104 protein-coding genes, 2 tRNA genes, 2 rRNA genes, 4 pseudogenes and 2 riboswitches (2 of these 114 only partly in view) are annotated in these 114,793 nt (G+C 56.5%); of the genes and pseudogenes, 62 read left to right on the forward strand and 50 right to left on the reverse strand.

The window, feature by feature from the left end:
- From K529_RS19820 to K529_RS19845, 6 genes are all read left to right on the forward strand, one after another.
- Positions 1 to 1,974 (forward strand): 23S ribosomal RNA (locus tag K529_RS19820); it begins 869 nt to the left of the window's first position.
- A gap of 216 nt (positions 1,975 to 2,190) precedes the next feature.
- Positions 2,191 to 2,305 (forward strand): 5S ribosomal RNA (gene rrf, locus K529_RS19825).
- A gap of 49 nt (positions 2,306 to 2,354) precedes the next feature.
- Positions 2,355 to 2,431 (forward strand) — tRNA-Met (locus K529_RS19830).
- Between the two features lie 49 nt (positions 2,432 to 2,480).
- Positions 2,481 to 3,158, forward strand: coding sequence for a hypothetical protein (locus K529_RS23745; protein ID WP_065317503.1), 678 nt, complete (start codon positions 2,481 to 2,483; stop codon positions 3,156 to 3,158).
- 274 nt (positions 3,159 to 3,432) lie between these two features.
- Entirely contained in the window at positions 3,433 to 3,762 is a 330-nt protein-coding gene (locus K529_RS19840) for an autoinducer binding domain-containing protein (RefSeq protein WP_040642852.1), read from the forward strand.
- 17 nt (positions 3,763 to 3,779) lie between these two features.
- On the forward strand, positions 3,780 to 4,232 hold the full coding sequence (locus K529_RS19845) for a LuxR C-terminal-related transcriptional regulator (RefSeq protein ID WP_131665027.1): 453 nt from the start codon (positions 3,780 to 3,782) through the stop codon (positions 4,230 to 4,232).
- 393 nt (positions 4,233 to 4,625) lie between these two features.
- Here K529_RS19845 and K529_RS19850 read toward each other — a convergent pair.
- A pseudogene (locus K529_RS19850) lies at positions 4,626 to 5,242 on the reverse strand (IS3 family transposase); the annotation flags it as partial.
- Between the two features lie 14 nt (positions 5,243 to 5,256).
- Between K529_RS19850 and K529_RS23310 the strand changes: the two are divergent.
- Positions 5,257 to 5,462, forward strand: a pseudogene (locus K529_RS23310) (ATP-binding protein); the annotation flags it as partial.
- Between the two features lie 105 nt (positions 5,463 to 5,567).
- Here the strand turns inward: K529_RS23310 and K529_RS23560 are convergent.
- Positions 5,568 to 5,844: pseudogene (locus tag K529_RS23560) on the reverse strand (hypothetical protein); the annotation flags it as partial.
- A gap of 605 nt (positions 5,845 to 6,449) precedes the next feature.
- On the opposite strand from K529_RS23560, the gene K529_RS19855 reads away from it, so the two are divergent.
- Positions 6,450 to 7,175: a helix-turn-helix transcriptional regulator gene (locus tag K529_RS19855; protein WP_227512359.1), complete on the forward strand. Its 726-nt coding sequence runs from the start codon at positions 6,450 to 6,452 to the stop codon at positions 7,173 to 7,175.
- A 42-nt stretch (positions 7,176 to 7,217) separates the two neighbouring features.
- Here K529_RS19855 and K529_RS19860 read toward each other — a convergent pair whose 3' ends face one another.
- Entirely contained in the window at positions 7,218 to 9,299 is a 2,082-nt protein-coding gene (locus K529_RS19860; protein ID WP_040642861.1) for a TonB-dependent siderophore receptor, read from the reverse strand.
- Positions 9,300 to 9,640: 341 nt separating this feature from the next.
- Here K529_RS19860 and K529_RS19865 point away from each other — a divergent pair, with 341 nt between their 5' ends.
- Genes K529_RS19865 through K529_RS19880 form a run of 4 tightly spaced genes read left to right on the forward strand, consistent with a single transcriptional unit; the run spans position 9,641 to position 13,588 of the window.
- A complete protein-coding gene (locus K529_RS19865; protein ID WP_005629264.1) occupies positions 9,641 to 10,666 on the forward strand; it encodes an iron-siderophore ABC transporter substrate-binding protein in 1,026 nt (341 codons plus the stop codon).
- On the forward strand, positions 10,663 to 11,709 hold the full coding sequence (locus K529_RS19870) for a FecCD family ABC transporter permease (RefSeq protein WP_005629268.1): 1,047 nt from the start codon (positions 10,663 to 10,665) through the stop codon (positions 11,707 to 11,709). Before K529_RS19865 ends, K529_RS19870 begins: the two co-directional genes overlap by 4 nt.
- The gene (locus K529_RS19875) at positions 11,706 to 12,755 is read left to right on the forward strand and encodes a FecCD family ABC transporter permease (protein WP_005629270.1); all 1,050 of its coding nucleotides are present in this window, start codon (positions 11,706 to 11,708) and stop codon (positions 12,753 to 12,755) included. The genes K529_RS19870 and K529_RS19875 overlap by 4 nt, the downstream gene beginning before the upstream one ends.
- Positions 12,752 to 13,588, forward strand: a complete 837-nt coding sequence (locus tag K529_RS19880; protein ID WP_005629272.1) for an ABC transporter ATP-binding protein — start codon at positions 12,752 to 12,754, stop codon at positions 13,586 to 13,588. Before K529_RS19875 ends, K529_RS19880 begins: the two co-directional genes overlap by 4 nt.
- 31 nt (positions 13,589 to 13,619) lie before the next feature.
- Here the strand turns inward: K529_RS19880 and K529_RS19885 are convergent, their stop codons facing one another.
- The 3 genes from K529_RS19885 to K529_RS19895 are packed head-to-tail and all read right to left on the reverse strand — an operon-like array spanning position 13,620 to position 17,198.
- Positions 13,620 to 15,152 (reverse strand): HAMP domain-containing sensor histidine kinase, encoded by a 1,533-nt coding sequence (locus K529_RS19885; protein ID WP_040642858.1) that lies wholly within the window; start codon positions 15,150 to 15,152, stop codon positions 13,620 to 13,622.
- Positions 15,137 to 15,829, reverse strand: a complete 693-nt coding sequence (locus K529_RS19890; RefSeq protein WP_005629278.1) for a response regulator transcription factor — start codon at positions 15,827 to 15,829, stop codon at positions 15,137 to 15,139. Before K529_RS19890 ends, K529_RS19885 begins: the two co-directional genes overlap by 16 nt.
- 13 nt (positions 15,830 to 15,842) lie before the next feature.
- The gene (locus K529_RS19895) at positions 15,843 to 17,198 is read right to left on the reverse strand and encodes a DUF4153 domain-containing protein (protein ID WP_227512362.1); all 1,356 of its coding nucleotides are present in this window, start codon (positions 17,196 to 17,198) and stop codon (positions 15,843 to 15,845) included.
- Between the two features lie 498 nt (positions 17,199 to 17,696).
- Here K529_RS19895 and cysP point away from each other — a divergent pair, with 498 nt between their 5' ends.
- From cysP to K529_RS19915, 4 genes are all read left to right on the forward strand, one after another.
- Entirely contained in the window at positions 17,697 to 18,734 is a 1,038-nt protein-coding gene (gene cysP, locus K529_RS19900; RefSeq protein ID WP_005629282.1) for a thiosulfate ABC transporter substrate-binding protein CysP, read from the forward strand.
- Positions 18,735 to 18,800: 66 nt separating this feature from the next.
- Positions 18,801 to 19,643: a sulfate ABC transporter permease subunit CysT gene (gene cysT / locus K529_RS19905; protein WP_005629285.1), complete on the forward strand. Its 843-nt coding sequence runs from the start codon at positions 18,801 to 18,803 to the stop codon at positions 19,641 to 19,643.
- Between the two features lie 3 nt (positions 19,644 to 19,646).
- On the forward strand, positions 19,647 to 20,447 hold the full coding sequence (gene cysW, locus K529_RS19910; protein ID WP_005629287.1) for a sulfate ABC transporter permease subunit CysW: 801 nt from the start codon (positions 19,647 to 19,649) through the stop codon (positions 20,445 to 20,447).
- The gene (locus K529_RS19915) at positions 20,447 to 21,172 is read left to right on the forward strand and encodes an ABC transporter ATP-binding protein (RefSeq protein ID WP_005629288.1); all 726 of its coding nucleotides are present in this window, start codon (positions 20,447 to 20,449) and stop codon (positions 21,170 to 21,172) included. The genes cysW and K529_RS19915 overlap by 1 nt, the downstream gene beginning before the upstream one ends.
- Before the next feature lie 15 nt (positions 21,173 to 21,187).
- Here the strand turns inward: K529_RS19915 and K529_RS19920 are convergent, their stop codons facing one another.
- The 8 genes from K529_RS19920 to K529_RS19955 all read right to left on the reverse strand — a co-directional run bounded on the left by K529_RS19920 (position 21,188) and on the right by K529_RS19955 (position 29,731).
- Positions 21,188 to 21,745 carry a PqiC family protein gene (locus K529_RS19920; RefSeq protein ID WP_046002810.1) on the reverse strand — a complete coding sequence of 186 codons (558 nt, stop codon included), beginning with the start codon at positions 21,743 to 21,745 and terminating at the stop codon, positions 21,188 to 21,190.
- Between the two features lies 1 nt (position 21,746).
- Complete coding sequence (locus K529_RS19925; RefSeq protein ID WP_227512363.1) at positions 21,747 to 23,831, reverse strand: MlaD family protein; 2,085 nt, start codon at positions 23,829 to 23,831, stop codon at positions 21,747 to 21,749.
- Positions 23,828 to 24,340, reverse strand: coding sequence for a paraquat-inducible protein A (locus K529_RS19930; RefSeq protein ID WP_005614682.1), 513 nt, complete (start codon positions 24,338 to 24,340; stop codon positions 23,828 to 23,830). Before K529_RS19930 ends, K529_RS19925 begins: the two co-directional genes overlap by 4 nt.
- 89 nt (positions 24,341 to 24,429) lie before the next feature.
- Complete coding sequence (locus tag K529_RS19935) at positions 24,430 to 25,047, reverse strand: paraquat-inducible protein A (RefSeq protein WP_040641722.1); 618 nt, start codon at positions 25,045 to 25,047, stop codon at positions 24,430 to 24,432.
- A gap of 256 nt (positions 25,048 to 25,303) precedes the next feature.
- Entirely contained in the window at positions 25,304 to 25,600 is a 297-nt protein-coding gene (locus K529_RS19940; protein ID WP_110590735.1) for a polysaccharide transporter, read from the reverse strand.
- Between the two features lie 125 nt (positions 25,601 to 25,725).
- The gene (locus K529_RS19945) at positions 25,726 to 27,102 is read right to left on the reverse strand and encodes an alanine/glycine:cation symporter family protein (RefSeq protein ID WP_005614678.1); all 1,377 of its coding nucleotides are present in this window, start codon (positions 27,100 to 27,102) and stop codon (positions 25,726 to 25,728) included.
- A 303-nt stretch (positions 27,103 to 27,405) separates the two neighbouring features.
- Complete coding sequence (locus tag K529_RS19950) at positions 27,406 to 28,926, reverse strand: aldehyde dehydrogenase (NADP(+)) (RefSeq protein ID WP_005614675.1); 1,521 nt, start codon at positions 28,924 to 28,926, stop codon at positions 27,406 to 27,408.
- A 115-nt stretch (positions 28,927 to 29,041) separates the two neighbouring features.
- A complete protein-coding gene (locus K529_RS19955) occupies positions 29,042 to 29,731 on the reverse strand; it encodes a GntR family transcriptional regulator (protein ID WP_005614673.1) in 690 nt (229 codons plus the stop codon).
- A 156-nt stretch (positions 29,732 to 29,887) separates the two neighbouring features.
- Between K529_RS19955 and K529_RS19960 the strand changes: the two genes are divergently transcribed.
- Positions 29,888 to 30,916, forward strand: a complete 1,029-nt coding sequence (locus K529_RS19960) for an Ldh family oxidoreductase (protein ID WP_005614672.1) — start codon at positions 29,888 to 29,890, stop codon at positions 30,914 to 30,916.
- 28 nt (positions 30,917 to 30,944) lie between these two features.
- Here the strand turns inward: K529_RS19960 and K529_RS19965 are convergent, their stop codons facing one another.
- On the reverse strand, positions 30,945 to 31,568 hold the full coding sequence (locus tag K529_RS19965) for a hypothetical protein (RefSeq protein WP_005614671.1): 624 nt from the start codon (positions 31,566 to 31,568) through the stop codon (positions 30,945 to 30,947).
- Positions 31,569 to 31,834: 266 nt separating this feature from the next.
- On the opposite strand from K529_RS19965, the gene K529_RS19970 reads away from it, so the two are divergent.
- The 5 genes from K529_RS19970 (at position 31,835) to K529_RS19990 (ending at position 37,238) form a co-directional block, all read left to right on the forward strand.
- The gene (locus K529_RS19970) at positions 31,835 to 33,322 is read left to right on the forward strand and encodes an aldehyde dehydrogenase family protein (protein ID WP_005614670.1); all 1,488 of its coding nucleotides are present in this window, start codon (positions 31,835 to 31,837) and stop codon (positions 33,320 to 33,322) included.
- An 88-nt stretch (positions 33,323 to 33,410) separates the two neighbouring features.
- Positions 33,411 to 34,289: an NAD(P)-dependent oxidoreductase gene (locus K529_RS19975; protein ID WP_005614667.1), complete on the forward strand. Its 879-nt coding sequence runs from the start codon at positions 33,411 to 33,413 to the stop codon at positions 34,287 to 34,289.
- A gap of 107 nt (positions 34,290 to 34,396) precedes the next feature.
- The gene (locus tag K529_RS19980) at positions 34,397 to 35,377 is read left to right on the forward strand and encodes a TRAP transporter substrate-binding protein (RefSeq protein ID WP_005614665.1); all 981 of its coding nucleotides are present in this window, start codon (positions 34,397 to 34,399) and stop codon (positions 35,375 to 35,377) included.
- A 57-nt stretch (positions 35,378 to 35,434) separates the two neighbouring features.
- Positions 35,435 to 35,962, forward strand: coding sequence for a TRAP transporter small permease (locus K529_RS19985; protein WP_005614664.1), 528 nt, complete (start codon positions 35,435 to 35,437; stop codon positions 35,960 to 35,962).
- Complete coding sequence (locus K529_RS19990) at positions 35,955 to 37,238, forward strand: TRAP transporter large permease (RefSeq protein WP_005614662.1); 1,284 nt, start codon at positions 35,955 to 35,957, stop codon at positions 37,236 to 37,238. Before K529_RS19985 ends, K529_RS19990 begins: the two co-directional genes overlap by 8 nt.
- Before the next feature lie 44 nt (positions 37,239 to 37,282).
- On the opposite strand, the gene K529_RS19995 is transcribed toward K529_RS19990, so the two are convergent.
- The 7 genes from K529_RS19995 to K529_RS20025 form a co-directional block, all read right to left on the reverse strand.
- The gene (locus K529_RS19995; protein ID WP_005614661.1) at positions 37,283 to 38,590 is read right to left on the reverse strand and encodes a short-chain fatty acid transporter; all 1,308 of its coding nucleotides are present in this window, start codon (positions 38,588 to 38,590) and stop codon (positions 37,283 to 37,285) included.
- A 151-nt stretch (positions 38,591 to 38,741) separates the two neighbouring features.
- On the reverse strand, positions 38,742 to 39,554 hold the full coding sequence (locus K529_RS20000; protein WP_005614659.1) for a phosphodiesterase: 813 nt from the start codon (positions 39,552 to 39,554) through the stop codon (positions 38,742 to 38,744).
- Between the two features lie 9 nt (positions 39,555 to 39,563).
- A complete protein-coding gene (locus K529_RS20005) occupies positions 39,564 to 40,586 on the reverse strand; it encodes an ABC transporter ATP-binding protein (RefSeq protein WP_005614658.1) in 1,023 nt (340 codons plus the stop codon).
- Positions 40,583 to 41,371 (reverse strand): ABC transporter permease, encoded by a 789-nt coding sequence (locus tag K529_RS20010; protein WP_005614656.1) that lies wholly within the window; start codon positions 41,369 to 41,371, stop codon positions 40,583 to 40,585. The genes K529_RS20005 and K529_RS20010 overlap by 4 nt, the downstream gene beginning before the upstream one ends.
- Positions 41,372 to 41,374: 3 nt before the next feature.
- The gene (locus tag K529_RS20015; protein WP_005614654.1) at positions 41,375 to 42,178 is read right to left on the reverse strand and encodes an ABC transporter permease; all 804 of its coding nucleotides are present in this window, start codon (positions 42,176 to 42,178) and stop codon (positions 41,375 to 41,377) included.
- Positions 42,179 to 42,236: 58 nt separating this feature from the next.
- Positions 42,237 to 43,256, reverse strand: a complete 1,020-nt coding sequence (locus K529_RS20020) for an ABC transporter substrate-binding protein (RefSeq protein ID WP_005614652.1) — start codon at positions 43,254 to 43,256, stop codon at positions 42,237 to 42,239.
- 4 nt (positions 43,257 to 43,260) lie between these two features.
- On the reverse strand, positions 43,261 to 44,349 hold the full coding sequence (locus K529_RS20025) for a LacI family DNA-binding transcriptional regulator (protein WP_040641721.1): 1,089 nt from the start codon (positions 44,347 to 44,349) through the stop codon (positions 43,261 to 43,263).
- A gap of 173 nt (positions 44,350 to 44,522) precedes the next feature.
- Positions 44,523 to 44,654, forward strand: a riboswitch (FMN riboswitch).
- Between the two features lie 70 nt (positions 44,655 to 44,724).
- Here K529_RS20025 and K529_RS20030 point away from each other — a divergent pair.
- Entirely contained in the window at positions 44,725 to 45,192 is a 468-nt protein-coding gene (locus tag K529_RS20030) for a 6,7-dimethyl-8-ribityllumazine synthase (RefSeq protein ID WP_005614649.1), read from the forward strand.
- Positions 45,193 to 45,240: 48 nt separating this feature from the next.
- Here the strand turns inward: K529_RS20030 and K529_RS20035 are convergent, their stop codons facing one another.
- Both K529_RS20035 and K529_RS20040 read right to left on the reverse strand, forming a co-directional pair.
- The gene (locus tag K529_RS20035; RefSeq protein ID WP_005614647.1) at positions 45,241 to 46,572 is read right to left on the reverse strand and encodes a GH1 family beta-glucosidase; all 1,332 of its coding nucleotides are present in this window, start codon (positions 46,570 to 46,572) and stop codon (positions 45,241 to 45,243) included.
- A 4-nt stretch (positions 46,573 to 46,576) separates the two neighbouring features.
- Positions 46,577 to 47,608 (reverse strand): substrate-binding domain-containing protein, encoded by a 1,032-nt coding sequence (locus K529_RS20040; protein ID WP_005614645.1) that lies wholly within the window; start codon positions 47,606 to 47,608, stop codon positions 46,577 to 46,579.
- Between the two features lie 270 nt (positions 47,609 to 47,878).
- Here K529_RS20040 and K529_RS20045 point away from each other — a divergent pair, with 270 nt between their 5' ends.
- From K529_RS20045 to K529_RS23315, 7 genes and pseudogenes are all read left to right on the forward strand, one after another.
- Positions 47,879 to 49,228 carry an ABC transporter substrate-binding protein gene (locus K529_RS20045; RefSeq protein ID WP_005614643.1) on the forward strand — a complete coding sequence of 450 codons (1,350 nt, stop codon included), beginning with the start codon at positions 47,879 to 47,881 and terminating at the stop codon, positions 49,226 to 49,228.
- Positions 49,229 to 49,340: 112 nt separating this feature from the next.
- Positions 49,341 to 50,348, forward strand: a complete 1,008-nt coding sequence (locus tag K529_RS20050; RefSeq protein WP_005614641.1) for a carbohydrate ABC transporter permease — start codon at positions 49,341 to 49,343, stop codon at positions 50,346 to 50,348.
- A gap of 13 nt (positions 50,349 to 50,361) precedes the next feature.
- Positions 50,362 to 51,510, forward strand: a complete 1,149-nt coding sequence (locus K529_RS20055) for a carbohydrate ABC transporter permease (RefSeq protein ID WP_005614640.1) — start codon at positions 50,362 to 50,364, stop codon at positions 51,508 to 51,510.
- 45 nt (positions 51,511 to 51,555) lie between these two features.
- Positions 51,556 to 53,208 carry a beta-galactosidase BglA gene (bglA, locus tag K529_RS20060; protein WP_005614638.1) on the forward strand — a complete coding sequence of 551 codons (1,653 nt, stop codon included), beginning with the start codon at positions 51,556 to 51,558 and terminating at the stop codon, positions 53,206 to 53,208.
- A 19-nt stretch (positions 53,209 to 53,227) separates the two neighbouring features.
- Positions 53,228 to 54,325 (forward strand): ABC transporter ATP-binding protein, encoded by a 1,098-nt coding sequence (locus K529_RS20065; RefSeq protein ID WP_005614635.1) that lies wholly within the window; start codon positions 53,228 to 53,230, stop codon positions 54,323 to 54,325.
- A 161-nt stretch (positions 54,326 to 54,486) separates the two neighbouring features.
- Positions 54,487 to 54,563, forward strand: a tRNA-Arg gene (locus K529_RS20070).
- A 780-nt stretch (positions 54,564 to 55,343) separates the two neighbouring features.
- A pseudogene (locus K529_RS23315) lies at positions 55,344 to 56,104 on the forward strand (IS5 family transposase).
- Positions 56,105 to 56,324: 220 nt separating this feature from the next.
- Here the strand turns inward: K529_RS23315 and K529_RS20090 are convergent.
- From K529_RS20090 to K529_RS20120, 7 genes are read right to left on the reverse strand one after another with little or no spacing between them, the layout of a single operon-like run.
- Positions 56,325 to 56,654, reverse strand: coding sequence for a hypothetical protein (locus tag K529_RS20090; protein ID WP_040641485.1), 330 nt, complete (start codon positions 56,652 to 56,654; stop codon positions 56,325 to 56,327).
- A gap of 1 nt (position 56,655) precedes the next feature.
- Positions 56,656 to 57,042 (reverse strand): response regulator, encoded by a 387-nt coding sequence (locus K529_RS20095; RefSeq protein ID WP_005612843.1) that lies wholly within the window; start codon positions 57,040 to 57,042, stop codon positions 56,656 to 56,658.
- A gap of 43 nt (positions 57,043 to 57,085) precedes the next feature.
- On the reverse strand, positions 57,086 to 57,943 hold the full coding sequence (locus K529_RS20100; RefSeq protein ID WP_005612845.1) for a CheR family methyltransferase: 858 nt from the start codon (positions 57,941 to 57,943) through the stop codon (positions 57,086 to 57,088).
- Positions 57,940 to 58,428 (reverse strand): chemotaxis protein CheW, encoded by a 489-nt coding sequence (locus K529_RS20105; RefSeq protein WP_005612856.1) that lies wholly within the window; start codon positions 58,426 to 58,428, stop codon positions 57,940 to 57,942. The genes K529_RS20100 and K529_RS20105 overlap by 4 nt, the downstream gene beginning before the upstream one ends.
- Positions 58,412 to 60,547 (reverse strand): chemotaxis protein CheA, encoded by a 2,136-nt coding sequence (locus tag K529_RS20110; RefSeq protein WP_005612858.1) that lies wholly within the window; start codon positions 60,545 to 60,547, stop codon positions 58,412 to 58,414. Before K529_RS20110 ends, K529_RS20105 begins: the two co-directional genes overlap by 17 nt.
- A gap of 1 nt (position 60,548) precedes the next feature.
- A complete protein-coding gene (locus K529_RS20115) occupies positions 60,549 to 60,923 on the reverse strand; it encodes a response regulator (protein WP_005612860.1) in 375 nt (124 codons plus the stop codon).
- Positions 60,920 to 61,207, reverse strand: coding sequence for an STAS domain-containing protein (locus K529_RS20120; protein WP_005612862.1), 288 nt, complete (start codon positions 61,205 to 61,207; stop codon positions 60,920 to 60,922). Before K529_RS20120 ends, K529_RS20115 begins: the two co-directional genes overlap by 4 nt.
- Positions 61,208 to 61,539: 332 nt before the next feature.
- Here K529_RS20120 and K529_RS20125 point away from each other — a divergent pair, with 332 nt between their 5' ends.
- From K529_RS20125 to K529_RS20145, 5 genes are all read left to right on the forward strand, one after another.
- On the forward strand, positions 61,540 to 63,897 hold the full coding sequence (locus K529_RS20125) for a methyl-accepting chemotaxis protein (RefSeq protein ID WP_005612865.1): 2,358 nt from the start codon (positions 61,540 to 61,542) through the stop codon (positions 63,895 to 63,897).
- A 160-nt stretch (positions 63,898 to 64,057) separates the two neighbouring features.
- Entirely contained in the window at positions 64,058 to 64,993 is a 936-nt protein-coding gene (locus tag K529_RS20130; protein ID WP_005612867.1) for a CheB methylesterase domain-containing protein, read from the forward strand.
- Between the two features lie 26 nt (positions 64,994 to 65,019).
- On the forward strand, positions 65,020 to 65,583 hold the full coding sequence (locus K529_RS20135; RefSeq protein ID WP_005612869.1) for a chemotaxis protein CheD: 564 nt from the start codon (positions 65,020 to 65,022) through the stop codon (positions 65,581 to 65,583).
- Between the two features lie 237 nt (positions 65,584 to 65,820).
- Positions 65,821 to 66,459: a TetR/AcrR family transcriptional regulator gene (locus K529_RS20140; protein ID WP_005612871.1), complete on the forward strand. Its 639-nt coding sequence runs from the start codon at positions 65,821 to 65,823 to the stop codon at positions 66,457 to 66,459.
- A gap of 27 nt (positions 66,460 to 66,486) precedes the next feature.
- A complete protein-coding gene (locus K529_RS20145) occupies positions 66,487 to 68,058 on the forward strand; it encodes a 5-guanidino-2-oxopentanoate decarboxylase (RefSeq protein ID WP_005612872.1) in 1,572 nt (523 codons plus the stop codon).
- Positions 68,059 to 68,067: 9 nt separating this feature from the next.
- Here the strand turns inward: K529_RS20145 and K529_RS20150 are convergent, their stop codons facing one another.
- The 6 genes from K529_RS20150 to K529_RS20175 form a co-directional block, all read right to left on the reverse strand.
- A complete protein-coding gene (locus K529_RS20150; RefSeq protein WP_005612874.1) occupies positions 68,068 to 68,874 on the reverse strand; it encodes a carbohydrate ABC transporter permease in 807 nt (268 codons plus the stop codon).
- On the reverse strand, positions 68,871 to 69,746 hold the full coding sequence (locus K529_RS20155) for a carbohydrate ABC transporter permease (protein ID WP_005612876.1): 876 nt from the start codon (positions 69,744 to 69,746) through the stop codon (positions 68,871 to 68,873). The genes K529_RS20150 and K529_RS20155 overlap by 4 nt, the downstream gene beginning before the upstream one ends.
- A 60-nt stretch (positions 69,747 to 69,806) precedes the next feature.
- Positions 69,807 to 71,084, reverse strand: coding sequence for an ABC transporter substrate-binding protein (locus K529_RS20160; RefSeq protein ID WP_005612878.1), 1,278 nt, complete (start codon positions 71,082 to 71,084; stop codon positions 69,807 to 69,809).
- A gap of 118 nt (positions 71,085 to 71,202) precedes the next feature.
- The gene (locus tag K529_RS20165) at positions 71,203 to 72,273 is read right to left on the reverse strand and encodes an ABC transporter ATP-binding protein (protein WP_005612879.1); all 1,071 of its coding nucleotides are present in this window, start codon (positions 72,271 to 72,273) and stop codon (positions 71,203 to 71,205) included.
- A gap of 244 nt (positions 72,274 to 72,517) precedes the next feature.
- Entirely contained in the window at positions 72,518 to 73,585 is a 1,068-nt protein-coding gene (locus tag K529_RS20170; protein WP_005612883.1) for a hybrid-cluster NAD(P)-dependent oxidoreductase, read from the reverse strand.
- A 6-nt stretch (positions 73,586 to 73,591) separates the two neighbouring features.
- On the reverse strand, positions 73,592 to 74,818 hold the full coding sequence (locus tag K529_RS20175) for an aromatic ring-hydroxylating oxygenase subunit alpha (RefSeq protein WP_005612886.1): 1,227 nt from the start codon (positions 74,816 to 74,818) through the stop codon (positions 73,592 to 73,594).
- Positions 74,819 to 74,958: 140 nt separating this feature from the next.
- A riboswitch (cobalamin riboswitch) is annotated at positions 74,959 to 75,165 on the reverse strand.
- Between the two features lie 274 nt (positions 75,166 to 75,439).
- Here K529_RS20175 and K529_RS20180 point away from each other — a divergent pair.
- The 7 genes from K529_RS20180 (at position 75,440) to K529_RS20210 (ending at position 83,486) form a co-directional block, all read left to right on the forward strand.
- A complete protein-coding gene (locus K529_RS20180) occupies positions 75,440 to 76,456 on the forward strand; it encodes a C4-dicarboxylate TRAP transporter substrate-binding protein (RefSeq protein ID WP_005612889.1) in 1,017 nt (338 codons plus the stop codon).
- Positions 76,457 to 76,540: 84 nt separating this feature from the next.
- Positions 76,541 to 77,215, forward strand: coding sequence for a TRAP transporter small permease subunit (locus K529_RS20185; RefSeq protein ID WP_005612892.1), 675 nt, complete (start codon positions 76,541 to 76,543; stop codon positions 77,213 to 77,215).
- A complete protein-coding gene (locus K529_RS20190; RefSeq protein ID WP_005612896.1) occupies positions 77,212 to 78,612 on the forward strand; it encodes a TRAP transporter large permease in 1,401 nt (466 codons plus the stop codon). The genes K529_RS20185 and K529_RS20190 overlap by 4 nt, the downstream gene beginning before the upstream one ends.
- A gap of 230 nt (positions 78,613 to 78,842) precedes the next feature.
- Positions 78,843 to 79,574, forward strand: coding sequence for a response regulator (locus K529_RS20195; RefSeq protein ID WP_005612899.1), 732 nt, complete (start codon positions 78,843 to 78,845; stop codon positions 79,572 to 79,574).
- An 81-nt stretch (positions 79,575 to 79,655) separates the two neighbouring features.
- Positions 79,656 to 81,926, forward strand: a complete 2,271-nt coding sequence (locus tag K529_RS20200; RefSeq protein WP_005612903.1) for a sensor histidine kinase — start codon at positions 79,656 to 79,658, stop codon at positions 81,924 to 81,926.
- Entirely contained in the window at positions 81,923 to 82,393 is a 471-nt protein-coding gene (locus K529_RS20205; RefSeq protein WP_005612904.1) for a response regulator, read from the forward strand. Before K529_RS20200 ends, K529_RS20205 begins: the two co-directional genes overlap by 4 nt.
- A complete protein-coding gene (locus K529_RS20210) occupies positions 82,386 to 83,486 on the forward strand; it encodes a sensor histidine kinase (RefSeq protein WP_005612906.1) in 1,101 nt (366 codons plus the stop codon). Before K529_RS20205 ends, K529_RS20210 begins: the two co-directional genes overlap by 8 nt.
- A 47-nt stretch (positions 83,487 to 83,533) precedes the next feature.
- Here K529_RS20210 and K529_RS20215 read toward each other — a convergent pair whose 3' ends face one another.
- From K529_RS20215 to K529_RS20225, 3 genes are read right to left on the reverse strand one after another with little or no spacing between them, the layout of a single operon-like run.
- Positions 83,534 to 84,154 (reverse strand): class I SAM-dependent methyltransferase, encoded by a 621-nt coding sequence (locus K529_RS20215; RefSeq protein WP_005612907.1) that lies wholly within the window; start codon positions 84,152 to 84,154, stop codon positions 83,534 to 83,536.
- Position 84,155: 1 nt separating this feature from the next.
- On the reverse strand, positions 84,156 to 84,923 hold the full coding sequence (gene pssA / locus K529_RS20220) for a CDP-diacylglycerol--serine O-phosphatidyltransferase (RefSeq protein WP_005612909.1): 768 nt from the start codon (positions 84,921 to 84,923) through the stop codon (positions 84,156 to 84,158).
- A complete protein-coding gene (locus tag K529_RS20225) occupies positions 84,916 to 85,644 on the reverse strand; it encodes a phosphatidylserine decarboxylase (protein WP_264753298.1) in 729 nt (242 codons plus the stop codon). Before K529_RS20225 ends, pssA begins: the two co-directional genes overlap by 8 nt.
- Before the next feature lie 315 nt (positions 85,645 to 85,959).
- Between K529_RS20225 and K529_RS20230 the strand changes: the two genes are divergently transcribed.
- Entirely contained in the window at positions 85,960 to 86,439 is a 480-nt protein-coding gene (locus tag K529_RS20230; protein WP_005612913.1) for a MarR family winged helix-turn-helix transcriptional regulator, read from the forward strand.
- 42 nt (positions 86,440 to 86,481) lie between these two features.
- Here K529_RS20230 and K529_RS20235 read toward each other — a convergent pair whose 3' ends face one another.
- The gene (locus K529_RS20235; RefSeq protein ID WP_005612915.1) at positions 86,482 to 88,446 is read right to left on the reverse strand and encodes a TonB-dependent receptor plug domain-containing protein; all 1,965 of its coding nucleotides are present in this window, start codon (positions 88,444 to 88,446) and stop codon (positions 86,482 to 86,484) included.
- Positions 88,447 to 88,752: 306 nt separating this feature from the next.
- Here K529_RS20235 and K529_RS20240 point away from each other — a divergent pair, with 306 nt between their 5' ends.
- From K529_RS20240 to K529_RS20255, 4 genes are all read left to right on the forward strand, one after another.
- Positions 88,753 to 89,802 carry a homocysteine S-methyltransferase family protein gene (locus K529_RS20240; protein WP_005612916.1) on the forward strand — a complete coding sequence of 350 codons (1,050 nt, stop codon included), beginning with the start codon at positions 88,753 to 88,755 and terminating at the stop codon, positions 89,800 to 89,802.
- A complete protein-coding gene (metH, locus tag K529_RS20245; protein WP_005612917.1) occupies positions 89,795 to 92,524 on the forward strand; it encodes a methionine synthase in 2,730 nt (909 codons plus the stop codon). The genes K529_RS20240 and metH overlap by 8 nt, the downstream gene beginning before the upstream one ends.
- Positions 92,525 to 92,614: 90 nt before the next feature.
- Positions 92,615 to 93,064, forward strand: a complete 450-nt coding sequence (locus K529_RS20250) for a thiol-disulfide oxidoreductase DCC family protein (RefSeq protein WP_040641501.1) — start codon at positions 92,615 to 92,617, stop codon at positions 93,062 to 93,064.
- Positions 93,061 to 94,668, forward strand: coding sequence for an SDR family oxidoreductase (locus tag K529_RS20255; protein WP_005612919.1), 1,608 nt, complete (start codon positions 93,061 to 93,063; stop codon positions 94,666 to 94,668). Before K529_RS20250 ends, K529_RS20255 begins: the two co-directional genes overlap by 4 nt.
- A gap of 42 nt (positions 94,669 to 94,710) precedes the next feature.
- Here K529_RS20255 and adh read toward each other — a convergent pair whose 3' ends face one another.
- Both adh and K529_RS20265 read right to left on the reverse strand, forming a co-directional pair.
- Positions 94,711 to 96,231, reverse strand: coding sequence for an aldehyde dehydrogenase (gene adh, locus K529_RS20260; protein ID WP_005612920.1), 1,521 nt, complete (start codon positions 96,229 to 96,231; stop codon positions 94,711 to 94,713).
- Positions 96,232 to 96,377: 146 nt separating this feature from the next.
- The gene (locus tag K529_RS20265; protein ID WP_198528114.1) at positions 96,378 to 97,337 is read right to left on the reverse strand and encodes a GAF domain-containing protein; all 960 of its coding nucleotides are present in this window, start codon (positions 97,335 to 97,337) and stop codon (positions 96,378 to 96,380) included.
- On the opposite strand from K529_RS20265, the gene K529_RS24010 reads away from it, so the two are divergent.
- From K529_RS24010 to pheT, 3 genes are all read left to right on the forward strand, one after another.
- Complete coding sequence (locus tag K529_RS24010) at positions 97,336 to 97,614, forward strand: YrhK family protein (protein WP_319822652.1); 279 nt, start codon at positions 97,336 to 97,338, stop codon at positions 97,612 to 97,614. The genes K529_RS20265 and K529_RS24010 overlap by 2 nt on opposite strands.
- On the forward strand, positions 97,614 to 97,748 hold the full coding sequence (locus K529_RS24015) for a YrhK family protein (protein WP_005612925.1): 135 nt from the start codon (positions 97,614 to 97,616) through the stop codon (positions 97,746 to 97,748). Before K529_RS24010 ends, K529_RS24015 begins: the two co-directional genes overlap by 1 nt.
- A gap of 142 nt (positions 97,749 to 97,890) precedes the next feature.
- Positions 97,891 to 100,287 carry a phenylalanine--tRNA ligase subunit beta gene (gene pheT / locus K529_RS20275; protein ID WP_005612927.1) on the forward strand — a complete coding sequence of 799 codons (2,397 nt, stop codon included), beginning with the start codon at positions 97,891 to 97,893 and terminating at the stop codon, positions 100,285 to 100,287.
- A gap of 131 nt (positions 100,288 to 100,418) precedes the next feature.
- Here pheT and K529_RS20280 read toward each other — a convergent pair whose 3' ends face one another.
- On the reverse strand, positions 100,419 to 101,309 hold the full coding sequence (locus K529_RS20280; RefSeq protein ID WP_005612930.1) for a LysR family transcriptional regulator: 891 nt from the start codon (positions 101,307 to 101,309) through the stop codon (positions 100,419 to 100,421).
- Between the two features lie 40 nt (positions 101,310 to 101,349).
- On the opposite strand from K529_RS20280, the gene K529_RS20285 reads away from it, so the two are divergent.
- From K529_RS20285 to K529_RS20305, 5 genes are all read left to right on the forward strand, one after another.
- Entirely contained in the window at positions 101,350 to 102,033 is a 684-nt protein-coding gene (locus K529_RS20285; RefSeq protein WP_228707421.1) for a class I SAM-dependent methyltransferase, read from the forward strand.
- Positions 102,034 to 102,116: 83 nt separating this feature from the next.
- Positions 102,117 to 102,566, forward strand: coding sequence for a YtoQ family protein (locus K529_RS20290; protein WP_005612936.1), 450 nt, complete (start codon positions 102,117 to 102,119; stop codon positions 102,564 to 102,566).
- The gene (locus K529_RS20295) at positions 102,563 to 103,093 is read left to right on the forward strand and encodes a GNAT family N-acetyltransferase (protein ID WP_005612938.1); all 531 of its coding nucleotides are present in this window, start codon (positions 102,563 to 102,565) and stop codon (positions 103,091 to 103,093) included. The genes K529_RS20290 and K529_RS20295 overlap by 4 nt, the downstream gene beginning before the upstream one ends.
- Before the next feature lie 180 nt (positions 103,094 to 103,273).
- On the forward strand, positions 103,274 to 103,771 hold the full coding sequence (locus K529_RS20300; RefSeq protein ID WP_227431743.1) for a hypothetical protein: 498 nt from the start codon (positions 103,274 to 103,276) through the stop codon (positions 103,769 to 103,771).
- Positions 103,772 to 103,989: 218 nt separating this feature from the next.
- Complete coding sequence (locus tag K529_RS20305) at positions 103,990 to 104,457, forward strand: hypothetical protein (protein ID WP_227512301.1); 468 nt, start codon at positions 103,990 to 103,992, stop codon at positions 104,455 to 104,457.
- 14 nt (positions 104,458 to 104,471) lie between these two features.
- On the opposite strand, the gene K529_RS20310 is transcribed toward K529_RS20305, so the two are convergent.
- Together K529_RS20310 and ald are read right to left on the reverse strand one after the other, a co-directional pair.
- A complete protein-coding gene (locus tag K529_RS20310) occupies positions 104,472 to 105,278 on the reverse strand; it encodes a mechanosensitive ion channel family protein (protein ID WP_005612950.1) in 807 nt (268 codons plus the stop codon).
- Between the two features lie 275 nt (positions 105,279 to 105,553).
- Positions 105,554 to 106,678, reverse strand: coding sequence for an alanine dehydrogenase (gene ald / locus K529_RS20315; protein WP_005612953.1), 1,125 nt, complete (start codon positions 106,676 to 106,678; stop codon positions 105,554 to 105,556).
- A 139-nt stretch (positions 106,679 to 106,817) separates the two neighbouring features.
- Between ald and K529_RS20320 the strand changes: the two genes are divergently transcribed.
- The 5 genes from K529_RS20320 to K529_RS20340 all read left to right on the forward strand — a co-directional run bounded on the left by K529_RS20320 (position 106,818) and on the right by K529_RS20340 (position 109,983).
- Positions 106,818 to 107,279: an Lrp/AsnC family transcriptional regulator gene (locus K529_RS20320; protein WP_005612955.1), complete on the forward strand. Its 462-nt coding sequence runs from the start codon at positions 106,818 to 106,820 to the stop codon at positions 107,277 to 107,279.
- 210 nt (positions 107,280 to 107,489) lie between these two features.
- On the forward strand, positions 107,490 to 108,407 hold the full coding sequence (gene ppk2 / locus K529_RS20325; protein ID WP_005612958.1) for a polyphosphate kinase 2: 918 nt from the start codon (positions 107,490 to 107,492) through the stop codon (positions 108,405 to 108,407).
- Between the two features lie 208 nt (positions 108,408 to 108,615).
- Entirely contained in the window at positions 108,616 to 109,287 is a 672-nt protein-coding gene (pgsA, locus tag K529_RS20330; RefSeq protein WP_005612960.1) for a CDP-diacylglycerol--glycerol-3-phosphate 3-phosphatidyltransferase, read from the forward strand.
- The gene (gene moaD, locus K529_RS20335) at positions 109,287 to 109,532 is read left to right on the forward strand and encodes a molybdopterin converting factor subunit 1 (protein ID WP_005612963.1); all 246 of its coding nucleotides are present in this window, start codon (positions 109,287 to 109,289) and stop codon (positions 109,530 to 109,532) included. The genes pgsA and moaD overlap by 1 nt, the downstream gene beginning before the upstream one ends.
- Positions 109,533 to 109,536: 4 nt before the next feature.
- A complete protein-coding gene (locus K529_RS20340; protein WP_005612966.1) occupies positions 109,537 to 109,983 on the forward strand; it encodes a molybdenum cofactor biosynthesis protein MoaE in 447 nt (148 codons plus the stop codon).
- Between the two features lie 6 nt (positions 109,984 to 109,989).
- Here the strand turns inward: K529_RS20340 and K529_RS20345 are convergent, their stop codons facing one another.
- The 4 genes from K529_RS20345 to ubiA all read right to left on the reverse strand — a co-directional run bounded on the left by K529_RS20345 (position 109,990) and on the right by ubiA (position 113,657).
- Positions 109,990 to 110,370, reverse strand: a complete 381-nt coding sequence (locus K529_RS20345) for a nuclear transport factor 2 family protein (RefSeq protein WP_005612969.1) — start codon at positions 110,368 to 110,370, stop codon at positions 109,990 to 109,992.
- Between the two features lie 9 nt (positions 110,371 to 110,379).
- A complete protein-coding gene (locus K529_RS20350; RefSeq protein WP_005612972.1) occupies positions 110,380 to 110,700 on the reverse strand; it encodes a hypothetical protein in 321 nt (106 codons plus the stop codon).
- Entirely contained in the window at positions 110,697 to 112,613 is a 1,917-nt protein-coding gene (locus K529_RS20355) for an OmpA family protein (protein WP_005612974.1), read from the reverse strand. Before K529_RS20355 ends, K529_RS20350 begins: the two co-directional genes overlap by 4 nt.
- A gap of 81 nt (positions 112,614 to 112,694) precedes the next feature.
- The gene (gene ubiA, locus K529_RS20360) at positions 112,695 to 113,657 is read right to left on the reverse strand and encodes a 4-hydroxybenzoate octaprenyltransferase (protein WP_005612976.1); all 963 of its coding nucleotides are present in this window, start codon (positions 113,655 to 113,657) and stop codon (positions 112,695 to 112,697) included.
- Positions 113,658 to 113,669: 12 nt separating this feature from the next.
- Between ubiA and K529_RS20365 the strand changes: the two genes are divergently transcribed.
- Positions 113,670 to 114,410: a 16S rRNA (uracil(1498)-N(3))-methyltransferase gene (locus K529_RS20365; RefSeq protein ID WP_005612978.1), complete on the forward strand. Its 741-nt coding sequence runs from the start codon at positions 113,670 to 113,672 to the stop codon at positions 114,408 to 114,410.
- Positions 114,410 to 114,793: the beginning of a GNAT family N-acetyltransferase gene (locus K529_RS20370; RefSeq protein WP_046002615.1), read on the forward strand. The gene runs 486 nt beyond the window's last position; the window shows 384 of its 870 coding nt (coding positions 1-384); its start codon is at positions 114,410 to 114,412; its stop codon lies off the right edge, out of view. Before K529_RS20365 ends, K529_RS20370 begins: the two co-directional genes overlap by 1 nt.

Below are 114,793 nucleotides of genomic sequence, written 5' to 3' on the forward strand. Positions count from 1 at the left end.
AGAGCGTCATCCGAATACCCCGGGGGGTAGAGCACTGGATGGGTAATGGGGCCCCACAGGCTTACTGATCCTAACCAAACTCCGAATACCCGGGAGTACTAGATGGCAGACACACTGCGGATGCTAACGTCCGTAGTGGAGAGGGAAACAACCCTGACCTCCGGCTAAGGCCCCTAATTCATGGCTAAGTGGGAAAGCAGGTGGGATGTCCAAAACAACCAGGAGGTTGGCTTAGAAGCAGCCATCCTTTAAAGATAGCGTAACAGCTCACTGGTCTAAATAAGACGTCCTGCGGCGAAGATGTAACGGGGCTCAAGCCATGAGCCGAAGCCGAGGATGCACATAGTGCATGGTAGCAGAGCGTAGTGTGACATAGAACAGCTCCTCCTTAACGCCTTCGGGCGTATTGGAGGAACAGTTCTTTCGATGAAGCGGGCGCGTGAGCGATCCCGTGGAGAGATCACTAGCGAGAATGATGACATGAGTAGCGACAAAGAGTGTGAGAGACACTCTCGCCGAAAGTCCAAGGGTTCCTGCTTAAAGCTAATCTGAGCAGGGTAAGCCGGCCCCTAAGCCGAGGCCGAAAGGCGTAGGCGATGGGAACCAGGTTAATATTCCTGGGCCAGGAGGATGTGACGGATTGCGAAGGTAGTTTGCTCTTATCGGATTGAGCAGGCTGCTGAGCAGTCCCTGGAAATAGCCCTCCATCAGACCGTACCCTAAACCGACACAGGTGGACTGGTAGAGAATACCAAGGCGCTTGAGAGAACGATGTTGAAGGAACTCGGCAAAATACCTCCGTAAGTTCGCGAGAAGGAGGCCCGGGTCCTACGCAAGTGGAATCCGGGGGCACAAACCAGGGGGTGGCGACTGTTTATTAAAAACACAGGGCTCTGCGAAGTCGCAAGACGACGTATAGGGTCTGACGCCTGCCCGGTGCCTGAAGGTTAAAAGGAGGGGTGAGAGCTCCGAATTGAAGCCCAGGTAAACGGCGGCCGTAACTATAACGGTCCTAAGGTAGCGAAATTCCTTGTCGGGTAAGTTCCGACCTGCACGAATGGCGTAACGACTTCCCCGCTGTCTCCAACATCGACTCAGCGAAATTGAATTGCCTGTCAAGATGCAGGCTTCCCGCGGTTAGACGGAAAGACCCCGTGCACCTTTACTACAGCTTCGCACTGGCATCAGGATTGTGATGTGCAGGATAGGTGGTAGGCATCGAAACCGTGACGCTAGTCGCGGTGGAGCCTTCCTTGAGATACCACCCTTCGCACTCTTGATGTCTAACCGCGGCCCATTATCTGGGTCCGGGACCCTGCGTGGCGGGTAGTTTGACTGGGGCGGTCGCCTCCTAAAGCGTAACGGAGGCGCGCGAAGGTTGGCTCAGAGCGGTCGGAAATCGCTCGTTGAGTGCAATGGCAAAAGCCAGCCTGACTGCGAGACTGACAAGTCGAGCAGAGACGAAAGTCGGCCATAGTGATCCGGTGGTCCCGAGTGGAAGGGCCATCGCTCAACGGATAAAAGGTACGCCGGGGATAACAGGCTGATACTGCCCAAGAGTCCATATCGACGGCAGTGTTTGGCACCTCGATGTCGGCTCATCTCATCCTGGGGCTGGAGCAGGTCCCAAGGGTACGGCTGTTCGCCGTTTAAAGAGGTACGTGAGCTGGGTTTAGAACGTCGTGAGACAGTTCGGTCCCTATCTGCCGTGGGTGTAGGATACTTGAGAGGAGTTGCCCCTAGTACGAGAGGACCGGGGTGAACGAACCACTGGTGGACCAGTTATCGTGCCAACGGTAGTGCTGGGTAGCTATGTTCGGAAAGGATAACCGCTGAAGGCATCTAAGCGGGAAGCCCCCCTCAAAACAAGGTATCCCTGAGGGCCGTGGAAGACCACCACGTCAATAGGCCGGAGATGTAAGCGCAGCAATGCGTTCAGTTGACCGGTACTAATCGCCCGATTGGCTTGATCTGATCCAGTAAAAGACAGCCAAACACCAAAAAGCAAAACTGACTTGGACAACTCGTTGACCTCCTGAAAACAGGACGATCAACACGTTGATAAATCTAGACCCTGGGTGGCTCGTACAAACGTACAAGCCTTCCGGCGGCTTACGAGACTTGCTTCAAAAGTCTCTCACAGCCGACCGAATAAAAACCCAGGATCGAAGATCATGGGTTCTTATTCGGTTTGGTGGCCAAAGCACAAGCGAAACACCCGGTCCCTTCCCGAACCCGGAAGTTAAGCGCTGTTGCGCCGATGGTACTGCATCTTAAGGTGTGGGAGAGTAGGGCACCGCCAAACCTAATAAGAACCCAAATTCTCTCTAAATCGATAAATCAAAAACAAACACCGCGGGATGGAGCAGCCAGGTAGCTCGTCAGGCTCATAACCTGAAGGTCGTAGGTTCAAATCCTACTCCCGCAACCAATACTAATTCTCCAATAATATCAAAACCTTCCAGCCGTGCCTCGCCAGAGTGCGCGGCTTTCGGCGTTGCAATGACCGCCGCCGACCCCGTCGCAAGACGCAGCAGCGCCGCAAGATCACCCTCCAGAGCGATCTCAACGCCCGTGTCACCCTTCGCAGGGGTCAGCACAAGCCGATCCACCAAAGCCCGAAGCGCTTCCTTCGCAGCGGGCATCTCTGCGCTTCTCCCCAGACCCGCAATCAACGCCGCCACCCGCTCGCGGTAGGTTGGCCCGCTCATGTCGATCAGACACTATGCACGCCGGAAACGATCTATGCCGACCCCGAGGCACTGTGGGGCGCCCAGGATAGGCTTGCTGTATTGTTCGAGGTCACACCTACATTCGGCACCTTCGATACCTCTGAGGATGAGTTAGATCTGTGCTTCCTGATGACGGAGGATTCCACTGTCCTGACCCCTGCGGGCTTGCCGAGTTCTGCATTGAAGGAAAACCAGAGGTTTCTTGGCTCTCCAATCAGTCCGGCAGCCATCCTCTGCGAACGTTGGATGAACCGGAAACGCGATGCGGTTGTCGATTTTGCCCGATCAGATGCAGGACCAGCTTATGCGCGTAAGATCGTGTATTACACCGAGGGCGGTAAACCTCAACAATACATGGATATGTTGTGGAACGTTCAGGCAACTGTGGACTGGAACAGTGGAAGCGTTCCTACTTCGGACAAATAGCATTTTGTAGCAAACAAAAGGTCACTGGCCAAGAAAGGTTCCGTTCGCCGTTGAACCTTTCATGACAATCCTCTTGTGGGTCATGCTCTTTCAGAATGCAGCCAAATTGACCAGCGCCCAAACCGTAGTAGGATATGCCCTGCGGGGAAACAGTGCAGTGGCGGCAGCGTGTTGTTCTCACAGCTAGAAAATTCCCCTTAACTCCTCAATAAAGATTGATATCTCGGATTTTGAATTTAATCTTGTGGTACTTCAAAAACTGTGAGATCGAACCATGCACGCCCCCTTCGACCTGATGGTAGATATCACCGAAGCGCCTTCTCTTGATGCAAAGTATGAAATTTTTTCGAGCTTCATCGAGGCGGAGTATGGGTATGTCGGTGTGAACTACGTCCTTTTCACAGATACGCGGTCGCTACAGGGCATTCACAGCAACCATGTTTCAAAACGGTCGGGCCTCCCCGATGAATGGCGTGAGATCTATCAGCGAAACAACTATGCTCGGGACGACCTTGGCATGCGGATGGGTGCCTTGGCCCATCAACCCATACTCCAATCAAGCTTTTACCGTCTATTGCACGAGGAGAAGCTGCCCCAAATTTAGCCCGTGTGGTGGGCGGGGTGCGCGATTTCGTGTCCTCTGGAGTGGTAATCCCACTTGAGGCCAATGGTGTCAGAGCGGTCGTGGGACTGTATGATACCTCAGGAAAATTTGCCAACCATGACGCGCGTTTTGAAAGGGACAGGACGATCATTCAAACGCTCGCAAATCATCTTCACATGTGCAGTGATTGGTCGGACGACATAATAGTCCAGATGGGCTTGAGCGATATGAACCTACAGGTGCTGCGTTTGAAAGCGCAAGGCCTGCGGGTGAAGGAAATCCTATATGAAATCAAGCGGGACAATCCCAAAACTGTTGATAATCACATGCAACGCATCCGCAAGGCTTTGGGTACACGCAACGACATGGAGACTATTCAGCGTGCGGCAAAGCTTGGGTTACTACAAGAGGATAGCCTACACGCTCACCAGATTGGCCCCCAGCTTTATGACGCGCTAAGGCTACGGTGAAATCAGATCGGGACCGCGTTTGTGTCGGAGATTTCTTGTAACCAGAACTGCGATGAGTTTCGCTGAGGCTCCAATATCTCAATTGCACAGCCATGAATTCGCATAGGACACGCCGGAAAGCTGCCCAATAACGGGTGCTTCCGTGTAGGTAGCGTGAGCCCATGAGCAGTTCCGTTTCTAAACTGGCTTATGTCAGCTGCGGCGATGCTGTGTTGCCGCCAGTGGCCTGAGCGTGATTAAGCTCGGTGTGTTGTTGACACCCCGGAGCGCGAGACACGCGTTCCAGATTTGCGAATTCCGCTATTTGCGCTTCGCTGCGGCTCGGCTTGGGAGAGGTGGTCCTGGTTTTTTGACCATTTTTCCGCCGGGTTAATTTATAGCATGGGTTTCACTTCAGGCGGCGGCTTTCAGAGTCTGGGGTGGCGGATCATAGGCCTCGGTGGGCGTCAGCAGCCCGTGCGATGAGTGCGGACGTTTTTCATTATAATAGTGATCCATGCCCCGATCCCGTTGCGGGTCTCCGAGCCGGTCTCGAAGGCGTTCAGGTAGACGCATTCGTATTTCAGCGACCGCCAGAACCGTTCGATCATCCGGTTGTCGATCCAGCGGCCGCGGCCGTCCATCGGGATCTTCACCTTGGCGTCGCGCAGCACGTCGGTGAAGCCGGTGCTGGTGAACTGCGAGCCCTGGTCGGAGCTGAATATCTCCGGTGGGCCGTATCTGGCCAGCGCCTCTTTCAGTGCTTCGACGCAGAAACCGGCATCCACCGAGTTCGACAGCCGCCAGTTCATCAGCTTCCGGCTATACCAGTCCATGATGGCGACCAGGTAAAGGAACCCGCGCCGCATCGGAATGTAGGTGATGTCGGTACACCAAACCTGATTGGGGCGGGTGATAACCAAGTCCCTGACAAGATAGGGATAAACCTTGTGTTCCGGATGCTTTTGACTGGTCTTGGGCTCCTAGTAGATCGGCACCAAGCGCATGGGGCGCATCAACCGCCGCACCCGGTGCGCCCGCAAGGCGCACCAGCGTGATCATAACCACCAACCTCAGCTTCTCGGAATGGGCACAGGTCTTCGGTGACGCAAAGATGACCACCGGCTCCTAGATCGCCTCACACACCGCTGTCACATCCTCGAGACTGAAAACGATAGCTACCGCTTCATGGCCAGCGCTGAGGCTGCAAAGAAAACAGGAAAGGAGACCAAAACATTGACCGCGTCATAGACCACGACGCATAATTGAGGGTGGGTCAAATCTCGGTGAAAATTTGTGGGCATACCGGGTCAGTTCTCAGTGAAAATCAACAGACACAAGCCAGAAGAAATTGTACAGCGTCAAGTAGGAAACGGCCTTTCTCAGCCGTTCATTTTCTTTCTGGAGGCACTTCATCCTTTAGTTGGTCCGTGCCCAGTCCACCGTACTTGTTTGGCGGGAAAACCGTCCACTGGACGTTTTATTTATCCGCCTGCACTCCAGCGGTAATAGGTTTGTTCAGTCACGCCAATCTGCCGGATCACATTCAGACGCGGCATTCCTTGCCCGTTAGAACCTCAACCTGCCGTAATTTCGTCACTCTCTCTTCGGGCTTTGGCCGCTTGTTGCCCATGTGTGTCCTCCGTTTTCCCAAATATGGCGGAGGACCACTTCAGTGGGGGAAGACCACAGGGTTCTCGGTCTTTTGCGCCTTCAGTCGTTAGAACTAATTCGGCCTTGCGTCACCATATTTACTACCAAACCGATAGTCGGTCTGCAGCGTCACTCAGATGTGTCGAACTGCCTTTTGTACCGGGAGATGGGACAGTTGGTGGTAAAGAAGGGGCAGGCGCGGACGAAACAAGTCACTCCGCTGAAAACACTGGGACTTGGGTCTGATTTCAACGATAGACAGCTTTGTCCTGGGGCTCTAATTACAGTGGAAATATCTACCTGAAAGCCCGCCCTCAGCGTCTACACATTGGTCTCCGCAGTTGCTGAAACCGTGCACTGACCACATCGCTCAGCCATCAGGCAGTCCGGACAAAGCATGGAGATGGCTGAATGGGATTGCTGCAGAACTTTGAAGGCAGAACCGAGGGAATAGAAAAAACGGTCCCTCCGCGCTGGCGATGTTGTGCTCGGATGCTTGGAATTCACTGGCGTGCAAAGGGGCAACCCGGTGCGAATGGGTCTTACTGGTCCGATGTTCCTAGGCTGATGGTGTTTTTGGATGATATGTCCTTCGTTCGTATCAGTGAAGGTTATGAGATCTCCGCGCGTCACGGTTTTCCGCTGCCGATGGTACTGTTTGTACCTGCGGGGGTGCCCATCAGCAGTTACTTTGATGCGGGCAGTGAGTTTATGCATCTTGATTTGCATTTTGACGCCGCGTGGTTGCGACAATTTTTAACGTCCTCACTGGGAGAGCATGTGGTTGATGACATCTTTGGCCGGACCATCGGGACTGAAGGCTCTGCTCAGGTTGAAGCACTGGCGCATCTCCTGATGGAGGAAATCTCCGAACCCGCGCATGATGATTTGTATTTCGAGAGTCTTGCTGGTGCGATGGTGATGGCAGCATTGGCCCCTGCGTTTCCGATGCAAAAGCGCCGAAGCGGACGCCTGACGGGTCACCAAATGCGAAAACTTGAGAGAGGCTTTGACCAACGCGGCGGACAACGCATGTCGATTGCAGAAATGGCGCAGCTTGTTGGACTGTCAGAAAGCTGGTTCTCGCATGTTTTCAAAAGCACCACAGGGATGACACCGGTGCGTTGGCAAAAAGATCGCCGTATCGGCAATGCACAGATGTTGCTCCGAGAGTCTGATCTAAGTGTTGCGGAAGTCGCTGCCCGACTTGGTTTTTCAGATCAGTCCCATTTCACAAAGGTATTTCGCGATGTTGTGGGGCACACTCCGGCGAGTTGGCGACGGTTGGTGCTGCACCGCCTTGAAGAGTGATCCGACCCCATATGCAAAGAGGTCGGACCCAAGATCATGACCTTACCAGGTGCGCGTCAGCGTGGCGCTGATGGTGCGGGCAGGGGAATACCAGTTCGCACCGATGCCGCCTGAGATGTGCTTTTCATCAAACAGGTTGGTAACATTGACACGCAGATTGGTGTTCTCGCGAATGTCATAAGAGAATGACGCATCCATCACGGTAAATGACTCACCTTGACGAGTATTGGCATTGTCGAACCACATTGCTCCTGTGTAGCGCGCGCCCAGACCAAAGATCATGTCACCGCGGCTGCCCTGTCCCGGGACAGTATAGTTCACCCAGAGGGAGCCAATGCTATCAGGTACAAACTGCAGCGCGTTGCCTTTGTTTTCGTCAGTGCCATTCTCAACAATTTCGGAGTCCATGTGCGAGTAGGCCGCAATGACGGAGAAGTTCCGGTAGAGATCGACCTTAGCTTCGAGATCAATGCCGCGGACATTGGCCTCACCAATCGTATCTATCTTACCACCCGGGGTCGTCTCGACAGTCATGTTGAACTTGGTCAGGTCATAGATCGACGCGCTTAGCAGCGCTCGACCACCAGCCGGGCGATATTTGACACCGATCTCGTATTGATCGCCACGCTCTGGCTCCACTGTCAGACCGGCCGGGACAACGGATTCCGAATAGCTGCCGTGTACCGAAAGGTCCGGAGTGATTTTATACACCAGCCCTGCGCGCACCGTGGTTTCGCTGTATTCGCCACGGCTCACAGCGCCGGTCTGCATATTGGTTTGGGTGGTCTTGCCCTTGTCATAACGCAGACCAAGATTTGCAATCAACCGATCATCAAAGGTGAGTTCTTCCTGCAAATACAGGCTTTTTGTGCTCTGGTCGGTTCGCTGAGCACGATAGGGTGCCAAGCCGTCAAGGCTGTAAGTCCCTGCGCCATAGGTAAAGGTGGCTTCGTTATAGGGATTTACCGGACTCCACCAAGACGTGCTGAAGTCGGTGCTATCTGAATACTCAACTCCGACAAGAGTCCGGCTTTTGACGGTGCCAAAGGTTGCATCATATTGCAGGTTTGCGTTCAGAACGAGATCCTCTCCGGAGGAGTCGTTGGCAAATAGAGCGCGATCAATGTCTGGCCCACCGGGACTCGCACGGTCATCCAGATAAATGTAGCCATAGTCCGAGGCGCTGTCTGTATAACGTGCTGAGACGCCGAGTTGCAGGCCATTGTCGAACTCGTGATCAAACATCAACGATGCGGTGGTGCGATCTACGCCGCGATAGTTGAAGCTGGGCTCGCCAAAATACATACCGCTGTCATAATCGGTACCTTGAGGGTGTCCGCCGCCACCGGGAACGCCATCTCGGTTCAGGTTGTCCAAAGCAAAGACTAAGCTTGTCATTGCGGTCGGACGCCACGCAATGCTCGCAGCGAGGTATGTTTCGTCATCGCGTGAGAAGTCCCACTCTGCATCCGCGTCGCGGGCTAGGCCAACCAGACGGTAGGCCAACGTGCCCTCTTCATTCAGGTCGTCACCAAAATCGAACCCGACCTCTTTTTTGTTGTGGCTACCAACAGAAACATAGGCTTCACCATGCTGGCCTTGCTTGGGTGTCTTGGTGACAAAATTCACGGATCCACCGGGATCTGAAATACCGAAGGTGGTCGAATTTCCACCCTTTACAACTTCGACCCGTTCAAAAGCGTAGGGCTCTTCACGTAGCCCGCCGAAGGGCGCGCCTACCCGTAACCCGTCGCGGTAAGTGTAAGAGTCGAAACCACGAATTCGGAAGTAGTCAAATCGGCTGTCCGCACCATAGTAGTCCGTCACCACCGCAGCAGTATAGTTCAGGACTTGCTCAATGTTCTGTGCCCCGCGCTGTTGGATTTCCCGGGAGGTGACCACGGATACCGTTGCGGCGGTATCCAGTACGTCTGTGGCTAAACCAGAGCCGGATGTGACTTCATTGGCCACTAAGGTCTGGGCATCATCTTCGGCCTGCACCTTGATTTCGTCCAACACGACTGGAGTTTGCTCCGCTTGAGCAAATGCAAGTGAGGGAACTGCAATCAAAGCGGTGCATCCTGCCATCATGGCCCGCATACGCAGGCGGCTGGTATTGCGCATGTGCTTTGTCATCCTTGGGTACTCATTTGTTGTTGTTCTGTTTGTGGTGCTGCCTGGCCGACATTCGGACATTGACGGCACGAACCAGTGCGCAGGGTTGAAATGGCGGCGTGCACCCAGAGGAAGGCGTTGCGTAGCGTGATCTATGCGCGTGTTCGCGCTGCTCCCTAAACACCGCTGAGGATCGCGTATTGTAGAAATCGACTTTTTTGGTCAGTTTCTCTGGTTAGTTGCGTTGCAACGAAGGAAAAGCACGCCTTTTCTCGTCGGTTTGGTTGACCGGTTTCTGACATCGTGAAAGTCGATGCGACCAACGAGAGATACCATTGGTGAGGAGAGTGATGATGCCGGCACTGCTGCGCAGTTATAGGGAATATGCCCGTTCTATCGGCTCGCTGGTCTGCTTTGCAGTTGCGGCATTGTGGCTAACAGCTGTGTATGCCAGAGGCGATGAGCAGCCATTTCCGGTTATGATCGAACATGCTTTGGGCACCACGGTGGTTAATCAGAAGCCCACGCGCATCGCAGCAATCGGGTGGAGCAACCACGAGGTTCCGCTGGCGCTTGGTGTCGTTCCTGTCGGCTTTGCAAAGGTAGGTTTTGGCGATGATGACGCTAATGGTGTCTTTCCGTGGGTCGAGGCGCGGCTTGCAGAGCTGGGGGCAGAAATGCCTGCGCTTTTTGACGAGGGAGATGGGATAGATTTTGAGGCGGTCGCAGCCACAGAACCTGATCTGATCCTTGCGGCGTACTCAGGAATTAGCCAGTCGGATTACGACACCTTGAGTAAGATCGCGCCCGTTGTCGCATACACTGTGGGACCATGGGCCACGAGTTGGCGTGAGGTGATACGGTTGAACTCTACTGCGATGGGACAAGCCCAAGAAGGCGAGGCACTGATTGAAGAGATTGAACAGAAAATCGCGAGTGTGACAGCCAAATACCCGGAGATTGCTGGCCTGCGAGCGATGTTCATTACCCATCTCAGAGCGCGCGACCTGAGCGTAATTCGGTTCTATTCTGCCAATGACCTGCGGGTGCAGTTTTTCGAAGATCTCGGTATGACGTCCCCGCAAAGTGTGCGGGATGCGACCGAGGCTGGGCGCTATTCGGGTGAAATCAGTGTGGAGCGCATCGACACCTTTACCGATGTCGATATCGCGGTGACCTATGGCGATCAGGAGCTTTTGGACAGCCTGCGCAGCAACCCTTTGACAGCCCGGATGCCGGTAATCGCGAATGACGCATTGGTGCTGATGGCCAATGACCCGATGGGCACCGGCGCCAACCCGACACCTCTGGCCATTGACTGGGTCCTTGAGACTTATGTCGCGCGTCTTGCGCAGGCGGCCCGGAACGTAAAATGACCTCCGCCCAAGGCGTTCTCAATCAACAGCAGCCACCAGCCGCGCAACGCAAGCGACTGAACGGCGGGGTCGCCCTACCTCTCCTGGTGGTCCTGCTTGCTCTGGCGGTATTGCTGTCACTTGTTTTTGGCGCGCGCGATGTCAGCTGGGTTGATGTCGTTGGCGGGGTGTCTGGATCAAACGAAACTTTGGGACAGGCCGTCGTGCAGATGCGCCTGCCACGCACTGTACTTGCTGCATTGGCGGGCGCAGCGCTTGGATTGTCTGGTGCGGTAATGCAGGGGCTTACGCGCAATCCGCTGGCTGACCCAGGTATCCTTGGAGTGAACGCAGGGGCAGCCATGGCTGTGGTTGTCGCCGTGGCATGGTTCAACCTGCAATCTACGACCGGTTTCCTCTGGGCGGCGAGCGCAGGTGCTGCTCTTGCAGCAACGTTTGTTTATGCGGTTGGCAGTCTTGGAAGAGGGGGCGCCACACCATTGAAACTCGCACTGGCAGGGGCGGCAACCTCCGTCGCGCTGGCTTCGCTGACGTTGGCAATCATTCTGCCGCGTGGCGACATCGCGGGTGGTATTCAGCTCTGGCAGATCGGGGGTGTCGGTGGTGCAACATTTGAGGCAATTCAGCCGATGCTGCCATTTCTCTGCGCAGGGCTTTTGCTCGCCCTCTTGAGCGCAAAAGGTCTTAATATGTTGGCCCTTGGGGATGAGGCGGCAACGATGCTTGGGGCCCGAGTGGCGCGCTTGCGCATTATTGCAGCACTGGGGGCGGTTCTTTTGGCGGCGGCAGCGACCGCGATTTGTGGACCCATTGGATTTGTTGGTCTTGTGGTGCCACATGCGTGCCGCCTCATCGTCGGTGTAGATCATAGGCTGCTTCTCCCGCTCAGCGCCCTCAGTGGGGCGGTGTTATTGTTATGTGCTGATGTGCTGGGACGGCTTCTGGCCCGTCCTGCAGAGTTGGAGGCGGGGGTTGTCACGGCTTTTTTAGGGGCGCCGATTTTTATCGCGATTGTCCGGCGAAAAAGGATCCGTGAGTTGTGACTGAAAGCACATCCCCTCCGGCACTTGTTCAGATCATCCGTAACCAACGCAATCGACAGCGCCGTTCGCTCTACCGGTGTTGCATCGTTTTTATAACTCTCTTGATTGTAGGTGTGATCACTACTCTGTTGGTCGGCCAGTCTATGACTGCGCTAACAGAGGCGTTTCGCGCCATTCTAGGAGAAGAAATCGCAGGGGTGAGCTTTACGGTTCGCGAACTGCGCTTTCCCCGCGCGGTTCTGGCCTGCCTCGCCGGAGCCAGTTTTGGTCTTTCCGGTGCTGCATTTCAGGTTTTGTTACGCAACCCATTGGCCAGTCCGGATATCATCGGCATTTCCGCTGGAGCGGGTGCGGCGGCCGTATTTACAATCGTATTCTGGGGCGCGACTGGCCTATCGGTGTCGATTGCGGCGGTGGTTGCGGCGCTTGTGGTCGCTCTTTTGATCTATCTGCTGGCGTGGCGTGACGGGGTCGCAGGTGGCAGGTTGATACTGATCGGTATTGGCATCGCCGCAATGCTGCAAAGTGTGACCGCCTATTCGCTGTCCAAAGCGCCAGCTTGGCGGTTGGAGGAAGCTCTGCGTTGGCTAACCGGGACGTTGAATGGTGCAACACTTGCACAGGCAGCACCCGTTGCGCTCACGCTGGTGTTTTGTGCTGCAATATTACTCTCTCATAGTCGCGCTCTTAGTGCATTGCAGATGGGCGATGATACCGCGTCCGCCATTGGCGTCCCGGTAGCACGCACGCGTCTTCTGGTGGTGCTATCGGCCGTTGGGGCAATCGCAGTCGCCACTGCTGTGTGTGGTCCCATTGCCTTTGTAGCCTTTCTTGCCCGTCCCATCGCGTCGCGTGTCGCTAGAACGGGTGGACCACTACTGCTCATTTCGGCCTTGTCTGGGGCTGTGCTGGTCTTGCTGGCAGATTTTGCTGGTCAGCATTTGCTGCCTGCGCGCTATCCCGTCGGTATCATGACGGGCGTTCTTGGAGCGCCGTATCTGCTTTATCTTCTGGTCCGTATGCATCGCAAAGGGGGCATCGCTTGAACAACAGGTTCTGTCAAAAACCTCTGAAAGCGTCCGGCTTGGACGTTCAGTACGGCGAACGTTCTGTGTTGCGCGGGGTGGATTTCGATGTGCCGCCGGGCAAGATAACGGCGATCGTCGGTGCCAACGCGTGTGGCAAGTCGACGCTCCTGCGTGCATTGTCTCGCTTGCTGCGCCCCACAACGGGCCAAGTGCTATTGGATGGGGCCTCAATTCATCGCATGCCACCCAAGGAACTGGCCCGCGAGCTCGGACTGCTACCTCAAGCCCCAATCGCTCCCGATGGTATCTCAGTATTGGACTTGGTTGGACGTGGGAGACATCCTCATCAGGGTCTTTGGGCGCGGTGGTCAGCCGATGATGACTTGGCGGTCGCACATGCGTTGGAGGCAACTGGTATCGCGGATCTGGCAGATCGTGATGTTGATGAACTCTCAGGTGGCCAGAGGCAGAAGGTCTGGATCGCCATGGCGCTGGCACAGGAGACCGGCATATTACTGCTGGATGAACCCACCACCTACCTAGATATCAATCATCAGATTGAGGTGCTGGACCTCCTTGTCGATCTGAACCGCAAACGCGGGACCACCATTGTGATGGTGTTGCATGATCTGAATCTTGCAGCGCGATACAGTGATCAGTTGGCCGCATTGGTTGCTGGCAAAATCGACGTAATGGGGCCGCCTAAAGAGGTACTGACCTCCACCATGGTCCAACGCGTCTTTGGTCTATCTTGCACTATTGTCGAAGATCCGGTGTCGCAACGGCCGATGATGTTGCCGATTGGACGTCATTTCGCGGACGCAATTAGAGACCGTGATGAGGTGTGTTAAGGGGGCTGCTCACGCCCCAGCACATCTCGCGTTACGCGAATTTGATCTCGAAACATGCGCCGTTTGAGCTGGCGACAACGGCGAGTTCTCCGCCGATAGCCTCGACAGTGGCTTTTACAATATTGAGACCCATCCCCGTTCCTCCGCTGTCGCGCCGAGTGGTAAAGAAGGGTTGCAGAATTTTATCCGCATTCCCCGCACTGATACCGAGGCCATCGTCCGCGATGCGCAGCGACTTTCCCTCTCCAGTATGCTGCGCAGTGAGGACGACATTCTTTGCGCCATGTTGTTGAGCGTTCTCCAAAAGATGAGTGAGGATGATCGTGAGAGTATTCGCTTCCGCTGGCAATTGCAGATCGTCATTTTCAACTTGTATGGTCAGACGCGGAAAGTTCTGCGTGATCTGCGTATAAATGTCGTTCAGGCAACAGGTCCCAGAGTTGGCCTGCTGGTCAGCAAGACTAAACGCACGCATGTTTGCCAGCAGATCCTCCATGCGTTTGCCTCCTTTGTCGACGGTATCGAGGAGTCGATGCCTTTGCGGCGGGGTCAGATCATCATCTCTCAGCAGCTCGGCTGCACCTTTCAGTGCGGTGAGCGGCGATTTTAGCTCATGAGTCACATGTGCTGTGTAGGTCTTCAGCGCGTCCTGTTTACTCTGAAGGCGCTGCGTGAGCGACTTGAAACTGTGACTCAGGTCTTCGATTTCGCGCGTCCCCAGTTGCTCCGGTGGCTCCCAGGCTTTGTCGCCATGACCTGCCATGTGACTGCGTTGGATCAGAAGACGGATGGGACGGGTGATGAAACGCCAGAACACATACCCGATGAGTACCGCAGACAGAGCCACAAAAGCGGCAGCTTTCATTAGGTTGACGCGTTCACTGTAGAGAAAGCGGAAAATATGGCTTGGGGTGCGGCTCACATAGACCGCTCCGATCAGGGTCTCATCCACCATGACAGGCATTGCCACAAAAACGCGCACTCTGGCACCACGACTGAGTGTGTAAAGTGCGGGTGGGCTATCGGCGCGAACACGGGTTCGCGCGACCGAGACTGTGTTGCCAGCAAGGGCTGCGCCGACTTCGTTCACATGTCCCAGTGCTTGCCCAATTTCGGCGGTGCCGGCGATCACATTGCCGTGGGGATCAAGAAACCGGTAGCCTGCCAGAGTCCGGGCCTGTGCCGCATTGGCAATGCGCGTCAGCTGTGTTGCGACGGTCTGGTAGACCGCGCCAGTCGCTGATTTCATTTGTGTGGCATCCGGGCGCGGAGGCAAAACCGTGGCGCTGTTGATCGACAGCGACGGAAAAACCGCATTGTCCAGTGATACCGCCCCCCAATTCGGCGGCTCCAAGCCTGCGGCATCCGCGTAAAGCTCCGCATAGGTGGCAGACATGACCGCGGCCTGCGTCAGCAGACTCTCTTCGGTTTGTTGAACCAGTTGATTGTCGTAAAACCGAAACAGAATGAGCCCGGCAATGGGCAGGCATAGGACAATGCCCAAGACCAGCAGTACGACCGTCCACAACCGGGGCCGCCATTTCCGGTTTAGCTTGGCTTGCATGAGCCCATCCGAAGTCCGACACCGTGAACGGTTACAATCCCTTCGACGCATCCCGCCTGAGACAGCTTGGCACGGATGTTGCGGATATGGCTGTCTATGGTTCGGTCAGAGACGTGGATGTTATAGCCATAAAGTGCGTCCACCAATTGCGCTCTGGTCAAAACATGGTCCGGGCGGATCATCAGCGTCGCCAGCAGCCGAAACTCTGATCCCGTCAAAGATACCGAAGCGTCATTGAAAGTGCATTGGTGCCGCTCCGCATCCAGATGTAATGCGCCGTGGATCACTGCGGCGTCTGACGGCTTTGGGGCGGGCACGCTGCGCTTTAAGATAGCCTTTATTCGGGCCACCAACTCACGGGGGGAGAAGGGTTTGGTGAGATAATCATCGGCCCCGAGTTCCAACCCAAGGATCCTGTCGATCTCTTCGTCCCGCGCGGTGAGAAAGAGGATGGGCACTTCGGAGATTTTGCGGATTTCCCGACACACCTCCAAACCATCCATTTCCGGGAGACCGATATCCAGCACGATGAGGTCTGGATCTTCCTGTTGCTGAGCGTTGATTGCGGCCAGACCATCACTGGCAAAAAGGGTTTCAAAACCAGCCTTTTCAACCGCGAACCCGGTCACCTCGAGGATATCGGGGTCATCGTCTACAACAAGAATGCGTGCGGGCATCAAAACGGGTCCTTCAATTCTGCTGCCGATAATAGGCTTGGATTTGCCACTTTCGATAGCCCCATTCACGCCAATTGCGGATCTCAGTTCGGGTGAGATCAAGTTCTATCATCCGATTGCACAGATCTTGGCCCGTCCCAGCTTCGAACTCGAGAATGGCGCGATAGGCGCCGGTGCCGAGGCTGCAGATATAGTAGCTATCTGGTTCCGCAAGAGCGCTGCCGTGGGTCAGGTTGTATTTGGCGATGATCTCCGCAAAATTCACCAACCCGCAACCATAGAGGATGGCAACCAATGCCAAAAAACAGCGGCGTAGCAGCCATGCGGTGCTCAGGCCACGATGAACCTGCCAAACCGTCAACAACAGCCCGGTAAGAACCAGCGCCATCCAGATGAACGCTGCAACCCGCAGATAAGTCAGCGCGTAAGCATCGACATAGTGCTGCAACCGGACGGCCGCTGTTGCCACCAGAAACATGTTTTGACCAAGCCACAGATAGACCAGAAATCGTAGCGTTTTGTCAGAACCGATCATACTGCGGGTGATCAGTGTAAAAAGACCGGCAAGAAGTGCAGTGGCGACCAGCGGGTATGATCCGCGATGGGCATAGGATGCATAACTCATCCCCTCAGGCAGGGACACGCCACCTGTCAAAATACTAACATCCAGCAAAGTTTGCATTAAAAATAGTATGTTAAACAGCCACAGCGAATTACGAACCGACACTGGATTAATGAAAAATGCGATCCGGGTCGGGCCTGCTTTTTGAGCAAAGAACTGGCGCGCCCTTGTGCCCATCCACCGCTCACTCAGATTGAGGTAGGGCCACAATAACGAGGCAACCACGCCCCAAAACAGGAAGCGAAACCAGAACTGTGCCTCAAAAAGACGGGCCAGATCAATTTCTGCCAGAAACTCCTCCAGCACGGGATTGGCGCTTGCCAACAGGCTGAGAAACACTGCGCCCATGATCAGCGGTAGCAAGAGTGCAGCAGCTTGGTGCCGCACCTTTGTTTTGTAGCCGGTTGCGGGCATGTTGTTTATGGCGTCGCGCATCAATAGCGTCGCCCCCACCGTCGGGAGGCGCAGCATCATCCGCAGCACGAGCGCTTCGTTCAATCTGTTCGCCGCAAAGGCCCAGGCGGCAACGGCAATCACGCCCGCAAGACTAAACACCACCGATAGAAACTGAAGCTCGATCGCGGCTGGCAAATTGCTGAAAACGGCAAAGGCCGTCACAACGGCCCATTCTTTGACAGTTGGCTTTTGGGGTTTTGCGGCCAGTATTGCGACCGAGAGAACCAGTGCAAAGACCGCAAATGAGATTCCCACGGGCTGGTTCCAAAACAACCAATCAGCCAGCACCACCAGCGCCGCAAGAAGCGGTACTGTATGGCGCATCCGCAAGGATGCCATCAATGAGGAGCGTTTTGCCGGTCGAGGCTGAGCAGGCGATGTCGGTTCGGTCGCCGTGTCCAGCCACCACCCATCCAGCCGAATGCGGTCGGGCACCCCGTGAATAATCAAATCCTGCCTCATGTCCTGTCTCCGATATGCAGTGTTGTTTGACAGACAGATGACCGGCGCACTTGCAGCTTTGTGGTGCGGGGCTCGCAAGTTTCAGGGGGCTTTCGTGCAGAATTTGTGCACAAACACAGCTCAGTTGCAGGGAGGATGCTCAGACTGTGATGCGAGACCTGCGACCTCGTGCCGGTGCGGCGTTTTTGTTCTGCAGGAAATGCAGAACAGCCGTTTCTGTCTTGGAACGAACTTTGGAATGAGAGACTTCTATACGCGCCAACCCATTGCAGTTAGGAAATAATCTGGCAGATATGCTGCAGTAATTCCTCAGCAACGGAGTCTCAAATGTCTTTCACTTCCACAGCGTTTCTCCGTTCTTCCCGCATTCTGTTTCGTAGCTTTGGAGCCGCAGCCATCGCGTTTGCCGGCCTCACCAGCCCCGCCCATGCTGAAGAACAAGAGATCCTCAATGTCTCATACGACATTGCCCGCGAGCTTTATGCCGCACTTAATCCGGTCTTTGCCGAACATTGGCAGGCAGAGGCAGGTGACACCCTGACAATCAAGCAAAGCCATGCTGGCTCGTCCAAACAGGCACGGGCGATCTTGCAAGGTTTGCAAGCCGATCTGGTGACCTTCAATCAGGTGCTGGATGTGCAGATCCTCGCGGACAAGGGATTTGTCGCTGAGGACTGGCAACAGAAACTGCCCAACAACGCCTCTCCATATTATTCACTGCCTGCGTTTCTTGTGCGGGGTGGCAACCCCAAGGGGATTGAAGATTGGGATGATTTGACCCGTGATGACGTGGAGATCGTGTTCCCGAACCCCAAAACAAGCGGCAATGCGCGTTACACCTACCTTGCGGCCTATGCCTACGCGCTGGAAAAGTTCGGTGGCGATGACGCGGCTGCGCAGGAGTTCGTCGGCAAGATCCTCTCGAATGTCGTGGTCTTTGATACCGGCGGACGTGGCGCGACCACCAGCTTTGTTGAGCGCGAGCTGGGAGACGTGTTGATCACTTTTGAGGCCGAGGTCGAGAACATCCGCGCGAGCGAAGACGAAGGCGCCTTTGATCGTGTGGTTCCGGCGATCTCTCTGCTGGCGGAATTCCCGGTGGCACTTGTCGATAAAGTGGCGGACGCACGCGGGAGCCGAGCCGTAGGTGAGGCTTATCTTGACTTCCTCTATTCCAAAGAAGCACAGGAAATCATTGCAGGTTTCAACAATCGTGTGCATCACCCCGAGGTAGTCGCTGCAACGGCTGACAAATTCCCTGAGGTGCGTCTGATCACTGTCGAAGAGGTCTTTGGCAGCTGGGCCGAGGCACAGGAAACCCACTTTGGCGATGGTGGAACCCTCGATCAGGTTTTCAGCAACTAAGCCAGAAATCTGGAATATGCGTCCGGTCCAGAGGGGGCCGGGCGGACCTAACACCGGAGTTGAACTGTGGTTTCTTTAACCCGAACCGCCCCGCGCGTCCTGCCGGGGTTTTCCCTGTCTCTGGGCGTCACTGTGCTGTTCGTTACGCTGATCATCCTGCTACCCCTGAGTGGTTTGATGTGGCAGCTCGCGCAGTTGAGCCCCGGTGACTATCTGAAGGTGATGACGTCGCGCCGTGTTCTTGTCGCGCTGAAGGTCACATTGTCTGCTGCTGCGCTAGCGACGCTGGTAAATGCTGTGTTTGGCCTGCTGCTGGCGTGGGTGCTGGTGCGCTATCGCTTTGCGGGGCGGGGCCTGTTGGATGCGCTGGTGGATATCCCCTTCGCGCTCCCGACCGCAGTGGCCGGGATTGCGCTGGTGGCGCTTTACGATAAGTCCGGCTGGATCGGAGGGATGCTGGCCGACCTCGACATCAAGGTCGCCTACACATGGTGGGGGATCGTGATTGCGATGGTTTTTACATCGGTGCCCTTTGCCGTGCGCGCAATCCAGCCCGCGATAGAAGAGCTTGACCCTGACGAAGAAGCGGCTGCGCTGACCTTAGGTGCCAATGGGGTGCAGCGTTTCACCCGCGTAATCTTGCGTCCGCTTTTGCCCTCTATCCTGACCGGTGTTGTGCTGTCCTTTGTGCGGTCGCTTGGGGAGTTTGGGGCGGTGATCTTTATCGCAGGAAATCTTCCATTCAAGACTGAGATTGCCTCACTCCTGATCCTGATCCGGCTGGATGAGTTCGACTATCCCGCGGCGGCGGCGATTGCCGGAACGCTGTTGGGGCTTTCGCTCTTGTTGTTGATCGTGGTCAATCTGGTGCAGACACGGCTCTACCGCTACCTCAGGACCGAGGGTTAAATCATGGCGCGTATCGTTCTCATTTCACTCTCGTTTCTCTTTGTCACGCTGGTCATCGCAGTGCCTGTCGCCGCTGTGTTTCATCGCGCATTCAGCGAAGGTGTGTCGACCTATGTGGCGAATATCCTCGACGAAGAGACACTGCTTGCAATCCGTCTCACGGTTCTGACCGCGCTGATTGTACTGCCGTTGAATGTGATCTTTGGCGTTGCGGCGGCATGGCTGATTGCGCGCTATCGCTTCTTTGGACGCCGCGCGCTGTTGATCATCATCGAGGCACCATTTGCGATTTCGCCGATCGTGGCGGGTCTGTGTTTTCTGCTGGTTTATGGCGCTTATGGCCCCGTTGGCGGCGCATTGTCACCTTATGGTGTGCAGTTGATGTTTAACCTCACCGGGATTGTGCTGGTGTCACTCTTTGTGACGTGTCCCTTCGTGGTGCGAGAGCTTCTGCCGGTGCTGATGGTCACGGGCGAGGACGAGGAAAAAGCGGCAATCACTCTGGGGGCCAATGGTTGGCACCTGTTTCGGTTTGTGATTTTGCCCAATATCTCTTGGGCGCTTGTCTATGGCGTGGTGCTCACGGCGGCGCGCGCCATGGGTGAGTTCGGCGCAGTGAGTGTCGTCGCGGGATCGATCCGGGGCGAGACGATGACCCTGCCGCTCCAAATCGAGCTTCTGTATAACGACTATAACGCGACCGGCGCTTTTGCCGCTGCAACCGTGCTCACGGCATTGGCGCTGCTGACGCTGGTGTTGCGCGGCATCCTGAACCGCTTTGGCCCGAAGAAAGGACATGTGTGATGACGTTTGAGGCACGCAATATTCACAAGAGCTTTAACGGGACGGAGGTTCTGAAAGGTGTGTCTCTGGCGATGGAGGCGGGCGAGTTTGTAGCATTGCTCGGCGCATCCGGGTCGGGCAAGACGACGCTCTTGAACATCATTGCCGGTCTGCAGCACGCGGATCAGGGGCAGCTGGCACTGGATGGTCAAGATATCACCCGGTTGCCCGCTGGTAAGCGGCGCTTTGGAATGGTGTTTCAGAATTATGCGCTGTTTCGCCATATGAGCGTGGCAGACAACATCGCTTTTGGTCTGCGGGTTTTGCCACGTCGTGAACGCCCTGGACGTGTGGAGCGGCGCGAAAAAGTGTCTGAACTTCTGGACATGATCGGTCTTGCAGATCTCGGTGATCGTTTTCCGCAGCAGCTCTCTGGTGGGCAACGCCAGCGGGTGGCGATGGCGCGGGCTCTGGCGATCAATCCGCAGCTTTTGCTGATGGATGAACCCTTTAGTGCGCTTGATGCCCAGGTACGCAGGTCCCTGCGCAGTTCGGTCCGTGCGTTGCAGCAGAAGGTTGGGGTGGGCGCGATCATGGTGACCCATGATCAGGCCGAAGCCTGGGATCTCGCGGATCGGGTGGCGGTGATGGATCAGGGGCAAATCGTGCAGTTCGACACACCGGATGCATTGCGGAATACCCCAGCGACTGGCGCAGTGCGCGATCTCCTACAAGGTGCGGCTTGATCCCCGCACCTGTTCTCACATAGAAGACGCCACCTGCCGTGACAGCTCGGCAAGCGCGGCGGAGAGTGCGCGCGCCGCAGCGGCGGGGCCGGGCTCAGCGACTGGGGTTTCAATATCGAACCGTTTGACGAACTCCCGCACGCGCCCCTCGGGTGAGGACACGGCATATTGTCCGGAAAACTCAAACACGCCATCTGCGCGGGCGTAGCTCTGATCGACCCTCACGTCCAACCGTACGTCTGCCGGGGTGTTCAGCGGCCAAGGCTCCACAGCAACTGCGGCCCCGGTGCGATCGCTCAGACCGCGAGCGAGTGCGACCGACATGCCCCTTGCAGGATCATCTGCCCATTGCGCCCGATCCTCGTTAAAGAGTGCTCCACCTTCACCCTCTGAGACGATCTCAGATGCAGATGCATAGGTGGGGAGTGACAGCAGGCGAACCTCAATCGAGCGGGAACTGAGGTTTTTGACAGGTTCACCCGGCGTGGCTGCAATCAGGTAACGCGCATCATTGGACCCGGAACAAGCCGTCAATGCCGTTGCAACGCACAGAAATGCAAAAAGTTTTTTCATATTACCTACCAAACACCAGTGAATTCGGATCGCGCTCGATCTTGCGAGCCAGCTGTGAAACCGCGCGCGCCGCAGATTTGATTTCTCGGAGTACATCCAGCGTCTCCGTATTGAAGTTGGAGCGATCTCCATAAGCCGCCACCAACGCTTCTGACCGCGCGACAAGCCGTTCAAGCCGCGCCGACAGCGCAGGCAGCCCTTCGGCAGCGTCCGCAACTGATTGTGCCGCATCGCGCGCCGAGGCCATGGTCGCATTGGCGTTATCCACCAGCCCACCTTCGCGCAATGTCGTGAGCGTGGCACGTATCTCATCCAAAGCCGCAGAAAGGGATGCGGGCAGCGCACGCGCCTGCTCGGTGCCGATCACCTCATCAGCGCTGATCATCAACTTATTGACCGAGCGGATCAGTTCTTCGGCTTCAAGCGAATTGGCCTTTGCTGCGAGCGCGCGAAGATCGTCGACAAGGGTTGGCAACTCTTCTGATGCGGATGAGATCTCGCTTGCCGCAGCGGCCCCATCTTTGAGGGCCGCCGTGAGGTGTTCTACGGCGCGGCCCTGTTGAAGCTCCTGCAGGATGGCCCGCAGATCGGTGATCGTGGCCTGCAATTCGCGGGGCAGGGCGCGGGTGCTTGGATCTGTGACCAAGGCGCGGGTGTCTTCAAGCAGTGCGACTGCCGCAGCAGGGGCCTGACGTGTGCTTTCGGAGGTTGCGAGTGCCTCGATACTTGCAAGTGTGCTGATCGCCTGCGCCATCAGCTCTTCGACGGGCAGTTCGCTGATCCGCTCCATGGCACCTTCTGCGGTTGCCGCAAAATCGGGCAAATCCGATGGGGCGCTTGGCAATTCTGGATAGGGCTCGGCTGTGCGGTCAAACTGTGCGGGTGCTGCATCCTCAAGACGTACCAATTCGACCATCAACTCGGAGCTGAGCAACCCGGCAGAGGCCAACCGCGCTCGCAAACCGCCCTCAACCGCGTTTTGCAAGAAATCCAGCACGTCCTCTTCTCCTGCACCGGGGGGCAGACCCAGCAATGCAGGTTGTAACAAGAGTTTGGCGACCAGCCGCACTTCGGCATTTGCGGATTCGTTCTGGATGGATGCCGTAAGGGTGCCGACCTCGCCGACTTTGATCCCGCCGAGTTTCACGGCGGCACCATCACTAAGACCCGCAACTGACTCATCAAAGGCCACGGAAATCGCAACACCTCCCGCCATAGAGCGGGCAAAGGCGGTGCGCCGGGCCGTGGCTTCGTCCGGGTAGATATCAAAAACGGCACCGGAGCTTGCTGGTCGGCCGCCCTCAAAGACAGCATCAAATTCAATCCCACCCGAGACGAGGGAGGCGAGACTGTCCACATCCAGCGACAAACCGTCGGCACCAAATGAGACCGTAAAACCCGAGGTGTCCCAAAACCGTGTGGCAGAGTTGATGCGCCGGTCATGCGGGGCGTCAATGAAAGCGTCCACCACGATGCTATTTCCGCTGACGGTCAAGCGCGGATGCTCAAGGCGTCCCACTTCTATGCCGCGAAACAGCACTGGAGCGCCTTCGGTGATCATCCGACCATCTTCTGTGCGCAAGGTGATGCGGCGCCCGGCGCGTCCCGGCTGGACGAGTGGTGGGCGATCACGGCCCGCGAACACGGTTTGTGCCACTCCAGCCTGCTCGTCCCATGCCCCTTCGATGTAGACCCCCGACAAAACGGTGCTGAGCCCGGAAATCCCGCGCGAGCTGACCTCGGGGCGTACCACCCAGAATGTGGCGTCTTCGTCCAGAAATGGGGCGATGTCCTTGTCGACACGTACTGCGACGGAGACTTTGCTGAGGCCTTCGGCAAAACCGACCTCTTCGACACGGCCAATGACCACATCGCGATATCGAAGGGTTGTCTCATTTGCGACAACGCCGGATGCATTTTCAAAGGCAATGTAAATCAGCTCACCGCGGTCCGCGTAATTCTTCCACGCGATGCCGAGGGAGACCAACAAAGCAGCCAGCGGTACCAGCCACACCAACGAGAGATTACGCCACATTGAGGGGCGCTTGGGTGATATGTTCAATTGGGCGGGTTCTTGGGTGCTCATGACTCAACTCGGTTTTCCGCAAGCCACATCAGGCGCGGATCAAAACTCTGGGCTGCCAGCATGGTGAAGGCAACCGACAATGCAAAACTCACCGCCGCAATACCCGGACTGATCGCGGCGGCAAAGTCCAGTTGCACCAGCGCTGTCAGAATTGCCACGACAAAGACGTCGATCATCGACCATCTGCCAATGAATTCGACAACTTCGTAGAGAACCAACCTTCCGTGATTGCCAAGATTGGCCGGTTTGCGGACAGAGATGGCCAGAAATGCGATTGCGATGAATTTTGCGATCGGAATCAGAATACTGGCAAAGAACACGATGAAGGCGACACCATATGAGCCGTGATGGACCAACTCGATAATGCCGCCCATCAATGTGTTTTCGGAAGTTTGCCCCAAAGTCGATGTGCGAAGCATCGGATAGATGTTGGCCGGGACATATGCGATCAGTCCGGCGACAAGCCACGCCCAGACCTTTTGCAGGGATGCGGTTTCAGAAAACTCCAATCGGCTCTGACAGCATGGGCAGACATGCGTGCCCTGTGGCGCCACCGTTCCACACGCGCGACACCCGACCAGCCCGGCTTCGGTTGCTGTCAAATAGTGCTGCGTGTTCTCAGTGTTTTCCAAACGGTTAACCTGCAAATTGAACTGTCGGTAAGGATTGTCACGATCAAGAGCGCAGCAAAAGCCCAAAATGCAGGCCCCAGCTCCACCCGGGCGAGACCTGAGACTTTGACCAGTGCAACCGCCACCCCGATGATAAAGATCTCGGCCATCGCCCAGGGTTTAAGCCGTTCAGCCCATGTATAGACCATTGCCGCATAGGGGGCCGGCCGGTAACCGATGGCCATGGGGGCGAGCGTGTAGATCAATGCGCAGTATCGTGCAGCGGGCAACAGGACGATCAACAGACCTGTGGCCAGCGAAAGCGGGAGCATTGGGCCGCTGGCAAACGCAAGGATCGTATCCAGCACTGAGGCTTGGTGCGAAAGCCCCTGAACCTCCAGCGCGAGAAAGGGAAAGGACGCCGCCGCGATCAGTAGGATCAGCGCCGTGAGGGACAGCATGGCGATGCGCGTCATGGCACCGGATTTCGGAGCCGCAAGCACGGTTCCACAACGCGCACATTTGGCGATTGAGTGTTTCTGGACGTCCTGATCGTGATGCAGGGCGTCGCAGACAGGGCAGGCGATTACTTGATCGAGGATCATGGCAGTCCACATCGAATGAACGCCCGAGATGACCAAAGCTGAAGGCCCGCTTCCCCTCAACGAGAGTTGCGCTGGCCCCGCCGCCCGATCACACTGGCGAAAGGCAGATCGAAAGTAACCATGAAAAATATGGAGATTTCAATCGCTGCGTGGTGTTTGGCCCAAATGTGGTGCTCTGCCGCCGATCAATACGAGAAAGCGCTGTGCGAAATAAGGACCTTCTCTGAGGGGGTACGTAGCTCCGCGTCATCCGCGCTTAGCAGGGCTGCGCAATCTGCGCGCTGTACCCGCCCCACACAAAGACCCCCATTGAGACGATCAGAACGAGCGCGGACAATAATGCACAGAGCCGCGCAACGGGTGTGTGCCATCGCGCCCTACCAAGGAAAATCGCGACCACCGCGCAAGTGATCATCAGCGCACGCGCACTCCACTCCCATGAACTTGCAGGCTCCAGTCCCATGTCCAGCAACAGGATCACACCGATTGAGCCACTTGCAAGAGTGAGTACAATGACCGCCCCGAGCACGGCAGAAGGTAGAAATCGTTTCATAAAAAGACCTAGGTAAACATAGTAAACGATACGTCTGGCACCGGCCATTCAGCTGAAATACGCGGAGTGGCGAAAGGTGTCACAGAGGGGCGCATCAAATGACGCGCCCCCCGATAGAGCTTGGTTTATTGTGGTGAGCGGGACGTGCGCTCTTCGCTCTGACCTTTGGTGGCAAAGAACTCCTTGGTCACCGCGAAAACCACAGGGCTGAGCAGGATCAGCGCGATCAGGTTTGGAATTGCCATCATCGCGTTGAGCGTGTCGGCCAAGAGCCAGATGAAGCCAAGATCCGCCGTCGCCCCAAAATAGATCGCAACGATCCACAGGATGCGATAGCCGATCAAAACCTTGGCACCGAGCAGGTAGCCAACGCATTTCTCGCCATAATAGGACCACCCCAAAATGGTGGTGAACGCAAAGATCGAAAGCGCAATCGCGATGAGGTAGCCACCAAAACCGGGCAGCGAGGTCTCAAACGCCAGCGACGTCAGTGCCGCGCCGCTTTCTCCCGAGGTCCAGACACCGGATGCAATGATCGCAAGGCCGGTGATGCTGCAGACGATAATGGTATCGATGAACGTGCCCAACATGGCGATCAGGCCCTGATTGACTGGACCTTTGGTTTCTGCGGCGGCATGTGCGATGGGCGCGGAGCCAAGGCCTGCCTCGTTGGAGAACACGCCGCGTGCCACGCCAAAGCGGATTGCGGCCCAGACAGCAGCCCCAGCAAACCCACCTTCGGCGGCAGAGGGCGTGAAGGCATGCGTAAACACCAGCCCCAGTGCCGAACCCAGTTGATCCGCGTTGATCAAAAGGACGATCAGACCCGCCACAATGTAGCTCACGGCCATGAAGGGAACGAGCGCACCCGCGACAGCACCGATGCGGGTGATCCCACCAAGCACGACTGCCCCTGTAAGAACCATCAGCACAACGCCGGTAATGGACGGGTTGAAGCCAAAGTTGGTTTCCAGCACCTGAGCGACGCCATTGGCCTGCACGCCATTACCGATCCCAAAGGCCGCGATTGAGCCAAACAGAGCAAAGGCCACGCCCAGCCATTTCCAGTTATCGCCAAGGCCGTTTTTGATGTAATACATCGGTCCACCGACGAAATTCCCCTGAGAGTCCTGCTCGCGAAACTTCACGGCGCAAACCGCTTCGGAATATTTTGTTGCCATGCCGACCAGCGCGGTGATCCACATCCAAAACAACGCGCCGGGTCCGCCAAGGAATACGGCGGTTGCGACACCTGCGATGTTCCCGGTGCCGATCGTGGCCGACAGGGCAGTCATCAATGCGTTAAATGGTGTGATCTGGCCTTCGCCATCTTCGGGGCTACGTCCCTTGAACAGCAATGAAAATCCGGTGCCGATCCGCAAAATGGGCATCAGTTTCAGCCCGACCTGCAAAAACAGCCCAACACCGAGAATGAGCACCAGCATCAACGGGCCCCAGACGACCGCGTTGACGGCGCCAACGATAGAATTAAGGGTTTCCATGTCACTCCTCCCACAGAGCTTTAGGTATTTTAGCCCACGCTTGCGCCACTTTGGGCGACGCGCAGACATGCTGCCTTATTGCGATCGCCGCAACGGAAAGTGCGGTGCGTACCATCTGCTCGGTCTGGTCGAACTCCGCCGGAGTCACGAGAGGATCAATGGGATGGCGCTCTAAGGTAGGCTGCCAATACGCCTCAAATTCACAGGAGTCGACACCTGCCGTGCCCCGCTAGCGGGGCGCGTTTATAAAAGCACTCGACCCGGCTGGGAGGCACCGGGTCGAGGAGAGGGTCAGGACTGATTTTATGCGTCGTCGCGCAGATCCGCTGGCAGCAGGGCTTCAGGGATATTCTGGTAGCAAACCGGACGCAGGAAACGGCGGATGGACATGGTTCCCACGGAGGTTGCGCCAAAATTGGTCGATGCAGGGTAGGGGCCGCCATGCACCATCGTGTCCGCAACCTCGACCCCAGTTGGGAAGCCATTTGCAAGAACGCGACCCGCCTTGCGCTCGAGGATTGGCAGGAAGGGGGCGGCCGTTTCGCTGTCGCCATCGTCCAGGTGCATGGTGCAGGTCAGTTGCCCCTCAAGGGAATGAGCAACAGCGCGCATTTCGTACATGTCTGCAACGGTGACAACGAGCCCGAGCGGACCAAAGACCTCGTCCGACAAAGTCTCGTTGCTCAGCCAGTTTTGCGCGTCCGTTGTATATAGAAACGGCGTTGCTATGCGGGCTTGGCTGTCGGTCGCAAGCACCTCGCGCACGCCTTCCACACCGGCCATGCGACGCTGACCATCGCGATAGGCCTGTGCAATCCCATCCGTCAGCATGGTTTGCGCGGGGCTTTCAGCAAGGGCTGCAGCAGCGGTATCAATAAAACGGTCCGCTTCTGGACCTGCACGCAGAACTGCAATGCCGGGGTTTGTGCAGAATTGACCTGCCCCCATGGTCAGTGAACCCGCCCAGCCTTTGGCCAGGTCATCGCCGCGCGCATTAAGCGCTTCATCGAAGATAAACATAGGGTTTACCGATCCCAACTCACCAAAGAAGGGAATGGGTTCCGGGCGTTGCGCACATAGATCAAACAGCGCACGCCCCCCACCGAGTGATCCGGTAAAGCCGACGGCTTTGATCAGCGGGTGCTGGACCAGTGCGGCACCGACTTGACGGTTTCCACCTTGGATCAGGCTAAAGACACCAGCGGGCATCTTGCAGCGTTCAACGGCGGCAAGGATGGCCTCTGCGATGATTTCGCCTGTGCCGGGGTGTGCGCTATGGCCTTTGACGACAACCGGGCAGCCTGCCGCAAGCGCGGCTGCGGTGTCACCGCCCGCTGTGGAGAATGCGAGAGGGAAGTTGGATGCACCAAACACGGCAACCGGACCGATGGGGCGTTGCACCATGCGCAGATCCGGGCGCGGAAGCGGAGCCCGGTCAGGCAGGGCCTTGTCATGGCGCCGGTCGAGGTAGTCTCCTTGCAGGATGTGTTCGGCAAAGAGCCTCAGTTGACCAGTTGTGCGGCCGCGTTCGCCTTGCAGGCGGGCCTCGGGGAGGCCTGTTTCTTGCGAACCAATCGCGGTGATATCATCAGCGCGCGCCTCGATCTCATCCGCGATCGCATTTAGAAACGCTGCACGCTCCGCGCGAGAGGTGGCGGAATAGGCCGCAAAGGCGGCTTCGGCAGCTTCTACCGCTGCGTTGACGTCTGCGACCCGACCCACAGAGAAGTCGTAGCTTTCACCGCTTGCGGGGCTGGAGGGGAAGTGGTCGCTACCGGCGACCCATTGACCGGCGATCAGGTGTTTTCCGTGAGGGTGGAACATGGTCTGGCCTTTGTCTAAATGGAGGTGAATTTAGTCAGGATAATGTATACAAAAATCAAGCGATGCAACCAGTTTTCCCGCAAGCGGGTGATTGCAACAGGTGTGTTCTTGCGGCTTAGGCGGCGGGATCACCTGCAGCGGACCGGTTCTCTGCGACCAGCCGAAGCAATTCGTCCTTGGTTCGGGTAATGTGTTCGCGCAGCGTTGTGCACGCTCCTTCGATATCGCGCGCCTCGGCGAAGCGCAGCAAATCCCGGTGCTCTTTCTTGGCAGGCTCTCGCTGCTCCATCACACTGAGGTGCATCCGAACGAACCGATCCGAATGCAGGCTGATCCCTTGCAGCACGTCATTCGTCAGCCTGCGATCCGCTGCCGCATAGAGCGCGGAATGGTACTGGTGGTTCAGTGTGCCCCATTTTCCGACGTCATTGGCATCGTAAGAGGCTTCCATCTCTTCAAGGATCTGATTGCATAACGAGAAATCAGTCGACGTCATGGCCGGGATCGCACGGCGAAACAAATCGACCTCAATCAAAATCCGCAGGTCAAAAATCTCGGCAATCTCGGGCAGGGAATGTTTCGTAACCGAAGCGCCGCGATTGTTCGTGAATTGCACCAGCCCTTCCGCATCAAGGCGTTTTAGCGCCTCACGGATTGGCATGCGCGACACGTCATATTCGTCCGCGAGTGTCTCTTGGCGAATAACTTCGCCTTCTGCCAATTCGCCGCTGAGGATACGCTCGCGCAAATCGTTCGCAATCACATCCGGGAGGGTATTGCGGGAAACCGCACGCTTACCTGCCATGAGAGTTCAATTCGCCTTATTATCGGTATTTTGGATACGTTACGTAAATTTCCTATTCTTTCAAGACGAAAACCGTGACCGTGCTTGGTGAAGGGGCTGGTCGTGATCACTCGCATGTTGTATCCGATATCCACAATTTCAGGGCGAGGGGCAGAGATGAGCCAGACCGAAGAAGCAAAGACTGAGTTGCCATTGGATGAGGTGCGTGCGCTCGCAGCGCGGGTGTTGGAGCATTGCGGTTACGCATCTGCCCATGCGGATGCCATTTCTGACATGCTCTATCGGTGTCAGCTGGATGATTGTCAGTCCCATGGGTTGTTCCGACTGTTCATGTGCGCAACAACGATGAAGGATGGCAAAATCGATGGCGCCGCCACGCCTGTTATAGACTCTTCCGACACCGCAATCCTCCGCGCCGACGCTCGCGATGCGATGTCGTTGTTGGCCGTGCGGGACGCGATGCCTGAGCTGATTTCGAAAGCCCGACGCTTTGGTATGGCCGCTCTTGCGGTCAATAATTGCTTTCACTTCTCAGCGCTTTGGCCTGAAGTCGAAGAACTTTCTGCCGCAGGGCTCGCCGGGCTATCAATGGTTCCGAGCCACTCATGGGTTGCGCCCGCAGGGGGAACAAAAGGAACGCTGGGAACCAATCCGATTGCGTTTAGTTGGCCACGTCGCGGCAAAGATCCCTTTACCTTTGATTTTGCCACCAGCGGTTTTGCGCGAGGCGAAATCGAGCTTTATAAACGCGCTGGAAAACCGCTCCCAGAAGGCGTGGCGATTGATCGCAATGGCCAGCCAACTTGCGATCCTGAGGCTGCTTTGGACGGCGCGATGCTCACCTTCGGAGGCCATAAAGGATCAGCGCTATCGATTATGATTGAGCTGATGGCAGGCCCGCTGATTGATGATCTCATCAGTTTGGAAAGCGAAGCCGCCGCCGGGCGTCCGGGCTGTGCACCCTACCATGGGCAAATCATCCTTGCCTTTGACCCTGAAAAATTCTCTGGCGGACGCGTGGCGGCCAATGACGAAAGGGCGGAGCGCCTGTTTGCCGATATTATCGGTCAGGGGGCACGCTTGCCTTCGCAACGTCGCTTTGCCGCGCGCGCCCGCAATCTTGAGCGCGGATACGTCGAGATCCCGACTGCATTGCACCGAGACCTATTGGCGCTCATGGATTAAGTTGAGAGTATCGCGGTTCGGTCATGTACTACGACGCGCGCGTCAACAAGCTGTCTGCAAGGGAGACCACCAGCTCTGCCGCGCAGGCCTCTGCTTCGGGGCGGGATTTTTTGGCGCGCAACAGCTTGGCAAACCGCGATCCTTTCTCCATCGCGCGATCATTCAGTATCAAGAGCGCCATTTCTTGCAGACGGTGCAACACGGCAGCTGTTTCATCCGCAGTGAATTGTGCTGCATACGCCGCAGGCAGATCAGCGTGCTTCAGCAAGGTCTTGAGCGTGATCCCGTGTTTGGAGGTTTCGGCCTGATCAAGCACCGCCTCTACAACGCCAGCCATTTCCGTCAGGAAGGTCTTACATGCGATACGCGCAGCTTTTTCACTATAACCGATCTGGCGCAGTAGATGGATTTCATCGCCTGACGGGGCATAGGTCACTGTCAGGCCATCCAACTCCACCTCAGCCATCTGCGGCTCACCATAAATACGCCGCAGGTCGCAACCTTCGCAAAAGAGCACAAGCTGCAGCAAGTCGGCCGGTGACACGTCACAGGAAATGCGGCTGATACCGCTTGCGCCTTCAGCTTTGTGGGTCAGGGAAATCCGACCGCTGCCATCTTCGCGGGGGCTGATAATGAGGATCTTTGAAGCCATGCCGGGGAGTTACGTCTTAGCAGAGTGTGACGCAAGCGGCGCGCGAATACAGGATCGTTACACTTCGGCACAGTTTTGCCTGTGGCGATTTAATGGCGCCTTTTGCGTTCTGATTTTCAGAGGGGTGTTCACAAATTGGCAACGCGGGCGACTGGCTTTCTCGACAAGGCTGGGTGTAGATGAAGCAATGAATTTTATGCGCACTCACCGGGTTATGGGCAGGTTCCGACCGTTCGGCTGAGGCCTGATAAAATGAAGGAAAGAACATGAAAGACTGGCAAGCGGCGGCCTCTGCGCTTTATGACGGCGGATTTCGCCCAATGTTTATCAATGGGCAATGGTGCGAGTCGCAATCTGGCGAGGTGATGGACGCACGCAACCCCGCCACTGGCGCACTGCTTGCCACCGTGCCCAAAGGTGGTGCGGTCGATGTCGATGCGGCTGTTGCATCTGCCCGCAAGGCCTTTGACGGGCCGTGGTCGAAATGGACTCCTTTTGAGCGTCAAGCGCTGCTTCTTCGGATTGCAGAACGCTTTGAGGCCGAGTGGGAAAACCTTTGCCTCTCCGACACGCTTGATATGGGCATGCCAATTCAGCGCACGTTGGCCAATAGCCGCCGGGTTCTGGGTATGCTGCGGTTTTATGCGGGGCAGGCTGTCACCATTCATGGGCACACCATCCCCAATTCGTTCCCGGGTGAAATCCACTCCTCGACCGTACGTGAGCCGGTCGGTGTCGTTGGGGCCATTATCCCCTGGAACGCGCCGATCGCGGGATCTGTGTGGAAAATCGCACCTGCTATCGCGACCGGTTGTACCGTTGTTCTGAAACCCTCCGAGGAAGCGTCTTTGACGGTTCTGATGATCGCGCGGATCATGCAAGAAGCGGGCCTGCCCGATGGAGTTTTGAATATTGTCACAGGTCTCGGTTCCGAGGCCGGCGCTGCCTTGGCCGAGCATCCCGGTGTCGACAAGATCGTCTTTACAGGCTCAACCGCGACGGGCCAGTCCATTGCGCGTGCCGCGACCGGCAACCTCAAGCGCGTCTCGCTCGAACTGGGCGGCAAATCTCCGGTGATTGTGTGCCGTGACGCCGATATCGAGAAGGCCGTGCCGGTGGCTGCCATGGCGGTTTTTGCAAACTCCGGTCAGATCTGCATCGCGGGGTCGCGCCTGTTTGTTGCGCGTGAAATTCATGATGAGTTTGTGCGCCGGGTTGCCGAATTCGCCGCCAACCTGCGCATTGGTCACGGTATCGATGAGAGCACGGATATCGGCCCGATCATCTCCGCGCGTCAGGCCGAACGCATTGCAGGATATCTCGCCATCGGCCCCAATGAGGGCGCTGAGGTTATGACAGGCGGCACACGTGTTGAGGGCGCAGATTTTGAAGGAGGACACTTCTTCCACCCGACGGTCTTCGGCGGTGTCACCGACGAGATGACCATCGCACGCGAAGAGATCTTTGGTCCGGTGATTTCCGCATTGCCCTTCGACAGCCTTGATGAAGTGGTCGAACGGGCCAACGCCACCCCCTATGGTTTGGCTGCGGGCGTCTTCTCCACGCACCTTGGAACCGCGCACAAGCTGGCGCACCGTCTCAAAGCAGGCTCCGTCTGGGTGAATATGTACCACGCGATCGACCCGGCTGTGCCCTTTGGGGGCGTCAAAATGTCAGGCTATGGGCGTGAGGGCGGCACGGAACACATGGAGGAATATCTCGATACCAAGGCGATCTGGATCAACACAGACTAATCGCCAAACGCATCTGGGAGGATCGCTCCGGGCCGCTGGTCCGGAGCTGGGCCGTGCCTGCGCGGTCATGAGAATGAGGAGAGACAACATGCATGTTGGTATCATTGGCGTCGGGCTCATGGGCCACGGCATCGCCCGTAATGTTCTGTCGCGCGGGGGTTTCGCGCTGAGTTTTCTGGATCATCCCGGCAACCAGCCAGTGGATGAGATCACCGGCATGGGGGCGACGGCCTGCGCCACGCCAGCAGAAATTGCCGCTGTCTCTGACGTGGTGATCCTCTGTGTGACGGGCTCACCTCAGGTGGAGGCAATCGTTGCAGGGGATCAGGGGCTGGCGGCAGCATTGCGGCCCGGCACGGTGATCGTTGACTGTTCAACCGCACTGCCCGAGTCGACCCTGCGTATGGGAGAGGTCGTGCGTGCTGCGGACGGTGATTATATCGACGCGCCCATGACGCGGACCGCAAAACACGCGCATGAGGGCAAGCTGAACCTGCTCGTAGGCGGTACGGCGGAATCGCTGGAACGCGTGCGCCCGGTGCTGGCATCCTTTACCGAAGAAGTGGCGCATGTCGGCCCGCTTAGCCATGGTCACCGTCTGAAACTGCTCCATAACTATGTGTCGGTTGGCTTTATGACGCTCTTGGCCGAAGCTGCCGCGCAGTCCGCAGATGCGGGTGTCGACCCGGCTGTTTTTGTGGACGTTCTGGCCTCCGGCGGTGGAGCAAGTGTCGCCTTGGACCGACTGGCCCCCTTTATCACCGATGGCAACCGCGAAGGGCTGCCGTTCTTTGTATCCAACGCCCAAAAGGACATCGATTACTATCGCGCAATGTCCGAACAAGCAGGCGCGCAACAAACCGTGGCCGACGGGGTCTCTGCTGCATTGGCTGATGCAGTGGCAGATGGTCATGGTCAGGCCTATGTGCCGGAACTCGTTCGCCTGTTTGGACGGGCAAAGACGTAATGCTGCTGAGGAACCTGTCTCAGGGGCATAATCTGTGCTTTCTGGTCGGGTTGCTTCTCGAAAGTTGCATGTATAACAAGACCATGGTTCTAAGGGAGGGATTTTCCATGACCATTTTCACCCGCAGCCTGATGGCTGCAGGCGCTGCCGTTGCCTTTACATTCCCCGCCGCAGCGCAAACCGATATCAAAATCGGCTACGCTTTGGCAGAGGACAGCCACTATGGCGTCGCAGCAAAGAAATTCGAAGAAGTCGTCAAAGCCGAAACCGGTGACGACTTCAGCTTCACCCATTTCCCGTCGTCGGGTCTGGGTGGTGAACGCGAGGTGATCGAAGGCCTGCAGCTGGGCACAGTTGAGGTCACGATTGTGTCTTCGGGAACGCTGGCGAACTTTGTGCCTGAGACTGGCGTTTTCGATATTCCGTTCCTGTTTCGCGACCTGAGCCACGCCCGTTCGGTGCTGGATGGCCCCATCGGTGAGGACATCCTCGCGAAGTTTGACAATGTTGGCCTGCATGCGCTGGCATGGGGCGAGCAGGGCTTTCGCCACATCACCAATAATCGCAATGCCATCAACACGCCTGCGGATGTGCAAGGGCTGAAGCTGCGCACCATGGAAAACCCGGTGCATCTGGCAGCGTTTAACGCGATGGGTGCTGCGCCGACTCCGATGGCATGGCCTGAGGTAATCTCTTCCATGCAGCAGAGTGTGATCGATGGGCAGGAAAACCCGCTCTCGGTGATCGTCTCTGTGAAACTGGATGAAGTTCAGAAATACCTGACCCTTTCGGGCCACGTTTATTCTCCTGCCATGTTGCTGGTCTCCAAACCTTTCTGGGAAGGTTTGAACGACGAGCAGAAAGCAGCCTTTGAAAAAGCGGCCACCGAGGCTGTCGCAGCAATGCGCGGCTATGTGGATAATGTCGAGACCAGCGGTGTCGAGATCCTCAAAGAGCGCGGCATGCAGGTGAACGCATTGACCGCAGAGGAAAAGGCCGAATTTCAGGCTTCGATCCAGTCCGCTTACGAAGGTTACTACAAGACCTACGGCGAAGAGCTGGTCAAATCCATCGTCGCTTCTGAGTGATGATCAAACGTCCGGCGGCGCCCCTAAGCCGCCGGACACCTTGCGGGGGCGCGTTTCTTGAGAAAGCTGGAACACTATTTCGTCACGCTGAACGGCTGGCTTCTGATCGCCATGATGGCGGGCATGACACTGGTGGTCGGGGCCAATATCGCCCTGCGCTATAGCACCGGGCATTCTCTGCCATGGGCGGATGAGACCGCGCGCTACCTGATGATTTGGATGGCTTTTTCCGGCGCGGGCTTGATCCTACGTTCGGGTGGGCATGTGGCGATCACCAATTTACAAGACGCCTTGCCCTCTGCCGGGCAAAAGCTCTTGCGTGGCGCGATAGTGCTCGGGTTGCTGATGTTCTTTGGCTTTATGGTCTATGTCGGCCTGCAATATGCCCAACGGATGCAATATCAGGTGACACCGGCCCTGCGTCTCCCGTTCCTTTATGTTTATGCGGCGATGCCTATCGGTTTTTTGCTGTTGATGGTTCATCTCCTGTTGATTGCGCATCCTTTCATTACCGCGGGCCGCTACAAACGCGCCGATGATCCAGATGATGCGGCCGCCACATTGCCTGGAGGCGCAAATGGCTGAGATCCTTTTTCCGGCGCTTTTTATCTTGCTGGCGCTTGGCCTGCCTGTGGCCTTTGCAATGATGATCGCGGTGTTTGTGGCGCTGACGTTCGGCTCCTCCTATCCACATCTGGTGGTGGTCAAGGAGATGTTTTCCGGCCTCGACAGCTTCCCGCTGCTGGCAGTTCCGTTCTTCATCCTTGCTGCAGAGATCATGACCGGAGGGGCTGTCACCATGGCGCTCTTGCGGCTTGCGCAGTCTCTGGTTGGTCACCTTCGCGGCGGTCTGGGCCATGCAAATGTGGTCAGCTCGGCGATGTTTGCAGGTATTTCCGGTAGCGCCCTTGCCGATGCGGCCGGACCCGGATCAATGATGATCCGGATGATGGAAAAAGGCGGCTATGATCGCCCCTATGCCGGGGCGCTTACCATCGCGAGCGCTGTGGTCGGGCCGATTATTCCGCCCTCAATCACCATGATCATCTACGCCATGCAGGATCAGCAGGTCTCAGTTGGCTCTTTGTTTATGGCCGGTGTTCTGCCGGGCGTTTTGATCACCTTTATGGTGCTCTTGGCCAACGCTTATGTCAGCCGCAAACGTGGCTATGTCAGTGGCGACGCCATGCCGACCCTGCTTGAGATCGGGCGGATCTTTGTGTTTGCACTCCCGGCATTGTCCTTGATCCTGCTGATCGTGGGCGGCATTCGGTTTGGTGTTTTTACCCCCACCGAAGCCTCTGTCATCGCGGTGTTTTACGCCCTCATTGTGGGTATGTTTGTCTACCGCTCGCTCAAACTTCGCGATTTGCCGGGCATTTTGCTGAAGGCAGCGATGACCTCTGGTGCAGTTCTGCTGATCCTTGGTGCCGCGCGGGCCTTTGCTTGGGTGCTGATCATCGAGGGCCTTCCACAGCAACTGGCCGGAACCATCATCAGCTGGGATTTGTCGCCGATTGTCTTCCTGCTGGCGGTGAACCTGCTGCTATTGGCTTTTGGGTTGTTCATGGACCCACTTCCCGGCGTCATGATCCTTGTGCCGATCCTTGCGCCCATTAGCTTTGCGCTGGGGATCGATCCGAACCACTTTGCCATTATTGTGATTGTGAACCTGACACTGGGTCTGACCACGCCACCGGTCGGGAGCCTGATCTTTGTGGTCTCTTCGACGGTCCATCTGAAGCCATCAACATTGATCCGCGAATTGCCACCCTTCTTTTTGGCTCTGGCGGCGGCGCTGTTGCTGATCACCTTTGTGCCGAGCCTGTCGACATGGCTCCCTGCGGTGAGCGGTTTCTAAGAGGCTTCTTTGGAAAGCGCGCCCCGAGAGGCGCGCTTTTTGTTTTAGATAAAGACCAGCCCGGCTGCGATAATGAGGCCGGACAGGAGCAGATGCACCACGCAGAACCCCATGATGTCCTTGGCACGCAGGCCTGCGATCCCAAGGATCGGGAGCGCCCAGAAAGGCTGCACCATATTGGTCCACGCATCACCCCATGCAACCGCCATGGCCGTGCGTGCGATATCCGCACCCAAAGCTTCGGCTGCGGGTAGGATCACAGGGGCCTGCACAGCCCATTGCCCGCCGCCTGAGGGGACGAAGAAATTGACGATCCCGGCGGAAATGAACGACCAGAACGGCAGCGATGTTGCGCTTGCAAGACCGACGAGAGCTTCAGAGATACTTGCCGCCAGTCCCGATTGCACCATGATTGCCATGATCCCGGCATAGAATGGGAACTGGATCACAATGCCCGCTCCGCCTTTTACCGCGTCAGTCAGGGCGTTCAGCAGGTTCCGGGGGCTTCCGTGCAGGATGGTGGCCACCGTCAGGAACAAGAAGTTGATCACATTGAGCGACAGACCATTGCCTGCTGCGAAATACTGAATCAGCCACGCGGCACCCGCCGCACCGATCAACAAAGACAGCACAAAGCTGTTTTCAATGCGGTCTGCCGGTGTCGAGACGCCGCTTTTTTCCGGAGTGCTGTCTTCTAAGAGCGCAGGGTCAATATAGACCGCTTCATCCTCGCGCGGCAGCATCGCCCGGTTGACCAGCGGGATTGCGATAAACAATGCCGCTACGATCACGAGGTTATAGACGGAAAAGATCGTCTGCGAGGTCGGGATGACCCCAGTGATATCGGCAAACGGGTGGCCGTCGGTTGCGATGGACAGTGGGATCGAACCGGCAAGCCCGCCGTGCCATACGATAAACCCGGAATAGGCCGAGGCGACCAGTAGGCGGTAATCCACGCGGATCGTACGGGCCAACTCGCGGGCAAACAACGCACCCACAACAAGCCCAAAGCCCCAGTTGATCCATGATGCGGCAAGCGACACAAAGCTCACCAACAGAATGGCACCCCCGGCACTGTTGGCAAGGCTCGCGAGTGCGGTCAGGCCACGTCGTACCAGCGGGGTGGAGGCCATCATGTAGCCCGTAACCAGCACCAGCAACATTTGCATGGAAAAGGTCAGCAATGACCAAAACCCATCGCCCCAGATCGTCACAACTTCGAGCGGGCCAGTGCCTTGCGTCAAGACGGCGGCAAGGCCCGCGATCAGGGTAAGCACCAGAACAAAAACAAACGGGTCAGGCAGATACCGGTCAATGAGACGCACCATTGGCCGGGATAGGAAGTTCAACATGGAGTTCTCCTCTCCCCAGTTTCAATTGGCCGCTTTGTAGCGGTTCCAACTGGAGGGAAAAGAGGAAAGCTACACTATTGTTGTAAAAGAAATATTCCTGCGCCTGCAGGTGGTTGAGTGTGTGTTTTTATCTGATCCATGGGCGGTCTACCTAACCATAAAACGGCCATGGCCCGGGGTGGTTTCCAACGGGGAGCGTATCGCTCACAAGTCCGCCATCCGCGCCGCGCCAATTGTATATCGTGACGTTGCCTGGTTCTAATACGAGGCTGTTGGTGGTGTCTTCACGCTGGTCCAGATGCACCGCATGGCAAGGTGCAGGCGCAACCTGATGCAGGATGCCGCCAACCAGTGCCGACATGGCACGATGTAGGTGGCCCGATATTATTTGCGCAGGGCCAGAGTGGTTTTGCAGCAGCTCCAGCACCGCCTGCCCATTGCGCAGATTATTGCGATCCATCTCAACCATGCCTGAGCGTATCCATGGGTGATGGGTGGCGACGACAATCGGTTTATCCCCCAGCTCCGACAGGGTGCGCTCAAGAAACAAAAGCCCGTCTTCGCAAACCAGACCGTAGGGTGCGCCTTCAACCAGCGTATCAAGCCCGATCATCGAGAAGGGGCCAAAATCGTGGTGCCATTGGATCGGACCAGAGCCGGGCATCCAGTCTTCATCGGCAAAGGCCGCACGCATCGCCTCGCGCAGGTCGTGATTGCCGGGGATCGCCCGTAACGGCACCTTGAGCGGCGAGAGCAACTGGCGCAGACGGGTGTATTCCTCGGCGCTGCCGTGATCCGTCAGATCTCCGGTCAGAACCACACAGTCAACCGGATCCAGCAGTGGCAGCCGTGCGTTTATGGTCTCGACCGCACTGACAAGCGCGGCGGCGGTATCCGAACGGCCATATGCGAGGCTGCCCTCAGAGACGATATGCGTGTCGGTGAGTTGAATGAATGAAGTCATGTTTAAGCTTTACGAATGAGGAAGGCAGATCAGCGCATCGGGCGCGATGGACAGGCGTAAGTTATCGCCAATAGCAGGAGCAGAGGCGCCATGATGCAGTGCAAACATGCGCTGCCCCGTGAGGCCGGTGAGGCCCAGCCGGTAGTGCGTGCCGAGGAAGGTGACGGTCTCCACCTTCGCCTCTAACGGTCCCGTCGGGTCAGCACGTAAGTCTTCTGCGCGCACATAAACCGAGCCGCCGCCTGCATGATCCGGGAGCGGCAGTTCCCCACCTTCCAGACACAGGGTTTGCTGTCTGATTTCACCAGAAAGTGGCATCGCGTGCCCTACGAATTCCGCGACAAAGGCGGATTGAGGGTTGCGATAAAGCTCCTCTGGTGTGCCGATCTGGCGGATTTTTCCGCCTTCCATCACCGCAACGCGATCAGCGATGGCAAGGGCCTCGTCCTGATCGTGCGTGACAAAAATCACCGTGGTGCCAAACTGGCGCAGCAAGGCAGCCAACTCGTCGCGCAACTCCAGCCGCAAGGCCGCATCAAGCGCGGACAGAGGTTCGTCCAGCAGCATCAGACGTGGGCGCGGTGCAAAGGCGCGGGCAAGGGCGACCCGCTGTCGCTGTCCGCCGGACAGGGCGGTGATCGCGCGGTTTGCGTATGGCTCCAGACGACATAGGGCGATCACCTCGTCCACACGGCTCTGGATCTCGGCGCGCGGCAGACGCTGCATCTTTAGCCCGTAGCCAATATTGTCGCGCACGGACATATTGGGAAACAGCGCATAGGATTGAAACACCATGCCGACGTTGCGCTTTTCAACGGGGAGGCGGGTGACATCCTCGTCGCCAAACCGGATGTTCGCGCCATTATCCGGCACTTCAAGCCCGGCAATCAGCCGCAACAGGGTGGTCTTGCCGCAGCCCGAGGGGCCAAGGAGCGAAATGATCTCGCCGGGATTGATCTCCAGATCGGTTGGGTTCAGGGCGCGGGTGCCATCACCATAGGTTTTGGCAACAGACGAAAGAGACAGGGTCATGACAGTATCCTTTGGGCACGGGCGGAGGCCCATTGCATGGCCATTAGAAGCGGGACGATCATCACAAAGAAAACCAGCGTATAGGCAGAAGCGATCTCCAGCCGCATGGAGGCGTAAGAATCCGCAAGCCCGACCGGCAGGGTTTTCAGCAGTGGCGTGTGCAGCATCCATGTAAGATTGAATTCACCAATGGAGAGCGTCACCACCGTAAGGCTCCCGGCGAGGATGCCGGGCAGGGCATTGGGGACGACGATATCGACAAACCGACGCGCAGGCCCTGCACCAAGTGAGGCGGCACCTTCTTCGAGCGTTTTCAGGTCGATGGCCGCAAGCACCGCCTGCACCGCCCGTACCATGAAGGGCAGTGTGTAGAGCACATGCCCCACGAGAATGAAACTCCAGTGAGCGCGAAACCCCTGCTGGGAGCCATAAAGCTGCAACAACGCCAGCGCCAGCGCGAGGCCCGGAATGGCCAGCGGCAGGGAGATGAACTCCTCAAGAACCCGCGACAGACGGCCGGGGTTGCGGGCCAGCGCATAGGCTGCAGGCACGCCCAGAATGAGCGTCACCGCAAGACAGGTAATCGCCAGCCAGATGGAGAGGAAAATACTGTCAGCATAAAGCGTCCAGACCTCAACCACCCATTTGAGGGTCAATCCGGAAGAGATGCCGCGGAAATAGTTGGCGGTGATACCTGCCAACACGGATTGCAAGGTTGGCACCAGCAAAAAGGCACAGGCCAGCAGTGTGACCAGCATTGATAACAGTTTTGGAAGTCTCATCATCTTTTATCCTCCCGCCGCGACTGTGCCGCCAGAGAGGCTGCGTGCAATCAGCAGAACGCCCCATGTGACGACGCCCAATGCGATAGAGAGCGCCGAGGCCATGGCGAAATTGGCCGAGAGCGTGAACTCCGTGTAGATCACCATCGGCAGCACATCGATGTCGGTGGCCAAGGTGAATGCCGTGCCAAACGCGCCCATGGCGGTGGCAAATGCGATTGCCCCTGCCGCAACCATTGCTGGACGCAGGGCCGGGAGCAGCACGTCCCACAGCACCCTATATGCAGGTGCGCCAAGACTGCGCGCTGCTTCTTCCAGCGCCGGGTCGATCTTTTCCGCTGCGGCCATCACCGTAAGCAACACCCGTGGGATGGAGAAATAGAGATAGCCCAGAAACAACCCAAAGGTGGAATAGGCAAAAACAACATGGCCGGGGGTGATCTGGTTCACCAACCCCTGACGCCCGCCTAGGAGAATGATCATAAAACCAACCACGACACCGGGAAACGCGAGGGGCAGTGTCAGGATCGACAACAGGGCACTGCGTCCCCAGAACCGATTGCGGGTCAGAAAAAGCCCCGCAGTGGTGGAGACTGCCAAGGCGGCGACAGTCACAGCACCCGAGACCAGAAGGGTCTGCAGAAGGGCAGCCAGATAACGCGGGGTTTGCAACATACGGATATAGACGCTCCAGCCGTCCGCGCCCTCAGAGGACGACAGCACGAGGCGCACCAAAGGCAACGCCAGAAACGCGAGCGAGAATATAAGCAGTGGGAGAAGGCATAAGACGCCAAAGGAACGGGCCGTCACGGGGGTCTCTTTCAATAGATCCGAGAGCGCGCAAGGTCGCGCGCTCCCGGAAATGGAGTTATTTCACTTCGTTCAGGTAGCGTTCGCCAAAACCGGCCTGCGCTTTTTCCATTTCGGCATAGTCCACAGCCTGCGCGCGCTCATAGTCGCTTGGGGGCAGGAACTTCTCGGCCACCTCGGCAGGCAGTTCCACCGGACGGGAGGGCTGCAGATAGGCATTGGTCCAGATCGCCTGACCCTTGTCGGACAGGATGAAGTCCAGAACTTTCTTGCCGGTTTCGCTGTGCGGAGCATTCCCTACAAGGCTCATGACGTAAGGGACGCGCACCGACCCTTCGCAGGGCAGGACGAATTCAAAATTGCCGTCCTCTTCATATTTTGCGCGATACGCGTTGAAGTCGTAGTCAAAGAGGATCGGGATTTCGCCCGAAACCACGCGCGCAAAGGAGGTCTGCTTGGGCACAATCGGTGAGTTCTCCGCCAATTCAGAGAAGTATTGGATCGCCGGGTCAAAGTTCTGAAGATCGCCGCCAAAAGCAAGGTTTGCAGCCACCGCACCCGCATAGCCGACAAACGCCGAGGACGGGTCGAGATAGCCCACCATACCCTGATATTCGGGCTTTTTCAGGTCGGCAAAACACTGCGGCACGGGCGCTCCGCCAAGGGCATCGACATTCACAAAGAACCCGATGGTGCCGTAATGAACCGCGAACCACTTGCCTTCTGGATCTTTCAGCCCTTCGGGGATTTCGTCAAAACCCGCAGGCTTATAGGCCTCAACCAGCCCTTCTTTGCCCGCCTTGATGCCGGTGGTGACGCCATAATAGGCAACATCCGCGACCGGGTTTTCCTTTTCAGCCACCAGTTGCGCAAAGGTCTGACCGGAGTTTTTATTGTCATGCGGGAGGCTGACGCCGATTTCAGTCTCGATGGCTTCCAGCATAGAGGCCCAGTCCGCCCACTGCGGCGGGCAGTTGTAGCAGATGGCATCTTCGGCCTGCGCAGAAGTTGCAAATGTGGTTGTAAGCGGCGCTGCAAGAGCGGTTGCAGCCAGACCCGCAAGAGCGATATGTTTCATGGGTTCATCCTTGTTTGACGTTGGACGTGAACGGGGGAACAGACGGCGACTGGGCAGCACCCCGGTCGTCGTCAGGGCTTTTCGTGCGGGGCGTGGACAAGGTTGCCCCAACACGGAAAGTAAAGGGCAGGGGCGTGAGCTTAGCCATTTCGCCTCCCTGCAATCCAACCAAAAGCGTTTGCGCAGCCTGACGGCCCATCGCCTCTGGCGTGGTTTCAATGGTCGCAAGCGGACGATCTAAAAGCCGCCCCACCTCAATGCCGTCAAACCCCACCACCGACAGATCCTGCGGCACGTGCCAGCCCATGAGGTTCGCGGCCTTTTGCACCGCGATGGCGAGAAAATCATTCGACGCAAAGATCGCAGTCAGTTCGGGGTGCTCGCACAGACGTTGCGCAAGGATGCTTGGGGTATTGGCCTCGGTTTCAGTAATTTCAATGAGTTCTGGTGCAGGCAGGTTCTGCGCCGCGCATTCTGCGCGAAACCCGTCAAAACGATTGCGCGAGCGATCCGAGGTTGCAAATCGAAGCGCCAAAAACCCTGTGCGGCGGTGGCCATATCGTGCAAATCGACGTGCAACCTCCGCGGCGGCCTCGGCGTTGGACACATGCGCGCTTGGCCAGCCGGGCAGGGGGTCGTGAAACATCAGACATGTCGGGATATTTCGGCTCTGCGCCATGTCCAGCGCTAGGCTGTCTTGCGGGTCCACCATGGTCACCAGCAACCCGTCGACATCTTTGGCCAATAGCGTAGAGAGGATCTCGTTGTCGGTTTCACCGTCATAATTGGAGCTGGCCACCAGCAGTTGATAGCCCTCTTTACGCAGTTCTTCCTGAGCGCCTTGTACCGCTTCGGCAAAAACCGGATTGGCAAGCGACGGGATCAGGCACCCCACCGTCATACTCTTGCGGCTTTGCAACGCGCGGCCGGTAGCCGAAAACGCAAATCCAAGATCGCGCGCGGCTTGCTCGACCCGTTCGCGAGTCTCTGAGCTGGCCGAGCCAGATTTATTCAAAACACGGCTCGCTGTGGCGACACCGCAGCCTGCCGCACGGGCGACATCCTTGATGGTGATGCGGGTTTTATTAGCCATGCAAAAAAGTCTCGATTCGTGGTTTGGAAACGTTTCCATTTGCTGTTTAGGGTGTTTTTAGCACAGTTTTGTGACGTTCTGCGCAAAAAAGTGACAAAGCAAAGCGGCGCTTTGCACAAGTCGCCGCTTAAGCGTGGCTCCATTGACAAATGCACGACCAGCCCCTAGCTCAACTTCATTCTCAGGGCGGGGTGAAATTCCCCACCGGCGGTTACAGCCCGCGAGCGCCATCCCGATGGGGTGGGTCAGCAGATCCGGTGGAATTCCGGGGCCGACGGTCATAGTCCGGATGGGAGAGAATGTACTGCGCGTACCGATGGGTGCGGGTGGTCTTTTGCGCTCTGGGATTCTGTCATGTTGAAAGGATCAAGAGCTATGACAAAATCCCCAAAATTCGCCTTCATCAAGGCACAATGGCATGCCGACATCGTGGATCAGGCGCTGATTGGTTTTCAGCAACGGCTGGCCGAACTTGGTCTTGACGCGACCGTGGATGTCTTCGACGTCCCCGGTGCGTTTGAGATGCCATTGCTGGCTCAAAAACTCGCGGCCACCGGCGATTACGACGCTGTTGCAGCGGCAGCTTTGGTGGTCGACGGCGGTCTTTACCGTCATGATTTTGTGGCCCAGGCCGTTGTTTCCGGTTTGATGGATGCAGGGCTCAAAACGGGTGTTCCGGTCCTATCCGTATCGCTCACCCCACATCACTTCCAACCCAGCGAAGAGCATCACGCCTTCTTCCTTGATCACTTCGTGAAAAAAGGGCGCGAGGCAGCAGACGCTGCTGCGCGTGTCACCGATCTGTATCGCGAGCTTGTTCCTGCGGTGACCGCTGCGGCGTAATTTGGCGGCGCCGCGCGTTCTGCGCGGCGCGCACATTTAATGAAGCCGTCAGTTGGCCAGTGCGCGCTTGAGCGCATCATAAGAGGCCTTTGGCGTGCGCGTCAGCGTGTCGAAATCGACATGCACCAAGCCAAAGCGTTTCTCATACCCCAACGCCCATTCGTAGTTGTCGAGGAGTGACCACAGGAAATATCCCTCAACCGGTACGCCCTCCGAAAGGGCCCGGCGGACACGCGCCAAATGCGCCTCCACATAGGCAATACGCGCTACGTCATGGACGGCACCACCCCGCAATACATCCGGGTTGGCCATGCCATTTTCGGTCACAATCAGGGGAAGGTCGCCGGTGTATTCCTGCGCGGTGCGCGTCAAAAAGTGATAGAGCCCGTCTGGGTAAATTTCCCAACCCATCTGAGTTTTCGGGAACGGCCCATCCAATTCGGCGTAATGCGGCCACGGGCCTGCATCCGATCCGATCACCTTGCGTGTGTAATAGTTCAGCCCGCACCAATCGACCGGTTGGGTAATGGTTTCAAAGTCATCCTGCCAACCTGTGGGGAGGTGGGGTTCCAGCCCCTTCAAAGCGGCCTGCGGATATGCGCCCTTGAACGCACCGCCGAGGAAAAAACGATTGTAGATCGCATCATAGGTCTCAGCTGCAGCAAGGGCTTCTGGGCTCTGATCCACAGGTTCTGCCCATTCAAAATTGAACACCGCGCCAAGATTGGACATGCCGAGGCCGCGCATCACCTCGATGGCGCGGCCGTGAGCGAGCAGCACATGATGCATGGCACGCGCAGTTGCGCGAATGTCACGAAGACCGGGTGCATGGTGGCCGAGGAAATGCGACAACCACCCCACACACCACGGTTCATTGATCGGCGCGACAGAATGCATCCGGTCGCCGATCCGGGACATGATTACATGTGTGAACTCGGCGAACCAATTGCCGATTTCCCGGTTGCGCCAGCCCCCAAGATCGGCAAGCGGCTGGGGGAGCTCCCAGTGGTAAAGAGTTGCGCAGGGTTTAAGGCCCCGTTCCAGCATCGCGTCCGTCAACCGGTCGTAAAAATCGAGCCCTTCGGCGTTGGGGCTGCCGATACCGTCGGGCAGAACGCGCGCCCAACTGGTTGAGAACCGATAGCAGTCAAACCCTGCGGCCGCCGCGAGGTCCAGATCCTCGTCAAAACGGTGGTAGTGATCGCAGGCCAGCGCGCCGTTTTCGGCCCGCACCACATTGCCGGGCGTCGCTGCGAAACTGTCCCAATGCGTAAGCCCGGCACCGCCAAATTGATGTCCTTCGATCTGATAGGACGATGTCGCACAGCCAAACAAAAAGCCGTCGGGGAAATCACTGCGGGTGAAGTTAAAGTCGTACATGTCTTTATGTCCTGTGGGGGGCGGGCCCGGTGGAGCGGCCAACGGTCAGTTCGGCCTCTAGGAGTTCGGTCAAAGGGGAAGCGCAGGGCTCTTCGATCTGAGAAATCAGCAGCTTGGCCAGTCTGCGCCCAGCGTCCCGCACCGAGGACCGCGTGGCAGTGAAAACTGGCACCTCAGCCCCGTTTCGCAGATAGGACAGATCGTCGTCATGGGTGATCACAGAGACATCACGTCCCATTACCAACCCGAGTTCTTCGATCGCGCGGCGCACACCAAAGGCTGCGATGATTGACGACACAAGATATGCCGTCGGCGGTGTTTCCAGACCTTGCGTGCGTCGGACCGTGTCGTAGCCGTATACTTCTGTCATCTCGCCCGCAAACATCAGGGCCGGGTCCGGGGCAATGTCGCGCGCTTGCAGTGCGGCGGCGTATCCCTCGCGACGGCGGAAGGCAAAATCCATGCTCTCCTGACCGTTGACAAGACAGATGTGGCGGTGGCCAAGATCTAACAGAAAATCCGTTGCGCGCCGAAAGGCGCTGGTGTTGTTGACATCCAACCAGCTGTAAGGCGTCGTGATATCGGTCGCGCGCCCATGCACCGCGAAAGGCAGGCCGATCTCCTGCAGCATGGTGATCCGGCTGTCTTGCATTTTGGGGGCGTGCAAGACGATGCCGTCGACGTTTCGTTTGGCGAACATCTCGTGATAGGCGCGCGACTGGTCCTCATCCGCGACCAGTGACAGCACCATGTCGTAGCCTGCTTGGCTGTAGCTCTCGCCCGCACCGGCAATAAAATCCCCGAAAATCGGGTTCATCATCTCGTGCTGGGTCGAAAGGGGAATCACATGCCCGATGGCCATAGCGCGCCCCGTTGCCAGTGCTTTGGCGCGCGTATTGGGGCGATAATTGTGTTCATCTGCGACCTGCATCACCCGTCTGCGGGTGGCCTCACTCACCTCCGGATAGCCGTTCAAGGCCCGGCTTACCGTGGTCTGCGACAAGCCAAGAAGAGCTGAAAGTTCTTTGAGGTTCATGAGGTTTTGCCTCCAAAGCGCTTTAAATGTTTTGCCAAATGCAGAGTTTGCAACCTGAGACCTGTCCTACTTTATGACTATGAGTATGTCGCTAGTTCAAGTGTTAATGTTGCCTTTGTCTGAGAGAAATGTTGACAGGAAGGTCCGAATCCGAAAGTTTGAAGTCAATCAAAGCGCTTTGAATCGCTTGGATTGAGCACAGCTATAGCTGGAATGGTCAGCGAGCAATCAACCCAAGCGGTCGCGCGGTGAGGATAGGGAGGAGAACCAATGAAACGAGTATTGATGTCGGCTGCAGCCGTCACGGCGCTGATGGCGGGAACGGCCACCGCCCAGGATCTGATTTTTCCGGTCGGCGAGGGCGCCTTTAACTGGGACAGCTACGCTGAGTTGGAAAAGATCGACCTCAACGGAGAGCAGGTCACGGTCTTTGGCCCATGGCTCGGGCCGGATCAGGAATTGGTCGAGAACGTACTGGCTTACTTCGCCGCTGCGACCGGCGCGGATGTGCGCTATGCAGGTTCTGACAGTTTCGAGCAGCAAATCGTGGTGGACGCCGAGGCAGGATCTGCCCCCAATGTTGCCGTCTTCCCGCAGCCAGGCCTTGTGTCGGATATGGCCAAACGTGGCTTTGTCACGCCGCTCGGGGATGAGACCGCAAATTGGGTGCGCGACAATTACGCTGCCGGGCAGTCGTGGGTTGATCTTGGGACCTTCTCCGGCCCGGACGGCAATGACGGTCTCTTTGGCCTGTTCTACAAGGTCGATGTAAAATCACTGGTCTGGTACAACCCTGAAAACTTTGAAGATTTCGGCTATGATGTGCCGCAATCCATGGAGGAGTTGAAGACCCTGAGCGAGCAGATGGTTGCCGATGGCAATACCCCATGGTGCATCGGTCTGGGGTCCGGTGGGGCGACGGGCTGGCCGGCGACCGATTGGGTCGAGGACATGATGCTGCGCACGCAGGAACCGGCTGTCTACGACAAATGGGTATCCAACGAGATCAAGTTCGACGACCCGGCAGTGGTGGGTGCGATTGAGGAATTTGGCTGGTTTGCCCGCAATGACGATTTCGTCTCTGGCGGGGCAGGGGCCGTGGCCTCGACCGATTTTCGCGACAGCCCCAAAGGCCTGTTTTCAAGCCCGCCGCAGTGCATGATGCACCGTCAGGCCTCCTTCATTCCCGCCTTCTTCCCGGAAGGCACCGAAATGGGGTTGGACGCGGATTTCTTCTACTTCCCCGCCTATGAGGGCAAGGAACTTGGCAACCCGGTTCTGGGCGCTGGCACCATCTGGTCGATTACGAATGACAGCACCGGTGCTCGGGCGCTGATGGAGTTCTTGAAATCTCCGATCGCGCATGAAGTCTGGATGGCACAGCAGGGTTTCTTGACCCCGCTCAAGAGCGTCAACACGGACCTCTATGCCACCGACACGCTCAAGAAAATGGGCGAGATCCTTCTTTCTGCTGACACCTTCCGTTTTGATGCGTCCGACTTGATGCCGGGCGGTGTGGGTGCGGGCTCTTTCTGGACCGGTATGGTCGATTATGCAGGTGGCAAGCCGGCAGCAGAAGTCGCGGCTGAGATCCAGTCTTCCTGGGACGCGCTCAAGTAAATTCGCGCCTCTCCCGCAGGGCCGCCCGGATCGGTGGCCCTGCCCCTTGCCGGTGGTGTGCCTTGCCTAAATCAGGCGTCCTCGGCATCCATGCTTTCTTCAGGAGCCAGTCATGCATCCAGCCATTCAGGGGCTGCTGACCATCGCTTTCGGCGTCGGGGGCTGTGTCGGCTATTTCTACCTCTCGAATATCATCCTCGACACGTTCATTTTTCCAGCCCGTGGCAAGGACATCGCCAAGAACATTCGCCGGGCCAACATGGTGCGCCCGTGGCTCTTCCTGTTGCCGGCTCTGCTCGCGCTCGGGCTCTATCTTGCCTATCCGGTGGTCGAGACCATGCGTCTGTCGCTGACAGAGCGCGTGCCGGGTGGTGGCTCAGAATTTGTGGGGCTTGAGAACTACAAACAGATGCTGGCGGAGGCGAAATTCTGGGAAGCGCTGCAGAACAATTTCCTCTGGCTATTGGTGGTGCCTGCGGCCTCTACCGCTTTTGGTTTGTTGGCGGCGCAGCTCACGGATCGGCTGGCATGGGGCAATATCGCCAAATCTTTGATCTTCATGCCGATGGCGATTTCCTTTGTCGGAGCCGCGGTGATCTGGAAGCTGGTCTATGACGCTCGTCCTCCGGGCACGGAACAGATTGGTATTCTGAACGCGGTCTATATCTGGCTGGGCGGGGTGGAGCCGCAGCAATGGCTGACCATTCCCTTCTGGAACAACTTCTTTTTGATGATGGTTCTGGTGTGGATTCAGACAGGCTTTGCCATGGTGATCCTGTCGGCGGCCCTGCGTGGCATTCCCGAAGAAACCGTTGAGGCTGCCATTGTCGATGGGGCCGGGCCGTTTCAGATCTTTTTCAAGATCAAGGTACCGCAAATCATGGGCACCATCGTGGTGGTCTGGACGACGATCACCATCGTGGTGCTCAAGGTCTTTGACATCGTGTTTGCGCTGACAAATGGCCAGTGGGAAACGCAGGTTCTGGCCAATTACATGTATGACAAGCTGTTTCGCGCCAATGACTGGGGCGTGGGCTCGGCCTCGGCGATGGTGATTATGCTCTTGGTGATGCCGATCCTTGTCTGGAACGTCTACAACGCGCGCCGCGAAATGCGCTGAGGGGAATGGGGTCATGAGTGCAATTGCTGGACAAAAACCGGGCCTGATCTGGGCGCTGCGTCTCTCTGTTGTCGTTCTGGTGGGGCTATGGCTGTTCCCGACGCTTGGTCTCTTGGTGTCGTCTTTCCGGACAGGCGATCAGATCGCCACATCCGGCTGGTGGAAAGCGCTGTTTCCGACGGAGCAGAACCAGACGTTACGCACGGCGGCACCGGACACGCAGGCTCAGGTGGGCGACCTTTGGGTGATCGAGGGCAACCTATTTGAGGAAGCCACCTCTGCCGAGATTTCAGTCTGGGGGACCAACGCCCGCGAGATCGATGCCTATGTCGCGGGCGATACTGCGACCTTGCGCGGCGGCGAGGAGCTGACGGTTGCGGCGGATGGCAGCTACCGGTTGACCTCAGCGAGCCAAATGGAGGGGCGTCGGGGTGCACGCGTGTTCGTGACCGCTGTTGTGCCACCAGAGTTCACAGTTGAGAACTATGAGACCATCCTCATCTCCGGCGGCTCGACTGACAATATGGCGCGGGCCTTCTTCAATACGCTCACCGTGACCATCCCGGCGACGATCATTCCGATCCTTGTGGCGGCTTTTGCGGCCTATGCCCTTGCGTGGATGGAGTTCCCGGGGCGCGCGCTACTGATCGCAGCCATCGTGGGTCTGCTGGTGGTGCCGCTGCAGCTGGCGCTGATCCCGCTCTTGAAGTTTCACAACGAGATCGGCATCGGCAAAGGCTATGTTGGCGTCTGGATGGCGCACACCGGGTTCGGCTTGCCGCTCGCAATCTATTTGTTGCGTAACTACATGGTTGGCATTCCACGTGACATTATTGAGAACGCGCGGGTGGACGGGGCGACGGATTTCCAGATTTTCACCCGGATTATTCTGCCGCTCTCCTTTCCTGCGCTGGCCTCCTTCGCCATCTTTCAGTTCCTCTGGACATGGAATGACCTGCTGGTCGCCATGGTGTTCCTGATCGACGCCACCGGCGAAACCACAGTGATGACGAAACAGATCGTCGAGCTTCTGGGCACCCGTGGCGGCAATTGGGAGATCCTCGCGACCTCCGCTTTTGTCTCGATCGCGGTGCCGCTTGGCGTGTTCTTTGCGATGCAAAAGTACCTCGTGCGGGGGCTTCTGGCCGGGTCGGTCAAATGATCGCCTGCACTCTTACTCTTACCCTCTGATGACGGATCTCAAGACATGAACGCTCAGACCTCTATCAATCCCGCTTCTGTGCTGGCCCATGACCCTGACTGGTGGCGTGGGGCGGTGATCTATCAGATCTATCCACGCAGCTATCAAGACAGCAATGGCGATGGCATCGGCGATCTGCCGGGCATCACCTCGCGGCTCGAGCATATTGCCTCGCTTGGGGTGGACGCGATCTGGATTTCGCCTTTCTTCACATCGCCAATGAAGGATTACGGTTATGACGTGAGCGATTATTGCGACGTCGATCCGATGTTCGGCAATCTCGCGGACTTCGATGCGTTGGTGGCCAAGGCGCATGATCTGGGTCTGCGGGTGATGATCGATTTGGTGCTCTCGCATAGCTCTGACCAGCACCCGTGGTTTGCGGAAAGCCGCCAGAGCCGCGAGAATCCCAAGGCGGATTGGTACGTCTGGGCCGATCCACAGCCTGATGGCACGCCCCCCAATAACTGGTTATCGATCTTTGGCGGTCCCGCATGGCACTGGGACGCGCGTCGTGAACAGTATTACCTGCACAACTTTCTCGTCTCGCAGCCGGATCTGAACTTCCACTGCGACGCGGTACAGGACGCATTGCTGGACGCCACCCGCTTTTGGTTGGAGCGCGGAGTGGATGGTTTCCGATTGGATACGATTAATTTCTATATGCATGACAAAGAGTTACGATCCAATCCAGCTCTACCGAAGGATCAGCGCAATTCCAATATCGCCCCCTCGGTGAACCCCTATAACCATCAGGAGCACCTCTATTCCAAGAACCAGCCGGAGAACCTCGAATTTCTGGCCCGGTTCCGGGCACTGCTGGACGAGTACCCGGCGAAAACCGCCGTGGGCGAGGTGGGTGACGCGCAGCGCGGTCTGGAGATCCTCGGTCAGTACACCGCCGGAAACACGGGCGTTCACATGTGCTATGCCTTTGAATTTTTGGCCAAAGACCCACTCATTGCTGCGCGCGTGGCCGAGGTTTTTGCAAAAGTTGATGACGTTGCCGCAGACGGTTGGGCCTGTTGGGCGTTCTCAAATCATGATGTCCAACGTCATGTCAGCCGTTGGAACCTCTCTGAGGCCGCCTTGCGCTTGCACGCGACGCTGATCATGTGCCTGCGTGGTTCGGTCTGTATTTATCAGGGTGAGGAGTTGGGGCTGCCGGAGGCCGAGGTTGCTTTCGAAGACCTGCAGGACCCCTATGGCATTGAGTTCTGGCCGGAATTCAAAGGTCGAGATGGCTGCCGGACGCCAATGGTCTGGACCAATGACAATACCTACGGCGGCTTTTCCGAGACGCGCCCGTGGCTGCCTGTCAGCCTTGAACATGGTGCATTGGCTGTGGCGGAGCAGGAAGCAAACCCGGATGCCTTGCTGCATCACTATCGCCGGGTGATCGCCCTGCGCCGGGCGCATGCTGCGCTCTCACGCGGATCTCACGACGCGGTTGCCGCATCGGGAACGGTGGTCAGTTTTACGCGCAGCGCGGAGGGTGAGGACATATTCTGTGCCTTTAATCTCAGCGATCAAGACGCAGAGATCACGCTTCCCGCAGGTGCGTGGGACCAGCTTGGCGCAGAAATCGGCACGGCAACCATAAGTGGGGCGCGGGTTAAACTGGCCCCTTGGCAAGCCTGCCTCGCGCGGCGCGCATAATTGTCTCTGGGAGGAAACCATGGCGAATTTGAAACTGACCGGAGTGGAGAAAACCTATGCCGGTGCGGTGAATGTCCTGAAGGATATCAACCTCGATATCAAACAGGGCGAGCTGATCGTGTTTGTGGGGCCATCTGGCTGTGGCAAGTCCACGCTGCTGCGTATGATCGCGGGGCTTGAGCGGATCACCGGTGGCACCCTTGAGATTGACGGGGGCGTGATGAATGATATCCCGCCCGCGCAGCGTGGCATCGCCATGGTGTTCCAGAGCTACGCGCTTTATCCGCATATGACAGTGCGCGACAATATGGGCTTTGCCCTTAAAATTGCGGGACAATCTGCGGCTGAGATCGATGCGGCGATTACGCGTGCGGCAAAAATCCTGCAACTCGAAGACTATCTCGACCGCTTGCCCAAGGCGCTCTCGGGTGGCCAGCGTCAGCGCGTCGCGATTGGCCGCGCCATTGTGCGCGATCCCAAAGTCTATTTGTTTGACGAACCTCTCTCAAACCTCGACGCAGCCCTGCGGGTCGCCACACGGATCGAAATCGCGCAGCTGAAAGAGGCAATGCCAGACAGCACGATGATCTATGTGACCCACGATCAGGTGGAAGCAATGACCCTTGCGTCCCGTATCGTAGTGTTGGCCAACAAAGGTATCGCCCAAGTCGGCACGCCGCTTGAACTCTATGAACGGCCAGAGAATGAATTTGTGGCGCAATTCATTGGGTCGCCTGCAATGAACCTGATCCCGGGCGAAGTGATTGGCACAGGTGAGCTGACCCGCATCCGATTGGAAAACGGTGAAGTGATATCCTCTGCAATTGCCACCCGAGACAGCGACATGGGCCTAGAAGTGAATGTCGGCGTGCGACCCGAGGATCTGTTCGAAGGCGGAGAGGGGGGCGCCATGATTGACGCCAAGGTCAATATTGTGGAGGCGCTAGGCGAAGTGACTGTGCTCTACTTTGAAGCCGCACCGGGCCGTGATCCATCCGTGGCCAAACTGCCCGGCATTCACAATGGCCTACGCGGAACACATGTGCGCCTCTACGCTACCCCAGACAAAGTGCATTTGTTCAGCAATGGGCAGTCCTTGCTCTATCGAGAAGGCTAAGCGCGCTCCGGGGTGAGAGGTTTCTTTGCGGTATGAACCGGTGTTTCTTCTGCGATCACTTGCCATCTCAGGCGTGGCGGATCAGTTGCAATTAATGCAGGCGGGCGCGTCATTTTTGGGGTTGCGCCTGTCGGTGGCCAGCTATAAACCCCGCCCTCAGTGGACCGATAGCTCAGCTGGATAGAGTACTTGACTACGAATCAAGGGGTCGGGGGTTCGAATCCTCCTCGGTCCGCCACTTCCCCTTTGTTGAACGTCAGACGAAATTGACCTAGGCGTCATAAACTGACCCAATCCGCTGTTTTTGCCGTGTGGCTTGTTGCTTTGATCTGACCTTCCTTTTGGAAAATCAGGGCTGATTTGCAGGTTCATTCGGCGAAGCCGCCTGTTCCTGCTGATCTGCCAGGTGTTTTCTAAAGGCGGGCGAACGCGGGAGGGGGCGAGGCAATGCTATTCGACCGGGTTGGTGCGGCCCCAGGCGCAGCCGAGGACACGGCCCGGTCTAATCGGATTGCCCGAGGGGGAGGGCAGCGCCCTCTCCCTGACGGCCAGGGGCGTTTGGCTTGTCCAAATCCCGCTGGCCCACAAAACAGAAGCGGCGGGGCCACCAGCCCCGCCTCCGTGTAGCGGTCATTCAATTTTGAAAACTGAGTTCACAGGTTTGGGACCCAACCGCTAGTGCTGATACCCGCATCGATGACCGTAGCCAGCCCAAACAAGACGTTCGCACTAGGCACAGCAATACCTCTACTGCAGGTGCGAAGGCCGGTGGTCGGACTCCCGAAAGCCGCCATTCAGAAGGCGACGGTGGTCTTGGCTGTGCTGCGATCTGCGACAAGGGCAGCCATGATCGACTCAATCCAGTCCAGCTCGGTAGTGGAAGGCCTCCGAAATGTGGACAAGGAACGGATTTCCATGCAATAATTCTTAGGACATGTTGACAAAAGGGATTCACACTGGGGCTTCGACGTGATTCAAACTGGTATCTGCTATGGAGATCAGCTTGCCCCGAAACCTGATGAGCGACGACGAGTGGTCGCTGTTTGAATACTTCATTCTTGCGATCCGAGCCCGGAATGGGCGCAAGCCTACCAACCATCGCCTTGTACTGGATGGGATATTCTGGATTGCACGCACCGGATCACCTTGGCGAGATTTGCCCGAAGAGTTTGGCAAATGGTCCAGTGTTTACCGCCAATTCCGGCGCTGGACGTTGGCTGGGCTGTGGGAGGACATACTCGAAGCCTTGAACCAAAGCGGGGCCGTTCCAAACGCTCTCCAAATGATCGACAGCACTGTTATTCGCGCGCATCATCAAGCAGCGGGCGCAAAAGGGGGACTCCGAGACAGGGTTTTGGCCGTTCAAGAGGTGGCTTCACGACCAAGATCCACCTCCGCGTCAACGCGCACGGGTTGCCCATGAGAACAGACATCACACCGGGGCAAACTTCGGACTACCTTGGTTTTGATCTCGTCATGTCTGATAATCTGCCTGAGCCGAAAGTGCTACTGGCAGATCGGGGCTATGATGCTGATCGCATTCGGAAAAACATGAATGAACGTGATATCCTGACCCAAATTCCGATGCGAAAGACCCGCAAGATGCGCGTCGGCGTGGATCATGGGCTGTATCGATTGAGAAACCTGGTCGAACGGTGTTTCAATAAGCTCAAGAACGCCCGCCGCGTTGCTACCCGGTATGACAAAACTGCAGAAAGTTACCTCGGGTTCATCGACATCACATCCATCCGGCTCTGGGTGCGCCATTTGTCAACATGACCTAACTATAGGGGTGCACCACTTCAGTGGGGTAGGATCAGAAACTGAACATGGCTGCGTAAATTCTACCACTAACCCCCAGAAAAAATGAGGGAATCACCCGGTTAGATCAAAGATCGTGCAGGATATTACTTTATGTGGCTAAACGGCCTAAGCCGCGCAGCACGCATTGATCTATGTCTTTGCGAGCGCTGCACGGCTTATCTATCAATCGAACTGTTCAGAGTTCGAAGAGTTCTTGTCGTTCTCGGAGCCTATCTCGCAACAGTTGGAGGGTAATACTGTCGGTTGCCAAGTCGATATCAGTACAGTCCTCTGTCCCAACCTGCTCTCGCAAAGTGTCAAAGAAAGTGGACATCCCTCCAAGGGTTTGGGAGATCAGGTCAAAATCTTGCAGCTCACGAATTTCAGCGCTGGTAGGGGGGGAACGACGCTCGAGTATTGTCAGCACTGTATCTTCAAGCTGCTGAATCTGCTTTTGCAGTTGGCGCATTTCTCGCGCAGAATTTGCATAAACAGTATCGAGCGGTTTAGAAGAATTCGCGCTCATCTCACAGGCGCCCCACAACTTGTTCGATAGCCTGCCGCATAGATGCGACCGTGAAGGGCTTGCGAATGATATTATTCAAGCCGAGCTTCTTGCCAACCTCGATCATTTCAGGGGTCGGTTTGCCCGTCACCAGAATGAAACCAATGCGTTGGGTCGCAGCATGCCCACGTACTGCCTGCAGCAGACCGAGACCATCCATGCCGGGCATGTTGTAATCCGATAGCACCAAGTGAACTGGATTGGTCGCCAGTTTTTGGAACGCAGATTGCCCGTTGTTTTCGACGAGATAGTTCTTGACGCCGAGTTCATCGAGACACTGGGTAAGAATGCCTCGGCTGGTCGACATGTCGTCGACAACCATCACGCGCAGAGAGTCTTTCAAGCTCATCGTTTTTTCCTCGTGTTCTCGTCTTGGCTAACCGTGAGTGAAACTAGCCTGGGGTATTGACGTATGTTGTGATGCCGACCGTCTTCAAATGTTGTGATGCCGGGCCGGACATTCGTTCTGAGTGACCTATAAAAAGGTACCCGCCGGGGGTGAGTGTGCGTTGGAACGCTTGCCACACTTTCTGTTGCGTCGGATTGTCGAAGTAGATTGCGACATTGCGACAAAAGATTGCATCGAACTTCCCTTTGAATGGGAAAGGCTCAATTAGGTTCAGCACACCATAGGTGACCTTCTGGCGTAGGTGCTGAGGCACGCGGCCGGTACCCTGTTTCACGCCCGGTTCGAGCTTCATCTTGTACTGTTTGGGAATGCCATCAAAATCCTCTAGCGGATATTGGCCTTCCTCTGCTGTTCTGACGACAACCGGGTCGATGTCTGTGCCCAGGATTTTTATGTCGTAACGATCCGCATCGGGGCACATGTCGTGCAGGACAGCGGCAATTGTGTAGGGCTCCTGTCCGATGGAACATCCTGCGGACCAAATTCGGACGCGCCCCCCTTTCTTTGCCTTCTCCAGCAATGGTGGAAGAACGTCATTGCGCAACGTCTCAAAATGATGCGGTTCCCGGAAGAACTGCGTCACATTGGTGGTCAGCAGGGACAGAAGTTCGCTTCTTTCTTGATCCGCATTTGGTCCGTCTAGCTGCTTCAAATATTCTTTGAACGCTTTGATGTTTTGCTTTCTCAATTTCCGAGACAAGCGTGAAGAGACCAAAGGTTTCTTGCTTGGCGACATCGCCAAGCCGAAGTGTTTGTATGCGAATTGAGCAATGGCCTCGAAATCCTGATCAGACAGGATAATGCCATCGTCAAAGGGTTCGATTTGACCAGCGATGCTCACGAGAGGCCTTGCTCCGGTGCAGAAATGACAGCGTCCAGATTGATGATACGAACCATGGTGTCATCATGGGAAATGATCCCCTGAATATACTCCATCGTGTATCGGCTATCGACAGGGGGAGTGTCTTGGATCTCTTCTGGATTGATCGAGATGATCTCAGACACGGATTCTGCCAGCAGTCCCACGGGCTTGCCATGAACAGCAACCACGATCACGACATTCCGTTCGCTTGCCTCTGTTTGTTGCAGGCCGAAACGGGCGGATAGATCGTAGATCGGGATCACTGCGCCGCGCAAATTCATCACACCCAGCACATCCATAGGAGCATGCGGTAGGATTGTGACAGGAGCCCAGCGGCGGATTTCCCGGATTTGGGTGATTTTCAGGCAGAAGGCCTGGCCGGCAACGGTGAAACTTACAAACTCGCTCTGCTGAGCATGTTTGACCTCTTGGTCGCCAATTTTAACTTCAGCTTGCGATTGCATTGCTCATTCTCCGATCTGAATCAAAGGTGGCCGATGTCGGCGAGGCCGCGATGATGCTTTCTGAGTCCAAGATCATGGCGATTTTACCGTCGCCCAAGATCGTTGCCGCTGCCACGCCTGGGATGTTTCCACAAACGCCATCGAGGCTTTTGATCACGACCTGTCGTTGGTCGTGAATATCGTCCACGGCGAGGGCGCTACGTTGCCCCGTTTCCGTTTCTACCAAGAGATACACTCCAGGTGGTTTGTCGCCTTCGGGTTTGCGCAACCCGAGGGCACCCGCTACGTCACAAATCGGGACAAAGTTGCCGCGAATGGACAGCAACGTGCCGTCAGCGCCCAGGCTGTTGATCATGTCATCACTGCCACGCATCGTCTCAATGATGGATGTAATCGGGACGACCATGGTTTGATCCGCAACGGACACAACCATGCCGTCCATGACTGCCAAAGTGAGGGGCAATATGATGGTAAAGGTAGATCCTTTGCCCGGCGTGGACGAGACATTGATCCTGCCGCCCAGTGCCGTCACCGCGTTTTTGACCACATCCATGCCAACACCACGTCCAGAGAGGTTTGACACCTCTTTTGCAGTGGAGAAACCTGGCAGGAACAGCAAGTTGTCGATTTCTGCATCCGTCAGGTCGGCATTCTCCGGGATCAATCCCTTTTCAATGGCGATCTGCTTGACACGGGGACGGTTGATCCCTGCACCATTGTCTTTAATTTCGATGCAGACACTGCCGGACCGGTGCGACGCCGATAGGCGAATTTCACCGGTTCGGTTTTTGCCAGCGGCTTCACGATCTTCCGGTTTTTCGATGCCATGATCGACAGCATTTCGAAGGATGTGCGTCAACGGATCAGAGAGGCGCTCGATTACGGTCTTGTCGACCTCGGTATTTTCACCTTCAGTGATCAGTTTTGCAGTTTTCTCCGTCGCCGATGATGCCTCGCGGACAATACGTGCCATCCTCTGAAAGAGTGGCTTCACGGGCTGCGCACGGATAGACATGACGCCTTCCTGTATGTCGCGCGCCAGATTCTTAAAGCCTTCCAGTTCAGTTTCGACATCGCGCAGATCAGCCACATCAAGGTTGGCAATCTGTTGCGCCAACATCGAATGGTTGATGATGAGCTCGCCAACCGCGTTGATCAGCCGGTCCACCCGCTCCAGATCAACACGAAGGGTCGGCTTAGGTCCGCGTTGTTCTGACTTATTGCTCTCCGGCTTTACTGTTTCGACCTTTTCCGTCGCTTGAGGAGTTGCCATTGGAGTAGCCTCTGCAGGTGCCGGCGCGTCAAAAGGGGCTGGCGTCTCGGGCTCGGCACTATCCCCGGGGACGCCAAATGCGGCGTTCAGTGCAGCCAGGGCAGCGGCTTCCTCCTCTGCGTCCTTGTCGGATGCAATCGAGAGTTCACACAGGCCTTCGACAAATTCGAATACCGCTTCAACCGCAGATTTCGGCTCTGTCGTCGTCAAGGTCAGGTTCCAGGCGAGGTAACTGTCATCCATCGCCATGGCATCAAAACCGGGGAGCTCTGTTTCATCCAGAACAACCTCTAGCGTGCCAAGCTCGGACAGAGCCTGAAACAAGAAGAATGGTTCGTTGCCGGTCCCAAACATTTCTTTGAGCGGTCGGAAACGAATTTCATAGGACTTCTCTTCCTCCACTGCCAAAGGCAGCGGAACTGAAGGGCCGCCGAGCCCCATAGGCTCAAACGTGAGATCCTCTTCTTCCTCGTCGAGATACTCTTCAAGGCCTGCAATGAGGACATCATTGTGTTCCTCATCGACGCTGCCACCATCGCGAGAAACGGTGACAAGATCCGCAAGATGATCGCTACAGCGCAAAAGCAACTGGATCAGCTTGGTATCAAGTTCGAGTTTGTTGGACCGAACCTCGTCAAAGACGGTTTCAAATTTGTGGGCAAATGCCACCAACTCATCAAGCCCAAATGCCCCGGCACCACCCTTAATCGAGTGCACAGCCCGGAACACGGCATTGACAACCTCGGGATCGTGATCGCCTCCTTCGATAGCGGTCAGACCCTCATCCATCGCTTCGAGGAGCTCTTCACACTCCTCAAAGAATGTATCTTGAATCGACCCCGACATTTTATGCAACCGCTCCGGTCACGCGCTTTAGCGCAAAAATCAGGGATTGATCGTCAAACGGTTTGGTAATCCAGCCAGTTGCGCCAGCGTCGCGAGCGCGTGCTTTCATTTCAGGTGCGCTCTCGGTCGTCAGCACAAGGATCGGTACCTTGGAGTTGATGCCGTCCCCCCGCAGCTCCTCGATCACACCAAAGCCATCAAGATTGGGCATGTTGATGTCGGTAATCACAACATCGGGCGCCACATCATCATACATGTCAACGCCTTCACGCCCATCAACGGCGCAATGGTACTCAAAACCCGCTTCTTCCAGCGTTGCCGCCAGCAGATTTCGGATAGTACGAGAGTCGTCGATTGCCAGAACTTTGGTTTTCATACTGTTTCCTCGTCTTCAAATCGGTTGGGTTCCAAACCCAGAAGGGTGAGGGATTTTCTGCACCCCTCGTTGACATTAGTGACCGAGAAACCCAGGCCCTCGGAACGCCACTGTTGCTCTGCTCCCAAAAGCAGTTGCAGGCAGCGAGACGGCATTACCGCAACTTTGCTGCAATCGACCTCAACAGCCTTGTCACGAGAGGCGTTGAGAAAGGCGACCAGTGGGTCTAGATCCGCGAAGGCATTGGGCAAATCCAGAGTATGCTTTTGCGTTTCGGTGGTCATATTCGCGATTCGCACCCCCGTTTAAGGCGATTGATTTCAGTTCGATGGGAGCAGTCTTAGCTTCAGGGCCTTAACATTTGATTTCCGCCCTTCTGGAGAAATCACCAAAGATCGCTAAAGCCGATTTTGTTCGGACTCATGAAGCGGACCTGCTGACCCAGCATAGCGCCTTGGAAGGGATAAGATTGCAGTTCGACCGGCTATAAGATGTCACCGAGAGAATATAAGAAGATCGAATTTGCCCCCGTAAGGCGCAAATTAACCCCTGATGGAGGAGACATATCCCCAAGTATCATGCGCATCATATTGGATGCGTCGTCTTGGAGGCCCTAATGACCGCGCTGTCTCGACTGAAGATTCGCTACAAACTACCTGCATTTCTTGTAGGATTCGCGGTGATGGCCAGTACCATCCTCGTGACGGTCAGTACCGTAAATTATCAGAGAAACGCGTGGATCACGGTCGCGAATCGATTCGAATCCATCGTCTCTGACCGTGAGACAGTCTTGACGGCTTTGTTCAAATCCATTCGTGCAGATGTTGAGGTGCTCGCGCAGATGCCGTCTACGGCGACCGCTACGCAACGTATCTCTGCCGCATGGGGTGGAGTGAGCGAATCGCCAGCTGAAACGCTGCGCCAGATGTACATTTCTGAAAATCCCAATGCGCCAGATGAACGATTTAAGATGGATCGGGCTCAGAAAACGATCCCGTACAACATTCATCACGCAACATTTCATCCGTCGTTCAGAGAGCTGTTGGTCTCAAAGGGATACAGCGATGCCTATCTGGTGACGGTTGCAGGCGATGTGATTTATACAGTCGCAAAGCAAGATGATTACGGCAGCAACCTGCTATCGGGCGCGCTGAAAGACAGCAGTCTGGCGTCTACGTTTCAGCGGATCATGTCTGCACCGACGGATGAGATTGTGTTTTCCGACTTTGACCGTTTTGCCCCGCGAGGGAATTCTCCGAAGGCATTTGTTGGAACGCAAATCGTGGCGAGCAGCGGTCAAGTGGTGGGCGTGCTGATTTTGCAGATACCGGAAGCACTCGTGAATCAGATCATAACCCCGTCCGAGGGGCTAGGCGAAAGTACCGAAGTCTTTCTGGTCGCCGAAGATGGCCAGGCGCGGTCGCGATCACGATTCGATGATGGTCACAATATGCTGGATGCGCTGACATTTTCGACCCAAGAACGTGTCGCAGAGCAGGGCCAAGTGTTTGATCGCGACGCTGTCGGACTGCGCGGTGCTCCTGTGGTCGCGTTAAGCAGACAACTCTCAATACCGGGCGTTACCTGGTTTTTGACAGTAGAGCAGGAGCGCGCGGAAGTACTGGCTCCGGTACGCAACGACAGGTGGTTGTTGATCCTGACATCTCTGGCGAGCGCGCTGCTTATGACCGCAATCGGTTGGTGGTTCGCGCGTAGCTTTCTCAAACCGATCGACGGGCTGTCAGAACGTATGAGTCAAATCAGTGAAGGGAAACTGGATGCTCCTATCCCAGAGGCGGATCGCTGGGATGAGTTTGGTCATATGGGTAAAGTTCTTCAAACCATGCAAGGGGATCTGAGAGCCGCCAAAGAAGCGGAAGCGCACCGACAGGAGCTCCAAGTCCAGCAAGCAGAGGTGGTCCATCATATCAGTGAAGGCCTTGTGCAACTGGCAAACGGAAACCTTGCGCATCGGATCACCAATCCTTTCGATGATGAACACGAAAAGCTGCGAACGGATTTCAACGCAGCTCTCACGGAGTTGAGCGGTGTGGTGCGGCAAGTTGCGGATACCGCAGGAGGGATTCGATCCGGCTCCGATGAAATCAGCCAGGCCTCGGATGATTTGTCGTCCCGTACCGAAGCGCAGGCCGCAACACTGGAACAGACCGTGGCCGCGCTGGATGAGTTGACGGCGAGCGTTAAATCGGCGGCGGCAGGGGCAAAGAATGTCGAGGACATCGTCAAGCAGGCGCAGGGCGAAGCGCAAAGAAGCGATATTGTTGTGCGCAATGCCGTAGATGCCATGACCAAGATCGAGCAATCGTCAGAAAAAATCGCGCAGATCATCTCTGTCATTGACGATATTTCGTTTCAGACCAATCTCTTGGCTCTCAATGCCGGGGTCGAAGCCGCACGCGCTGGTGAAGCGGGGCGTGGGTTTGCCGTTGTCGCATCGGAGGTGCGCGGTCTGGCGCAGCGCTCTTCTCAAGCAGCACTTGAGATCAAGAATCTTATTTCAGAATCCACTCAACATGTTGGGGACGGCGTCAACCTTGTTGGCGAGGCAGGGACTTCTCTGAAATCGATTGTCGAGCGTGTTTCGCATATCTCGAGCTTGGTGTCTGAAATCGCCGAAGGTGCAGCAGAGCAATCCGCCGGGTTGAGTGAAATCAATGACGGGGTGACGCAGTTGGATCAGGTCACCCAACAAAATGCGGCAATGGTTGAGGAGGCGACCGCTGCCAGTCATTTGTTGAAATCTGATGCGGGAAAACTGGCCGATTTGGTTGCGCAGTTTCAAACGGGGCAACCGGTCGCACCAATGCGCGCCGCAACAATACCGGAGGTCACAAGCCCGGATTGTGAACCGATGCAAGTATCAGCACATGGAGATGATCTTGAATTTGATCCACCTGCACCGATGCCTTCCTCGAGCGGGTCTGCAGGGCGCGACCTCTGGCAAGATTTTTGAATGAGCCGGCGAAATACGTGGTCCTTAGTAGACCGGTTCTACGTCGCTGAACATGAACTTCCCGGGTCTCCGGGGCAAACAAACGGGTAGTAAATTGTCTTCATTGAGCGTTTTGATAGTCACCACTGATCGTAACTTTGCCCGAACTCTGCAGAGCCAGATGGAAGCTGCTTATCCCGGCTTGCAGGTGCTGTTGGCCAACAATTTGATGATGGCTTACAATCAGGCCGAAGCTGGGCAGCCTAGTTTTGCATTTGTTGAAGATGGCTTCACGAAACTGCCGGAATTTGAGATGATGTTGGCGCTGTTTTCGGCGCTGGACGTTCGGTGGGTTTCGGTGATGGATGATCGTAACTCCACGCCAGCGCGCCGATCTTCGCCGCTGCTCAATGTGGGGGCGGGTATTTTTGAGCTGACCAAATCCGACAGCCCGCGTCAGTTCATTCAGTACTTTGATATGATGATCAAAGCGCCGCGTAGAAACTCGCCATCGGCAAATTCGGCAAAGCCGACTGTTGGCAGGGATGACTTCAAGAAGATCATCCTGATTGGGTCTTCGACCGGCGGTGTCGAGGCGCTGAGAAATGTTCTGGTGGGCTTTCCGATTCAATGCCCGCCCACTTTGATCGTGCAGCATACGGGAAAGAGTTTTGGCAGCGGTCTGGTTTCCCTGCTTGATCGGATTTGTCCCGCCAAAGTTGTCGCGGCTGAAGACAATATTCCCCTACAAAGCGGTCACGTTTATATCGCTGCGGGCCAGCCGCGACATATGGGGGTCACACCCCGAAAGCCCTTCAAGATTCGGATGAAAGAGGGCCCGAATATCTCTGGGCATACGCCTTCAGTTGACGCTTTATTTTCGTCCGCAGTGCCATTTGCCAAAGATGTCGTTGCCGCAATTTTAACCGGTATGGGGCAAGATGGAGCAAAGGGGATGTTGGATCTGCGAAAAGCAGGTGCAGCGACATTCGCCCAAGACGAGAAAACTGCCGTGGTCTACGGAATGCCCAGAGTCGCCTGGGAAATCGGGGCCGCGCAAAAACAAGTGCCCTTGGCCAGGATGGCCGGTGCAATTCTGCAAGCCTGCAAGACCTGAGACGAGACATCTGGAAGGAAGCCGCTTTGTCGAATGTTTTTCAAAATACGAGTACGGTCACTGTTCTGCAGGGTGACTATAAAGTTACGACCGATCCTAAAGTGGTTTTCTCAACCGTTTTGGGTTCCTGCATTGCGGCTTGCATCTACGATGAACAGGTCGGTGTTGGCGGCATGAACCACTTCCTACTCGCATCCTCATCGGGTGCTGGAGGTGTCAGTGCGCGATATGGTGTGCATGCGATGGAGCTTCTGATCAACGGGATCATGAAGAAAGGCGCGTTGCGGTCTAACCTCAAAGCGAAGGTTTTTGGCGGTGCAAAGATGTCTGCCAACTTATCTGACATCGGTGCAAATAATGCGGACTTCGTACAACGGTTTCTCAGAGACGAGGGCATCCCGGTGATTTCTTCGTCGGTCGGGGGCACATCTGCACGCAGGGTACGCTTTCACGCCTGCTCGGGTGCTGCGCAGCAGACCCATGTGGCCGATGATCGTCGACTTGGTGAAGAAGAGCGCGCAGCAGTTGCACGTACGCAGGCAGCTCCAGTTCGCAAACCTGCCGCCGCAGACAATGTGACCCTGTTCTGATGTAGAATTCAGCGTCTCAGGTCAAAGTTAGTCACAAACCCCTGAATGCATTCGCGTTCAGGGGTTTTAAGTGATGATACCGTATCGTTCTCGAACAACTCCTAGTGGCGTACCTGCGTTTTTCTTCACCGGTGCTAAAATCCGATGTGATCTGGCTGCCAGCACTCTACATGAGAGCTCTTGCTTGACGTCGCACATTAATTGTACGATTGTGCAATAAAAGTGAGGACGCTTATAGTGAACGCCGCTCCTAAAGAACCCAAGTTTCGTCGCGAGAATCCTGAACAGCGTCGAGAGCAGTTAATCGAGGCCACTTTGCGGGTTATCGCGCGCAAAGGTGTTTCCGCAGCGACAGTGCGTGAAATATCTGCCGAAGCAGGCGTCGCCTTTAGTCTGATCCGCCATCACTTCCGCACCAAAGAAGATTTGATGTACGCAGCATATGCTCACCACATGCAGAATATGGCGCATCTTTCGTTGTCTTCCGCAGGCGACATCAGTCGTCCGTTACCTGACCGTCTAAGGCAGTGCATACGTGATACGCTGTCTGCACCGGTGACCAATGGCGAGAGCCTGCAGATTTGGGCCGGGTTTATCCAGATGGTCCCACATGATGATCGTATGAAGCAAATTCACATCGATACATATTTAGGTTTTCGAAACACGCTAGAGCCGCTCATCAGAGAGGCATTGGTGTCACAGGGCAGTCCCGCGACTCCTGCGGAGGTGGAAGCAAAAGCGATTGCCTGTAACGCCGTTTTGGACGGGCTTTGGCTGGAAGGGTCCATGCTCCCCGATATGTTGCCTCCTGACAGATTGACCGCACTCGCAGAGGAGACGGTGTTTAGCATTCTCGGACTGCCTGCATCTGTCTGATATATAATATTTATTTAGGAAATACCCATGGCAACAGTCGGCCAGACCTTAGTCCAAAATCTCGTTGATCGTGGAGTGGAGATCATATTCGGCATCCCGGGTGTGCACACGATAGAACTGTATCGTGGAATTGAGAACGCGGACATTCGCCACATTACCCCACGCCATGAACAAGGTGCAGGCTTTATGGCCGATGGTTATGCGCGCATGTCTGGCAAGCCCGGTGTGGTATTTGTGATCACGGGGCCGGGCCTCGTGAATACAATGACGCCAATGGCGCAAGCGCGTGCAGACAGTGTCCCTATGGTTGTTGTTACTGGGGTCAATCGTCGCGACAGCCTCGGTAAAGGGTTGGGGCTTTTGCACGAGTTGCCCGATCAGATCGGCCTCTCACAAACAGTGTCCAAACATGTGGAACATATCGCAAGTGGAGCTGATCTGGAGGGTGCGCTGGCGCGCAGCTTTGCAGCACTCGAAGGTCGCCCAGGACCAGTTCATATCGAAGTTCCCACTGATGTGATGGATCTGCCTGTTCTAAAACCCCTGTCGATCACAACAAAACGCCAGCAATCGCAGCCAGACCTTGAACCCTTTGTGCAGGCTTTGGCCGATAGTACTCATCCCGTAATTCTTGTTGGTGGCGGGTGTCGTCGACAAGATCAGGCACTCACGCAGCTGGCTGAAAAGCTAGATGCGCCGGTGGTTCAGACAGTAAATGCACGCGGTTTGATGCATGGGCATCCTTTGACAGTCCCCGCCAGCCCGTCGTTGCAATCTGTGCGCAGCTTGATTGCACAAGCCGACTGCGTTCTGGCATTGGGCACCGAATTGGGTCCGACGGACTATGATATGTATGCAACCGGGGCTTATCCCGAGATGAACACGTTGCTGCGCATTGATGTGTGCGACGAACAACTCGCGCGCCACCCTGCAGAACGTACTCTCCTTGCAGATCTGAACGAGTGCCTGCCTGCATTGGCATGCCAAGTTGCTGAAAAAGCGAAAACAAATGGGGCATCTCGTGCAGAGCGCGCGCGAAACGCTGCCCGTCAAGAAGTTGAATCACAGACGCCCGGCTATGGAGATTTCATAGCCCAAATTGAAACCCTGCGAGAGGCCATGCCCGGCGCGGTCTTGGTGGGTGATTCAACACAAGCGGTCTATGCGGCCAACTTGTACTATGATCACGACCGACCGGGTGGCTGGTTCAATGGTGCAACCGGTTTTGGCGCGCTGGGTTATGCGATCCCCGCTGCAATAGGGGCCGCGCTTGCGGATCCTTCCGCACCGGTCATTGCATTGATGGGAGATGGAGGGGCACAGTTCACCCTTCCGGAGCTGGGTGTGGCCAGTGATGAGAACCTCCCCATTCTGTTTGTCGTCTGGAACAACAACGCATACCTTGAAATTGCAAATTCAATGGAGGCGGCGGGTATTGCAGCGACTGGATGCCACCCCGGCGCGCCAGATTTTGAGGCGATCGCAGCGGCCTATCGGTTGGGGTTCAGGCGTATATCACCCGCGCAGCTTGCTGTCGCAATGGCGGAAATGCTGCCGCTCGCAGGTCCGATGCTGCTGGAGATCGATATGCGCGCGTGAAACGGATGGCTATTTGATCCCAGCCCGCATGAAGCTCTGAACAAACTGGCGTTGAAACAGCAAAAAGGCCAGCAAGAGTGGTCCGGACGTCATCAATGTGGCGGCATTGATGACGCTCCATTCGACACCTGAGTCGATCGCTGAAAAGATGCTCAGGCCGACCGTAACGGGGCGTGTTTCTACCGAGTTGGTGATGATCAGGGGCCAGAGGAAATTGTTCCAATGATGGCTCACCGACACCAGACCGTAGGCGAGATAGGTCGGGATCGCCAAGGGCATGTAGACCTTTACCAGAATACCAAGTGTCGACATGCCTTCGACCTGCGCCGCTTCTTCCAATTCCTTGGGGATAGACATAAATTTCTGACGCAGCAGGAAAATCCCAAATCCCGATGCAATGTAGGGCAATGCAATTGCGGGGATTGTATCGACAAGATCGAGAAACCGGATGGCCTTGTAGTTCTCAACGATGAGGATGTCGGGCATGATCAGCAATTGCAGCAACACCAGCCCGAACAATATGCCGCGTCCGGGAAATTGATAGCGGGCAAAAGCATAGGCCGCGAGAGTGCACAGGACGATCTGACCTGCGAGGATCACGGTCACCAACACGAATGTGTTGAGGAAATAGCGCCCGAAAGGAGCCGCGTTCCAAGCCTTGATGAAGTTCTCTAGCGTGAGCGGCGCAAAAAAATCAAACCGCGCCTCATAAACCGCCGGATGCACCGCCGTCCAGATCGCATAGGCCAACGGCAACACCCAGATCAGCGCCAACGCCCATGCACCGGCAGTGTTCAGAATACGATCAGCTGTCATCTGTAGTGTACCTTGCGATCAAAGAGGAAGAACTGCCCGATGGCTAGGATCATCAGGAAGACCAACAACACAACGGTCAGCGTTGCAGCGTAGGCCGTATCCCAGAAACGGAAAGCCACTTCGTAGATGTAAAACAGCAATAGAGAAGAGGCATTGTCCGGTCCGCCTCCCGTCAGGATGAAGATGTGATCGACCATGCGGAACGAGTTCACCACTGCGTTGATCGAGACAAAAAGCGTGGTCGGCATCAGCAGAGGTAAGGTGATGCGGCGAAAGATAGTCCAGCCGCCGGCGCCTTCGACACGCGCAGCCTCAATCAGGGAGGTCGGGATGGTTTGCAGCGCCGCGAGGTAGAAGATCATGAAGAATCCCGCTTCCTTCCAGATCGTTACCACCATCACACCAAAGAGCGCAGAGTTCGCAGAACCAAGAATATTGGTCTGACCAAAACCAAGCGCGCCGCCAATCTGGTCGATAAGTCCGAAACCGGGGGTATAGAAGAACATCCAGATGTTGGCGACGGCAATCATTGGTAACACAGTGGGCGTGAAATAGGCCATCCGTACAAAGCTGCGACCAGCCAATTGGCGGTTGACCCAAAGGGCCATGACCAGCGCAATAATGATCGAGAGCGGGATGGTTCCGGCGGCGTAAATTGCGTTATTCCACAGAACCTTCCAGAAAATCGGATCGCCGATCAGTGTATCGTAGTTTTCAAGACCTGCCCATTTGGCAGGACGTCGTCCCCGTGGAGTGGTGAAAAAGCTGCTCCACAATGTGGTCAGTGCAGGAAGATGTGTAAAAGCGATCAGGAAAACAAAACCTGGCAACAACAGCAGCCAAGCGTGTATCCAGCCTCGTGTGCGCAGCATTTTCGGCTCCTGAAAAACATGCGCGCTACCTCTGATCAGGCAGCGCGCATGGGGTTGATTTTAGCGGTAGTCCTGAAGGATCGCGTCGGCCTTGGCTTGCGCTTCTTTCAGTGCTTCCTCGGAGGTTTTCTGACCGGTGATTGCAGCCGCGAGCGCGTCGTTAAAGATGCGGGTCACGCGCTGGTTTTCATAGGTTGAGAGTTCCGCCACAGCATGTTCCAGCTGATCCCGGGCAACCAGAACCGGTGGGAACTCAGCCGCATAGGCTTTCATCGTTTCAGTTTCCCATGTTTCGGGGCGCGGTGCGACATAGCCGGTTGCAATAGTCCATTTGGCGGATTGCTCCGGCCCGGAAATCCACTTCACGAAATCAAACGCTGCCTTGGCCTGTTCGTCCGAAGCCCCCTTGAAGAGGAAGAAATTGCCACCACCGGTCGGTGCGCCACGACGTTTGTTTGCAGGCAGCATCGCTACACCAAAATCAAACGGGGCATTTTTGCGCACGTTGGTCAGGTTGCCGGTCGAGGTCCACATCATTGCGGTCTGACCCTCAAAGAACGCCTTGGGAGTAGCGCCCCACTCAATGATGCCAGGCGCCATCACTTTGTGTTCCTTGGAGAGGTCCACAAGGTAGTCCAGTGCTTCAACAACCTTCGGGTCGTCAAAGCTCACCTCGTTGCCATCCGCGTTGGCGAGGATCGCGCCGTTCTCGGTGGTCAGGCCCTGAAACAGCCAATACGGAAAGCCCGAGGACGGGATACGCACACCCCATTGGGTCACATTGCCTGCATCGTCCTTCAGGGTCAGCTTTTTGCCCATCTCAACCATCTCGTCCCAGGTCGCTGGGGGCGTTTCGGGATCAAGACCTGCGGCTTTGAAGGCTTCTTTGTTCCAGTACAGAACCGGGGTCGAGCGCTGGAAGGGGATGCCGTAGGTTTTGCCGCCGGTCTGGGAATTCTCCATGAACGCCGGATAGAAGGAGTTCAGCCACGCCTTGTCTTCTTCGCTGGTGGCAAAGTCATCAAAGGGCATGATCAGGTCTTCATCGAGGAGCGTGAACATGTCGACCGACAGGATCACCGACAGTTGCGGAGCATTGCCGCCGCGCGCAGCGGTGAGCGCTTTGGCTACGGTGTCCTGATAGGAGCCGGCATAGATGGCTTCGATATTTACACCCTCATTTTCTGCCACATATTGCGCCGTCAGTTCCTCGATGGTGTCTGCTGCGGCACCGCCTACGGCGACCGGGAAGTAGAACTGCAAGTCAACATCAGCCGCAGCAGGGGCAGCGGCAAATGCAAGGGCAGCGGCGGCTGCCTTGAATTTCGTCATCAGCATGGTGTCTCTCCGTTGCTTTCACAGCCGGTCGTCGTCCGGCATTGAGCGCCCCCCTGTCGAAATCGGGAGCCATGGCAAAACCGCCTGATCGCGGCTGGTCCGCAATCGTTTCGACGGTTCATCTTTGAATGTCTCGGATACGTGCGGCGAGGCTTTCGTCTTCAAGCCGCGAATTCTGTGCGATATCAAACGCGTGGAGTTGATCTGGCGTCACAGCCAGACGCAGGGTTTCTCCCGGCGTCAGACTGCGCGTGCCCGGCAGTTTTGCCAAGAGATCCGCTCCCGCGCAGTTCAGTTCAACCAGCGTGTCAGCGCCAAGGAACTCCGCTCCCTTGACCTGTGCTGTGATTGGGCCCTCTGCTGACTCCGTCAGTGCTTCGGGCCTTACACCAATGCGCAATGTCTCAGGCACCCCTCGTAAGGCCTCGCCAAAAGCGGCGGGAGGCAACAGGTTCATCGGCGGTGTGCCGATGAAACGCGCAGCAAAGGGGGTGGCGGGGCGCTGATAGATCTCTTCTGGGGATGCGATCTGTTCAATCTGCCCCTTGTTCATCAGCACAACCCGATCAGCCATGGTAATGGCCTCAGTCTGGTCGTGCGTCACGTAAACCATAGTAAAGCCAAGCGCGCGCTGCAGGCGACGGATTTCGCGGCGCATCTCGTCACGCAGACGCGCGTCGAGATTGGACAGCGGCTCGTCCATCAGGCAGACCGGGCGCTGTGAAATGACCGCCCGACCCAAGGCAACCCGTTGCTGCTGCCCGCCCGACAGCGCTGCAGGCTTGCGATTGAGATAGGGGGCAAGCTCAAGCAGTTCTGCCACCTCATTCAGGCGACGTTGCCGTTCTTGCCGGGGTACATTTGCAACTTTTAATCCAAAGACAATATTCTCAGCGACGGTCAGATGCGGAAACAGTGCATACGACTGAAACACCATAGAGATGCCGCGTTGCGCCGGGCTATATTCTGTGACATCGCGACCACCGATCAGAACCTTCCCTGCGCTGACAGACTCAAGGCCCGCCATAATACGCAGCGTGGTCGACTTGCCGCACCCCGAGGGGCCCAATACGGCTGTGAAAGATCCGGCCGGAACCTCAAGGCTGAGGTCCTCTAATGAGACGGTTTGCCCCCAAACCTTCCGCACATGCTGAAGTGAGATGGCCTGCCCGTTTGCCGCAACGGTCATGTGCAGTCCCCTTTGAGCGTGGCGACATCGATCAAGACGCCGCGAGAGGCACGCGCGGTGTGAGCGATGTAGATCAAGCAAGGGCAGCGGAATATCGAGTCGTTTGGTTTCATATGAACCTCATAGAGGCTTCATATGAATGTTATGCGACACTCCCGATAGGAATTTGTGTGATGCACGACGAACGAAAAATGCCGCGCTCAGCCAAAGCGCGGCATTGGTCACTTTCACTGTTTCCTTGGGATCAAATCTCGACAGAGACCTTTCCGATCGGATTTGAGCAACACGCAAGGATGTAGCCAGCTTCGATATCGTCGTCCGATATGCCACCGTTATGCACCATGTGAACCTCGCCCGAGGTTTTCTTAACCTTGCAGGTGCCGCAGACACCAAAGGTGCAGCCGGAGGGGATATTCAAACCATTTGCACGTGCTGCTGCAAGGATCGTGTCCGTTTCCGCAACCTTTGCGGTAACACCAGAGGTTTCGAACGTCACCTCGACCTTGGTTTCATCGTCCAGCACCACATCATCAAAGTCAGGTTGCTCTGCAGCGGTTTCAACCGGTGCGTGGAAGCTTTCTTGATGATAGTTTTCCATATCAAAGCCGAGGCCTGCGAGCGCGTCCCGCACGGCTTGCATAAAGGGCTCTGGACCGCAGCAGTAGACTTCGCGTTCCAGATAGTCCGGGGCCATGAGGCCAAGCATCAACTGGTTGAAGACACCCTGATACCCTGTCCAGGGCCGATAGGGGTCAGGCTCTTCGACCACGAATTTCAGATCCAAACCCTCAGATCGGCTTGCCATCTGTTCCAAGCGTTGGCGAAAGATGATCTCTGAGGGGCGTTTGGCACAATTGACAAAGACGATGTCGAGGTTGTCGCCATCATCCCACATGTTTGTCGTCATCGACATCATCGGTGTGATGCCAGAGCCTGCGGAGATAAACAGGAACTTCTTTGCCGAGCTGTTGGCGTTGGTGAACAGACCTGCCGGACCCAGCGCTTTGATCCGGCTGCCGGGGCGCAGGTTGTCCAGCATCCAGCGTGTTCCGATACTATCGCGCTGGGCCTTGGCGGTGATGGTGATGTTACGCGGCCGCGACGGCGAGGATGAGATCGTGTAGGTCCGGTGCAATGGTCCACCCGGAACTGGGATCTCCAATGTCATGAACTGGCCGGGGTCATATTCAAAAAGGGCACCAGAGGGCGCCTTAAAGGTGAAAGACGCCGTATTGTCCATTTCGGGAATAATGGAGACGCATTCCAGCATCTCCGTATCTTTCCAGATCGCGCGTTCGCTGTTTCTCGGCATGATCGTTTACTCCGCCGCCACAGCTGTTGGGCCGCTGTTACGTTTGAGGGTTTCGAGGTACCACTGGACGAATTGCAACACGCCGCTTTCCTGCACCTCGGAGTAGGGGCCGGGTTCATAGGCAGGTGAATTGATGCCCATTTGATTGAACTCTACCACCTCACGGTCCTCATCGTTGGTGGCGATCCAGACCTCGGTGAGCCGCTTCAGATCATAATCGACCCCTTCGACAGCATCCTTGTTCACCAGCCATTTGGTGGTGACTTCGGTTTCTGTTGGGCTGATCGGTGTGACCCGGAACACGATGGAATGATCGGCGAGAAAATGGTTCCATGTGGTTGGATAGTGAAACTTCAGCAGTGACCCGGCATCTGCGAATGCTGCTTTCCCAAGCCACCGGCGGACTGCGGTTTTGCCGTCCAGCGTATAGCTTTCGGCACCCTCTTTCAGGGGCATGCGGGCGACGCGAAACTGGCCGTCCTCACTCATTTGAAAGGTAGAGGGCATCCCGGCCTGTTCGCAGCGCTCAAAATGCGCTTGCAGGTTTGCCGGGGTCTCGCCCCCCTCAATACCTGTGATGGAGGGATCATCTGGGAACGTGCGGCACAGCGAAGGGTGGTTGCCGCCGCAGTGATAGCACTCGCGATTGTTTTCCCAGACGAGCTTCCAGTTTCCCTTCTCAATGATCGAACTTTCAAAGGCGACCTTGGCATTCGAGAGATCATGGATTTCCAAATACGGACGGGCAACATTGGCAAACTGTTCGAAATCTGGCGCGTCATCTGCAAGGCAAATGTAAACCAAGCCGGCGAGCTCACGGCAGTGTACAACTTTTAAGCCATGTTTGCTGGCGTCGAAATCTGGTCCCATATCACGAGCCCAGAGCAGGCGACCGTCGAGCTCGTAGGTCCACTGGTGATAGGGGCAGACCAGCTTCGGGTTGTTGCCTTTTTTCGCCTTGCAGATCACCGAGCCACGATGGCGACAGGAGTTGTGGAAGGCGCGGATCTCATTGTCGGAGCCGCGCACAATGATCACATTGTAGCTGCCAACCTGATGGGTGACATAGCTGCCAGCCTTTTCCAGCTCGCACGCCGGGATCGCAAAGAGCCATTCCTTGTAAAAGATCTCCTGCAGATCAGTCTGAAAGATTTCAGCATCATTATAAAATGCCTGCGCAAGGGCGTGACCCGGATTGTGACTTGCGATCAGCGCACTGATATTGCGGTTCATTTCCTGACTCTCCTGCCGCGCAACGCGGTCGATGACAGCGCGTTTTGCAGTTGGTTGGGGGTGCGTACGGCAAAGGGTATCCATTAGGCCGCAGCGGAGGGAACCGCGTCCTTTGAAGATGCCCAAACCGCCGCCCGCGGTTGACGATATCTGCTGAGGCTGGTTTCCGGGCTGAGAGACTGACCAACTGGTCGGAGCGCGACGCCTTCCCGGGTTTCCTCCTCCCAGTGGCCAGATGTCGCGCCCGCAAGTCTCATGACCGTTGCGGGGGCAGCGCCGGAATCGCACCGGCTTCCCAATTCTCCGTCTGCGCAAGCCCAGACGGCACCTCGTGATTCAAAGTTGTATCGAGATTTGACGAATTGGATCTGCGATTTGCGACATTGTTTAATGTGTTCGAGACAAGCCATGTCGCGGTGGGTGAAAAATACCGAGGGTAGCGAAACGGTATACCTCAGCACGGTTCGAAATAGATCACAGCATGTGCCGTGCGGTCTTGTCGGTGAAATCAATCGGCTGCGGCAACATTGAGTATGCGAACTTTGGGGTTGGCAAAGCGGCCCAATTTGGTGATCCTGCCCCGCATAACCAGACATCAAAAATCCGACTGGGGAGGAAAATATGAAAAAATTCTTGGGACTTACCGCTCTTGCGTCCTTGAGCTTCGCCTTTGCTGCAGAAGCCATGGCGACAGAATGGAATGTCTCGGTCTGGGGCAAGCGCCGCGCCTTTACCGAGCATGTTGAAAAGCTCGCAGAACTTGTTTCTGAGAAAACCAACGGCGAGTTCACCATGAATATCAGCTATGGTGGCTTGTCAAAGAACCGTGAAAACCTCGATGGGATCTCCATCGGTGCGTTTGAGATGGCGCAATTTTGTGCGGGCTATCACCGCGACAAGAACCGCGTGATTACTGTGCTGGAACTGCCTTTCCTTGGCGTCTCCAACCTCGAGGAAGAAGTTGCAATCTCCAGCGCCGTTTACAATCACCCGGCTGCTGCGGATGAGATGGCTCAGTGGAACGCAAAGCTGCTGATGACCTCGCCGATGCCGCAGTACAACATCGTTGGCACGGGTGAGGTTCGCGACGAACTGGCTGAATTCGAGGGCATGCGAGTGCGTGCAACCGGTGGTATCGGCGAAGCCTTCAAGGCCGTTGGGGCTGTCCCGACATCTGTTACCGCGACAGAAGCCTATCAAGCGATGGAGTCGGGTGTTGTAGACACGGTTTCCTTCGCGCAGCACGCTCACTTGAGCTTTGGCACGATCAACCGTGCGGATTGGTGGACGGCGAACCTGAACCCCGGCACCGTAAATTGCCCGGTCGTCGTGAACATCGACGCATATGAAAGCCTCTCGGACGCAGAGCGCGAAGCGCTGGACAGTTCTGTTCCGGAAGCGCTGGATCATTATCTGGCGAACTACGGAGAGCTGTTGAAAAAGTGGGATGCGGTGCTTGAGGAAAAAGGCGTCGAAAAAGTAGAGATCTCTGATGAGGTCTTGGCGGAGTTCCGTTCCAAAGCTGCAGATCCAATCCGTGAGGCCTGGATTAAAGACATGGAAGCGCAGGGTCTGCCGGGGCAGGAGCTCTATGACCTCGTGCAAAAAACACTTGCAGATCAGCGCAGCGGCAGCTGATCTTCTCTCGATCACGTAGGGCCCGGACCCAATGGTTCGGGCCTCCGCGTGTCTTGAGCTCATTTTCAGATATCGGGGGAAGGTATGGCAGGTTCATCAACCGTGCTGAGTGATTCCAGCATCATATCAAAGTTGGACAGGACCCTTTTGCCAATCGAAAGGGCAACCGCAATCCTAAGCGGGCTTGCCGCGTTTTCGCTTATGTTTCTGGCGGCGTACTCCGTTGCGGGACGCCAATTGGACCGCACGTTCCTCGCGCCGTTTCTTGACAAGATCGGTTTGATGGATGGTCCGCTGCCGGGATATGTCGACTATATCGAAGCCTTGATGCCCCTTATTGCGATCTTGGGCGTCTCTTACGTGCAGCGAGAGGGCGCACATATCCGGATGGACATTCTTGTGGGTCGTTTGCAGGGACGTGCCCTCTGGCTGTTCGAATTTATCACTGTGTTTTGCATGTTGGTGCTGGTCGTGGCGCTTGTCTGGGGATCATGGGCGCATTTCGATCGGTCTTTTGATTGCGCGCGTCCCTTATGTTCACGCGACAGTTCAATCGACATCGGCCTGCCCATCTGGCCCTCAAAACTTGTGGTTCCAGTAGCGCTGTCTGTGCTGACGGCACGTTTACTCTTGCAAATGGCGGCTTACGCGCGCGCATTTGTGCTTGGTATACAAAGCCCGCCCGCAGTTCCGCTCATTCAATCCGTTGCAGAACAAGCCGCCGCCGAAGCCGAGCAGCTGAAGGAGGTAGGTAAATGAGCGATATAGAGATTGGGCTCTGGGTGACTGCCGGGATGATGTTTCTTGTTGTCCTCGGTATGCGCGTCGCGTTTGCTGCAGGATTGGCAGGGTTTGTAGGCCTCGTCTGGCTGCGTTGGAACGGATTTGACTATGATCCAGCACGCTTTGGCAAAGCCGTTGAAATTAGTGTGAAAATTGCTGGCCAAGTGCCACACTCAAAAGTGTCCAGCCAAGCGCTCAGTTTGATCCCAACATTCATTCTGATTGGCTATCTTGCCTATTACGCGCGCCTGACCACCGCGTTGTTTGAGGCCGCAAAACGTTGGATCGCGTGGGTGCCGGGCGGACTTGCGGTTTCGACCGTCTTTGCCACCGCCGGTTTTGCTGCTGTTTCGGGTGCATCGGTCGCAACCGCTGCGGTCTTCGCGCGTATTGGCATCCCTGAAATGCTGGCGGTTGGCTACAACAAACGCTTCGCGGCGGGTGTTGTGGCCGCAGGCGGGACACTGGCGTCGCTGATCCCACCATCCGCCATTTTGGTGATCTACGCCATCATCGTGGAACAGGACGTGGGCAAACTGTTGCTCGCTGGGTTTATTCCCGGTGCGTTTTCCGCCGTGGTTTACGCAGGCCTGATCGTGGCAATCGCGATGATTTTCAAATCCGTAGGCCCGCCGGTCACAGGGTTTACATGGCGAGAGCGGTTGGTGTCGCTTCCCCCGGCCTTACCGATCCTTGCGGTTGTGGTGATCATTATCTTCTTTGTGTACAACCCCTTCGGAGAGGCTTGGGGCACGCCGACAGAAGGTGGCGCAGTGGGGGCGTTCATCGTATTCATTATGGCGCTCTTGCGCGGTATGCGTCTGCGAGAGTTGCTGGATGCGTTGCTTGAAACGGCAAAACTCACGATCATGATTTTCACGATCATTTGGGGCGTTTTGATCTACGTGCGTTTCCTAGGCTTTGCGGACCTGCCACATGCGTTTGCGGATTGGATTTCGTCACTTTCAGCGCCGCCGATGCTTATCCTGATCTGTATTCTCTTGGCTTACGCAGTGCTTGGCATGTTCATGGATGCAATCGGCATGCTGCTTTTGACACTCCCGGTTGTGTATCCGGCGGTTATGGCGCTGAATGGCGGGGAAATGGTCTCGGCCGCGGATTCAGCGTTTGGGATGTCCGGTCCTATGTGCGCAATCTGGTTTGGTATTTTGGTTGTGAAGATGGCCGAGTTCTGCCTGATCACGCCTCCCATTGGCCTGAACTGTTTTGTGGTGGCAGGCGTGCGTGATGACCTGTCGGTGCAGGATGTGTTCCGCGGGGTGATCCCGTTCTTCATTGCGGATGCGGTGACAATTGCGCTCTTGGTGGCCTTCCCAGCTATTGTTCTCTGGCTTCCGAGCTTAGCGGGTTAAATTTTTTGCGCCCATTTCACTGTTTTGAAATGGGCGCAAAATACGCACAAAAAACATCATCAAAATAGAATATATCCTTGCCTTCTTCAGTGATTGAAGGGGTTCATTAATTCAATTCGACAAGATTTTCTTTTTAGGTGATCAGCTGTGAAATGCTACCCTTGGTGGGAATGGCTGATCCAAATGCTGCGGGTGTGTGCAGCAGTGTTTTATGAGTAAAAGGTCAATACATGTCGAAATCAAACATCCACGACTTCGCGGTGACATCTCAGTCAAAGCCAATTTTACTGAATGTCCTTTCCATTGATGACGATGAAATCGACAGAATGCGATTGCTTAAAACCTGTCGTAAAGCCGGTTTAATGGTGGATTTCACCGAAGCCGCAAACCTTGACGAGATGCGAGAATGCCTCGCAGTGGAAACATATGATTTGGTCTTCATCGACCATAATCTTGGGATGGATACGGGGTTGGATGCTTTGGGTATTCTCCTCGCCCACGAAGAGCAGGTGAACGCGGTTCCCATCATGCTGACCTCCTCGGTCGACTACCATATCGCAGTCGAGGCGATGCGTCGCGGTTGCGCGGATTATATCGTCAAAGATGAGCTGACGGTCGATGCACTGATCAAATCTGTGACCTCTGCAATTGAGCGTCGGGCGCTCTATGGTGCGTTGTCAGAGGCGCGTAGCTCGGAAAGCGAATTGAAGTCGATTTTCGAACGTTTCATGGTCAGTTGTGGTCCGGAGATGCGAGAGCTTTTGCGTCGCAGCATGATGGGCGTGCGCGCAGTGAAGATGCAGGCCCGGAGCGATGATAACATCGACCCGACACTTCTTGCCAACCTGTCAATGTTTGAACGCGGCGCAAAAGATCTCGTTGTCTTTATGGACGATCTCGAAAGTGTCGTTGGTGCTGGTCGTCGGCTGACCGTGAACGAACTTCGCAAGCGCATTCAGTGAGTATGTGACCTCAACCGCTGCGGATATTTGCGACGCGGCGGCAGACATCTGGGTCAATCCCTCTAAAGAAAGGTGACGGCCGTGTCGCCACAAGGACTATCGATTAAGCTCAAAGTCGCCCTCGTCGTTTGTTTGGTTTCGGGGGTGTCTTTCGGCGTATTTTTCTTTTTGAACTACAATGACACCGTTGCGAGAATTCACGCGCATTCAGAGCAACTGCTGAAACGCGATCATAAAACTCACGCGCGCTACGTGCTTGATACCTTGACAACAATGCGACAGGACTCTGAGACTCTTGTCGGCTTCCCTCCGATCTCCGGTATCTTTCGCACACGGGCAAGTGTCGATCAAACTGATCCGCTAGATGGATCTTCACTTGAGGATTGGCGTTCGCGACTTGAAACACTGTTTACCAGCGTTCTTGAAAACCGGAGTGGATACAGTCAGATCCGCCTCATTCTTTCTGAAAACAATTGGTCCGAGTTCGCGCGGGTGAATCTCGTGGATGGGGCGCTCACGGTCGTGCCTCAGTCTGAGTTACAAGAGAAGGGCAATGAACCTTATATTCGGGCGCTGCAGGGTGCGACAACAGACGAACTCTTGTTTTCTAGTGTAACGCGCAACCGTGAAAACGGCCAGGCGGTCGGACCACCAACGTTACGATCGACCAAGAGGTTGATAGATGAAAAAGGTGAGACCGTCGGAGCAATCGTGATTAACGCGCGTATCGCCAATCTCCTGACCATTCCCGATCACCCTGATGAGATCGGACGAACCTATTACGCGATCACCAACCATATTAACCCAGCCTTTCCGCTGACTGCAGAAGACCGTAGTTTCACGATCCTGCCCGAGGGTATGTCGAAACCCATAGACCAGCACGCGCTGGCCGGGCTTCCGGCAGAACGATTGATCGAGTTGGAAGAAGGGCGCGGTGCGTTTGTAAGTACCTTGGAAATCACTGACGCCCATGTACCTTTTAGCTTTCGTATAGCCACAGATGTCGACATGGGCGCACTCTACGCGACAGCGCGAACGGAGCTCTGGCGCAATCTCGGTCGTGCACTGCTGCTAACAGTTCTTGCATCAGTTCTGGGCTACGTCTTCACTGATCGTCTGCTGACGCCACTTCAGGCGTTGGTTAAGAATATAAAGCTCAATACAGGTCCTCGCTTAAGTCCGATCAAAAGCAATGCAAAGGGCCACGATGAGATTGCGTTGATCGCACAGAATTTCACGCAACTGACCAATGGTCTGATCAGAGAAACTCAGCGCCTCGATATGGTTTTATCCAACGTGACCGAAGGTGTGATAACCTTGTTGGAAGATGGCGTCGTGGAAGATTCAAATCCTGCTGCCTGCCGTATTCTTGGGAGGAATGCGCCCGAGTTGAACGGAGTTTCACTTCTATCGCTGCTTGGTTTCGATGTGGAGGAAACAGCATTAATATTAAGCGAGGCGAAGGCCGCGCACGATACGGGGGTACCAGTTCAGCGCGAGATCAATAGCGCCCGGGCGGACGGCAAGCCAATGGTTTTAAACCTATCTTTGCGGCATGCGTCCTACATTGAGGGCAATCGTTTTGTTGCCATGATCCGCGATGTTACGGCGCGCGCGGCTGCGACCGAGCAATCTGCCGCCCTGATTTCTGCGCTCAGACGCTCAAATGCAGAACTGGATCAATTCGCCTATGTCGCCTCCCATGACCTCAAAGCACCGCTGCGTGTCATCAACAACGCCGTCTCGTGGCTTGAAGAAGACTTGGAGCCCTATCTGACGGATGACACCAGAGAGAGCATGAACCTCCTCCAAAGCAGAGCAAGCCGGATGGAGCGGCTCTTGAATGATCTCCTTCACCATTCGCGGATCGGCAGAGTTGCCGAACCTGATGCGAAGGTAACGGGAGAGCAGCTTGCTAAGGGCATTGTAGAATTGTTGGAAATACCGGGAGGTATCACGGTTAGCTTTTCTGATGCCTTCCTTGGGGTGAGTGTTCGTAAGCTGCCACTGGAGACCATCCTGATAAATCTCATCGGAAACAGCATCAAACACCATGATCGTAAAGAGGGGCGCATCAGGGTCGATGTGGAGACAGGTGATAGCTTTTTGCGTTTTAGTGTGGAGGATGATGGCCCCGGGATAGATCCAATCTATCATGAGCGCATATTTGAGATTTTTCAGACGCTGAAGTCCCGTGACCAGCTCGAAAGCAGTGGCATGGGACTGGCGATTGTTAAGAAACATATAGAAGTGGCGGGCGGCGAAATCTCTGTAACTTCGGACGGCAAACGTGGGACGACCTTTGAATTTCTTTGGCCCGTTAGTGTGCCACAACAGGATAAGGCGGCATGATGTCATCACAGGCAACACCAGCGCGGGATGTTAAAATTATCCTTGTGGAAGATGATGATGGGGATGCCAAGGCGATCCGCCGTGCGTTCTCCAAAGCGAGGATCGCGAACCCTCTCATTCGGTTTCGAAATGGTCGTGAAGCGCTGTCGTTTCTTAAGGGAGAAACCGATCAGGACCCACCGCTACAATTCGTGGTGTTAAGCGACATCAATATGCCTCGTATGTCAGGTATCGAGCTACTCGAAGCGTTGCGCGACGATCCGACACTTCACAAAACGCTGTTCTTTGTTTTGACCACGTCAGACGATGAACGTGATATCACCGCTGCCTATTCCAACAACGTCGCTGGATACATACTCAAATCGCAGGCTGGTGACATGTTTATCGAGCTGATGACTGTGATGAATAACTTTTGGCGGATCGTCGAGTTGCCTATCATCGACGTGCGGGGCGAGGCGCATGGTTGAAAAAAACATCCTCATCGTGGATGACGATGCAGGTGATCGCAAAATGATGCGACGCCACCTCCTCAGACTGTATCCGAGCGTCTCTACGCTGGAGGCTGATAGTGGAGAAGCAGCGCGCGCTTTTTTCGAGGAAGACGTCGAAGTTATCTTCTTAGATTATCAGTTGCCGGATATTTCCGGCCTTGATCTGATGTCCAGTTTCTTTCGGCGCTGGCCGCATTGCGTAATCTTTATAATGACCGGGCAGGGGGATGAGGAGATCGCAAAGAGCGCGATCTTAAGTGGCGCTGCGGATTACATCGCCAAATCTGCCATAACGTCCGGGGCCTTGCAGCGGATGATTGCCAACGGACTTCAGGTTGCGCGAATGCGCTGGCGAATAGAAGAACATCAAAAGGAGTTGCAGCAATTCTCCGATGTCTTGGTTCATGACCTTCGCGCCCCGATCAGAGCCATAAAATTCCTGAGCGACCAGATCCTTGAGGACTTTGATGCCGGTGATTTGGAAGAGGTAAAGCGCGAGTTCGATCTGATGAAGCGGTCTGTTTCCAAAATGTCCGATCTGATCGAGCGGCTTGCCAGTCATATTAACCCGCATAGCGAGGGGACACCCGAAACGGTATCTGCCGACAGTTTGGTCGAAGCGGCGTGTCTGGTAATGGCACAGGATATCTCAAACGCGGATGCGGAAATATCGTCCGATCTCGGCGATCTCGAGGTCTATTGCTTCCCGCCAGACATATCTCAGTTGCTTCAAAATCTTATCGGTAACTCGATCAAATATCGCAGCGAGGCCCGGCCTTCGATCCAGATTACGGCGCGCCCGCTGAACAGCGGTGTTCAGTTTTCCATTCGTGACAACGGAATTGGCGTGCCGGAGGAGTATCGAACCCGCATTTTTGAACCGTTCAAGCGGCTTCAACGCAGCAGCGACCTGCCTGGTAGCGGCCTTGGACTCGCGACATGCGCAAAAATTGCCAAACGCCACAATGGTGAAATTTGGTGTGATCCGGAGACAATCGAAGGCACCTTAATTCACTTCACACTGAAGTTGCGGCCCGCCCAGATGGCGTCAGCTGTAGCAGCCACATAAAATTGAGGCTGCTGTACCACCCGGGAAGGCCACGTCGATCAGTTCGCTCAGTTAACGCGTTTTTCCAAAACCAGAAAAGTCATCATCCCAAGGGGTGGCAGTTTGCGCAGTTCTGCAATTTGCAGTGATGGCTCTTGCAAGATGGTGTCCATTTTGAAGTCGGAATGCCAGCCGATCAGGTTGGCCATCGGTGCCGCGACACGCTCCAATCCCGCCATTACACCCGTGGTTTTGGCAAAGTGATTGGTGATGACGACTTTTCCGCCAGGTTTTAGCACCCTGGCTATCTCGGCCATGACCTTTTCCGGTTCAGGGACCACCGATAGAACGTGCATCGCAGCAATGGTGTCAAAGCTCGCATTTTCAAAAGCCAGTTCGCGGGCATCCATGCGTTGAAGATCAACACGTTTTTGGAGGTCGAGCGCATCCACTTTCCGCTGGGCTTTGGCAAGCATTTCAGCGCTGAAGTCGACGCCGGTTATCCGCACTTCGGGGCCGTAATGAGGCAGCGACAGTCCGGTTCCGACGCCCACTTCGAGCACATGCCCTTTGCGATCATTGATAAAACTCACAGCACGGCGGCGCCCGACATCTGTGACCGCACCGAAGGTTCGATCATAAACCGGCGCCCATCGGGCATAGGATGACTCGACCGCTTCAATTTTCAATTCAATGTCCTTTCCTATCTTCAGAAATGCGATGGGACAGAATGCTCCAGAAAACTACAATCAAATATGCGACACACAGAACTACAAGAGTGATCCAAGCATAAATAAGTACTGCCGACCCAAGTACCGCAAAACCGACCAGAAAAAACTTCACGTTGTTGCGAGAGATTTTTGCGGTTTTGAAGGACCAGACGGGAAAACGCGCAATCATGGCCCACCCGACGAGGATCAAATGCAGACAAATGACGACATCGGGCAGCAAAGGGGCGTCGGCAAAAGCGAATGACAGAAACATCGGCAGCATCGCCAACAAAGCGCCAGCTGGCGATGGAATGCCGGTGAAGTAAGCGCCAGCAGTGTCTTTGTCTTCGGGCGTGTCAGATTTTGCGGTGACATTGAAACGGGCGAGGCGCACGACACAACAGATCGCGTAAATCAGGACCGTTATCCAGGCGATACCGCGCAAATCCTGTAGCGCCCAAAAATAGATGACCAGTGCGGGGGCGACGCCAAAATTTACAAAATCTGCAAGCGAGTCCAACTCGGCACCCATCTTGCTGTCACTGTTGAGGAGCCGGGCTAATCGCCCGTCCAATCCATCCAGAACGCAAGCGGCAAGGATCAATTGCACAGCCAGCACGTAGTTGCCCTCGATGCCAAATCGAATGGCAGAAAGGCCCGCGCAGATTGCAGCGATCGTCAGCATATTTGGGATCAGCTGAACGATGGTCAGGTGTGAGGGGGTAGGATGCTCTTCGCCTTCACCCATTATCGACCCCTGCTGCAGTTTGCGTCGGCGCTGCCGCAGTCAAATCAGCAATCACGGTTTCTCCCGCAACCATTGTCTGACCAAGATCGACCAGAGGTGTGACACCTTCGGGCAGGTAGACATCCAGCCGAGAGCCAAAGCGGATCAGACCAAAACGCGCGCCCCGGTCTAGATGCGCGCCCGGTTTCACAAAGCACACGATCCGGCGGGCGACTAGGCCCGCAATCTGTACCACAGCCAGATCGCGACCATCTTCCATACGGATCGCGAGGCTGTTGCGTTCATTGTCCGCACTGGCCTTATCTAGGGAGGCGTTGAAGAACTTGCCCGGGCGATAGGCCACTGCCGTGACTTCGCCCGCGACCGGTGCGCGGTTCACATGGCAGTTAAATACGCTCATGAACACGCTCACCCGTGTCAGGGGAACATCAGGCAGGCCAAGTTCCGCAGGAGGAATTGCAGGTTCAATCAGGGAGATAACCCCATCCGCAGGTGACACCACAAGACCCGGTCGCGCAGGTGTAACCCTTTCAGGATCGCGGAAAAAGTAATAACACCAGACGGTCAAACCCACACCAATCCAGCCTAAAATCGGGGTCAGCAGGAAAAGCCCAAAGGTTACTGCAGCAAAGATCGCGACAAACTTGCGCCCCTCAGGGTGCATAGGTTTGATGAAAGTCCCGATCATGTTCATAGTTATTTCCCTTGTATTGGAACGCAGGCGCGGGATGGTCTTTGCGGCTGATTTGCGCCACTTCCCCGGCAGTCAGGCCTCCCGTAGCATGTCCTGACGTCCCTAGCTACTGACCATGATCATGAAACCAGCAGCTTTGTTTGAACCGAGCGGTTCAAGACCGTGGTATTTGGTGGCGCGTCGGCGATGTCCCGCCACAAGGCGCGATGTTGCTTGGAGTGGTATCTCGATCTTGTTCTGCCCGGCGTTCTGCTGAATAAAGATGCGGTTTCACGAACTCAATTTTGAGCCATCCTTTCATCCCGCCTCTTTTCTTCACATGAGATCAAAGTGACGTCTGATATGAGCCGCCAAGAAACCGTACAACGTGCAAAGCAGCTCTTTGGTCCCGAAGACCACAAGGTTGGCTATAACCGGCTGTGGTTCAACATCATGCGCGCGCACCGGAAATTCTATCCGGTGATGGCTAAGGCTATGCGCCGTGAAGGATTGAAAGACCCAATCTGGTACGAAATCTTACTGGCAGTGGAAAATGCCGGACCGACCGGCAAGCCCATGCAACAGCTCGAAGAAACTCTCTTCGTGCCACAATACGCGCTCTCGCGGCACATAGGGCGGATGCAAGAAGAAGGTTTGCTGCGGCGCGAGTATGTCTCGGACGGTAAGCGCAAGCAGATCCTGTTTCTGACGCCAGAAGGCGAGGGGCTGCACGAACGTGTCTGGCCAATCTATATGGACACGATCCAAGAGGTGATCGGCCCGACCATGGATGAGGATGAAGCCTATGAAATTGCTTATCTTCTCATCAAGATGTTGCCTTGAAATGTGAGTGCCCCAACGCCCAATAGCGTCGGGGTAGGTTGTTCAAAAGCGCATGATCGCCTCAAGGACGAAGGTCCGCCCCGGTTCATTCAGGGTGGAGAACCCGGCATAGTCGCCGCCGTAGGTCGCGCGATCTGCGTAAGCCTGATCAAAGAGGTTATTGATCGAGCCGCGAATGGTGACACCGTTCAGCGCAGGCGGGGTGTACTCGGCAAATAGATTTACCACCTCATAGCCCTCAAAGGTTTGATCGGTGTCGATCCCTTGCCCCTCATAATCGAGAGCCATATCGAGGCTGCCGCCGACCAACAGATTGTATTGCGGAAGGCTCTGCTGAATTTCGAGTGCGATAACCTCACCCAGTGGTGCGCCAAGGTCCAAGGTCTCATAGCTGCCGGCTTCGGTGCCGTTGATCTTGGGTTTGCTGTTTGAATAGGTCAGGCGCGCAAAACCACTGTCCCAGTCGTAGGTCGCCCCGATATTGAAGCCGCTGCTTTCAAAGTCATAGTGACTGGCCTCGTATCGACTTGTGGTACGGTTATAGGTTGAACCACGCGCGTTCTCGATTTCGGTTTGAAACAGCTCCGCACCCAAGGTCCAGCCGCCCTGTTTCCAGTCGATCCCGACAACAATGTTGTCCGAGCGCGAGGTTTCGGTCAGCCCGGAGTAATCCCAGGTGTCCCCAAGCAGGTAGTTATCCTCAAGATTGATGCCACCGAAAACTGACGAGTATCCTGCGCGCAGAGACAATGAATCCGTTGCCTGATAGACAACAGACAGGTTGCCGCTTGCCCCCGAGACGCTGGTGTTCGCCTCGTACCTGTCACTAAAGTCCATCCAGTCATAGCGAAGACCGGCTGAAACTTTCAGATGTTCTGTTGGCTGCAAACGGGCTTGTGCAAAAATACCTGTGTTTTTGCTTTGCTCGAACGGCGTGTCGCTGATCCAGTTGGCACGATACCGGTTCTTCTTATCCTGATAATCGATACCGGCGGTAATCGAGCTCACGTCAGAGAGATGGAACTCGTTGGCGATTGTGATGGATTTGGTGCGGGATTTCGCATCATCTGCATAGGGAACTGGCGTTTTTACGTCCGTTTCGGAGTAACCGATTGTCACCGACGGATCCCAAATCCCATCCGCGAGTGTGTTTTCATACCGAAGCGACACTGTGCTTCTCGCTGTATCATAAAAGCGGGTTCCTGCGCCGGGGCCGAAGTTTGCGCGGTAATTCCGCTCTGCTGCATCTTCCAGCCGCTGAGCCGAGAACTCTACACGATGGCCCTCAGCGGATTCATAGGCCAGCTTCAGCAATGTTGCCGACAGATCTGCGCCTGATCCTTCCATTACCCGACCGTCGCCATCGGTGTAATTTTCACCTGTCATACGCCGGGTATATCCGAGGATTTCAAATCCAGATGAACGCGCGGCCAAGGTCAGTGCGCCGCCTACGGTGCGGCCATTGTCGCCATAGCTCAGATGCGCTTTGCCGCCAAAATTTGCACCGTCATCGAGAAAATCTTCGGCATCGATGGTTTCCATGACTACGCGACCAGCAAGCGCCTGCGGGCCAGCATCCGCCGGAGCCACGCCCGGATCAACGCGCACAGACTTCATCAGACCGGGATCGAAGGCATTGGCGCTGACGTGGTGAAATACACGGTTGTTCTGTGGGATACCGTCAAGCTGGATCGCGAGGTTCAGCATATCGACGCCGTTGACGAAAATCTTCTGCGCGACCGGGATACCGCCCCCAACCGCAGCGGAGGCGATCCCCGCAAACAGATCTTTGACGTCGCCCATGCGGGCGCGGTCAATCTCGGCATCTGCGACGTAGACCGCAGTCGCGCGATCAGCAGCCTCGCCGAAGGGGTCCTGCTGGCGCACGATGATAGGGTCGAGCGAGAAAACCTCTGCCTCCTGCGCCCAAAGAGGTGTTGTCGACATAAAGGTGAGGGCAGTTCCGCAGGCCAGAAGCGCCCGGGTTGAGGTGATATGAGCAGCCATAACATTTCCATTGAACGGGGTGGATGCTGTGCTGGCACAAGGGAAAGCTGGCGGAGCGGTGGCCCAGCCGATAGGCGCGACATTGTTAACATGCAAGTGCATGTAGTGGATTTATGATCTGTTTTTGGTGACTTTCCCGCCTTTCGTGGTCCGCATGTCACAAACCCGCCCTGCAGCAATCTGCGGTCGTTGAGGTTGGTCGGATTAGACTGAATGTGAGTAAAACTCATAATCATCTGCCATAAGATGAATTTGCTTACTGGTCGCGGGGCCACTATGTGTGTGCGAAACTCTGCGAGCGGAAACATGCATAACTTTAGCCTACCCAAGTCCAAAGCCTTTGAGGCCCTGACCCGAACTGCCCAAGAACGCATCCTGATCCTCGACGGGGCGATGGGGACACAGATTCAAACTCTGGGCTTGGATGAAGAGGCGTTCCGCGGCCACGGTGGGCATACATGTGCGTATCACTCCGATCATCCGCAGAAGGGAAACAACGATCTGCTGATCTTGACCCAGCCGGAAGCGGTTGAGCAGATCCACTATGACTTTGCGATGGCTGGCGCAGACATTGTTGAAACCAATACGTTTTCTTCGACAACCATCGCGCAGGCGGATTACGCGCTTGAGGATGCCGTGCATGATTTGAATGCCGAAGGCGCGCGCGTCGCGCGTCGGGCCATGGATCGCGCCACCGCAGAGGATGGCAAGCCCCGCTGGGTCGCGGGCGCTGTCGGGCCTACCAACCGGACCGCTTCGATCAGCCCCGATGTGAATGATCCCGGCTATCGCGCCGTGACCTTTGACGAGCTGCGCATTGCCTATGGGCAGCAGATCCGAGGTCTGATTGCGGGCGGGTCGGATTTGATCCTGATCGAGACTATCTTTGACACGCTGAACGCCAAGGCAGCGATTTTTGCGTGTTTCGAGGCTTTCGCAGAACATGGCGAACGTCTGCCCATCATGATTTCCGGTACCATTACGGACGCCTCGGGTCGTACCCTTTCGGGGCAGACACCGACCGCTTTCTGGCATTCTGTGCGCCATGCGCGCCCATTCACGGTTGGGCTCAATTGCGCATTGGGGGCCGATGCAATGCGTCCTCACCTGACCGAACTGGCCGGAGTCGCAGAGTCGCTGGTGTGTGCTTATCCGAATGCAGGCCTGCCCAACGCTTTTGGCCAATATGACGAAGAGCCCGAAGACACCGCCGCGAAGGTCGAGATCTTTGCGAAAGAGGGTCTGGTGAATGTGGTGGGTGGGTGCTGCGGCACCACGCCTGAGCATATCCGCGCCATTGCCGAACATGTCGCCCCTTACGCCCCACGTCAGATCCGGGAGACCGCAAATGTCTGAGCCACTGCTTCGCCTGTCCGGTCTTGAGCCTTTTGTGCTGACCAAGGATATTCCCTTCGTCAACGTGGGCGAGCGGACCAATGTCACCGGCTCTGCCAAATTCAGAAAACTGATCACCAATCGCGACTATGCCACCGCATTGGATGTCGCGCGGGATCAGGTAGAAAACGGTGCGCAGATCATCGACATCAACATGGATGAAGGGCTGATTGACTCCAAGCAGGCGATGATCGATTTCCTGAACCTCGTGGCAGCGGAACCCGATATTGCGCGGGTGCCGATCATGATCGACAGCTCCAAATGGGAGGTGATCGAGGCCGGTCTGAAATGTGTTCAAGGCAAGCCGATTGTGAACTCCATCTCGCTCAAGGAAGGTGAGGAGAGTTTCCTGCATCAGGCGGGCCTATGTCTGGCCTACGGCGCAGCTGTCGTCGTAATGGCTTTTGATGAGGACGGTCAGGCCGATAGTTTTGAGCGTAAAATCGAAATCTGCGCGCGCGCCTACAAGATCCTCACCGAGCAGGTCGGCTTTCCGCCCGAAGATATCATCTTTGATCCCAATGTGTTTGCGGTGGCGACCGGCATCGAGGAGCACGACAACTACGGTGTCGATTTCATCGAGGCGACGCGCTGGATCAGGGAAAATCTGCCGCATTGCCATATCTCAGGCGGGGTCTCGAACCTGTCGTTCAGCTTTCGCGGCAATGAGCCCGTGCGCGAGGCGATGCATGCGGTGTTTCTGTATCATGCGATCAAGGTCGGCATGGATATGGGGATCGTCAACGCGGGCCAGCTTGCGGTCTATGACCAGATCGACCCGGAACTACGCGAGGCCTGCGAAGATGTTGTGCTGAACCGCACGCCCAAATCCGGTGGCACCGCAACCGAGAACCTCTTGGACATTGCCGAACGGTTCAAGGGCGGTGCGCGCGAAGAAAAGAAACGTGATCTGTCGTGGCGTGAATGGTCCGTGGAGAAACGGCTTGAGCATGCGCTGGTGAACGGGATCACTGAGTTCGTCGAGGAGGACACCGAAGAAGCCCGTCAGGCCGCCGACCGCCCTTTGCATGTAATCGAAGGTCCGCTGATGGACGGCATGAATGTGGTGGGTGATCTCTTTGGTGCGGGGAAGATGTTCCTGCCGCAAGTGGTGAAATCCGCCCGCGTTATGAAACAGGCTGTGGCAGTGCTTTTGCCATATATGGAAGAAGAAAAACGCCAGAGCGGCGGAGGCGGCAAGGACACCGCAGGCACCGTGCTGATGGCCACCGTCAAAGGCGATGTGCATGATATTGGCAAGAACATCGTCGGTGTTGTTCTGGCGTGTAATAACTTTGAGATCATCGACCTCGGCGTGATGGTGCCGCCGCAAAAGATCCTAGAGGAAGCGCGTGCGCATAATGTCGATGTGATCGGTCTGTCTGGCCTGATCACTCCATCGCTGGATGAGATGGTGCACTTGGCGTCCGAGTTGGAACGCGAGGGATTTAACATCCCGCTCCTGATCGGTGGCGCCACCACCTCTAAGGTTCATACCGCGGTGAAGATCTCACCGCAATATTCGCGCAATCAGGCCATATACGTCACAGATGCCAGCCGTGCGGTCGGTGTGGTTTCCTCGCTTCTGAGCGACACGCAACGTGACACCTACATTGCTGATATTCGCTCCGAATATAATGAGGTGGCCGAACGGCACGAGCGCGCCGAGCGTGCTAAAACCCGTCTGCCTCTGGCGGCAGCGCGGGCGAATGCGATGCAGATCGACTGGAGCGACTATAGCGTCGAGGCACCTAAGTTTACCGGCGCTCAGGTGGTTGAAGACTGGGACTTGGCAGAGATCGCACGTTACATCGACTGGACCCCGTTCTTCCAGACATGGGAGCTGAAGGGTGTCTATCCGCGCATACTGGAGCATGAAAAATATGGCGAGGCAGCGCGTGCGCTGTTGAAAGATGCGCAGGCCATGCTGGAGCAAATCATCAGCGAGCAGTGGTTCAAACCGCGCGCTGTGGTCGGGTTCTGGCCCGCAAATCGGCATGGTGACGACATCCGACTGTTCACGGATGAAACGCGCGCGCAAGAACTTGCAACACTCTATACGCTGCGTCAGCAGACCTCCAAACGCAAGAACAGCCCGAACCTCGCAATGGCGGATTTCGTTGCCCCCGAAGGCGTGGCAGATTGGGTCGGCGGCTTTGTGGTGACGACAGGCCCGGAAGAGGTCGCTATTGCCGAAGCCTTTGAAAAAGCGGGCGATGATTACAGCGCGATCATGGTCAAGGCTCTTGCGGATCGCTACGCTGAGGCAATGGCCGAAATGCTGCATGAACGAGTGCGCCGTGACTACTGGGGCTATGCCCCAGAGGAGGCTTTTGCGCCCGAAGAGCTGATTGGTGAACCCTATCGCGGGATACGGCCCGCTCCGGGATATCCGGCGCAACCCGATCATACCGAAAAGCTCACCCTGTTCCGCCTGCTTGATGCTGAGGCGACCACGGGTGTTGAACTCACCGAGAGCATGGCGATGTGGCCGGGATCATCGGTCTCGGGGATATATATCGGCCACCCGGATGCCTATTACTTTGGTGTGGCCAAGGTGGAACAGGATCAGGTGGCAGAATATGCAGATCGCAAGGGCATGCCCCTTGAGGAGGTCGAGCGCTGGCTTACCCCGATTCTGAACTATCGGCCGGGTGATCGTGCGGTGATCGCTGCGGAGTAACCCTTGGAGAAACAGGGTCCATTCTGTCGCGGGACTGGACCCTGAAACAAGGTTGCGTTGTGTGATCGCACTGGCGATGATCTGCGCATTATGACCCAGCCCTATTCTTACCGCGATGATCCGCAGGTCCCGGCCTTTGACGATAGCGCGCCCATTGCCGTGATGGATGCGGAATGTGCGATTTGTAGCTGGGGCGCACGCATGATCCATCGGTTGGATAACAGTCGCCGGGTTCGGATCTGTCCGGTGCAATCTGATCTTGGTGCCGCGCTCTTGCGCCATTACGGCTTGCGCCCCAATGACCCGACGAGCTGGCTTTATCTCGATGCAGGGCGCGCGCATGTGGACTTTGAGGCAGTGATCCACGCGGGCCAGAGCTTTGGTGGATGGGGGCGTATGGTTTGCGTGCTGCGGCTTTGCCCGCGTTTCTTGCGGGATTGGCTCTATCAACGTCTGGCCCGCAATCGCTACAGGGTGTTCGGACGTGCCGATATGTGCGCCTTACCTGATCCTGAATTTCGCAAAAGGCTGATGCAGTGAAAGTACTGCTCATAGGTGGGACGGGTGTTTTTGGCTCGCGCCTTGCGCGGTTGCTGATCCGAGATGAACATCAGGTCACACTCGCGGCGCGAAACAGGGCGCGTGTGCAGGTGCTTGCATCTGAGCTTGGCTGTGATGCCATCACGCTGGATCGCGATGGTGATCTCTCCAGCGTTGTCGGCTTTGATGTGGTGATTGATGCAGCGGGTCCGTTTCATACCCATGGGCCTGATCCCTATCGACTGGCACGTGCCGCTCTGAAAGCAGGGCAACATTATCTGGATCTCTCTGATAATGCCGCGTTTTGTGTTGGTATCCGCGCATTGGACACCGAGGCGCAGGCGGTCGGGCGGGCGGCGATCTCGGGCCTCTCATCAGTGCCTGCCCTCTCAAGCGCGGCGGTGAGCGCGTTGTCAGCGGGCGCCAGACCAGAGGTGATTGATACGGCGATTTTGCCGGGCAATCGCAGCCCGCGTGGCATTTCAGTGATGACCTCAATCCTGTCGCAGGCAGGACGTCCCATGCGGGTCTGGCGCAGTGGTGCGTGGGAGGAGGTCACAGGTTGGTCGGACCCTCGCATGTATGATCTCCCGGACGGGGTGCGTCGTCAGGGCTGGCAGATTGAGGTGCCAGACCAGTCGTTATTTCCCGCGCATTTCGGGGCTGACAGTGTGACCTTTCGGGCGGGGCTTGAGCTGGCCATCATGCGCTACGGGCTGGCGGCGTTCGCTCTGTTGCGCAAATTTGTGCGGGTACCTGTGAATGGATTTGTGGTGCAGGTTTTCAAAATCGCCGCCGATCTTCTCTCCCCGTTTGGGAGCGGACGGGGCGGTATGTCGGTAATGGTGGTAGTTGCTGGCGAGCGGCGCTATTGGCGTTTGCTGGCCGAAGACGGGGACGGGCCGTATATCCCGGCAATTGCGACACGCGCGCTCTTGCGCCGCAATGTTCTCCCCGTGGGCGCGCGTCCGGCGCTTGATGTCATCACTCTTGAGGAGGCCAAGGCAGCGATGTCAGACTTGCGCGTGAAGACCGAAGTAGCCTCTGTACCCTTCCAGCCTATATTTCCGCCGGTGCTCGGAGCGTCGTTTGATGCCTTGCCCGAAGTGGTGCGCAAAACGCATCTCACGACGGATATCAGCCGTTGGCAGGGGCAGGCGCGTGTGCGTCGGGGGAGCAGCCTCTGGAGCCGATTTCTGGGAGGTCTGTTTGGATTTCCACCCGAGGCAGGTGAGATCGACGTTGAGGTGGTAAAGACTGCAACGCCACAGGGTGAGCGATGGAACCGCCGGTTCGGCTCAAGCCGGTTTCGTTCCTTCCTGACCGCAACGCCTGACGGGATGACTGAGCGCTTTGGCCCGTTTACATTCCTGCTTGGCCTGACGGTCGAAGAGACCGCCCTGTATTTTCCGGTGAAGTCCGCCCGTGTTGGTCCGCTGCCATTGCCGCGCTGGCTGCTACCGGTCTCAATCGCGCGGGAATATGAGCAGGGTGGGCGTTTTTGTTTTGATGTGAAGCTCCATGCGCCTGTCACAGGGGATCTGTTGGTCCATTATCAGGGCCAGCTATCGCCAGTCCCGCGCGCCGAGGCGTCAGAGCGATAGGACCAGCCGCACAGTGCGCGGCTGGCCAGAGTAAGTTTGGGATCAGAAGAAACCCAGTTTGTTCGGGTTGTAGCTGACCAGCATGTTCTTCGTCTGCTGATAGTGGTCCAGCATCATCTTGTGCGTTTCCCGTCCGATCCCCGACTGTTTGTAGCCACCAAAGGCCGCATGAGCGGGGTAGGCGTGGTAGTTGTTCACCCAGACGCGCCCTGCCTCGATATTGCGGCCAAAGCGATAGGCGCGGGTGCCATCGCGGGTCCAGACGCCAGCGCCAAGGCCGTACATGGTGTCATTGGCAATCGCGAGCGCCTCTTCTTCGTCTTTGAAGGTGGTGACCGATACGACGGGGCCAAAGATTTCCTCTTGGAATACACGCATTTTGTTGTGGCCCTTGAGGATCGTGGGCTGGATATAGAACCCATTGGCGATATCACCGTTGAACCGTGCGGCATCGCCGCCGACCAGAACCTCTGCACCTTCTTCGACGCCGATGGTCAGATAGGACATGATCTTGTCCTGCTGTTCACGGCTGGCCTGCGCGCCGACCATGGTTTCAATATCGCGCGGATCGCCTTGCTTGATCGCTTTCACGCGCTCGATGCACCGCGCGATGAACTCTTCATAGATGTCTTCCTGAATAAGCGCGCGAGAGGGGCAGGTGCAAACCTCGCCTTGGTTGAAGGCAAAGAGCACAAAGCCTTCGACTGCCTTATCAAGAAACGCATCATCCTCTGCCATCACATCGGAGAAGAAGATATTGGGCGATTTGCCCCCAAGTTCCAGCGTGACCGGGATCAGGTTTTTGGTCGCGGCCTTCATGATGATGCGCCCAGTCTCGGTGGAGCCGGTAAAGGCGATCTTGGCAATTCGGTTGGATTCTGCGAGCGGGCCGCCAACCTCTGGTCCCATACCGTTTACGATGTTCAGAACCCCATCTGGCAACAGGTCTGAGATCACTTCGATCAGGACGAGGATCGCCGCCGGGGTCTGCTCTGCGGGTTTCAGCACGATACAGTTGCCCGCCGCCAGTGCAGGTGCCAATTTCCACGCCGCCATCAAAACCGAGAAGTTCCACGGGATGATCTGCCCCACCACGCCAAGAGGTTCGTGGAAGTGGTAGGCAACCGTGTCGTGGTCAATCTCGGACATGCTGCCTTCTTGGGCACGCAGGACACCGGCGAAATAGCGAAAATGATCGACCGAGAGCGGAATATCGGCGGCCATGGTTTCGCGGATTGGCTTGCCGTTGTCCCATGTCTCGGCGGTGGCGATCAGCTCAAGGTTCTCTTCGATACGATCCGCAATCTTTAATAGCACATTGGCGCGTTCCGCCGCCGAGGTCTTGCCCCAGCTCTCTTTGGCTGCGTGGGCCGCATCCAGTGCCAGTTCCACGTCCTCTGCAGTGGAGCGCGCAACTTCGCAAACCTTTGCCCCAGTGATGGGGGTGATATTGTCAAAATACTGCCCTTTCACCGGAGCGACGAAACTGCCGCCGATGAAATTGTCGTAGCGGGCCTTGAAAGGCGATGTGTAGTCGCCTGCGACCTGGGTCATCTCGTTCATGAAAAATCCTCCTCTGTGCATCCGGTCCTCCACCGGAGTCACAAGGAAGGCTGCCCTAGGGCGCGCGCGCCGTCATCTGCCTGCGCGTAGAGTCTCATCAAACCTGTCTCAGCTTTGAGACAGGTTGGCCGCGGGTTCGAGGAATTTCATCCGCCCGTGAGGCCCAGCCGTTTCATGCGCCGATAAAGGGTGGCGCGGCCGATACCCAAAAGCCGTGCGGCCTCGGACACATTTCCGCGCGCTCGCGACAGCGCCCGGTTCACCGCAGCGCGTTCGGCCCGGTCAAATCCGCCCACTTCATCCTCGCCCCCAAAAAGATCTGACGCAGGGCAGGGGGTGATAGGGCCTGTGGCCGCGAGGCTGAACGCCTTGCGTGCGGCGCGGGTTGCACCTCTGACGATATCGTCACTATCCACCGCAAGCAGAACCGCTGCGTCCGTCGCGCCCGCCTCTGCTGTCACAATACGCGCATCGGGAAAGGCGTCCCGAAAATTCTCCACCTCAATCTGACGTGCAGTCTGCGCAACCATCGCGGCAATAAGCTGATTGAAGGAAGCGGTCTGATCTGCCCGCGCTGACGACACATCCAGCGCGCCGATCAGGCGACCATCGGCACCAAAGATTGGGGCATCCATGCAACTCATGGCCGTGTTGCGGGCGTGAAAGTGCTCTTCGCGATGAATAATCACCTGCCGCCCTTCGGCGATACAGGTCCCTATGCCATTGGTGCCTTCGGAGGCCTCGGACCAATCGGCTCCCGGCGTGAGCCCCCATGCGTGAAAGGTATCACGATCGCCATCACTTGCGCGCAGATCCAGAACCACCCCTTCCGCATCGGTCAGCAAGACGCCGCAGCCTGATCCACCAACAAGTTGAAACAAGGCATCAATCTTTGGCAGAGCGATACGGCGCATCCTGTCCGCTTGATCGAGCCGCTCGGTTAAGGCGTGCGCACATACACGTTGCACCTCGCGGTGTTGACCGGGGTCAAGCCCGTAGTGATTGAGCGACCTGCGCCATGAAGCGGCCAGCCGTGACCGCGCCGCCGCACCCGGATGACCGGCGGTTTTAAGGACATGATCGATATGCCGTGATAGAGAACTCATGCTGAAACACCCTCAGTCACCGACGATAGCGAGCGATCCGCGTTCTGGAAAGCCTCGCGTATTGGGCGCAGGTTGCGGCGGGCTACCTGCTTGCCAAGGTAGGGTGGCATTGGAGCAAAACCGGGAGAGACATATGTTATTTGAAAAAGACCACAGGCACGGCAGCACAGCAAAGCAGCGCCGCTACGCTCGATTTGAAATCGCATATACTTTTGCAGACTTCGGTGCTGCATTCAGTTTTATTGTTGGGTCGATCTTTTTCTTTTTGAGCCATTGATGACCGCAGGCACATGGTTGTTCCTGTTTGGCTCCGTCTTGTTTGCAGCAAAGCCCAGTATTCGGTTGATCCGGGAAATCAAACTCGCCGCAATGGGTGACGACGATATCTTGGCAAAACGCTATCAGGACTGAGCGCGACTGCGCCCTGCGGGCGGCTTTCAGGTCGCATCTTATACGAAGCGGTTCGACCATGGTGCGCCAAGGCTTGAACCCGGAGGCAATCTTTGCCATTGCCATGGACAAACCTGATGACTTTGCCAAAGGGCGCTGACCGATGAAATTCACTCTCTCCTGGCTCAAGGACCACCTCGACACTGATGCAAGCGTTGAGGAGATCACCGAGACCCTGACCGACCTCGGGCTGGAGGTCGAGGAGGTCGTGAACCCCGCCGATATGCTCGGTGCGTTTACACTGGCCAAGGTGGTTGGCGCAGAGCAGCACCCGGATGCGGACCGTCTGCGCGTATGTCGCGTGATGACCGATGAGGGCGAAAAACAGATCGTTTGTGGTGCACCCAACGCGCGGGAAGGCATCACCGTGGTTCTGTGTAAACCGGGCGACTATGTGCCGGGGCTGGATTTCACCCTCTCTGTTGGCAAAATCCGTGGCGTTGAAAGCCATGGTATGATGGCCTCTTGGAAAGAGCTGACGCTGGGCGAAGATCATGACGGCATTGTTGAACTGCCCTCTGGCGACGTCGGCGACAAGCTGGTCGATTGGCTGGCGGCTAACGATCCCTCCAAGGTCGATCCCGTCATTGAAATCGCCATCACGCCAAACCGTCCGGACGCGCTTGGTATCCACGGGATTGCCCGTGATCTGGCAGCGCGTGGATTGGGGACGCTGAAAACCACCGGTTACACACCGGTTGAAGGCCAGTATGAGAGCCCGATCAAGGTCACCATTGATGAGGACACTCTGGATGGTTGCCCGCTGTTCACAGGCCGCATGATCCGTGGCGTGAAAAACGGCCCCTCGCCCAAGTGGCTGCAGGACCGACTGACGGCGATTGGCCTGCGTCCGATCTCTGCACTGGTGGATATCACCAACTTCTTCACCTTTGATCAGAACCGCCCGCTGCATGTTTTCGATGCGGCCAAGGTCACGGGTAATCTGCGCGTCCACCGGGCGGCAGGCGGTGAAGAGCTGCTGGCGCTTGATGAGAAAACCTACACGATGCAGGCGGGCCAGATGGTCATCTCCGATGACAATGGTGCCGAGAGCATTGCTGGCATCATGGGTGGTGAAGAAACCGGCTGCACCGACGAGACTGTTGATGTGTTCCTTGAGAGCGCGTTTTGGGATCACGTCCAAATCGCGACCACCGGTCGTGCGCTCAAGATCAACTCAGATGCGCGCTACCGGTTTGAGCGCGGTGTCGACCCGGAATACACCTACGAAGGGTTGGAGCGCGCTACGCAGATGATCCTTGATCTGTGCGGTGGCGAGCCCTCCAACGTGGTTTCCGCAGGCGATGTGCCCGATCATTCACGCGCCTACCGTCTAAACGCAGAGCGGGTGCAGTCGCTGGTTGGGATGGATATTCCGGAAAGCGAGCAACGCCAGACTTTGACGCGTCTTGGTTTCCGCCTCGAAGGGAATTTGGCCCATGTGCCAAGCTGGCGTCCTGACGTTCAGGGCGAGGCTGATCTGGTCGAGGAAGTTGCGCGCATTGCTTCGCTCACCAAACTTGAGGGCAAACCGCTGCCGCGCCTGACCGCTGGTATCCCGGCTCCGGTGATGACGCCGCAGCAGCGCCGCCTGCAAATGGCGCGCCGCACGGCAGCTTCGCTCGGTTATAATGAGGTGGTGAGCTACACGTTTATCGACAAAGCGGCAGCAGGACTGTTTGGTGGTGGCACCGATGTGACCATGTTGGCCAACCCGATCTCTTCGGAAATGTCACATCTGCGTCCTGACCTGTTGCCGGGGCTTTTGCAGGCCGCTGCGCGCAATCAGGCGCGCGGGTTCGCTGATGTGTCTCTGTTTGAGGTTGGTCCGGCCTTTACCGGTGGCGAGCCCGGCGAGGAACGCATCCAAATCTCGGGTCTTCTGGTCAATCGCAACGGACCGAAAGATGTCCACGGTGCCTCGCGCAATTGGGATGTCTATGACGCCAAGGCCGATGCCGAAGCGGTGCTGGCCGCCATTGGTGCGCCCGCCAAAGTGCAAATTCTGCGTGAAGGGGATACTTGGTGGCATCCGGGCCGTCATGGCCGGATTTGCCTTGGCCCTAAGAAGACGCTTGGTGTCTTTGGCGAGTTGCACCCCAAGGTGCTGAGTGAGCTTGGCATAAAGGGCACAGCGGTTGCCTTCACGATCTACCCGGATGAGATCCCACTGCCGCGCAACACCGGCGCAAGCCGCAGCGCGCTGGCGATCAGCGATCTCCAGGCGGTGGAGCGGGACTTTGCCTTTGTGGTGGACGCAGAGGTTGAAGCACTGACGCTGGTGAATGCCGCGGCGGGTGCTGACAAGGCACTGATCGAGGATGTGCGCGTCTTTGATGAATTTATCGGCGGCGCGCTGGGCGAAGGTAAGAAATCTCTGGCGATTGCGGTACGTTTGCAGCCTGTCGACAAGACCTTGACCGAAAAGGACATCGAGGCGGTAAGCGAGAAGATTGTCGCCAAGGTCAGCAAAGCCACAGGCGGAACGCTGCGCGGCTGATCGCATCGTTAAGCTTTTGCTGAATTCACCCAACGCGCCCCTGAAAGAATGGGGCGCGTTTTTTGTTAGGGTTGCGAGGGGCCAGCCCCTCGCGCTCCCCGGGATATTTGGGGTTAGAAGAGAACAGGCTGTCAGATTCTCTGGGTCAGGGCGGAGGCCAGGTGATCAAAAACAAGGCGGATTTTGCGGCTGGTGTGAAGCTCGCGGTGCGTGATGAGCCAGAATGGGAACCGCGTCGTTGGGACCCAGTGCATAATCCGTTCGATCCCTTGGGTTTGCTCGGCAACCTTGTCGTGCATCGGCGCGATGCCAAAGCCAGCGCGAAGCAGATCCCAGCCGACCAACCCATTGCGGGTCTCAATGCGAAACTGGTCGGGACGTAGGGTGAGGCCAAGATCGCGAGCGTGCTCGATCATCCGTGTGGTCTCGCCAAAACTGATAAAATCATGAGTGGCGAGGTCCTCGGGGGTCTGGGGGCGTCCGTGCTGGTCAAGGTAGCTTGTGGCCGCGTAGAAATGTGCTTGGCCATCAGGAAGCTGACGGGCAATCAGGTCAGGTTGTTCGGGGCGTATATGTCGGATTGCGATATCGGCTTCTCGTCGCATCAGATCGCGAATGTCGTTTGCTGCCACAAGGTCGATGGTGAGCTGGGGGGCAATCTGGCGCAACTGGTGTAATATTGGTGGCAGCACATAGGACGAAAGGATATCGCTGGCAGTGATCCGAATGGTGCCGTCAATCGCTTCGGCCTGCCCTGAGGCGGTGAGGGTCAGAGCAGAGGCTGCGTCACCCATGTGGCGTCCGTGCTCCAACAGCTGTCTGCCAGCTTGCGTCAGTGCCAGTTTGCGCCCAATGCGTTCAAACAGAAGAAGCCCGAGTTCGGCTTCGAGCGCCGCGACCTGACGCGACAGGGTGGGTTGCGTCAGGCAAAGCTGCCGTGCGGCTGCAGAGAGTGAGCCTGCCTCAGCCGTCACCAAGAAGGCGCGGATGTGATTCCAGTCGACTGTGCGCAGCTTGTCCATGCATATACGTATATAGATACTGCGAATTTCCACAATTTATATGCGCTTTTTGTATGTCTATCCTACTCATATTCAGAGGGAGATTGTCATGTCGGTCAATGCAATGTTTTGGGATAGGGTTGCCAAAAGATACGCCGCACAGCCCGTATCTGACCCGGCTGCATATGAGGTGACCCTGAGCCGGACAGCCAGTTACCTGAGTGCTGATCAAACAATATTGGAGTTAGGGTGTGGCACCGGTAGTACCGCCGTGACGCTGGCGCCAAGTGTTGCGCAGATGTTGGCGACGGATTTCTCTGCCAAGATGATTGAGTTTGGGCAAGAGCGGGCCCGCGCGGCGGGGCTCAGCAATTTGAAGTTTCAGGTTTGCGACCTTGAGACCGCACCCGTGGGGCCATTTGACGCGGTGCTGGCCTTTAACCTTTTTCACCTGCTGCCGGAACTGGATGCAAGTTTGCAAAAGGTGTCGCAGCGGTTGAAACCCGGAGGTTTGTTTATCTCCAAGACGGTATGTATGCAGGATGCCAAAAGCGGCCTGAAGCGGCGCCTGATAGGTGCGGTTCTGCCGATGATGCGATGGGTCGGCAAAGCGCCCGATACAGTTCATTTCATGACGGTGCGAGACTGGCAAAGACGGATTGAAATGGCGGGATTTGAAATTCTTGAGACAGGCAGCTATCCCGCCGATTTACCCAGCCGCTTTGTGGTGGCGCGCAAGTCGTGATGGGGTTGGCCCGTCGCGCCTGAACCGATAGGGCTTGATCTGAACCCACGGCCCCCCATCTGGGGGTGAGGCAGGAGGACCAAATGACCCTATCCGTTTATCTTTCCGGTGAAATTCACACCGATTGGCGCGAACAGATTATCGATGGCGCGCGCAACCTGAGTGTCTCTTTTGACAGCCCGGTTACTGATCATGGCGCCTCTGATGATTGCGGCGTTGCAATCCTTGGCGCGGAGGACAACAAATTTTGGCATGATCACAAGGGGGCCAAGCTAAATGCCATTCGGACCCGCAAAGGCATCGAAGAAGCCGATGTGGTCGTGGTGCGATTTGGGGAAAAATACAAACAGTGGAACGCTGCGTTTGATGCGGGCTATGCTGCCGCGCTTGGCAAATCGATCATTGTGCTCAGTCAACCTGAACATCAACATGCGCTGAAAGAGGTCCACGCCGCAGCCCTTGCTGTGGCTGAGGATCCCAAACAGGTGGTCAACATCCTCACCTATATTCTAACCGGAGAACTGCCTGCATGACGCTCCCCGTGCTTGAAACGGATCGGTTGATCCTGCGTCCGCATGAATTGAGAGACTTTGATGATTTAGCCCAAATGTGGGCTGAACCTGATGTCGTGCGCTATATCAGCGGGAAGCCCTCAACCGAGGAAGAGAGTTTGGGGCGGTTGATGAAGTATATCGGCCATTGGTCGATGCTTGGGTTTGGCTATTGGGCGGTGACGCTTCGCGAGACCGGGGCCTATGCCGGGGATGTCGGGTTTGCTGATTACCGCCGCGGGATGACGCCGAGTCTTGAGAGCGTGCCCGAGGCGGGGTGGGTGCTGTCTCCCAAGGTGCATGGCAAAGGCGTCGCAACCGAAGCGGTGGCGCGCATGCATCAATGGGCGCAGGACGAAACCGATTGGCAACAGACCTGCTGCATTTTTGACCCAGAGCATAAAGTGTCGCAAAAAGTGGCGTTGCGTCTTGGGTATCAACCGGCCGAAGCGCTGGGTGATTATGGTGGGCTACCGACGTTGATTATGCACCGTAAGATGACCCGATGAAGTTCTGTCGCGCCGACTGCGCGCGACAGAAGTCTCATTCTGCTATGGGTTGAGAATTCTCAAAACAGGGCGTTGAATTCGCACAAAGCCTGAACCGTTTTTTAACGGTGCCTTGCTAGGAATAACGATGAATTAATGATTCAGCTTGTTTTCCTTGCGACCTCAACATCCCTGGTATTTATGTCTGACACATCTAAACACGACCGCCGCCGGTCTCGCTTTGAAGTCACTCCGGAAACCGAAGACCGCGGCCTTTTCAAACGTGGTTTGACGCAAGTGGCTGTCGCATTGGTTCCGGTTATCAGCAAAACGCCGCGTGGGGATGTCTGTGTGCGCGGCTATGTTGAAAAAGGCGAAGAAATCACCGTGATTTTTGCCGGGCGCCGGGTGGCAGAGTTTGCACCGATGCATGAAGAATTGCGCAGGTTGCTGACAGAGGCGAATTATTCTGCACAGCGGCTCAAGAAAGATCCTCCGCCCATCAATTCTATCCAGCTCCCGGCACAGATCGAGGGGGCGTGGCGGCTGCGATTTGAACGCAGTAGCACAGGTGAGGATATCCGGGTGCTACAATTTTTAGCCGCGCGCTGGGGATTTCGTGACCGAAACGGTGAAACGGTCACCAATGGCAAGCAGGCGCTCTATGGCAAACGTAGCGCGGATATCAGCGCGCGCTGAGAGGCCAATCTTGATGCCTCAATGTTCCTGTCACGCTATCTTTTCTTAAGGAAACGTGGGGATAGTTGTCTTTCAAATCCCACCGCCGCATGGCCAATTCTTGCAGCCTATATCTGACATAAATGCCCCCGTTTGTCCCACCAATCGATCGCCGTAAAAAAGGACCGGTTTCGCCGGAGTATGAAGATAGCGGCCTGTTCAAAGGTGGCGTCATACAAGTGCAACTCGCCTTGGTTCCTGTCTTTGGAACGACCTCACGCGGGGATTGCACCGCCCGTGGTTTTAATGCCGATAGGAAAGAGGTGAGCGTGGTGTTTGCGGGCCGTCGGCGTCCGCATTTTCAGGCGCTCTATACGCAGCTTCGCTACATGTATGCGCAGGCCCAACAACGGGATTTGGAACGCAAGGTCGCGATGCGGGATGTGAATTCCATCCAGTTGCCGGTGCAATGCGAGGGGTCATGGCGCGCTATTTCTGAGACAGACGCAGAAGGGCAGGTGCATCAACACTTACAGTTCATGGCCGCACGCTGGGCGTTTCAGGCGCATGACGGTCAAACGCTGAAATATGGGACCGCGCCTTTATTGCCAAAACCGGGCGACCCCGCGCAGGCGCGTTCCAACAAGCCACCTCGGCCCTATTTTGTCCCGGTGTCCCCCGCCCGTGGGCAGGGGAGTGTGTCTTAGGGCAGGAGGCGCAATCAGCCTTCCTTCTGAATTTCCACGCTGTGGGGGTAGGGGATGGAAATACCTTCGGCATCGAAGGTCTCTTTCACCCCTTGGATCATCGCCCATTTCAGTTCCCAGTAATCAGCCGCTTTGCACCACAGACGGGTGGAGATATCGACAGAGCTGTCACCGAGGTTGGTCACACGAACCCAGGGTTCCGGGTTGGAGAGAACACGGCCATCGGCTTCGGCAAGACGCAGGATGATCGCTTTGGCTTTTTCAATGTCATCACCGTAGTCGATGCCATATGTGATATCGAGCCGGCGTGTGTCATGGGCCGAATAGTTGGTGATGATGGAACCCCAGGCCTGACCGTTCGGTACGATGATCTGCACATTGTCCGGTGTGACAAGTTCAGTCACAAAGAGGTTCAGATCTTTTACGGTGCCTGCTGTGCCACCGATGTCCACGAATTGGCCCAGTTTATACGGGCGGAACAGGATCAGCATAAAGCCAGCTGCCAGATCGCTCAATGTGCCTTGCAGGGCGAGGCCAATGGCGAGGGTGGCAGCACCCAGCATCGCCACGAGGCTGGTGGCCTCGATGCCAAAGACGCCAAGCACGGCAACCAGCACGATGGCCAGCAAGACCCAGCGGATGAGGCTTGCAACAAAGTTGCCGAGTGTCTCGTCAATTTGCGGTGTTTTGTTGATGCGGCTGCGCACTGCGCCTGAAATCAGACCAGCTGCGATCCAGCCGAGTACCAAAACCACCAGCGCTTTTGCGCCGCTGACGACCAGTGGCCAGTACGCACCGGCCTGTTCGATTACATTTTCCATGTCAGTCCCCACGTTTCTCGGGTTGCGCCGTGCAGGCCGGGGGAAGGTCCGGCGGGTCACGGGGCACTATTTTGCACGAGCCAAAGGTATCGTTCTCGCGTCATCCCTATTTGCGACAGGCAGGTGGCGAAAATCGAGAGGTTTTTAACCTTTTCAGGGGGGAATTTGCCTTCGGCGACCGCTGAAAAGCCGATTTTAGCAAAAAGCGCGGCCCCAAAGGGGAGGCCGCGCTATCTGGGGCAGTATTGCGCCCTCTTCATTCTATCGAAAATTGCTCAGCTTGCATCGCGCAGGGCGAGGGTCGGTGAGAGCACATCAAGACCAAGCGCTTTGCCCACGGCGTAATAGGTCAGCTTGCCTGCATGCACGTTCAGACCATTCAACAAATGTGGGTCATCGGCGCAGGCCTGTTTCCAGCCCTTATCGGCCAGTGCCAGCAAGAAGGGCAGGGTGGCGTTCCCGAGCGCTTGGGTCGAGGTGCGCGCCACAGCGCCCGGCATGTTGGCCACGCAATAGTGCATAATGCCGTCGACCTCGTAGATCGGGTCCGCATGAGTGGTGGCGCGGGAGGTTTCAAAACATCCGCCCTGATCAATGGCCACATCCACCAGCACTGCGCCGGGTTTCATTTCGGACAGATCCGCGCGCGAAACCAATTTTGGCGCAGCTGCACCGGGGATCAGCACCGCGCCGATGACCATGTCGGCCTCGCGGATCAGTTCGGCTGTGGCTCCTGCAGTGGAATAACGGTTCTTAAAGGTTCCGCCAAAAACGTCGTCCAGATACTTCAGACGCGGCAGAGAGCGGTCGAGTACGGTCACATCCGCGCCCATTCCGGCAGCAATCTTGGCGGCATGGGTGCCGACAACGCCGCCGCCGACAACAACCACTTTGGCCGGAGCCACGCCGGGCACACCCCCCATCAGCACGCCACGACCACCGTTCGCCTTTTGCAGGGTATAGGCACCCACTTGCGGCGCTAAACGGCCTGCAACTTCGGACATCGGCGCCAAGAGCGGCAGGCCGCCACGGTCGTCGGTCACGGTTTCATAAGCGATCGCGGTACAGCCGGATGCCAGCAAGTCATGGGTCTGTTCGGGGTCGGGAGCCAAATGCAGATAGGTGAACAGCAGCTGACCTTCGCGCAGCATTTTGCGCTCGATGGCCTGCGGTTCCTTTACCTTGACGATCATATCGGCGCTGGCAAAAATTTCCTCGGCGGTGTCGATGATTGCAGCACCTGCGGCGATATAGTCCTCATCGGGAAATCCCGCGCCAAGGCCCGCACCTTTCTGGATCATCACCTGATGTCCATGTACGACTGCTTCGCGGGCTGCGTCTGGCGTCATGCCAACGCGAAATTCCTGTGGCTTGATTTCCGTGGGGCATCCGATTTTCATGGGGTCTCCTCCGTTCCCTACAGGGACATAGTGTCGCAGAGCTGCGTGCAAATGTGCTGCTTTTTTGGGCACCATGAAAACTCGACTTTCGAATTTTCTTCGACTATGAGGGAGTCTCACGCAAGAAAAGGTATGTCGTTTGGCGTTAGATCAGGTGGATCGTCGAATCCTCGCGGTGCTGCAAAAGCAGGGCCGGATCTCAAACAGTGACTTGAGCGAGACGGTGAATCTCTCTGCATCTGCCTGTCACAGGCGGGTTCAGCGGCTTGAGAGCGACGGCTATATTCGCAACTATGTTGCCCTCCTTGATGCCCGGAAGCTAGGGGTGCCGACCACGGTTTTTGTGGAAATAACGCTTCAGACGCAGGCGGACGAGGTGTTGGACGCGTTTGAAAAGGCGGTAGCCCGGATACCGGATGTGTTGGAGTGCCACCTGATGGCTGGGACCGCCGACTACATTCTGAAAGTTGTGGCAGAGAACACCGACGACTTTGCCCGCATCCACCGTCAGCATCTCACCCGCTTGCCGGGCGTGGCGCAGATGCAATCGAGTTTTGCGTTGCGCACTGTGTTCAAAACCACGGCACTGCCAATCAGTTGATGCTGACTTAGCGGCTGCTTTGTGCCAAACGGCGTAAAAATTGTGCGGGCTGCCTTGTTTACGTCGTTGATCCGGGCGCAAACTGGGCGTGGTGATAGAGTTTTTTGCCCAAGTGGCTGTTTTTCGACCCTTACGCCGCCATCTGACACCAAAGGATCACATGCCAGCTATATGCATTGGCGAGCCTGTATAATTCAAAGGAGACACAGTGTGAGCAGCGATCAGGACAATACATCCTTCGAGTGGCTGGAAGCCGAGCTGCAGGACACGCTGGACGAGGACTTCGAAATCGAATTCGCCGAGCCCATGCTGTCCATGGAGCTTCGCAAAATCTATCGCGCCCAGCATCCCGAAATGCTCGACCGTAAGGTCTATTTCCGCAACCTTCTGCGCCTGCAGGCGGAGCTGATCAAAGTGCAGGATTGGGTCCAGCACACCGGTGCCAAGGTATGCATCCTCTTTGAGGGGCGCGACAGCGCCGGTAAAGGGGGCGTGATCAAACGCATTACGCAGCGGCTCAATCCGCGGGTTGCGCGGGTCGTGGCCTTGCCCGCGCCCAGCCGTCGCGAACAAAGCCAGTGGTATTTCCAGCGTTACGTGCCGCATTTGCCAGCCGCGGGCGAGATCGTCTTGTTTGACCGCTCTTGGTACAACCGCGCCGGTGTCGAGCGTGTGATGGGCTTTGCCACGGATGATCAAGTCGAACAGTTTTTTCAGGACGTTCCGGAATTTGAACGCATGCTGGTCCGTTCTGGCATCATCCTGCTGAAGTACTGGTTCTCCATCACCGACGAAGAGCAGCAGCTGCGATTCCTTATGCGTATTCATGACCCGATGAAGCAGTGGAAACTATCGCCGATGGATCTGGAAAGTCGCATCCGCTGGGAACAATACACCAAGGCCAAGGAAGACATGTTCTTTCGCACCAATATCGACGAGGCTCCTTGGTACATCGTTGAAGGCAACGACAAAAAGCGCGAACGTCTCAACTGCATCGAGCACCTGTTGACCAAGATCCCTTATCACGATGTGCCAAGTGAAAAGGTCAATCTTCCAGATAGAGAATATAACCCGAGTTATGAGCGCAGGGTGCTTCCAGACGAGCTGTACGTGCCCAAAATATACTGAATTGGGGCGACAATACGCAGTCATTTGGGGGGCGAGGGGAAATCCTCGCCCTTTTCGTATTCCTTATACTAGTCGTTGTCTTGCGCGCCTTGCGGGGTGTCACCACTCACGAATTGGTGCTGGCATGTGTCTGTTGAGAGGCGCGAAGATCGCCCATCGCGCGAATTGTCCCTTCCCGACCGAAGAGCCAGACTGTAGGAATGCGCTTATGATCTGGAATTTGCCCAATATCCTCACAGTCCTGCGACTGCTGGCAGCGCCAGCGCTGGCGGTGATGTTCCTCTTTTTCAGCCGCCCCTATGCGGATTGGTTCGCGCTGGTCTTGTTTGTGAGCGCGGCCATCACCGATTGGTTCGATGGCTATCTGGCGCGCAGCTGGAAGCAGGAAACCAAGATGGGCGCGATGCTTGACCCGATTGCCGACAAGGCGATGGTGGTGATCGCATTGATGATCCTCGTGGGGTATTCGACGTCGCATTGGACCGCGTGGCTGGTCCTTCCTGCCACGGTTATCCTGTTTCGAGAGGTGTTCGTCTCTGGCCTTCGGGAATATCTCGGCGATACAGCTGGGACGCTCAAGGTGACTAAGCTCGCCAAATGGAAAACCACCGCCCAGATGATCGCCATCGCGACCCTGTTTTCCCAAGGTATTTTCGAGCATCATCTCGGGATGGGTGGATTTGGCATGGATGTGCAGATGGTGCAGGATGTGCTCAGCGGTACGATTGAAGATACGCAAGGTCTACGGTTTTACTTCGAAGGCATGATCTGGTCCGGGCGCATCGGATTGGGGCTTTTGTGGATCGCAGCGGCGCTGACGCTGATCACGGGTGTCGATTACCTGAAAAAAGCCCTGCCATACCTGAAGGAGACACGCTGATGGATGTTCTCTATTTTGCATGGGTGCGTGAGCGCATCGGTCTGCCCAAAGAAACCGTCGAGACCTCTGCCGTCACCGTGGCAGAACTCATTGAGGAGCTGAAGGCACGTGAAGAGCGCTATGCCGCAGCCTTTGCGGATTTGTCTGCCTTGCGCGTGGCGCTTGATCAGGAGCTGGCAGAGTTTGACGCGCCGCTTGAGGGCGTGCGCGAAGTGGCGTTTTTCCCACCGATGACCGGGGGCTGATCCCATGCGGGTGCTCGTCCAGCAGGAGCCTTTTGATTTTGGCTCGGAGGCTGAGGCCTTTGCACGTGACGCCGGTGGCGCGGGTGCTGTTGTTACCTTTACCGGTGTGGTGCGCGAGGCGGACAGCGGTGCCATGGCGGTGATGGAGATCGAGCATTATCCGGGCATGACCGAAAAGGCGCTTGAGAAAATCGCATCAGAGGCGATTGCGCGTTGGGATTTAACGGATGCGCTGGTGATCCACCGTCATGGGCGCCTTGTGCCCGGCGATCAGATTATGATGGTTGCCACCGCCGCCCGTCATCGCGTCGCAGCGTTTGAAGCGGCTGAATATCTGATGGACTATCTGAAATCCCGCGCGCCATTCTGGAAGAAGGAAATTCTGCAGAACGGTGCTGAGGATTGGGTGGCTGCAAAATCTGCAGACGAGGATGCGCTTACGCGCTGGTGACGGTTGCTATGTTGCCACAGCCGTATCTTGGCTGAAGATATTCACCCAGCCGTTGTCTGTGCGCTGCCAGATTGAGCTTACGTACATGTCTTCTGCGGTAAGGTGGCCGCAGCGCTGAAAGCGTGCGTGATAACTCAATACGGCATATTCCGGCCCAAGAGCACGCGCGGTGAGCTGTGATAGCTCGTATGTCTGAACTGTCGGGCCATGCTCAAGCTGACCTGTGTGATCCGCTTTGCCCGCAAAACCAGTGCCGTAGACCCCGAGGAAGCTCTCGCACAGCAGCTCCGCATCTGCCGCCACATCGCCTTGAACAAGGGCATCCCAGACCTGTCGTTCGCACCTTGTGAGGTCTTGCAACAGGTGATCTGCGGACAGGCTGGTCATCCCTGCGCCTTAACCCTCACCACGCAGACGGTTGCGCAGTTCTTCGGTCTCGTATCTCGCCTCGCGCAGCCCATCCATTGCGGCGCGCAACTCGGCTTCGGTCTGGCTCAACTGGTTGGTCAGCTCGGCCTCGCGCTGCTGCAGATATGTGATCGCCTGATCGCGGGTTTCCTCTGCCTCGTGCAGCTCCTGACTCATGCGGTCCAGATCGGCCACATCGCTTTGCCGCACGCGGGTGAAACGGTGTACCAGCCAATTGGCAAACCACCCCATCGCAAAGGCGACAAAGAGGATGATCGCTGTGGTGAGGATGAACTCTGTTCTGCTCATTGTCCGTCGGTGTCCTCTTCGGGTTCGGCCTGCGCGGGCGCTGTTTCAGCCGTCTCATCTGTTCCAGAGTCGCCCTCGTCTTCGGCATCCTCGGCGTCAGGCAGCTCGCTCTCAATCAGGCGAAATTCAATACGCCGGTTGGCCTCGCGGCCGTCTTCGGTGCTGTTGCTCGCAATCGGATTGTCCTCACCATAGCCTTTCGCGACGAAGCTCCCGGTCAGGATGCGTCTGGCGCGCAGTGCATTCAGGACGGATTGCGCGCGGGCTTGGCTGAGGTTCAGGTTCATCTCCTCACGGCCTTGGCTATCTGTGTGTCCCTGAATTTCGAGCGGTATCTCGCCGCATTGCTGCAAGAGCTTGGCGATTTTGTCGATCACCCGCGCGCTGTCGGCAGCAACTGTGGCCGATCCGGGTTCAAAAGCGATTTTGTCGGCGCGTTGGATCGCGGCCAGCTCCGCCTCACACAGGGCAGGCGCCATTAACTGGTCATCTGGCTCGGGCGGGGCCTCATAGGTGATGTCGAGTTCGTAATCCTCGGCTTCGCCCAGTTTATCAGAAAGCATCCGTGCAATTTCGGCGCTGGCGTTTTCTTGATGGCTCATCCCACGCACGGCGACCAGTTCCGGCGTGACAGTAACAGAGCCACGTTCCAGCTGCGCCAAGGCATCAAGGGCCGCCAGCACCCGAATCGGCCAGACGCCGGGTAGATCAGGTGCGTTGCGGGTCGCCAGATAGACCGACCCACTGCCAAACCGCGCTTTGGCGTAGCTGTCTACAGTGCGCCGCTGTGCATTGTCGCTGAGCCGGCCGCGCAGTTGAACCTGCCCCTCGGGGCTGAGGGTGGCGGTGAATTCTGGTGTAAGGTCGGGGTTTTTCTCTTCGGGTTCGGGCAGCACGGCATGCAGGACGAAGACCTGCGGCAATGCGCTTTCCAGCTCGCCAACTACGTGATCAAACACCCCTTGTGCCGTGCCTTGGGCAGCAACAAGCGTCACCTCGCCATTGGAGAAGGTGATCGAACCTTGCCCCAGTTCTGTGAGCGCCTTCAAACCGCTTTCCACGGCGCGAGACCAACTCGCAGAGGGCACACCAAGGCCAATGGTGCAGTCGCTTTGGCGTCGCAGGCCTGCGTCTTGAGCCGCTTGCAGAATACGCAACCGGCTTTCCTCGCTCTCTGCAGAGCAGGCGTCAAAGCGTCCGCCGTCAGGGCCTAGAACATAGCGCAGTGTAAAGGGCGAGATAACCGGGCGCGGCGCCGCAATATCGAGCGTGACATGCACGGTCGGGGGCAGCATCCGGTTGAGGTCTGTTTCGAGCTTTTCTTTTGCCTCTGGGCTATCTGCAATGGCGGTGATCCGCACAACCCCGGCCTCGACAGAGATTTTGGTGCGCGGCAGGAGGGCCAGTGCCTTGAGCGCATAGGCCATGGCGTCATTCCAGCCCTTGGGCATCGGATAATCCGCCGTCTCAACAAAATCAGTGACCTCAGGATTGCCACGAATTGCGCTCAGTTTGCGGACAAGCGCGCTATGATCGCTGGCGCTTGGGATCAGGCCGATGATGGAAATTCCGGCGTCGTTGCGCAGGATCTCGGTCGAAAACCGGGGCGGGGCGATGCCTTTGGAAGGGGTGATCTCCATCAGGTCAATGATCCGCGCAGCGTCCACCACCGTGCCTACCTTGGAGATGGCTGCAAACCGCTTGGCCTCATCCGGGGCTTCGCCCGAAAGTTCCACACGCAGGCCGTCTGCGACCACTTCAGCCCAGGAAAACCCTGCCTTATCCAAGGTGCGGCGTACCACGATTTCTGAATTGTTCTCCAGCGCCGTCGCAGCAAATCCCGCAACCACCAAGCTAAGGCCGGCTGCACCGGCAAAGGCAGCGGTGGGGATCAGAAACGAGGATATGCGCATGAGGTAAGGAATTCCGGTAGTTTCGTCGTTAACGGTCTTACAAGGCCATCGGCTGTGGATCAATCATGCCGGTGGTCGCAGTTATGCAAACAATGCCAACCCAAGGAAAATGAGCGGAATCAAGCCGGTGTCGCGGTTGAGGCGAAACAGCGACAGGAGCCGGTCATTATTATCGGCATCAAAGGCACGCAATTGCCACGTCATATGCCAGCCCATCGCCCAAGGCGCACAGAGCGAGAGTGCCAATGCGAGCACCGAAGCCGTAGGTTGGACCGCCATAATGATCGAAAGCGCCATCAGGCTCACAGTTGCGACGATAAAGCGACGCAGCCAAGTCGGTGTTTCAGTTCCAAACAGTCTTGCGGTGGATTTTACCCCGATCAGCGCATCGTCTTCGGTGTCCTGATGCGCGTAAATGGTGTCATAAAATAGCGTCCACGCCATGCCAGCGGCATATAAAACCACGGCAGGCCAGTCCAAGCGGCCACTATGGGCCACCCACGCCAGCATCGCGCCCCAGTTGAACGCAAGCCCCAAAAATACCTGCGGCCACCAGGTGAATCGTTTGGCAAAGGGATAGATTGCAACCGGGAACAGGGCCAGAATGCCCATGGCGACTGCGGCCTGATTAAAGGTCAGCAAGATGCCAAAGGCGATCAGCGACTGCAACGCCATCCATGCCAGCGCGCCCCTGACCGTGACCTGACCAGAGGGGATTGGGCGCGACCGTGTGCGTTCGACACCACCATCGATATCGCGGTCGGTGATGTCGTTCCATGTGCAGCCCGCCCCACGCATCAACCACGCGCCCAGCCCGCAGGCGACAAAGATCCACAGATCTTCCCAGCGTGCGTTCTGTCCTGCGATCATTGCCAGAGCGAGCCCCCACCAGCAGGGCAGCAGCAAAAGCCACGTGCCGATTGGCCGATCCGCACGGCTCAGGCGCAGATAGGGGCGGGTCCAGGCAGGGGCGTAGATATCGACCCAATTGTCTTTTACCGCATCCGCGACACGTCCATCTGGTGTTGGCGACTGGCCTTGCATATGTAGGACCTCATGAATGCTAAAGTCAGACTGTATGTAGATCACCCCTTGGGGGCAGGGCAAACGGTTCCTCTGGACCGCGATCAGGCGCATTATCTGTTTGGGGTGATGCGACTGGCTGTTGGTGCGCGGGTTGCGCTTTTTAATGGGCGCGATGGGGAATGGCAGGCCGAGGTAGCAGAAGCCAGCAAGCGCAGCGGCGTGTTGGCTTGCGTGGAGCAGTCCAAACCCTTGCAGTTGCCGCCGGATTTGTGGCTGATCTTTGCACCCATCAAAAAAGCGCGCACCGATTTCATCGTCGAGAAAGCCGCCGAAATGGGTGCCGCCCGAATTTTGCCTGTAGCGACGGATTTCACAAATTCCGAACGCATCCGTCAGGATCGCCTGCAGGCCCATGCGGTCGAGGCGGCCGAGCAATGCGGCGGCACCTATGTGCCAGAGGTGGCGGATTTGCAAAAGCTATCCGCCTTGCTGGACCAATGGCCCGAAGACCGCCAGTTGATGTTCTGTGACGAGGCCGAGGTGGGGCAGCGGTTGTTTCTCGATGCTGTCCAGTCCGAAAACCCGCCCACAGTTTCCGGCCCTTGGGCGATCCTGATCGGGCCGGAGGGTGGTTTTTCAGATGCGGAGCGCAAACGTCTGCAGGCCATGCCGCAGGCGCATGTGGTCAGTCTCGGACCACGTATTTTGCGGGCAGATACGGCGGCGGTGGCGGCCATGACCCTTTGGCAGCGGGCATTAGGAGACTGGTGATGGGATGGCGTGCGGCAAATCGGTCTGATCTTGACTGGATCGAAGTGCTGCTGTTTGCGCATATCGAAGGCTCCATGTTCCTGATCGGCAACCTGCGCGATCACGGCTTTGGTTCTGATCATCCACACGGGTTGACGCTTTGGGTGCGAGAGGCCCGAGATGGCGTCTTTGCCATCACCAATACCGGATCTGTTATGATGATGGCACCGGGTTGCGGCGACGCGGAATGGCAAGACGCGGGCCAGCTTCTGGGATCGCGCGAGGTGACAGCGGTGATCGGAAATGCTGCACAGGTGCGCAGCTTTATTGCGGCCAACGGGTTGCAAGATCATCCGTGCCAGTTGGATCGTGATGAGCCAGGTTTTGTACTTGATATGGCGGAA

The sequence above is a fragment of the Tritonibacter mobilis F1926 genome (assembly GCF_000376545.2).
GTDB lineage: Bacteria > Pseudomonadota > Alphaproteobacteria > Rhodobacterales > Rhodobacteraceae > Epibacterium > Epibacterium mobile.

Excerpts from the sequence above, each read along its gene's own strand:
- ald (WP_005612953.1), bottom strand. The coding sequence starts at position 106,678 with ATGAAAATCGGATGCCCCACGGAAATCAAGCCACAGGAATTTCGCGTT.
- K529_RS20025 (WP_040641721.1), bottom strand. The coding sequence starts at position 44,349 with ATGGCTAATAAAACCCGCATCACCATCAAGGATGTCGCCCGTGCGGCA.
- K529_RS19965 (WP_005614671.1), bottom strand. The coding sequence starts at position 31,568 with ATGGCTTCAAAGATCCTCATTATCAGCCCCCGCGAAGATGGCAGCGGT.
- K529_RS20240 (WP_005612916.1), top strand. The coding sequence starts at position 88,753 with ATGCATAACTTTAGCCTACCCAAGTCCAAAGCCTTTGAGGCCCTGACC.
- K529_RS20285 (WP_228707421.1), top strand. The coding sequence starts at position 101,350 with ATGCGCTTTTTGTATGTCTATCCTACTCATATTCAGAGGGAGATTGTC.
- K529_RS19870 (WP_005629268.1), top strand. The coding sequence starts at position 10,663 with ATGACCTCCGCCCAAGGCGTTCTCAATCAACAGCAGCCACCAGCCGCG.
- K529_RS19925 (WP_227512363.1), bottom strand. The coding sequence starts at position 23,831 with ATGAGCACCCAAGAACCCGCCCAATTGAACATATCACCCAAGCGCCCC.
- K529_RS20040 (WP_005614645.1), bottom strand. The coding sequence starts at position 47,608 with ATGAACCTCAAAGAACTTTCAGCTCTTCTTGGCTTGTCGCAGACCACG.
- K529_RS19960 (WP_005614672.1), top strand. The coding sequence starts at position 29,888 with ATGAGCCAGACCGAAGAAGCAAAGACTGAGTTGCCATTGGATGAGGTG.
- K529_RS20180 (WP_005612889.1), top strand. The coding sequence starts at position 75,440 with ATGAAAAAATTCTTGGGACTTACCGCTCTTGCGTCCTTGAGCTTCGCC.
- K529_RS20265 (WP_198528114.1), bottom strand. The coding sequence starts at position 97,337 with ATGAGTTCTCTATCACGGCATATCGATCATGTCCTTAAAACCGCCGGT.
- K529_RS20000 (WP_005614659.1), bottom strand. The coding sequence starts at position 39,554 with ATGACTTCATTCATTCAACTCACCGACACGCATATCGTCTCTGAGGGC.
- K529_RS19940 (WP_110590735.1), bottom strand. The coding sequence starts at position 25,600 with ATGAAACGATTTCTACCTTCTGCCGTGCTCGGGGCGGTCATTGTACTC.
- K529_RS20035 (WP_005614647.1), bottom strand. The coding sequence starts at position 46,572 with ATGTACGACTTTAACTTCACCCGCAGTGATTTCCCCGACGGCTTTTTG.
- K529_RS20310 (WP_005612950.1), bottom strand. The coding sequence starts at position 105,278 with ATGGAAAATGTAATCGAACAGGCCGGTGCGTACTGGCCACTGGTCGTC.
- K529_RS20195 (WP_005612899.1), top strand. The coding sequence starts at position 78,843 with ATGTCGAAATCAAACATCCACGACTTCGCGGTGACATCTCAGTCAAAG.
- K529_RS19990 (WP_005614662.1), top strand. The coding sequence starts at position 35,955 with ATGGCTGAGATCCTTTTTCCGGCGCTTTTTATCTTGCTGGCGCTTGGC.
- cysW (WP_005629287.1), top strand. The coding sequence starts at position 19,647 with ATGGCGCGTATCGTTCTCATTTCACTCTCGTTTCTCTTTGTCACGCTG.
- K529_RS20290 (WP_005612936.1), top strand. The coding sequence starts at position 102,117 with ATGACCCTATCCGTTTATCTTTCCGGTGAAATTCACACCGATTGGCGC.
- K529_RS20020 (WP_005614652.1), bottom strand. The coding sequence starts at position 43,256 with ATGAAACATATCGCTCTTGCGGGTCTGGCTGCAACCGCTCTTGCAGCG.
- K529_RS20210 (WP_005612906.1), top strand. The coding sequence starts at position 82,386 with ATGGTTGAAAAAAACATCCTCATCGTGGATGACGATGCAGGTGATCGC.
- K529_RS20110 (WP_005612858.1), bottom strand. The coding sequence starts at position 60,547 with ATGTCGGGGTCGATTCAAGATACATTCTTTGAGGAGTGTGAAGAGCTC.
- K529_RS19920 (WP_046002810.1), bottom strand. The coding sequence starts at position 21,745 with ATGAAAAAACTTTTTGCATTTCTGTGCGTTGCAACGGCATTGACGGCT.
- K529_RS19935 (WP_040641722.1), bottom strand. The coding sequence starts at position 25,047 with ATGATCCTCGATCAAGTAATCGCCTGCCCTGTCTGCGACGCCCTGCAT.
- K529_RS20250 (WP_040641501.1), top strand. The coding sequence starts at position 92,615 with ATGACCCAGCCCTATTCTTACCGCGATGATCCGCAGGTCCCGGCCTTT.
- K529_RS20175 (WP_005612886.1), bottom strand. The coding sequence starts at position 74,818 with ATGAACCGCAATATCAGTGCGCTGATCGCAAGTCACAATCCGGGTCAC.
- pssA (WP_005612909.1), bottom strand. The coding sequence starts at position 84,923 with ATGGGTGAAGGCGAAGAGCATCCTACCCCCTCACACCTGACCATCGTT.
- K529_RS19855 (WP_227512359.1), top strand. The coding sequence starts at position 6,450 with ATGTCCTTCGTTCGTATCAGTGAAGGTTATGAGATCTCCGCGCGTCAC.
- K529_RS20050 (WP_005614641.1), top strand. The coding sequence starts at position 49,341 with ATGCATCCAGCCATTCAGGGGCTGCTGACCATCGCTTTCGGCGTCGGG.
- K529_RS20010 (WP_005614656.1), bottom strand. The coding sequence starts at position 41,371 with ATGATGAGACTTCCAAAACTGTTATCAATGCTGGTCACACTGCTGGCC.
- K529_RS20345 (WP_005612969.1), bottom strand. The coding sequence starts at position 110,370 with ATGACCAGCCTGTCCGCAGATCACCTGTTGCAAGACCTCACAAGGTGC.
- K529_RS20205 (WP_005612904.1), top strand. The coding sequence starts at position 81,923 with ATGATGTCATCACAGGCAACACCAGCGCGGGATGTTAAAATTATCCTT.
- K529_RS19980 (WP_005614665.1), top strand. The coding sequence starts at position 34,397 with ATGACCATTTTCACCCGCAGCCTGATGGCTGCAGGCGCTGCCGTTGCC.
- K529_RS19975 (WP_005614667.1), top strand. The coding sequence starts at position 33,411 with ATGCATGTTGGTATCATTGGCGTCGGGCTCATGGGCCACGGCATCGCC.
- K529_RS20340 (WP_005612966.1), top strand. The coding sequence starts at position 109,537 with ATGCGGGTGCTCGTCCAGCAGGAGCCTTTTGATTTTGGCTCGGAGGCT.
- adh (WP_005612920.1), bottom strand. The coding sequence starts at position 96,231 with ATGAACGAGATGACCCAGGTCGCAGGCGACTACACATCGCCTTTCAAG.
- K529_RS20065 (WP_005614635.1), top strand. The coding sequence starts at position 53,228 with ATGGCGAATTTGAAACTGACCGGAGTGGAGAAAACCTATGCCGGTGCG.
- K529_RS19995 (WP_005614661.1), bottom strand. The coding sequence starts at position 38,590 with ATGTTGAACTTCCTATCCCGGCCAATGGTGCGTCTCATTGACCGGTAT.
- K529_RS19840 (WP_040642852.1), top strand. The coding sequence starts at position 3,433 with ATGCACGCCCCCTTCGACCTGATGGTAGATATCACCGAAGCGCCTTCT.
- K529_RS20130 (WP_005612867.1), top strand. The coding sequence starts at position 64,058 with ATGGAAGCTGCTTATCCCGGCTTGCAGGTGCTGTTGGCCAACAATTTG.
- K529_RS19945 (WP_005614678.1), bottom strand. The coding sequence starts at position 27,102 with ATGGAAACCCTTAATTCTATCGTTGGCGCCGTCAACGCGGTCGTCTGG.
- K529_RS24010 (WP_319822652.1), top strand. The coding sequence starts at position 97,336 with ATGCTGAAACACCCTCAGTCACCGACGATAGCGAGCGATCCGCGTTCT.
- K529_RS20005 (WP_005614658.1), bottom strand. The coding sequence starts at position 40,586 with ATGACCCTGTCTCTTTCGTCTGTTGCCAAAACCTATGGTGATGGCACC.
- K529_RS20185 (WP_005612892.1), top strand. The coding sequence starts at position 76,541 with ATGGCAGGTTCATCAACCGTGCTGAGTGATTCCAGCATCATATCAAAG.
- ubiA (WP_005612976.1), bottom strand. The coding sequence starts at position 113,657 with ATGCAAGGCCAGTCGCCAACACCAGATGGACGTGTCGCGGATGCGGTA.
- K529_RS20165 (WP_005612879.1), bottom strand. The coding sequence starts at position 72,273 with ATGACCGTTGCGGCAAACGGGCAGGCCATCTCACTTCAGCATGTGCGG.
- K529_RS20045 (WP_005614643.1), top strand. The coding sequence starts at position 47,879 with ATGAAACGAGTATTGATGTCGGCTGCAGCCGTCACGGCGCTGATGGCG.
- K529_RS24015 (WP_005612925.1), top strand. The coding sequence starts at position 97,614 with ATGACCGCAGGCACATGGTTGTTCCTGTTTGGCTCCGTCTTGTTTGCA.
- K529_RS20030 (WP_005614649.1), top strand. The coding sequence starts at position 44,725 with ATGACAAAATCCCCAAAATTCGCCTTCATCAAGGCACAATGGCATGCC.
- K529_RS20090 (WP_040641485.1), bottom strand. The coding sequence starts at position 56,654 with ATGAGCGCGAATTCTTCTAAACCGCTCGATACTGTTTATGCAAATTCT.
- K529_RS20355 (WP_005612974.1), bottom strand. The coding sequence starts at position 112,613 with ATGCGCATATCCTCGTTTCTGATCCCCACCGCTGCCTTTGCCGGTGCA.
- K529_RS19955 (WP_005614673.1), bottom strand. The coding sequence starts at position 29,731 with ATGGCAGGTAAGCGTGCGGTTTCCCGCAATACCCTCCCGGATGTGATT.
- bglA (WP_005614638.1), top strand. The coding sequence starts at position 51,556 with ATGAACGCTCAGACCTCTATCAATCCCGCTTCTGTGCTGGCCCATGAC.
- K529_RS20115 (WP_005612860.1), bottom strand. The coding sequence starts at position 60,923 with ATGAAAACCAAAGTTCTGGCAATCGACGACTCTCGTACTATCCGAAAT.
- K529_RS19885 (WP_040642858.1), bottom strand. The coding sequence starts at position 15,152 with ATGCAAGCCAAGCTAAACCGGAAATGGCGGCCCCGGTTGTGGACGGTC.
- K529_RS20280 (WP_005612930.1), bottom strand. The coding sequence starts at position 101,309 with ATGGACAAGCTGCGCACAGTCGACTGGAATCACATCCGCGCCTTCTTG.
- K529_RS20120 (WP_005612862.1), bottom strand. The coding sequence starts at position 61,207 with ATGACCACCGAAACGCAAAAGCATACTCTGGATTTGCCCAATGCCTTC.
- K529_RS19950 (WP_005614675.1), bottom strand. The coding sequence starts at position 28,926 with ATGTTCCACCCTCACGGAAAACACCTGATCGCCGGTCAATGGGTCGCC.
- K529_RS20170 (WP_005612883.1), bottom strand. The coding sequence starts at position 73,585 with ATGCCGAGAAACAGCGAACGCGCGATCTGGAAAGATACGGAGATGCTG.
- K529_RS19970 (WP_005614670.1), top strand. The coding sequence starts at position 31,835 with ATGAAAGACTGGCAAGCGGCGGCCTCTGCGCTTTATGACGGCGGATTT.
- pheT (WP_005612927.1), top strand. The coding sequence starts at position 97,891 with ATGAAATTCACTCTCTCCTGGCTCAAGGACCACCTCGACACTGATGCA.
- metH (WP_005612917.1), top strand. The coding sequence starts at position 89,795 with ATGTCTGAGCCACTGCTTCGCCTGTCCGGTCTTGAGCCTTTTGTGCTG.
- K529_RS19865 (WP_005629264.1), top strand. The coding sequence starts at position 9,641 with ATGATGCCGGCACTGCTGCGCAGTTATAGGGAATATGCCCGTTCTATC.
- K529_RS20155 (WP_005612876.1), bottom strand. The coding sequence starts at position 69,746 with ATGCTGCGCACACGAGGCTGGATACACGCTTGGCTGCTGTTGTTGCCA.
- pgsA (WP_005612960.1), top strand. The coding sequence starts at position 108,616 with ATGATCTGGAATTTGCCCAATATCCTCACAGTCCTGCGACTGCTGGCA.
- K529_RS20295 (WP_005612938.1), top strand. The coding sequence starts at position 102,563 with ATGACGCTCCCCGTGCTTGAAACGGATCGGTTGATCCTGCGTCCGCAT.
- K529_RS20190 (WP_005612896.1), top strand. The coding sequence starts at position 77,212 with ATGAGCGATATAGAGATTGGGCTCTGGGTGACTGCCGGGATGATGTTT.
- moaD (WP_005612963.1), top strand. The coding sequence starts at position 109,287 with ATGGATGTTCTCTATTTTGCATGGGTGCGTGAGCGCATCGGTCTGCCC.
- K529_RS20095 (WP_005612843.1), bottom strand. The coding sequence starts at position 57,042 with ATGAGCTTGAAAGACTCTCTGCGCGTGATGGTTGTCGACGACATGTCG.
- K529_RS19915 (WP_005629288.1), top strand. The coding sequence starts at position 20,447 with ATGACGTTTGAGGCACGCAATATTCACAAGAGCTTTAACGGGACGGAG.
- K529_RS20300 (WP_227431743.1), top strand. The coding sequence starts at position 103,274 with ATGTCTGACACATCTAAACACGACCGCCGCCGGTCTCGCTTTGAAGTC.
- K529_RS20365 (WP_005612978.1), top strand. The coding sequence starts at position 113,670 with ATGAATGCTAAAGTCAGACTGTATGTAGATCACCCCTTGGGGGCAGGG.
- cysP (WP_005629282.1), top strand. The coding sequence starts at position 17,697 with ATGTCTTTCACTTCCACAGCGTTTCTCCGTTCTTCCCGCATTCTGTTT.
- K529_RS20160 (WP_005612878.1), bottom strand. The coding sequence starts at position 71,084 with ATGCTGATGACGAAATTCAAGGCAGCCGCCGCTGCCCTTGCATTTGCC.
- K529_RS20105 (WP_005612856.1), bottom strand. The coding sequence starts at position 58,428 with ATGCAATCGCAAGCTGAAGTTAAAATTGGCGACCAAGAGGTCAAACAT.
- K529_RS20230 (WP_005612913.1), top strand. The coding sequence starts at position 85,960 with ATGAGCCGCCAAGAAACCGTACAACGTGCAAAGCAGCTCTTTGGTCCC.
- K529_RS20235 (WP_005612915.1), bottom strand. The coding sequence starts at position 88,446 with ATGGCTGCTCATATCACCTCAACCCGGGCGCTTCTGGCCTGCGGAACT.
- K529_RS20150 (WP_005612874.1), bottom strand. The coding sequence starts at position 68,874 with ATGACAGCTGATCGTATTCTGAACACTGCCGGTGCATGGGCGTTGGCG.
- K529_RS19890 (WP_005629278.1), bottom strand. The coding sequence starts at position 15,829 with ATGCCCGCACGCATTCTTGTTGTAGACGATGACCCCGATATCCTCGAG.
- K529_RS19860 (WP_040642861.1), bottom strand. The coding sequence starts at position 9,299 with ATGCGCAATACCAGCCGCCTGCGTATGCGGGCCATGATGGCAGGATGC.
- K529_RS20055 (WP_005614640.1), top strand. The coding sequence starts at position 50,362 with ATGAGTGCAATTGCTGGACAAAAACCGGGCCTGATCTGGGCGCTGCGT.
- K529_RS20125 (WP_005612865.1), top strand. The coding sequence starts at position 61,540 with ATGACCGCGCTGTCTCGACTGAAGATTCGCTACAAACTACCTGCATTT.
- K529_RS20145 (WP_005612872.1), top strand. The coding sequence starts at position 66,487 with ATGGCAACAGTCGGCCAGACCTTAGTCCAAAATCTCGTTGATCGTGGA.
- K529_RS20350 (WP_005612972.1), bottom strand. The coding sequence starts at position 110,700 with ATGAGCAGAACAGAGTTCATCCTCACCACAGCGATCATCCTCTTTGTC.